The organism is Pseudomonas sp. GL-B-12, assembly GCF_019955895.1.
GTDB lineage: Bacteria > Pseudomonadota > Gammaproteobacteria > Pseudomonadales > Pseudomonadaceae > Aquipseudomonas.
The window spans coordinates 1-115,343 of record NZ_JAHBCX010000066.1; the positions used below are offsets into that span (position 1 = coordinate 1).

The 115,343-nt window shown below is 59.0% G+C and carries 97 protein-coding genes and 1 pseudogene (1 of these 98 running past the window's edge); 78 read left to right on the forward strand and 20 right to left on the reverse strand.

Annotation, left to right across the window (positions count from 1 at the left end; genetic code table 11):
- Nucleotides 1-132 precede the first annotated feature (132 nt).
- Complete coding sequence (rne, locus tag KGA85_RS27365) at nt 133-3,372, reverse strand: ribonuclease E (protein WP_223543533.1); 3,240 nt, start codon at nt 3,370-3,372, stop codon at nt 133-135.
- Between the two features lie 702 nt (nt 3,373-4,074).
- Between rne and rluC the strand changes: the two genes are divergently transcribed.
- The 3 genes from rluC to KGA85_RS27380 are packed head-to-tail and all read left to right on the forward strand — an operon-like array spanning nt 4,075 to nt 6,700.
- A complete protein-coding gene (gene rluC, locus KGA85_RS27370) occupies nt 4,075-5,037 on the forward strand; it encodes a 23S rRNA pseudouridine(955/2504/2580) synthase RluC (RefSeq protein ID WP_046037476.1) in 963 nt (320 codons plus the stop codon).
- The gene (locus tag KGA85_RS27375; RefSeq protein ID WP_223543534.1) at nt 5,024-5,686 is read left to right on the forward strand and encodes an HAD-IA family hydrolase; all 663 of its coding nucleotides are present in this window, start codon (nt 5,024-5,026) and stop codon (nt 5,684-5,686) included. Before rluC ends, KGA85_RS27375 begins: the two co-directional genes overlap by 14 nt.
- Nucleotides 5,687-5,710: 24 nt before the next feature.
- Nucleotides 5,711-6,700: a S49 family peptidase gene (locus KGA85_RS27380; RefSeq protein ID WP_223543535.1), complete on the forward strand. Its 990-nt coding sequence runs from the start codon at nt 5,711-5,713 to the stop codon at nt 6,698-6,700.
- A 54-nt stretch (nt 6,701-6,754) separates the two neighbouring features.
- Here KGA85_RS27380 and KGA85_RS27385 read toward each other — a convergent pair whose 3' ends face one another.
- Nucleotides 6,755-7,333, reverse strand: a complete 579-nt coding sequence (locus KGA85_RS27385) for a Maf family protein (RefSeq protein ID WP_223533847.1) — start codon at nt 7,331-7,333, stop codon at nt 6,755-6,757.
- A 105-nt stretch (nt 7,334-7,438) separates the two neighbouring features.
- On the opposite strand from KGA85_RS27385, the gene KGA85_RS27390 reads away from it, so the two are divergent.
- The 22 genes from KGA85_RS27390 to araH all read left to right on the forward strand — a co-directional run bounded on the left by KGA85_RS27390 (nt 7,439) and on the right by araH (nt 27,426).
- On the forward strand, nt 7,439-7,966 hold the full coding sequence (locus KGA85_RS27390; protein ID WP_008050439.1) for a YceD family protein: 528 nt from the start codon (nt 7,439-7,441) through the stop codon (nt 7,964-7,966).
- A gap of 13 nt (nt 7,967-7,979) precedes the next feature.
- Nucleotides 7,980-8,162, forward strand: coding sequence for a 50S ribosomal protein L32 (gene rpmF / locus KGA85_RS27395; RefSeq protein ID WP_003179396.1), 183 nt, complete (start codon nt 7,980-7,982; stop codon nt 8,160-8,162).
- A 4-nt stretch (nt 8,163-8,166) separates the two neighbouring features.
- Entirely contained in the window at nt 8,167-9,177 is a 1,011-nt protein-coding gene (gene plsX / locus KGA85_RS27400; RefSeq protein ID WP_263287219.1) for a phosphate acyltransferase PlsX, read from the forward strand.
- A gap of 125 nt (nt 9,178-9,302) precedes the next feature.
- On the forward strand, nt 9,303-10,241 hold the full coding sequence (gene fabD / locus KGA85_RS27405) for an ACP S-malonyltransferase (RefSeq protein WP_223456174.1): 939 nt from the start codon (nt 9,303-9,305) through the stop codon (nt 10,239-10,241).
- Between the two features lie 16 nt (nt 10,242-10,257).
- On the forward strand, nt 10,258-10,998 hold the full coding sequence (gene fabG / locus KGA85_RS27410) for a 3-oxoacyl-ACP reductase FabG (RefSeq protein WP_007987168.1): 741 nt from the start codon (nt 10,258-10,260) through the stop codon (nt 10,996-10,998).
- A gap of 196 nt (nt 10,999-11,194) precedes the next feature.
- Nucleotides 11,195-11,431: an acyl carrier protein gene (gene acpP, locus KGA85_RS27415; protein WP_003175607.1), complete on the forward strand. Its 237-nt coding sequence runs from the start codon at nt 11,195-11,197 to the stop codon at nt 11,429-11,431.
- Between the two features lie 108 nt (nt 11,432-11,539).
- Nucleotides 11,540-12,784 (forward strand): beta-ketoacyl-ACP synthase II, encoded by a 1,245-nt coding sequence (gene fabF / locus KGA85_RS27420; protein WP_223456175.1) that lies wholly within the window; start codon nt 11,540-11,542, stop codon nt 12,782-12,784.
- Nucleotides 12,784-13,599: an aminodeoxychorismate lyase gene (pabC, locus tag KGA85_RS27425; protein WP_223456176.1), complete on the forward strand. Its 816-nt coding sequence runs from the start codon at nt 12,784-12,786 to the stop codon at nt 13,597-13,599. Before fabF ends, pabC begins: the two co-directional genes overlap by 1 nt.
- Before the next feature lie 3 nt (nt 13,600-13,602).
- On the forward strand, nt 13,603-14,835 hold the full coding sequence (mltG, locus tag KGA85_RS27430) for an endolytic transglycosylase MltG (RefSeq protein ID WP_223456177.1): 1,233 nt from the start codon (nt 13,603-13,605) through the stop codon (nt 14,833-14,835).
- Nucleotides 14,836-14,854: 19 nt separating this feature from the next.
- Nucleotides 14,855-15,487, forward strand: a complete 633-nt coding sequence (gene tmk / locus KGA85_RS27435; protein ID WP_223533850.1) for a dTMP kinase — start codon at nt 14,855-14,857, stop codon at nt 15,485-15,487.
- Nucleotides 15,480-16,466, forward strand: a complete 987-nt coding sequence (locus KGA85_RS27440) for a DNA polymerase III subunit delta' (RefSeq protein WP_223533851.1) — start codon at nt 15,480-15,482, stop codon at nt 16,464-16,466. Before tmk ends, KGA85_RS27440 begins: the two co-directional genes overlap by 8 nt.
- Nucleotides 16,467-16,538: 72 nt before the next feature.
- Nucleotides 16,539-17,324, forward strand: coding sequence for a TatD family hydrolase (locus tag KGA85_RS27445; protein ID WP_223456179.1), 786 nt, complete (start codon nt 16,539-16,541; stop codon nt 17,322-17,324).
- Nucleotides 17,325-17,666: 342 nt separating this feature from the next.
- Nucleotides 17,667-18,305: a TetR/AcrR family transcriptional regulator gene (locus KGA85_RS27450; protein ID WP_034149949.1), complete on the forward strand. Its 639-nt coding sequence runs from the start codon at nt 17,667-17,669 to the stop codon at nt 18,303-18,305.
- Between the two features lie 138 nt (nt 18,306-18,443).
- Complete coding sequence (locus tag KGA85_RS27455; RefSeq protein ID WP_223456180.1) at nt 18,444-19,412, forward strand: GTP 3',8-cyclase MoaA; 969 nt, start codon at nt 18,444-18,446, stop codon at nt 19,410-19,412.
- Between the two features lie 171 nt (nt 19,413-19,583).
- Nucleotides 19,584-20,192, forward strand: coding sequence for a DUF4823 domain-containing protein (locus KGA85_RS27460; RefSeq protein WP_223456181.1), 609 nt, complete (start codon nt 19,584-19,586; stop codon nt 20,190-20,192).
- Between the two features lie 16 nt (nt 20,193-20,208).
- A complete protein-coding gene (locus KGA85_RS27465) occupies nt 20,209-20,769 on the forward strand; it encodes a DUF1285 domain-containing protein (RefSeq protein ID WP_223456182.1) in 561 nt (186 codons plus the stop codon).
- 190 nt (nt 20,770-20,959) lie between these two features.
- A complete protein-coding gene (locus KGA85_RS27470; protein ID WP_046037461.1) occupies nt 20,960-21,676 on the forward strand; it encodes a FadR/GntR family transcriptional regulator in 717 nt (238 codons plus the stop codon).
- A gap of 45 nt (nt 21,677-21,721) precedes the next feature.
- Nucleotides 21,722-22,597 carry an SMP-30/gluconolactonase/LRE family protein gene (locus tag KGA85_RS27475; protein ID WP_223456183.1) on the forward strand — a complete coding sequence of 292 codons (876 nt, stop codon included), beginning with the start codon at nt 21,722-21,724 and terminating at the stop codon, nt 22,595-22,597.
- Nucleotides 22,598-22,870: 273 nt separating this feature from the next.
- Entirely contained in the window at nt 22,871-23,689 is an 819-nt protein-coding gene (locus KGA85_RS27480; protein WP_223456184.1) for an SDR family oxidoreductase, read from the forward strand.
- Nucleotides 23,690-23,831: 142 nt separating this feature from the next.
- Nucleotides 23,832-24,836, forward strand: coding sequence for a substrate-binding domain-containing protein (locus KGA85_RS27485; protein ID WP_223533890.1), 1,005 nt, complete (start codon nt 23,832-23,834; stop codon nt 24,834-24,836).
- A gap of 64 nt (nt 24,837-24,900) precedes the next feature.
- Nucleotides 24,901-26,445 (forward strand): L-arabinose ABC transporter ATP-binding protein AraG, encoded by a 1,545-nt coding sequence (araG, locus tag KGA85_RS27490; protein WP_223534370.1) that lies wholly within the window; start codon nt 24,901-24,903, stop codon nt 26,443-26,445.
- A gap of 12 nt (nt 26,446-26,457) precedes the next feature.
- The gene (gene araH / locus KGA85_RS27495; RefSeq protein ID WP_223456187.1) at nt 26,458-27,426 is read left to right on the forward strand and encodes an L-arabinose ABC transporter permease AraH; all 969 of its coding nucleotides are present in this window, start codon (nt 26,458-26,460) and stop codon (nt 27,424-27,426) included.
- Between the two features lie 313 nt (nt 27,427-27,739).
- Here the strand turns inward: araH and KGA85_RS27500 are convergent, their stop codons facing one another.
- Together KGA85_RS27500 and KGA85_RS27505 are read right to left on the reverse strand one after the other, a co-directional pair.
- Complete coding sequence (locus tag KGA85_RS27500; protein WP_223533891.1) at nt 27,740-28,069, reverse strand: hypothetical protein; 330 nt, start codon at nt 28,067-28,069, stop codon at nt 27,740-27,742.
- A gap of 81 nt (nt 28,070-28,150) precedes the next feature.
- Nucleotides 28,151-29,356 (reverse strand): MFS transporter, encoded by a 1,206-nt coding sequence (locus tag KGA85_RS27505; protein WP_223543536.1) that lies wholly within the window; start codon nt 29,354-29,356, stop codon nt 28,151-28,153.
- A gap of 199 nt (nt 29,357-29,555) precedes the next feature.
- On the opposite strand from KGA85_RS27505, the gene KGA85_RS27510 reads away from it, so the two are divergent.
- The 6 genes from KGA85_RS27510 to KGA85_RS27535 all read left to right on the forward strand — a co-directional run bounded on the left by KGA85_RS27510 (nt 29,556) and on the right by KGA85_RS27535 (nt 35,380).
- Nucleotides 29,556-30,038, forward strand: a complete 483-nt coding sequence (locus tag KGA85_RS27510; protein ID WP_095943999.1) for a GNAT family N-acetyltransferase — start codon at nt 29,556-29,558, stop codon at nt 30,036-30,038.
- 144 nt (nt 30,039-30,182) lie between these two features.
- Complete coding sequence (locus KGA85_RS27515; protein ID WP_223456190.1) at nt 30,183-31,175, forward strand: 2-dehydro-3-deoxygalactonokinase; 993 nt, start codon at nt 30,183-30,185, stop codon at nt 31,173-31,175.
- A 19-nt stretch (nt 31,176-31,194) separates the two neighbouring features.
- On the forward strand, nt 31,195-31,815 hold the full coding sequence (locus tag KGA85_RS27520) for a 2-dehydro-3-deoxy-6-phosphogalactonate aldolase (RefSeq protein ID WP_223456191.1): 621 nt from the start codon (nt 31,195-31,197) through the stop codon (nt 31,813-31,815).
- A 48-nt stretch (nt 31,816-31,863) separates the two neighbouring features.
- A complete protein-coding gene (gene dgoD, locus KGA85_RS27525) occupies nt 31,864-33,012 on the forward strand; it encodes a galactonate dehydratase (protein ID WP_223456192.1) in 1,149 nt (382 codons plus the stop codon).
- A gap of 193 nt (nt 33,013-33,205) precedes the next feature.
- Entirely contained in the window at nt 33,206-34,516 is a 1,311-nt protein-coding gene (locus KGA85_RS27530; protein ID WP_223533892.1) for an MFS transporter, read from the forward strand.
- 60 nt (nt 34,517-34,576) lie between these two features.
- Nucleotides 34,577-35,380, forward strand: coding sequence for an IclR family transcriptional regulator (locus tag KGA85_RS27535; protein ID WP_223534374.1), 804 nt, complete (start codon nt 34,577-34,579; stop codon nt 35,378-35,380).
- Here KGA85_RS27535 and KGA85_RS27540 read toward each other — a convergent pair.
- Nucleotides 35,377-36,429: an NAD(P)-dependent alcohol dehydrogenase gene (locus KGA85_RS27540; RefSeq protein WP_223456194.1), complete on the reverse strand. Its 1,053-nt coding sequence runs from the start codon at nt 36,427-36,429 to the stop codon at nt 35,377-35,379. The genes KGA85_RS27535 and KGA85_RS27540 overlap by 4 nt on opposite strands.
- A gap of 191 nt (nt 36,430-36,620) precedes the next feature.
- Here KGA85_RS27540 and KGA85_RS27545 point away from each other — a divergent pair, with 191 nt between their 5' ends.
- Nucleotides 36,621-37,511: an AraC family transcriptional regulator gene (locus KGA85_RS27545; RefSeq protein WP_223456195.1), complete on the forward strand. Its 891-nt coding sequence runs from the start codon at nt 36,621-36,623 to the stop codon at nt 37,509-37,511.
- 184 nt (nt 37,512-37,695) lie between these two features.
- On the opposite strand, the gene KGA85_RS27550 is transcribed toward KGA85_RS27545, so the two are convergent.
- A complete protein-coding gene (locus KGA85_RS27550; protein WP_223543537.1) occupies nt 37,696-39,360 on the reverse strand; it encodes an electron transfer flavoprotein-ubiquinone oxidoreductase in 1,665 nt (554 codons plus the stop codon).
- Between the two features lie 548 nt (nt 39,361-39,908).
- Here KGA85_RS27550 and KGA85_RS27555 point away from each other — a divergent pair.
- The 13 genes from KGA85_RS27555 to KGA85_RS27615 all read left to right on the forward strand — a co-directional run bounded on the left by KGA85_RS27555 (nt 39,909) and on the right by KGA85_RS27615 (nt 57,406).
- The gene (locus KGA85_RS27555; protein ID WP_223543538.1) at nt 39,909-40,658 is read left to right on the forward strand and encodes an electron transfer flavoprotein subunit beta/FixA family protein; all 750 of its coding nucleotides are present in this window, start codon (nt 39,909-39,911) and stop codon (nt 40,656-40,658) included.
- A gap of 2 nt (nt 40,659-40,660) precedes the next feature.
- A complete protein-coding gene (locus tag KGA85_RS27560) occupies nt 40,661-41,590 on the forward strand; it encodes an electron transfer flavoprotein subunit alpha/FixB family protein (RefSeq protein ID WP_223543539.1) in 930 nt (309 codons plus the stop codon).
- Nucleotides 41,591-41,784: 194 nt separating this feature from the next.
- A complete protein-coding gene (locus tag KGA85_RS27565; RefSeq protein ID WP_223456197.1) occupies nt 41,785-42,624 on the forward strand; it encodes a substrate-binding periplasmic protein in 840 nt (279 codons plus the stop codon).
- Nucleotides 42,625-42,633: 9 nt separating this feature from the next.
- The gene (locus tag KGA85_RS27570) at nt 42,634-42,990 is read left to right on the forward strand and encodes a DUF4398 domain-containing protein (RefSeq protein WP_223456198.1); all 357 of its coding nucleotides are present in this window, start codon (nt 42,634-42,636) and stop codon (nt 42,988-42,990) included.
- Nucleotides 42,987-43,799, forward strand: coding sequence for an OmpA family protein (locus KGA85_RS27575; protein ID WP_223456199.1), 813 nt, complete (start codon nt 42,987-42,989; stop codon nt 43,797-43,799). Before KGA85_RS27570 ends, KGA85_RS27575 begins: the two co-directional genes overlap by 4 nt.
- 200 nt (nt 43,800-43,999) lie before the next feature.
- On the forward strand, nt 44,000-45,439 hold the full coding sequence (locus tag KGA85_RS27580; protein ID WP_008050371.1) for a PLP-dependent aminotransferase family protein: 1,440 nt from the start codon (nt 44,000-44,002) through the stop codon (nt 45,437-45,439).
- A gap of 80 nt (nt 45,440-45,519) precedes the next feature.
- Nucleotides 45,520-46,002 carry a translation initiation factor 2 gene (locus tag KGA85_RS27585; protein ID WP_223543540.1) on the forward strand — a complete coding sequence of 161 codons (483 nt, stop codon included), beginning with the start codon at nt 45,520-45,522 and terminating at the stop codon, nt 46,000-46,002.
- 166 nt (nt 46,003-46,168) lie between these two features.
- The gene (locus KGA85_RS27590; RefSeq protein ID WP_223543541.1) at nt 46,169-46,423 is read left to right on the forward strand and encodes a YkgJ family cysteine cluster protein; all 255 of its coding nucleotides are present in this window, start codon (nt 46,169-46,171) and stop codon (nt 46,421-46,423) included.
- Between the two features lie 96 nt (nt 46,424-46,519).
- A complete protein-coding gene (locus tag KGA85_RS27595) occupies nt 46,520-47,125 on the forward strand; it encodes an START domain-containing protein (protein WP_223456201.1) in 606 nt (201 codons plus the stop codon).
- Nucleotides 47,126-47,462: 337 nt separating this feature from the next.
- Entirely contained in the window at nt 47,463-49,556 is a 2,094-nt protein-coding gene (locus KGA85_RS27600) for an LTA synthase family protein (protein WP_223456202.1), read from the forward strand.
- A 509-nt stretch (nt 49,557-50,065) separates the two neighbouring features.
- Nucleotides 50,066-51,487, forward strand: coding sequence for a group II intron reverse transcriptase/maturase (gene ltrA, locus KGA85_RS27605; protein WP_223456203.1), 1,422 nt, complete (start codon nt 50,066-50,068; stop codon nt 51,485-51,487).
- Between the two features lie 448 nt (nt 51,488-51,935).
- Nucleotides 51,936-56,039, forward strand: coding sequence for a DUF1592 domain-containing protein (locus tag KGA85_RS27610; RefSeq protein ID WP_223543542.1), 4,104 nt, complete (start codon nt 51,936-51,938; stop codon nt 56,037-56,039).
- Nucleotides 56,040-56,041: 2 nt separating this feature from the next.
- A complete protein-coding gene (locus tag KGA85_RS27615) occupies nt 56,042-57,406 on the forward strand; it encodes a DUF1552 domain-containing protein (protein WP_223456205.1) in 1,365 nt (454 codons plus the stop codon).
- A 76-nt stretch (nt 57,407-57,482) separates the two neighbouring features.
- Here KGA85_RS27615 and KGA85_RS27620 read toward each other — a convergent pair whose 3' ends face one another.
- Nucleotides 57,483-57,641 (reverse strand): DUF3309 family protein, encoded by a 159-nt coding sequence (locus tag KGA85_RS27620; protein WP_223456302.1) that lies wholly within the window; start codon nt 57,639-57,641, stop codon nt 57,483-57,485.
- Between the two features lie 278 nt (nt 57,642-57,919).
- Here KGA85_RS27620 and KGA85_RS27625 point away from each other — a divergent pair, with 278 nt between their 5' ends.
- The 3 genes from KGA85_RS27625 to csrA all read left to right on the forward strand — a co-directional run bounded on the left by KGA85_RS27625 (nt 57,920) and on the right by csrA (nt 59,472).
- Nucleotides 57,920-58,735, forward strand: coding sequence for an SDR family oxidoreductase (locus tag KGA85_RS27625; protein ID WP_223543543.1), 816 nt, complete (start codon nt 57,920-57,922; stop codon nt 58,733-58,735).
- 64 nt (nt 58,736-58,799) lie between these two features.
- A complete protein-coding gene (locus KGA85_RS27630; RefSeq protein ID WP_008004345.1) occupies nt 58,800-59,132 on the forward strand; it encodes a YnfA family protein in 333 nt (110 codons plus the stop codon).
- A gap of 154 nt (nt 59,133-59,286) precedes the next feature.
- Nucleotides 59,287-59,472 (forward strand): carbon storage regulator CsrA, encoded by a 186-nt coding sequence (csrA, locus tag KGA85_RS27635; protein ID WP_223456207.1) that lies wholly within the window; start codon nt 59,287-59,289, stop codon nt 59,470-59,472.
- A gap of 5 nt (nt 59,473-59,477) precedes the next feature.
- On the opposite strand, the gene KGA85_RS27640 is transcribed toward csrA, so the two are convergent.
- The 5 genes from KGA85_RS27640 to mnmC all read right to left on the reverse strand — a co-directional run bounded on the left by KGA85_RS27640 (nt 59,478) and on the right by mnmC (nt 66,904).
- Nucleotides 59,478-59,705 carry a YheU family protein gene (locus KGA85_RS27640; protein WP_056727184.1) on the reverse strand — a complete coding sequence of 76 codons (228 nt, stop codon included), beginning with the start codon at nt 59,703-59,705 and terminating at the stop codon, nt 59,478-59,480.
- 208 nt (nt 59,706-59,913) lie between these two features.
- Complete coding sequence (locus tag KGA85_RS27645) at nt 59,914-61,104, reverse strand: osmoprotectant NAGGN system M42 family peptidase (RefSeq protein ID WP_223456208.1); 1,191 nt, start codon at nt 61,102-61,104, stop codon at nt 59,914-59,916.
- A 125-nt stretch (nt 61,105-61,229) separates the two neighbouring features.
- Nucleotides 61,230-62,978 (reverse strand): N-acetylglutaminylglutamine synthetase, encoded by a 1,749-nt coding sequence (gene ngg, locus KGA85_RS27650; protein WP_223533260.1) that lies wholly within the window; start codon nt 62,976-62,978, stop codon nt 61,230-61,232.
- Between the two features lie 3 nt (nt 62,979-62,981).
- On the reverse strand, nt 62,982-64,754 hold the full coding sequence (locus KGA85_RS27655; protein WP_223543544.1) for an N-acetylglutaminylglutamine amidotransferase: 1,773 nt from the start codon (nt 64,752-64,754) through the stop codon (nt 62,982-62,984).
- 170 nt (nt 64,755-64,924) lie between these two features.
- A complete protein-coding gene (gene mnmC, locus KGA85_RS27660) occupies nt 64,925-66,904 on the reverse strand; it encodes a bifunctional tRNA (5-methylaminomethyl-2-thiouridine)(34)-methyltransferase MnmD/FAD-dependent 5-carboxymethylaminomethyl-2-thiouridine(34) oxidoreductase MnmC (protein WP_223543545.1) in 1,980 nt (659 codons plus the stop codon).
- Nucleotides 66,905-67,057: 153 nt separating this feature from the next.
- Here mnmC and pap point away from each other — a divergent pair, with 153 nt between their 5' ends.
- From pap to KGA85_RS27675, 3 genes are all read left to right on the forward strand, one after another.
- A complete protein-coding gene (pap, locus tag KGA85_RS27665) occupies nt 67,058-68,581 on the forward strand; it encodes a polyphosphate:AMP phosphotransferase (RefSeq protein ID WP_223456212.1) in 1,524 nt (507 codons plus the stop codon).
- A 102-nt stretch (nt 68,582-68,683) separates the two neighbouring features.
- Nucleotides 68,684-69,868, forward strand: coding sequence for a thiolase family protein (locus KGA85_RS27670; RefSeq protein ID WP_223456213.1), 1,185 nt, complete (start codon nt 68,684-68,686; stop codon nt 69,866-69,868).
- 193 nt (nt 69,869-70,061) lie between these two features.
- Nucleotides 70,062-71,021 carry a DMT family transporter gene (locus KGA85_RS27675; protein WP_223456214.1) on the forward strand — a complete coding sequence of 320 codons (960 nt, stop codon included), beginning with the start codon at nt 70,062-70,064 and terminating at the stop codon, nt 71,019-71,021.
- A gap of 130 nt (nt 71,022-71,151) precedes the next feature.
- Here KGA85_RS27675 and KGA85_RS27680 read toward each other — a convergent pair whose 3' ends face one another.
- Nucleotides 71,152-72,546, reverse strand: coding sequence for a class II fumarate hydratase (locus KGA85_RS27680; protein ID WP_223456215.1), 1,395 nt, complete (start codon nt 72,544-72,546; stop codon nt 71,152-71,154).
- 191 nt (nt 72,547-72,737) lie between these two features.
- Between KGA85_RS27680 and KGA85_RS27685 the strand changes: the two genes are divergently transcribed.
- From KGA85_RS27685 to KGA85_RS27705, 5 genes are all read left to right on the forward strand, one after another.
- Nucleotides 72,738-73,262, forward strand: coding sequence for a DUF2059 domain-containing protein (locus tag KGA85_RS27685; RefSeq protein WP_007997268.1), 525 nt, complete (start codon nt 72,738-72,740; stop codon nt 73,260-73,262).
- A 12-nt stretch (nt 73,263-73,274) separates the two neighbouring features.
- On the forward strand, nt 73,275-73,574 hold the full coding sequence (locus tag KGA85_RS27690; RefSeq protein WP_223456216.1) for a BolA family protein: 300 nt from the start codon (nt 73,275-73,277) through the stop codon (nt 73,572-73,574).
- A 175-nt stretch (nt 73,575-73,749) separates the two neighbouring features.
- Nucleotides 73,750-74,691 carry a rhodanese-related sulfurtransferase gene (locus tag KGA85_RS27695; protein ID WP_223456217.1) on the forward strand — a complete coding sequence of 314 codons (942 nt, stop codon included), beginning with the start codon at nt 73,750-73,752 and terminating at the stop codon, nt 74,689-74,691.
- Between the two features lie 36 nt (nt 74,692-74,727).
- Nucleotides 74,728-75,330, forward strand: coding sequence for a DsbA family protein (locus KGA85_RS27700; protein WP_223456303.1), 603 nt, complete (start codon nt 74,728-74,730; stop codon nt 75,328-75,330).
- Entirely contained in the window at nt 75,323-77,140 is a 1,818-nt protein-coding gene (locus tag KGA85_RS27705; RefSeq protein WP_223456218.1) for an ABC transporter ATP-binding protein, read from the forward strand. The genes KGA85_RS27700 and KGA85_RS27705 overlap by 8 nt, the downstream gene beginning before the upstream one ends.
- Before the next feature lies 1 nt (nt 77,141).
- Here the strand turns inward: KGA85_RS27705 and KGA85_RS27710 are convergent, their stop codons facing one another.
- Nucleotides 77,142-81,776 (reverse strand): hypothetical protein, encoded by a 4,635-nt coding sequence (locus KGA85_RS27710; protein WP_223543546.1) that lies wholly within the window; start codon nt 81,774-81,776, stop codon nt 77,142-77,144.
- A 181-nt stretch (nt 81,777-81,957) separates the two neighbouring features.
- On the opposite strand from KGA85_RS27710, the gene KGA85_RS27715 reads away from it, so the two are divergent.
- Together KGA85_RS27715 and KGA85_RS27720 are read left to right on the forward strand one after the other, a co-directional pair.
- Nucleotides 81,958-84,417, forward strand: coding sequence for an EAL domain-containing protein (locus KGA85_RS27715; RefSeq protein ID WP_223533257.1), 2,460 nt, complete (start codon nt 81,958-81,960; stop codon nt 84,415-84,417).
- A gap of 76 nt (nt 84,418-84,493) precedes the next feature.
- Nucleotides 84,494-85,255 carry an iron-containing redox enzyme family protein gene (locus tag KGA85_RS27720; RefSeq protein WP_263287547.1) on the forward strand — a complete coding sequence of 254 codons (762 nt, stop codon included), beginning with the start codon at nt 84,494-84,496 and terminating at the stop codon, nt 85,253-85,255.
- A 136-nt stretch (nt 85,256-85,391) separates the two neighbouring features.
- On the opposite strand, the gene KGA85_RS27725 is transcribed toward KGA85_RS27720, so the two are convergent.
- The 5 genes from KGA85_RS27725 to KGA85_RS27745 form a co-directional block, all read right to left on the reverse strand.
- Nucleotides 85,392-86,318 carry a GGDEF domain-containing protein gene (locus KGA85_RS27725; protein WP_223456222.1) on the reverse strand — a complete coding sequence of 309 codons (927 nt, stop codon included), beginning with the start codon at nt 86,316-86,318 and terminating at the stop codon, nt 85,392-85,394.
- 376 nt (nt 86,319-86,694) lie between these two features.
- Nucleotides 86,695-87,435 carry a YciK family oxidoreductase gene (locus KGA85_RS27730; RefSeq protein WP_223456223.1) on the reverse strand — a complete coding sequence of 247 codons (741 nt, stop codon included), beginning with the start codon at nt 87,433-87,435 and terminating at the stop codon, nt 86,695-86,697.
- Nucleotides 87,436-87,655: 220 nt separating this feature from the next.
- Complete coding sequence (gene mupP, locus KGA85_RS27735; protein WP_056727168.1) at nt 87,656-88,327, reverse strand: N-acetylmuramic acid 6-phosphate phosphatase MupP; 672 nt, start codon at nt 88,325-88,327, stop codon at nt 87,656-87,658.
- A gap of 4 nt (nt 88,328-88,331) precedes the next feature.
- The gene (gene ubiG / locus KGA85_RS27740; protein WP_223456225.1) at nt 88,332-89,030 is read right to left on the reverse strand and encodes a bifunctional 2-polyprenyl-6-hydroxyphenol methylase/3-demethylubiquinol 3-O-methyltransferase UbiG; all 699 of its coding nucleotides are present in this window, start codon (nt 89,028-89,030) and stop codon (nt 88,332-88,334) included.
- A gap of 58 nt (nt 89,031-89,088) precedes the next feature.
- Nucleotides 89,089-90,423 (reverse strand): TRZ/ATZ family hydrolase, encoded by a 1,335-nt coding sequence (locus tag KGA85_RS27745; protein WP_223533256.1) that lies wholly within the window; start codon nt 90,421-90,423, stop codon nt 89,089-89,091.
- A gap of 108 nt (nt 90,424-90,531) precedes the next feature.
- Here KGA85_RS27745 and mtnA point away from each other — a divergent pair, with 108 nt between their 5' ends.
- The 20 genes and pseudogenes from mtnA (at nt 90,532) to KGA85_RS27845 (ending at nt 114,469) form a co-directional block, all read left to right on the forward strand.
- Nucleotides 90,532-91,608 (forward strand): S-methyl-5-thioribose-1-phosphate isomerase, encoded by a 1,077-nt coding sequence (gene mtnA / locus KGA85_RS27750; protein ID WP_223456227.1) that lies wholly within the window; start codon nt 90,532-90,534, stop codon nt 91,606-91,608.
- 364 nt (nt 91,609-91,972) lie between these two features.
- Nucleotides 91,973-94,627, forward strand: coding sequence for a DNA gyrase subunit A (gene gyrA, locus KGA85_RS27755; protein WP_223456228.1), 2,655 nt, complete (start codon nt 91,973-91,975; stop codon nt 94,625-94,627).
- Nucleotides 94,628-94,858: 231 nt separating this feature from the next.
- Nucleotides 94,859-95,944 carry a 3-phosphoserine/phosphohydroxythreonine transaminase gene (gene serC, locus KGA85_RS27760; RefSeq protein ID WP_223543547.1) on the forward strand — a complete coding sequence of 362 codons (1,086 nt, stop codon included), beginning with the start codon at nt 94,859-94,861 and terminating at the stop codon, nt 95,942-95,944.
- Nucleotides 95,944-97,038 carry a prephenate dehydratase gene (gene pheA / locus KGA85_RS27765; protein WP_007939916.1) on the forward strand — a complete coding sequence of 365 codons (1,095 nt, stop codon included), beginning with the start codon at nt 95,944-95,946 and terminating at the stop codon, nt 97,036-97,038. Before serC ends, pheA begins: the two co-directional genes overlap by 1 nt.
- 13 nt (nt 97,039-97,051) lie before the next feature.
- Nucleotides 97,052-98,164 (forward strand): histidinol-phosphate transaminase, encoded by a 1,113-nt coding sequence (gene hisC / locus KGA85_RS27770; RefSeq protein ID WP_223543548.1) that lies wholly within the window; start codon nt 97,052-97,054, stop codon nt 98,162-98,164.
- A 28-nt stretch (nt 98,165-98,192) separates the two neighbouring features.
- Complete coding sequence (locus KGA85_RS27775; protein WP_263287549.1) at nt 98,193-100,400, forward strand: bifunctional prephenate dehydrogenase/3-phosphoshikimate 1-carboxyvinyltransferase; 2,208 nt, start codon at nt 98,193-98,195, stop codon at nt 100,398-100,400.
- A complete protein-coding gene (cmk, locus tag KGA85_RS27780) occupies nt 100,397-101,086 on the forward strand; it encodes a (d)CMP kinase (RefSeq protein ID WP_007985391.1) in 690 nt (229 codons plus the stop codon). The genes KGA85_RS27775 and cmk overlap by 4 nt, the downstream gene beginning before the upstream one ends.
- Before the next feature lie 120 nt (nt 101,087-101,206).
- Nucleotides 101,207-102,898, forward strand: coding sequence for a 30S ribosomal protein S1 (gene rpsA, locus KGA85_RS27785; RefSeq protein ID WP_007973639.1), 1,692 nt, complete (start codon nt 101,207-101,209; stop codon nt 102,896-102,898).
- Nucleotides 102,899-103,192: 294 nt separating this feature from the next.
- Nucleotides 103,193-103,493: pseudogene (ihfB, locus tag KGA85_RS27790) on the forward strand (integration host factor subunit beta).
- On the forward strand, nt 103,483-103,815 hold the full coding sequence (locus KGA85_RS27795) for a hypothetical protein (RefSeq protein WP_223533254.1): 333 nt from the start codon (nt 103,483-103,485) through the stop codon (nt 103,813-103,815). Before ihfB ends, KGA85_RS27795 begins: the two are co-directional and overlap by 11 nt.
- A 140-nt stretch (nt 103,816-103,955) precedes the next feature.
- Complete coding sequence (locus tag KGA85_RS27800; RefSeq protein ID WP_411741642.1) at nt 103,956-104,426, forward strand: asparagine synthase-related protein; 471 nt, start codon at nt 103,956-103,958, stop codon at nt 104,424-104,426.
- Between the two features lie 24 nt (nt 104,427-104,450).
- Entirely contained in the window at nt 104,451-105,587 is a 1,137-nt protein-coding gene (locus KGA85_RS27805) for a glycosyltransferase family 4 protein (RefSeq protein ID WP_223456231.1), read from the forward strand.
- Between the two features lie 3 nt (nt 105,588-105,590).
- Nucleotides 105,591-106,835: a glycosyltransferase family 4 protein gene (locus tag KGA85_RS27810; RefSeq protein WP_223533253.1), complete on the forward strand. Its 1,245-nt coding sequence runs from the start codon at nt 105,591-105,593 to the stop codon at nt 106,833-106,835.
- A complete protein-coding gene (locus KGA85_RS27815; protein WP_223456233.1) occupies nt 106,832-107,689 on the forward strand; it encodes a dTDP-4-dehydrorhamnose reductase family protein in 858 nt (285 codons plus the stop codon). Before KGA85_RS27810 ends, KGA85_RS27815 begins: the two co-directional genes overlap by 4 nt.
- A gap of 33 nt (nt 107,690-107,722) precedes the next feature.
- Nucleotides 107,723-108,733, forward strand: coding sequence for a polysaccharide biosynthesis protein (locus KGA85_RS27820; protein WP_223456234.1), 1,011 nt, complete (start codon nt 107,723-107,725; stop codon nt 108,731-108,733).
- Nucleotides 108,726-109,853: a non-hydrolyzing UDP-N-acetylglucosamine 2-epimerase gene (gene wecB / locus KGA85_RS27825; protein WP_223543549.1), complete on the forward strand. Its 1,128-nt coding sequence runs from the start codon at nt 108,726-108,728 to the stop codon at nt 109,851-109,853. Before KGA85_RS27820 ends, wecB begins: the two co-directional genes overlap by 8 nt.
- Nucleotides 109,854-109,872: 19 nt before the next feature.
- The gene (locus tag KGA85_RS27830) at nt 109,873-110,835 is read left to right on the forward strand and encodes a UDP-glucose 4-epimerase family protein (protein WP_223456236.1); all 963 of its coding nucleotides are present in this window, start codon (nt 109,873-109,875) and stop codon (nt 110,833-110,835) included.
- 64 nt (nt 110,836-110,899) lie between these two features.
- The gene (locus tag KGA85_RS27835; protein WP_223456237.1) at nt 110,900-111,925 is read left to right on the forward strand and encodes an MraY family glycosyltransferase; all 1,026 of its coding nucleotides are present in this window, start codon (nt 110,900-110,902) and stop codon (nt 111,923-111,925) included.
- A 101-nt stretch (nt 111,926-112,026) separates the two neighbouring features.
- A complete protein-coding gene (locus KGA85_RS27840) occupies nt 112,027-114,021 on the forward strand; it encodes a polysaccharide biosynthesis protein (protein WP_223456238.1) in 1,995 nt (664 codons plus the stop codon).
- Nucleotides 114,022-114,133: 112 nt separating this feature from the next.
- Nucleotides 114,134-114,469, forward strand: a complete 336-nt coding sequence (locus tag KGA85_RS27845) for a ComEA family DNA-binding protein (protein WP_223456239.1) — start codon at nt 114,134-114,136, stop codon at nt 114,467-114,469.
- Between the two features lie 323 nt (nt 114,470-114,792).
- Here KGA85_RS27845 and KGA85_RS27850 read toward each other — a convergent pair whose 3' ends face one another.
- Nucleotides 114,793-115,343, reverse strand: the final stretch of a protein-coding gene (locus KGA85_RS27850; RefSeq protein ID WP_223543550.1) for a hypothetical protein. 814 nt of this gene lie beyond the right edge of the window; only the last 551 of its 1,365 coding nucleotides appear in the window; its start codon lies off the right edge, out of view — the gene reads right to left on this strand; the stop codon is at nt 114,793-114,795.

A 115,343-nucleotide genomic window follows, 5' to 3' on the forward strand; every position in this document is an offset into this window, starting at 1 on the left:
AGTCAACTGAGATGTTGGATGATCCACCGCCTTCGCGAGCAAGCCCGCTCCCACAAGGGGTTGCTGTGAATTCCGGATATAAAAAAGCCCCGCCTGGGATCACCAGGCGGGGCTTTTTAGTGGCCGATGGAATCAGACGAGAGGTTTAGGCTCGTGTTCTTTTTCCTGGGCTTGCTCGTGTTGCTCTACCGCTTCCTGAACGGAGCGCGGCGCTTCGTGGATCACCGACTCAACCGGCTCGGCAGGCACTTCAGCGGCCGGGGCAGGAGCTGCCTCAACCACTTCAGCAGCAACCGGTGCAGGCTCGGCAGCGACAACCGCTTCAGCCGGAGCAGCAGCGGCAGCCAGTTCAGCTTCCTTCTGCAGACGCTCGGCTTCACGCTTGCGACGACGCACTTCACGTGGGTCGTTAGGCGCACGGCCACTTGGCGTCAGGGCGCTGGCAGGAGCAGCTTCGACTACCGGAGCAGGTGCTTCGGCAACGACCGGTGCTTCAACGACTGGCGCTTCAACCACCTGTGCTGGAGCCGGTTCTGCAGCGGCAACCACCGGCTCGGAAACCATGGCTTCAGCCACTGGGGTTTCAGCGGCAGGTGCAGCGGCTTCAGCGACGGCTGGCTCGGCAACCCAATTGAATGCGGTTTGCTCTTCGCGAACTTCACGCACGGTTTCAGTCACGGTTTCAACAACCGCTTCTGCAGCCTGGGCAGGTGCTTCTACCGCTGGCGCTGGCTCGGCAGCCGCTTCAACAGTAGGCTGAGCTTCTGGCGCGGGCGCCACTTCGACTTCCGGCGAGGCGGTGACTTCAACCGGGGTGGTCGCTTCAACGACTGGCGCTTCAACCGGAGCTGCTTCCAGGGTCGCGGCAGTGGCGCGTTCGGCTTGCACATTGGCTTCAGCTTCGGCTGGAGCGCTGATCACGCTGCTGGCAACGGCTGCGGTGACAGCCAGGCCGGCGGCCAGATCGGCAACGCTTGGTGCTTCAGCGTTTTCGCCGGACTCGGACTCTTCCGAACCTTCGATCACATTGCCGTTGGCGTCACGCTGACGCTCGCGACGGTTGCTGCGACGACGCTGACCACGGGAGCGGCGGCGTGGACGATCGCCTTCGGCGCCTTCCTGACCTTCTTCCTGCAGTTGCTCTTCGTTGGTGACCAGTTCTTCTTCAGTTGCGGCTGCGGCAGCTTGTTCGGCACGTGGCTGACGTTCTTCACGCGGTGGGCGTGGAGCGCGTTCTTCACGTGGCTGGCGAGCTGGACGCTCTTCAGCGGTAGCAGCGGCGGCTGGAGCAGCCGGAGTAGCCGGAGCAACCGGAGCAGCATCCAGAGGCTCGCGCAGTTCACGAACGCGTTCTTCGCGCTCGCCACGTGGCTTGCGATCTTCACGCGGAGCGCGCGGTGCACGTTCTTCACGAGGCGCGCGTGGTGCGCGTTCTTCGCGGGCTACTGCTGGTGTTTCTTCGCGGGTCTCGCGAGGTTCGCGCACTTCCCGTGGCTGACGCTCTTCACGCGGTGCACGTTCTTCGCGGGGCTTGCGCTCTTCATCGCGGCGAACGTTACGGTTGCGGCTTTGCTGGCGACCGTTGCGACGCTCTTCGTTGCGGGCCGGACGCTCGGCGGCAGGCTTTTCAACCACAACCGGCGCGACAGGCTCTTCCTTGGTGGCGAACAGGCTGACCAGCGATTTCACCAGACCTTTGAACAGGCTTGGCTCCGGTACGGCGACCGGGGCAGGGGCTGGAGCGGCAACTTCGGTCGGCACCGGAGCGTTGGCGCGGGCCGGGGCCGTCTTGACCGCCGCTTCCTGGCGAACCAGGGTGCGGGTTGCAGCGGCTGGCTGGACTTCTTCGACTTCGGCAGCGGCAGCGGCGATTTCGTAGCTGGACTGGTTGGTCGCGGCTTCCGGGCTGTCGTCACGCAAGCGCTGCACTTCGAAGTGCGGCGTTTCGAGGTGATCGTTCGGCAGGATGACGATGCGGGCGCGGGTGCGCAGCTCGATCTTGGTGATCGAGTTGCGTTTTTCGTTGAGCAGGAACGCAGCCACCGGGATCGGCACTTGTGCACGAACTTCGGCGGTACGGTCTTTCAGGGCTTCTTCTTCGATCAGGCGCAGGATCGCCAGGGACAGCGATTCAACGTCACGGATGATGCCGGTGCCGTTGCAACGCGGGCAGACGATGCCGCTGCTTTCGCCCAGGGATGGACGCAGGCGCTGACGGGACATTTCCAGCAGGCCGAAGCGCGAAATGCGACCGACTTGCACGCGAGCGCGGTCGGCTTCCAGGCATTCGCGGACTTTCTCTTCCACGGCGCGCTGGTTCTTGGCAGGGGTCATGTCGATGAAGTCGATGACGATCAGGCCGCCGATGTCGCGCAGGCGCAACTGACGGGCGATTTCTTCGGCCGCTTCAAGGTTGGTTTGCAGCGCGGTTTCTTCGATGTCGCTGCCTTTGGTGGCGCGCGCCGAGTTGATGTCGATGGACACCAGGGCTTCGGTCGGATCGATAACGATGGAGCCGCCGGAAGGCAGTTCGACAACGCGCTGGAAAGCGGTTTCGATCTGGCTTTCGATCTGGAAACGGTTGAACAGCGGAACGCTGTCTTCGTACAGCTTGATCTTGCTGGCGTACTGCGGCATCACCTGGCGGATGAAGGTCAGGGCTTCGTCCTGGGCTTCAACGCTGTCGATCAGCACTTCGCCGATGTCCTGGCGCAGGTAGTCGCGGATCGCGCGGATGATCACGTTGCTTTCCTGATAGATCAGGAACGGCGCAGAGCGATCCAGCGAGGCTTCCTTGATGGCGGTCCAGAGTTGCAGCAGGTAGTCGAGGTCCCACTGCATTTCTTCGCTGCTGCGGCCCAGGCCGGCAGTGCGCACGATCAGGCCCATGTCGGCCGGGGCAACCAGGCCGTTCAGCGCTTCACGCAGTTCATTGCGCTCTTCGCCTTCGATGCGACGGGAGATACCGCCGGCACGCGGGTTGTTCGGCATCAGCACCAGGTAACGACCGGCCAGGCTGATGAAAGTGGTCAGGGCGGCGCCCTTGTTGCCACGTTCTTCTTTTTCGACCTGAACGATGACTTCCTGGCCTTCGCTCAGGACGTCCTTGATGTTGACGCGACCTTCCGGGGCTTTCTTGAAGTATTCGCGGGAGATTTCTTTGAGGGGCAGGAAGCCGTGGCGCTCAGAGCCGAAATCGACAAAGGCAGCCTCGAGGCTTGGTTCGATGCGAGTAATCCGGCCTTTATAGATGTTGGCCTTCTTCTGCTCGCGTGCACCGGATTCGATGTCCAGGTCGTAGAGGCGCTGGCCATCTACCAGTGCAACACGCAACTCTTCGGGTTGAGTTGCGTTAATCAGCATTCTTTTCATGTAGTACCGTCGGTTTCCGGGCTGCCGGAAACGGCGTTCGGCACACACGACTTCTCACGGTCGGTGTCAGGTGCGTCGGGAGTGGTTGGCCATTTCCCGTGTCCAGCGAAGTCCGGCCAATGTGGACCTTCATCGCGACGTACGCGTCCTGCTTGCTGTGGCTACTTAAGCACTCAGTCAGGAGGAGGAATCAACCAGCGGCTGTGGACGAGATGAAGCGTCTTGAGAAAACCTGTTGCTACACAGTCCGGCGGTTGTGCATCTCCACCCTACACGTATCCCTGATAATTCGGGTGCTGCCGCGCGCAGAATCCGCAGCGGGTTGGCATTTACCGTGAGCTCCGATAGGGGAGGTCACGCATCATGGCTAATTTAGGCGTTGTTTCCGATGCCTTCGCTCGGGGTCATTCGCAATTGACTGCACTTTGTGAACTGGCCGTGAATATGGCTCGCAAAACGAGTGAAAAACTCTGCTTTGTGGCGTGATTCAGGCCTCATGTCACCTGCGCTCGTTACACCTGCAAACTCCACCGTTACGTAGCGAAAGCCCCGTAGGACGGCCTCGCGTCCTGGTGAATTGCGTTGGTCAGGGCCGGTTTTTGACCGTTGGTCCGCTGTCCAGGCCGCTTTTGGCGACGTTCGCGACTATAGCAGCAATGATTAAGTGCTTCAATTCCATAAAAAATTGTTATCATCCGCGGCATGACGACGACTACCCCCCCGACTCCAAGCGTACAACTGCTTGAGGTCTCGCCGGAATATGCCGGCCAACGTATTGATAATTTCCTTCTCGCCCGACTCAAAGGCGTGCCCAAGACCTTGATTTACCGCATTTTGCGCAAGGGCGAAGTGCGTGTGAACAAAGGTCGGATCAAGCCCGAGTACAAGCTGCAGGCGGGCGATATCGTGCGCGTGCCGCCGGTTCGTGTGCCTGAGCGCGACGAGCCGGTGCCACTGGCACAAGGCCTGCTACAGCGGCTCGAAGCCTCGATTGTCTTCGAAGACAAGGCGCTGATCGTGATCAACAAGCCTTGCGGCATCGCCGTTCACGGCGGCAGCGGCTTGAATTACGGAGTAATCGAAGCCTTTCGTCAGTTGCGTCCCGATTGCAAGGAGCTCGAACTGGTTCATCGTCTCGACCGTGACACCTCCGGCCTGCTGATGATCGCCAAGAAGCGCAGCATGCTGCGTCACTTGCACACAGCCTTGCGCGGTGATGGCGTTGATAAGCGCTATATGGCGCTGGTTCGCGGCAACTGGGCATCCTCGATCAAGCAAGTTCGAGCGTCGCTCGGTAAGAGCAATCTGCGCTCCGGTGAGCGTATGGTCGAGGTCGACGAGGAGGAGGGCAAGGAGTCTGTGACCGTGTTCAAGGTCCTGCGTCGCTTTGGCGACTTTGCCACCCTGATTGAAGCCAAGCCGATCACCGGCCGCACTCACCAGATCCGTGTCCACACGTTGCACGCCGGGCACTGCATTGCCGGCGACACCAAGTACGGCGATGACGATTTCAGTAAGGAAATCCGCGATCTGGGCGGCAAGCGCCTGTTCCTGCACGCCTACATGCTGACCGTGCCGCTTCCCGATGGTGGTGAACTGAAACTGCAAGCGCCGGTCGACGAGATGTGGGCCAAAACCGTGGAGCGATTGAGTGCGCCCATCTGATTACAAGCTGCTGATCTTTGATTGGGACGGCACCCTGGCCGACTCTATTGGTCGGATTGTCGAGGCGATGCACGTTGCCTCCCAGCGTTCCGGTTTTGAGCTGCGCGATGATCTGGCCGTCAAGGGCATCATCGGCCTGGGCTTGCCGGAAGCGATCCGCACCCTGTACCCCGAAATCGGCGACGCCGAGCTGGTCGCGTTCCGCGAGCACTATGCTGAGCATTACATTGCGTCGGAGGCTGTGCCTTCGCCGCTGTTCGAAGGTGTGGTCGAGTCGCTCGAGGCGTTTCGTGCCGAGGGCTATCATCTGGCTGTGGCGACCGGCAAGGCCCGTCGCGGGCTGGATCGGGTGTTGAAGTCCCATGGCTGGGAGAGTTACTTCGATATCACTCGCGCCGCCGACGAGACCGCCAGCAAGCCCCATCCGCTGATGCTCGAGCAGATTCTCGCGCATTGCGAGGTTCGCCCGGAGCAGGCGTTGATGGTCGGTGATTCGTCCTTTGATCTGCAGATGGCACGCAACGCCGGCATGGGCTCGGTGGCCGTCAGTTATGGCGCCCAATCGATCGATGCGTTGAAGTCGTATGAGCCGCGACTGGCCATCGACCGTTTTTCAGAATTGCATGCCTGGCTCAGTCAGCGGGCTTAACCGGTTGTATTTGGGGTGGATGGCATGACCGACGAATGGAAGGCGCCCGCCAAGGCGAGCGCAGAGAGCGGTGACGACAAGAGCTGGAAGCTGCTGGAAAAGACGCTGCTGGCCGGCGTGCAGGAGCAGCGCCGGTCCCGTCGCTGGGGGATATTCTTCAAATCACTGACTTTTGTGTATCTGTTCGGCGCAATTGCCCTGTTTTCGCCGCTGATGGATATGGAGAAGGCAGCTACCCTCAGTGCCAATTACACGGCGTTGATCGATGTGACAGGCATGATTGCCGACAAGGAGCCGGCCAGCGCAGACAATATCGTTGGCAGCCTGCGCGCGGCTTTCGAGGATAAGAAGGTCAAGGGCGTCATCCTGCGCATCAACAGCCCGGGCGGCAGTCCGGTGCAGTCGGGTTATGTCTATGACGAGATCCGTCGTCTGCGCGGCCTGCACCCGGACATCAAGCTGTATGCGGTCATTTCCGACCTGGGGGCTTCCGGCGCTTACTACATCGCCAGCGCGGCAGATCAGATCTACGCCGACAAGGCGAGCCTGGTCGGCTCCATCGGTGTGACGGCAGCCGGTTATGGTTTTGTCGGCACCATGGAGAAACTGGGCGTCGAACGTCGTACCTACACCTCTGGCGAGCACAAGTCGTTCCTCGATCCGTTCCAGCCACAAAAGCCGGAAGAAACCGCCTTCTGGCAGGGTGTGCTCGATACGACCCACAAGCAGTTCATCAGTAGCGTCAAGCAGGGGCGCGGCGATCGCCTGAAGGACAAGGATCATCCGGAGCTGTTCTCCGGTCTGGTCTGGTCCGGCGAGCAGGCGCTGCCGCTTGGGTTGATCGATGGGCTGGGTAATGCCAGTTCGGTTGCGCGGGATGTGATCGGCGAGAAGGAGCTGGTGGACTTTACCGTTCAGGAGTCGCCATTCGATCGCTTCTCGAAAAAGCTCGGTGCCAGCGTGGCTGAGCACTTGGCGATGTGGATGGGTTTTAACGGTCCGTCGCTGCGCTGATTTTGCGGTGACATGAAAAACCGGCCTGCGAGGCCGGTTTTTTAGTATTGAGACTCAGGGTATCTGCACGCCTTCGGCCAGCAACATGTCGATCAGGCGAATCAGCGGCAGGCCGATCAGGCTGGTGGCGTCAGGTCCCTCGGTGCTGCGAAACAGGCTGACCCCCAGACCTTCGGCCTTGAAGCTGCCTGCGCAGTCGTAGGGTTGTTCAGCGTGCAGGTAGCGTTCGATACGGGTCGCGTCGAGTGTGCGCATGTGTACGGTGAAGGGCACACAATCGACCTGGCAGTGCCCGGTCTGGCTGTTGAGCAGGGCCAGGCCGGTCAGGAACGTCACGCTGGCACCGCTGGCGGCCAGCAGTTGCTCGCGGGCTTTTTCGAACGTGTGGGGCTTGCCGATAATCCGGTTTCCCAGCACGGCGACCTGGTCGGAGCCAATTATCAGATGAGCGGTATGGCTGTCGGCCAGGGCGCGCGCTTTCTCTTCGGCGAGGCGCTTGACCAGCTCGATGGCGGGCTCATCCGGGCGATGGCTTTCGTCGATATCCGGCGAGCTGCAAGTGAAAGGCAGCTGCAGGCGGGTCAGCAATTCCCGGCGATAGACCGAGCCAGAAGCGAGTAATAAAGGCAGCATGCGCATCTCCAGAAGGCAGGTGCGAATTCTAGCGAGGCTTGCAAGTGACGGACAGGGCTGAATTTCCTTTGACATGGGCGGGTGCATCCCTATAATGCTGCGCCTATGTTGAATGACCCGATTCCACCTCACGTTGACCCGCGCAAATTGGCTGATCGTGGCACCACCCTTCAAGGTGAAATGCTGCTGGCCGATTTGGAGAGACTCTGCGACCCGCTTTCCGACAATGTCGGTACGGTGCAGGCTAAATTCGTTTTTGAACGAGATGAACGTAAATCTGTGGTCATCCACAGCTTTATCGACACTGAAGTCAAAATGGTTTGCCAGCGTTGTCTTGAGCTGGTCACCCTGCCGATCCACAGCGAATGCAGTTACGCTGTGGTGAAGGAGGGTGCGAATACCCAGTCGTTGCCGAAAGGTTATGACGTGCTGGAACTGGGCGAAGATCCTTTGGATCTGCAGTCACTGATCGAGGAGGAGCTTCTGCTCGCCTTGCCCATTGTGCCTGCTCATCATCCGGAAGAATGCCAGCAGCCGGCGGGTCTCGATGAGCCCGAACCGAGCGAGGACGAGGTAACGCGGTCCAACCCGTTCAGTGTATTGGCGCAGTTAAAGCGTGACCCAAACGTTTAGGAGTTAATCAATTATGGCTGTTCAGCAGAACAAAAAATCCCGCTCTGCCCGTGACATGCGCCGTTCGCACGACGCTCTCGAGGCTAGCACCCTGTCTGTAGAAAAAACCACCGGTGAAGTTCACCTGCGTCACCACGTATCGCCAGAAGGCGTATACCGTGGCCGTAAAGTGATCGACAAGGGCGCTGACGAGTAATCACTTGTCCGCTCAAGTCATCGCGATTGACGCAATGGGCGGGGACTTCGGTCCCCGCAGCATTGTTCAGGCCAGCCTTGCTTGCCTGTCTGCTACACCCTCGCTGCACCTGACCCTCGTCGGTCAACCCTCCCTTCTTGAAGAATTGATCGCTGGCCACCCGGCTGTGGATCGCGCGCGCCTGTCGATTACGCCGGCGAGCGAAGTCATCACCATGGACGAAAAACCTGCCCAGGCCTTGCGTGGCAAGCCTGACTCGTCGATGCGTGTGGCGCTTGAGTTGTTGCGTGATGGCAAGGTCCAGGCCTGTGTCAGTGCCGGCAACACCGGGGCGCTGATGGCGTTGTCGCGGTTCGTGCTCAAGACCCTGCCGGGCATTGATCGTCCGGCCATGGTCGCGGCGATTCCGACGCAAAAGGGTTACTGCCAATTGCTCGACCTGGGCGCCAACGTCGATTGCAGTGCCGAGCATCTGTTGCAGTTTGCGGTCATGGGTTCGGTTGCGGCGGAAACCCTGGGCATAGTGCGCCCACGGGTAGCCTTACTGAACATCGGCACCGAAGACATCAAGGGCAATCAGCAGGTCAAGCTGGCAGCGACGTTGTTGCAAGGCGCCCGGGGCATCAATTACATCGGCTTTATCGAGGGCGACGGTTTGTACCGTGGCGAAGCGGATGTGGTGGTATGTGACGGTTTTGTCGGCAACATCCTGCTCAAATCCAGCGAAGGTCTGGCGACCATGATTGCCGGGCGCATCGAGGCGTTGTTCAAAAAGAACATGGCCTCTCGCGTGGTCGGTGCGCTGGCGCTGCCGTTGATGAAGCGTCTGCAGGCTGAACTGGCGCCTGCCCGGCACAACGGCGCGAGCTTTCTCGGCTTGCAGGGCATTGTGGTGAAAAGCCACGGTTCTGCGGGGGTCCAGGGGTTTCAGAGTGCCATTGCGCGCGCCTTGATCGAGATTCAGGAGAATCTTCCCGAGCGCCTGCACGGTCGTCTGGAGGATTTGTTGCTTTAGGCGTTTTCGTCGGACAATGCTTAAATGTGACCGCTTGGTTCGATGGGCCATCCAACTGTCAGTTTCTTGCGTCCCCAATGCGGGGCGCCAACTCTCCGACGACAAGATCATTAGGGGCTTGTTACATGTCTGCTTCCCTCGCATTCGTCTTTCCCGGACAGGGTTCGCAGTCCCTCGGCATGCTCGCCGAGTTGGGCGCACAACATCCGGTTGTCCTTGAAACATTCAAAGAAGCTTCCGATGCACTGGGTTACGACCTGTGGGCACTGACCCAGCAAGGGCCGGAAGAGCAACTCAATCAAACCGATAAAACCCAACCGGCCATTCTGACCGCCTCTATCGCCCTGTGGCGTCTGTGGCTGGCCGAAGGTGGTGCGCGTCCGGCTTACGTTGCCGGGCACAGCCTGGGTGAATACAGCGCGCTGGTCGCGGCAGGCAGTCTGAGCCTGGGCGACGCGGTGAAGCTCGTCGAGCGTCGTGGCCAACTGATGCAGGAAGCCGTTCCGGCGGGGCAGGGCGGCATGGCCGCCATCCTCGGACTGGATGATGCCGACGTACTGGCAGCCTGTGCCGAAGCGGCGCAAGGCGAAGTGGTCAGTGCGGTCAATTTCAACTCGCCGGGCCAGGTGGTCATCGCCGGTGCCAAGGCTGCCGTCGAGCGCGCCATCGAAGGCTGCAAGGCGCGTGGTGCCAAGCGTGCCATGCCGTTGCCGGTCAGCGTGCCGTCGCACTGCGAGCTGATGCGTCCGGCGGCCGAGCGTTTCGCCGAGTCGATCGCCGCGATCGACTGGCAGGTCCCGCAAATTCCTGTGGTGCAGAACGTCAGTGCTGACGTGCCTGCCGATCTGGAAACCCTCAAGCGCGATCTGCTTGAGCAGCTTTACAAGCCAGTGCGCTGGGTTGAATCGGTCCAGGTGCTGGCCGCCAGGGGCGCGACCCAACTGGTCGAATGCGGTCCAGGCAAAGTGCTGGCCGGTCTGAACAAGCGCTGCGCCGAAGGCGTGTCGACATCCAACCTCAATACCCCAGACGCTTTCGCTGCCGCCCGCGCAGCGTTGGCCTGAATCAGGAGAAGCTTGCATGAGTCTGCAAGGTAAAGTTGCACTGGTCACTGGTGCAAGTCGTGGCATCGGCCAGGCTATCGCCCTGGAACTGGGTCGTCAGGGCGCCATCGTTGTTGGTACCGCGACTTCCGCGTCGGGTGCTGAGCGCATCGCCGCGACCCTGAAGGAAAACGGTATCCAGGGCACTGGCCTGGAACTCAATGTCACCAGCGACGAGTCTGTGGCAAGTGTTCTGGCGAGCATTCAGGAGCAGTTCGGTGCGCCGGCGATTCTGGTCAATAATGCCGGTATCACCCGCGATAACCTGATGATGCGCATGAAAGACGACGAGTGGCACGACGTTGTCGATACCAATCTGAACAGTCTGTTCCGCCTGTCCAAGGGCGTTTTGCGCGGCATGACCAAAGCCCGTTGGGGCCGAATTATCAGTATTGGTTCGGTTGTGGGTGCCATGGGCAACGCAGGCCAAGTAAACTACGCTGCCGCCAAGGCCGGCCTGGAAGGTTTCAGCCGTGCACTGGCGCGTGAAGTCGGTTCGCGTTCGATTACGGTAAACTCGGTGGCCCCAGGGTTCATCGATACCGATATGACCCGTGAACTGCCCGAGGCACAGCGTGAAGCCTTGCAGACGCAGATTCCGCTGGGTCGTCTGGGACAAGCTCAAGAGATCGCGTCCGTGGTCGCTTTTCTTGCGTCGGACGGTGCGGCTTACGTTACCGGAGCTACAATCCCGGTGAACGGCGGGATGTACATGTAATTCAAATGTGACGGATTGCTTCAAAAAAATGTCATACGAGCTGTCTAAAATCCGTTATAAAGCTGCAATCTATTTATAGGCAGAGGGTCACCGGGTTCGAGGAGTGAAGCTTTCAGTTGAAAAGCTGAAAAGCCTTTCTATACACTTACCCACTGGCCAGCTGCCTGAATTTGTCCATTAGGAGTGAAAACAAGGTATGAGCACCATCGAAGAGCGCGTCAAGAAAATCGTTGCTGAGCAACTGGGCGTTAAAGAAGAAGAAGTGGTCAACACTGCTTCCTTCGTTGAAGACCTGGGTGCCGACTCCCTTGACACCGTTGAGCTGGTGATGGCTCTGGAAGAGGAATTCGAGACCGAAATCCCTGACGAAGAAGCCGAGAAGATCACTACTGTACAAGCTGCAATCGACTACGTTACTAGCCACCAGGCGTAATAGTTTGTAATCGTTGCTCGCTGTCATGGAAAAACCGCACTGCCATCACGGCGTGCGGTTTTTTCTTTAGGCCTGATGCAAAGTCGTCATTTGAAAAAGGAGAGTGCTGTGTCGCGTAGACGCGTCGTAGTCACCGGTATGGGTATGTTGTCGCCACTGGGCACGGATGTGCCGAGCAGCTGGCAGGGCATTCTGGCTGGCCGCAGTGGCATTGGTCTGATCGAACACGCCGACCTTTCTGCCTATTCCACCCGTTTTGGCGGCTCGGTAAAGGACTTCAATGTCGAGGAATACCTGTCGGTCAAGGAAGCCCGCAAGCTCGACCTGTTCATTCAATACGGTCTGGCCGCAGGTTTTCAGGCGGTACGTAATTCCGGTCTGGAAGTCACTGACGCCAACCGTGAGCGTATCGGCGTGGCCATGGGCTCGGGTATTGGCGGTCTGACCAATATCGAAGAAACCGCCCGCACCCTGCACGAGACCGGCCCACGACGGATCTCTCCGTTCTTCGTGCCAGGCTCGATCATCAATATGATTTCCGGTTTCCTGTCGATCCATCTGGGGGCACAGGGACCTAACTACGCCATCGCCACGGCCTGTACCACCGGTACCCACTGCATTGGCATGGCGGCCCGCAACATCATGTACGACGAAGCCGACGTGATGATTGCCGGCGGCGCCGAGATGGCGGCCTGCGGTCTGGGCATGGGCGGCTTTGGTGCTTCCCGCGCGCTGTCGACCCGCAACGACGAGCCGACCCGCGCCAGCCGTCCATGGGACAAGGGCCGCGATGGCTTTGTATTGTCCAATGGTGCCGGTGCGCTGGTGCTGGAAGAACTCGAGCACGCCAAGGCGCGTGGCGCGACCATCTACGCCGAGCTGATCGGCTTTGGCACCAGTGGCGATGCCTACCACATGACCTCGCCGCCAGCCGATGGCGCGGGTGCTGCGCGCTGCGTCACCAATGCGCTGCGCGATGCCAAAATCAATGGCGATCAAGTGCAGTACATCAACGCCCACGGCACTTCGACTCCCGCAGGCGACCTGGCCGAAGTCAATGCGATCAAGTCGGTGTTCGGCGATCACGCCTACAAGCTGGCCGTCAGTTCCACCAAGTCCATGACCGGTCACCTGCTGGGTGCGGCGGGCGCGGTCGAGGCGATCTTCAGCGTGCTGGCGATCAACAGCCAGGTAGCGCCGCCGACCATCAACCTCGATGAGCCGGACGAAGGTTGCGACCTCGATTTCGTGCCGCACACTGCGCGCAACATGGATATCGATGTGGTGGTGTCCAACTCCTTCGGTTTTGGCGGCACCAACGGCTCGCTGGTGTTCCGCCGGTTCGCAGGCTGATGGACAGCTGGGTCGATGGTCAGCCGGCTGACGCTTTGTCGCTGAAGGATCGCGGCCTGGCTTATGGCGATGGTCTGTTCGAGACCATCGCCGTGCGCAAAGGGCAGCCCGTGTTGCTGGACCGGCATCTGTCGCGTCTGGCTGACGGCTGTTCGCGTTTGGCAATTACTGCCGATCATGAGTTGGTCCGCAGCGAGTTGCTGGCCTACGCCGCGGCACTGGGTGACGGGGTGCTCAAGCTCATTCTCACCCGCGGCGACGGTCTGCGCGGTTACGCCCCCGATCCTTCGGCTCAGGCCCGACGCATTCTGCAAGGCAATCCACCGGCGGCTTACCCAGCCGCGCATGGCGAGCAGGGTGTACGTCTGTTTCCTTGCGCCACGCGATTGTCCAGGCAGCCATTACTCGCCGGCCTCAAGCACCTGAATCGTCTTGAACAAGTCCTCGCCCGTGCCGAATGGCAGGACACCGAGCATGCCGAAGGCTTGATGCTCGATCAGGCCGGGCGCGTGATTGAAGGCGTGTTCAGCAACTTGTTCCTGGTGCGTGATGGCGTGCTCATCACCGCTGACCTCAAGCGCTGCGGCGTGGCAGGCGTCATGCGTGAAGAAATATTGTTTCAGGCCAGGTCGCTGGGAATCCCCACGCAAATCACCGATATCCCCCTCGAACAGCTGCAATGGGCTGACGAAGTCTTTGTCTGCAACAGCGTGTATGGTATCTGGCCGGTGCGCGCCTATGCTGCTCTTCACTGGCCGGTTGGGCCGCTCACCCGTAAACTCCAAACCATTTCCCGTGTGCTACTGGATGCTTGATACGTGAGACGTAAACTCTTGCTGCTGCTGGAAACCGGAGTGGTTCTGGCGGGGCTGCTGTTGGGTGCTTCAGCCTGGAAAATTCATTCGGCGCTGGTACAGCCGCTGAACATTGCCCAGGAACAATTGCTGGATGTGCCCAAGGGCACGACGCCGACCCGCACCTTCTACCGACTCGAAGCCAATGGCGTCATCAAGGACGCGTTCTGGCTGCGGGTCTATTGGCGCTTTAATCTCGCCAAACAACCCCTGCACAGCGGCGAATATCGCCTGCAACCGGGCATGACCGTCGAAGGCCTGATCGACCTGTGGAAACGCGGGGAAATGGTTCAGTACAGCCTGACCCTGGTCGAAGGCTGGAATTTCCGTCAGGTCCGCGCAGCGCTGGCCAAGGAAGAAAAGCTCGATCATAGCCTCAATGGTTTGAACGATAGCCAGGTCATGGACAAGCTCGGCCACACTGGGATTTTTCCGGAAGGGCGCTTCTTCCCTGACACCTATCGTTACGTGCGAGGCATGTCCGATATCGAGCTGCTGAAAACCGCTTACGACCGCCTCGACGAAGTGCTCGCCAAGGAGTGGGAACAGCGCTCTTCCGATGTGCCGTACACCGAGCCCTACCAGGCGCTGATCATGGCTTCGCTGGTGGAAAAGGAAACCGGCGTACCGCAGGAGCGCGGGCAGATTGCTGGTGTGTTTGTACGGCGCATGGCGATGGGCATGCTGCTGCAGACCGACCCAACGGTGATCTACGGCCTCGGCGACCGCTATAGCGGCAAGCTGACCCGGGCTCATCTCAAGGAAGCGACGCCCTATAACACCTACATGAATGCGGGCCTGCCACCGACGCCGATTTCGATGGTCGGTCGCGAAGCCATCCATGCGGCACTCAATCCGGTGGAGGGCAACAGTCTTTACTTCGTGGCGCGCGGTGATGGCACTCACGTGTTCTCCGACGACCTGGATGCACACAACAATGCTGTGAAGGAGTTCCAGCTCAAGCGTCGCGCCGATTATCGCTCCAGTCCGGCGCCCGCTACTGCGCCCGAGATGCCGCCAACCCAGGCTGAGCAAAACGGTACGCAGGAGGCCAAGGCTTCGCAGGAGCTGGCGCCGATCCCGGCCGCTTCACCGAACACGGCTCCCGAGGCGCTGCCGCAGGTGCCGCCGCAAGATCCTGCGCCGGCCCCTGAAACGTCGGCCTCTGATGCCAACGCACCGAAAAGCCCGCAATGACTCTGACTAAGGACTGCCTGTGACTGGCTTGTTTATTACTCTGGAAGGCCCGGAAGGCGCTGGCAAGAGCACCAACCGCGAATACCTGGCCGAGCGCTTGCGCGCCGCCGGCATCGAGGTGGTGCTGACCCGCGAGCCGGGTGGCACGCCGTTGGCCGAGCGCATCCGTGAAGTGTTGTTGGCCCCGGTCGAAGAAGTCATGAACCCGGATACCGAGTTGCTGCTGGTGTTCGCGGCGCGTGCCCAGCACCTGGCCGAAGTGATTCGTCCGGCGCTGGCCCGCGGTGCCGTGGTCTTGTGTGATCGTTTTACCGATTCGACGTACGCTTATCAGGGCGGCGGTCGCGGCTTGTCGCTGGAGCGCATCGCGACCCTGGAAACCTTCGTCCAGGGCGATCTGCGTCCAGACCTGACGCTGATTTTCGATCTGCCTGTCGAGGTCGGCCTGGCCCGCGCCAGCGCTCGCGGTCGTCTGGATCGCTTCGAGCTCGAAGGCCGGACCTTTTTCGATGCCGTGCGCAGTGCCTTCCTCAAGCGGGCCGAGGCGGATCCGGCGCGTTATGTGCTGGTCGATGCTGCCCAACCGTTGGCAAAGGTCCAGCAATCGCTGGATGCCTTGCTGCCGCGCCTGCTGGAGTTGAGCCGTGGCTGAGGCCTACCCGTGGCAGGCAAGCCTCTGGCAGCAACTGGCCGGTCGCGCCCAACATGCGCACGCCTACCTGCTGCATGGCCCGGCCGGAATCGGCAAGCGGGCACTGGCCGAGCGCTTGATGGCCAGCTTGCTGTGCCAGCGCCCGAACGCGCTGGAGGCCTGCGGAGAATGCAAATCCTGCCTGCTGCTCAAGGCTGGCAGCCATCCGGATAACTACATCTTGGAGCCGGAGGAAGCCGACAAGGCGATCAAGGTCGATCAGGTTCGCGACCTGGTCGGTTTCGTGGTGCAGACCGCGCAGTTGGGCGGGCGCAAAGTGGTGCTGATCGAGCCGGCCGAGTCGATGAACATCAACGCCGCCAACGCCTTGCTCAAAAGCCTTGAAGAACCGTCCGGCGATACCGTTTTGTTGCTGGTCAGCCATCAGCCGAGCCGATTGTTGCCAACCATCAAGAGTCGCTGCGTGCAGCAGGCCTGTCCGCTGCCGGGTGAGGCCATGAGCTTGAAGTGGCTCGCCCAAGCATTGCCGGAGTGCTCCGAAGACGAGCGCGTCGAACTGCTGACGCTGGCTGCCGGTTCGCCGCTGGCGGCGGTCAATCTCCAGGCCCAGGGCGTGCGTGAACAGCGCGCGCAAGTGGTGGAGGGGGTGAAGAAACTCCTCAAGCAACAGCAGTCGCCGACGCAACTGGCCGAAGAATGGAAAAACATTCCGATGTTGCGCCTGTTCGATTGGTTCTGCGATTGGTCGAGCCTGATCCTGCGTTATCAGTTGACCCAGGATGAAGCCGGCCTCGGCCTGACCGACATGCGCAAGGTCGTGCAATACCTGGCGCAGAAAAGCGCCCAGGGCAAGGTCCTCGATATTCAGGACTGGATCCTCGCCCAGCGACAGAAAGTCTTGAGCAAGGCCAACCTCAATCCGGCCTTGCTGCTGGAGGCATTGCTGGTGCAATGGGTGTCGTTGCCTGCCCAACGATGACTGTCCGCGCCTAGACTCTGAGTATCAGAACATCCGACCGTCCCACTCATTTGATGCAAGTTGCGGCCCTTTATGCTCGTAGATTCCCATTGTCACCTTGATCGCCTCGACCTGACCGCCCACGACGGCTCCCTGGATGCTGCCCTTGATGCGGCCCGGCAGCGTGGGGTAGGGCACTTTCTGTGTATCGGAGTCAGCGCGGACAATGCGGCCGACGTCAAAGCCCTGGCCGAACGTTATGACGACGTCGACTGCTCGGTGGGTGTGCACCCTCTGGATGTGCAGCCGGGTGCCGCGCCGGCGCTGGACTGGCTGTTGCAGGAGCTCAATCATCCGCGGGTGGTGGCGATTGGCGAAACAGGCCTCGACTACCACTACGAACCGGAAGCGGCAGAGTTGCAGCAGGAGTCGTTCCGCCTGCACCTGCAAGCGGCGCAACAGACTGGCAAACCGGTGATCATCCACACCCGTGGTGCCCGCACCGATACTCTGGATTTGCTGCGTGAAGCGGCGCTGCCCCAGGCGGGCGTATTGCATTGCTTTACCGAAGACTGGGAGATGGCGAGGGCCGCGCTGGACATGGGCTATTACATTTCACTGTCCGGGATTGTCACTTTTCGCAATGCCGACGCGTTGCGCGATGTGGCCAGCAAGGTGCCGGCTGACCGATTGCTGGTGGAAACCGACTCGCCGTACCTGGCGCCGATTCCCTATCGAGGCAAGCCAAACCTGCCGCAGTACGTGCGCGAAGTTGCGGAATTTCTGGCAATGTTGCGTGGTGAGCCCTACGAGCGGTTTGCCGAGCAAACCACGGCGAATTTCAAGCGGCTGTTCCCGCTGGCACACGTAAAAGGTTAAATCGCAGGCAAAAAAAACCCGGGTTCTGGGGGGTGAATCCGGGTTAAGACCATTAGGAGTAAAACAATGGCACGCGGTCCGTTGGTACCAATATCGGCGTGACACTTGGGGGAGATGCCCCGCCGACAGTTCAAGTATTGATCAGGATTGCGCCTCGTCCAGTTTGGCGGCCCGGGTTTTTAAACAAATTTGGAATACGTGCGCTTCGGAAGAGTTCTCATCACCCTGTAAACGTGCGCGGAATGACCAGAAAGCGCAGATATGGTCGGATGATCCGTGCATTTTTGCGTAAGTTAGGCATAATACGCGGCTTCGAATTTTGACCCCGACAGACCTTTTCTTATGCATAAAGAACCTCGTAAGGTCCGTGAATTCCGTCGCCGCGAGCAGGAAATTCTCGATACCGCGCTCAAGCTGTTCCTCGAACAAGGTGAAGACAGTGTCACCGTCGAGATGATTGCTGATGCCGTCGGTATCGGCAAAGGCACGATCTACAAGCACTTCAAATCCAAGGCGGAAATCTATCTGCGCCTGATGCTCGACTACGAGCGCGATTTGAACGAGCTGTTGCACTCCGCCGACGTCGACAAGGACAAGGAAGCCCTGTCCCGCGCCTATTTCGAATTCCGCATGCGCGATCCTCAACGCTATCGCCTGTTCGACCGCCTTGAAGAGAAAGTGGTCAAGGGCAACCAGGTGCCGGAGATGATCGAGGAGCTGCACAAGATCCGTGCCTCGAACTTCGAACGCCTGACCCTGCTGATCAAGGGCCGGATCAGCGAAGGCAAGCTGGAGGACGTGCCACCTTACTTCCATTACTGCGCATCCTGGGCGCTGGTGCACGGTGCCGTCGCGCTGTATCACTCGCCGTTCTGGAGCAATGTGCTGGAAGATCAGGAGGGTTTCTTCCAGTTCCTCATGGACATCGGCGTGCGCATGGGCAACAAGCGCAAGCGCGACACCGACACTCCCAGCAGCTGAGCCATTCAGTTGCCTTATTGCGCCATGATTTCGCTACTTGGCGCAGTACCGCAGGAATATACTCAGGTAGAGGACTTGCTAAAACTTGATTTCTGAGTCAAGTTTTAGCGGCCCGAATATTCTTCCGCCGGAGTGACCATGATCGTTGACCGTCAAGGCAGGCGTTTTCGCAACTTGCGAATCAGTCTGACCTCAGCCTGCAATTACGCCTGTACCTACTGCGTGCCCAATGGCAAGCGGCTGGTGGCTGCGCAGGATGAGTTGTCGGCCGAAGCCATGGCGCGCGGCGTGGCTTATCTGATTGAAGCGGCGGGCATCGAGCGTCTGCGCATTACCGGCGGCGAGCCGCTGGTCAGCCCGAAACTCGAGGCGTTCATGACGGCGGTCGGGCAGATGGGCCTGGAAGACATCAGCCTGACCACCAATGGCCAGTTGCTGGCGAAGAAACTGCCGCTGCTGGTGAACGCCGGCATTCGGCGCCTCAACGTTTCCCTCGATACCCTCGACGCCAGTGCGTTCCGCGGCATTGCCCGGGGCGGCGACCTGGCCACCGTGCTCAACGGCATGAGCGAGGCCAGTGCGGCCGGCATGAAGATCAAGGTCAACATGGTGCCGCTGCGCGGGCAGAACCTTGATCAAGTGATGCCGCTGCTCGATTACTGCCTGGAACGCGGTTATGAACTGCGCTTCATCGAGCTGATGCGCATGGGCCACTTGGCCAACGATTCCAATGCCTTTCTGCAACAGTTCGTCAGCCTCCAGCAATTGCTGAGCCTGATCGGCGAGCGCTACGAGTATCTGCAGGCCGATGCGCCCGTCGATGCGACAGCGGTGCGCTATGAAATTCCGGGGCATGGCCATTTCGGCGTGATCGCCAACGAGAGCGTGCCTTTCTGCCGTACCTGCTCGCGACTTCGTTTGTCTTCTACCGGGTGGCTGCATGGCTGCCTGTCGTCGAGCAATCGCCATTACATCGGCGACCTGCTGGACAAGCCGCGCCATCAAGCACTGCCGGCATTGCAGCGGCTGCTGGTGAAAGCCTTAGGTGACAAGCAGGAAGTGGCGTTCTCTGGTGGCGCGACTGTCATGAAGATTATCGGCGGTTGAACCGGCCTCATCGCGGGCAAGCCACGCTCCCACAGGGTTTTGCGTAAACCCTGTGGGAGCGTGGCTTGCCCGCGATTGCGTTTGATCAGGCAACGATCAACTTGAGCTGGCGCGGAAGCTGCATCCTACGGCCATTCGCCGGTTTTCCGACACCGGCCTCTGGAGGATAGGATGCGTAGCCTGGTTTTGCTGCTGGCCGTTTTGGCACTTGGTGGCTGCATGAGCGTCAGCGATATGGCCGAAGGGACTCGTTACCATATGAGCGATGCGGGGTTGCTCGACCACAGTGACAGCCGTCGCGTAAACAATCTGCGCATTCAACCGGACTCGTTCGTCTACATCGCCCAGGGCGCTTTCATGCCGCCAGGCAGCGACGTCTACCCGCGGCCCAACGTGATCGCCGAAGTCGCGTTCGATGGTTTCGTCGAATACTTCCCGATGGTCCGTCGTGCCCGCACGCCCGAAGGCCTCGACCAGGCCATGGGCGAAGCCCGTGCCGCCGGTGCGCACTATCTGCTCTACACCCGCTTCGCCAAGTCTGACGATCGTATCGGCAACTCGGACGAGTGGCTGGATCAGGAGGCTCTGGATCGTCTCGGCATCGACAGCGGTATGATTCAGATCATGTTGATCGAGACCAGCACCCAGTATTTGATTGATACTGCAACCATCAAGAGTCGTGGCGGTTTACTGACGTTCCACGATAAAAAACCCGAAGACCTGATGGGCCCGCCGCTGGAGCAATATGCGCGCAGCCTGTTAGGGCTCAGCGACCAGTAATCCCGAGGAGAACGCCATGAGTGGCCCGCAAAAAGCCAACGACCTGCTGGGGCAAATCCCCAAGACCAAAGGCTTGCCGCCGGTGCACCTGTGGAATCCCGATTTCTGCGGCGACATCGACATGCGCATCGCCCGGGACGGCACTTGGTATTACCTGGGTACGCCGATCGGGCGCAAGCCGATGGTCAAGCTGTTCTCCACCATCATCCGCCGTGATGGCGATGATTATTTCCTGATCACTCCGGTCGAAAAGGTTGGCATCAAGGTCGACGATGCGCCGTTCGTGGCGATTGCCGTCGATGTGGAAGGCGAGGGCGAGGCGCAGGTGTTGCGCTTTACCACCAACGTTGATGAATTCACCGAGGCCGGTGTCGGGCATCCGATGCGCGTGGTCATCGACCCGGTAACGCAAGAGCCAGCCCCTTACGTGCATGTGCGCAGCAATCTTGAAGCGTTGATCCATCGCAACGTGTTCTATCAATTGGTAGAGCTGGCAGTGAGCCGCGAGATCGACGGCCAGCGCTGGCTGGGTGTCTGGAGCGGCGGTGAGTTCTTCCCCATCGGTCTCGAACCCTGACGCATAACAACACTGTGTGCGAGCCTGCTCGCGAAAGCGCTGGGTCAGTCGACATCTGCATCGGACATGACCCCGTCTTCGCGAGCAGGCTCGCTCCCACAGTGCTTTCCGAACGTTTAAAAAATCAAATTGACATCCAATCATATGATGATTAGCGTGGGCCTCCATTGCGAACGGCTTTGAGGTGTCCATGTCCAGCAGCTTTCATGCTTCGACGGTTGACTGGCTGGGTTGCTGGCTCGCCACGGGGCAGGTCAAGCCGGGTGAGTCACTCAAGGTCGAAGCCGACCTCGGCGAACAGCTCGGCGTGAGCCGCACGGTCATCCGTGAAGCCATCAAGACCCTGGTTGCCAAAGGCATGCTCGAGGTCGGGCCGAAAGTCGGCACGCGGGTCTTGCCGGTGCGGCGCTGGAACCTCTTCGATCCACAAGTCGTCGGCTGGTTGTCGCGCAGCGGCTTGCCGGAAAACTTCGTCGACGATCTGCTCGACCTGCGCCGTACCATCGAACCGATGGCCGTGCGCTGGGCTTGCGAGCGCGCAACCGGCGAACAGGTGAACGCGATCCTGTTGGCCTGCAACGCGCTGGAACGGGCGGTGGACAGCGGCATCGATTACAACCGCGCCGACCAGCTCTTCCACGAATGCATCCTCGCCGCCAGCCACAATCAATTCATCGAACAAATGGTTCCCGCCCTCGGCGCGTTGCTGGCGGTGGCTTTTGAAGTGTCCGCCGCCGACCCGGATGAACTGCGTCGCACCCTGCCGATTCACCGGGACCTGGCTGAGGCTATCGCGGCCCGTGATACCGCCCGGGGTGTCTGGGCCTGCATGACCCTGATCGATAACGCGGACCTGGCGATCAAGCGCTACTACCCGCAAGTCATGGCCGATAAAAAGGCCAGCTGACAACGAAAATCCCCACATAAAAACAAGAACAATGCAGGAGGTTTCATGGCGTGGACTGCGGTGACCGGACATCGGGCACAACTGGGCGAAGGCCCGTTCTGGGATGCGCCCACCCAAGCCCTGTACTGGGTGGATATCGCCGGTAAACAGGCGCTGCGATTGATCGGCGCCAACGTGCAGATCTGGCAGATGCCGGAGCATGTGTCAGCCTTCATCCCCTGTGAAAGCGGCGACGCGCTGGTGGCATTGAGTAGCGGTGTGTATCGCCTCGATCTCGACTCACCCGGCCTGGAACCGCGCCTGACGCTGCTCTGCGTGGCCGATCCGCAACCGGGCAATCGCCCCAACGAAGCCCGTTGCGACGCTCAAGGCCGACTCTGGCTCGGCACCATGCAAAACAATATCGGAGAACACGGCGAAGACCTGCCCATCGTCCGTCGTTCCGGTGGACTGTTCCGCATCGATCGCGCCGGGCGGGTTGCGCCTTTGCTGCGCAATCTGGGCATTCCCAACACGCTGCTGTGGAGCGATGACGCCACCACCGTGTATTTCGGCGACAGCCTCGACGGCACCTTGTATCGACATTTCATCCGTACCGACGGAGCCCTCGATACGCCGCAGGTCTGGTTTGGTCCGCACGGGCGTGGCGGCCCGGACGGTTCGGCGATGGATGCCGAAGGTTTTATCTGGAATGCCCGTTGGGACGGCAGCTGCCTGCTCAGGTTGAGCCCGGACGGCAACGTCGATCGGATCATCGAGCTACCGGTCAGTCGTCCCACCAGTTGCGTGTTCGGCGGTACAGACCTGAAAACCCTGTACATCACCAGCGCGGCAAGTCCGCTGGGCCATCCGTTGGATGGGGCTGTATTGTCGATTGCAGTGGATGTGCCTGGAAAACGTTGCACGCGTTTCGTTGGATAAATCCCAAAATATGGGATGCAAATATATATATTGAGATTTGCCGCGGGCCGGGTTTATAGTCGGCCTCACCAGTTACATGCACTCACACTCAAAAAAACAAAACAGGTGAAGTGATGCAGCGAAGTTCCCCCGTGCTCCCTTGCGGAGCCTGTGCCTCAGAACGTTTCCGAGCTGAAACGTTTTCGCATTCACCTGTTTCCTACCCGGCGCCTTTTAACCGGACATCGACAGATGCCCGGTTTTCATCGTGTCTTCGAACAGGAGTCTTGATCCATGGCTGAACCACTGTCATTGCCACCGGTGCCCGAACCGCCGAAGGGCGAACGCCTGAAAAACAAGGTCGTATTGCTGACCGGTGCCGCTCAGGGTATTGGCGAAGCGATTGTGGCGACCTTCGCGTCCCAGCAGGCCAGGCTGATCATCAGCGACATTCAGGCCGAGAAAGTCGAGAAGGTCGCGGCGCACTGGCGGGACCAGGGCGCCGATGTGGTGGCAATCAAGGCCGACGTGTCGCGTCAGCAGGATCTGCACGCCATGGCCCGGCTGGCGATCGACCTGCACGGTCGGATCGATGTGCTGGTCAACTGCGCTGGGGTCAACGTGTTCCGTGATCCGCTGGAAATGACCGAGGAAGACTGGCGTCGCTGCTTTGCCATCGACCTCGACGGCGCCTGGTACGGTTGCAAGGCGGTGCTGCCGCAGATGATCGAGCAGGGCATCGGCAGCATCATCAATATCGCGTCCACCCATTCCACCCACATCATTCCTGGCTGCTTCCCGTACCCGGTGGCCAAGCATGGCTTGCTCGGCCTGACCCGTGCGCTGGGCATCGAATATGCGCCCAAGGGTGTGCGCGTCAACGCGATTGCGCCGGGCTACATCGAAACCCAGTTGAACGTCGATTACTGGAACGGATTTGCCGACCCCCACGCCGAACGCCAGCGTGCGTTTGACCTGCACCCGCCGCGCCGTATCGGACAGCCGATCGAAGTGGCAATGACCGCCGTGTTCCTGGCCAGCGATGAGGCACCGTTCATCAATGCCTCGTGCATCACCATCGATGGTGGTCGCTCGGTGATGTACCACGACTGAGTGATCGGGCTTTCAGGCGCGTTGCTACGCCTGAAATCCAATCATCATACGATATGACTATTGGCAGTATGTTTTTACCGCCCGCTGGTTAACAAAGAACGCTTTCAAAGAACGCTCAAGAAAAATAACAAGGAGTCAGCTTATGAATCGTCGTCATGCTATCCGTTCCCTGTGCTGTGCCGCGTTGGCGGTCTCGGCGTTCAGCCTGAGTAACACGCTGCTGGCAGCCGAGGAAGTGAAGATCGGTTTTCTGGTCAAGCAGGCGGAAGAACCCTGGTTCCAGACCGAGTGGGCCTTTGCCGAAAAGGCCGGGAAAGAGAAGGGCTTCACCCTGATCAAGATTGCCGTGCCGGACGGCGAGAAAACCCTTTCGGCTATCGATAGCCTCGCCGCCAACGGCGCCAAGGGGTTCGTGATCTGCCCGCCGGACGTGTCCCTCGGCCCGGCGATCATGGCCAAGGCCAGGCTCAACGGCTTGAAAGTGATTGCCGTCGATGACCGTTTCGTCGATGCCGGCGGCAAGTTCATGGAAGACGTGCCGTACCTTGGCATGGCTGCTTTCGAAGTCGGCCAGAAACAAGGTAATGCCATGGCGACCGAAGCGAAGAAGCGCGGCTGGGACTGGAAAGACACCTATGCGGTGATCAACACCTACAACGAACTCGACACCGGCAAGAAGCGCACCGACGGTTCGGTGAAAGCGCTGGAAGATGCCGGCATGCCGAAAGACCACATCCTGTTCGCGGCCCTCAAGACCCTCGACGTGCCGGGCAGCATGGACGCCACCAACTCGGCCCTGGTGAAACTGCCGGGGGCGGCGAAGAACCTGATCATCGGCGGCATGAACGACAACACCGTCCTGGGCGGTGTGCGCGCCACCGAGAGCGCCGGTTTCGCGGCGGCCAACGTGATCGGCATCGGCATCAACGGTACCGACGCCATCGGCGAGCTGAAAAAACCCGACAGCGGCTTCTACGGCTCGATGCTGCCGAGCCCGCACATCGAGGGCTACAACACCGCGAGCATGATGTACGACTGGGTCACCACCGGCAAAGAACCTGCGAAATTCACCGCCATGGACGACGTGACGCTGATCACCCGCGACAACTTCAAGCAGGAACTGGAAAAGATCGGCCTGTGGAACTGACAGCCGTTTGATTTCAGCGGCGGCCTCGGCGGCGGGGCTGCCTGATCGGTGTGAAGAGGTGGTTATGCACGCGCAAACAATCCAACACGAACACAGCCTTACCGGCAGCTTGCGCTTCAAAGGGATCGGCAAGACCTTTCCCGGGGTGAAGGCGCTGGACAACATCAGCTTCGTCGCCCATCCGGGGCAGGTTCATGCCTTGATGGGCGAGAACGGCGCCGGCAAGTCGACGCTGCTGAAAATCCTCGGCGGGGCCTACACGCCTTGCAGCGGTGCCTTGCAGATCGGCGAGCGGACGATGGACTTCAAGTCCACCGCCGACAGCATCGGCAGTGGCGTCGCGGTGATCCACCAGGAGCTGCATCTGGTGCCGGAAATGACCGTGGCCGAAAACCTGTTTCTCGGGCATCTGCCAGCCCGTTTCGGCCTGATCAATCGCAGTACCCTGCGCCAGCAGGCACTGGCCTGTCTCAAAGGCCTGGCCGATGAAATCGACCCGCAAGAGAAAGTCGGGCGCCTGTCCCTCGGCCAGCGGCAACTGGTGGAAATCGCCAAGGCGTTGTCCCGTGGCGCCCATGTGATTGCCTTCGACGAACCCACCAGCAGCCTTTCGGCACGGGAAATCGACCGCTTGATGGCGATCATCGGCCGGCTGCGGGACGAGGGCAAAGTGGTGCTCTATGTCTCCCACCGCATGGAAGAAGTGTTCCGCATCTGCAACGCGGTGACGGTGTTCAAGGACGGGCGTTACGTGCGCACCTTCGACGACATGAGCCAGCTGACCCACGATCAACTGGTCACCTGCATGGTCGGGCGCGACATCCAGGATATCTACGATTACCGCCCGCGCCAGCGCGGCGCGGTGGCACTCAAGGTCGACGGTCTGCTCGGGCTGGGGTTGCACGAGCCGGTGAGTTTCGAGGTGCACAAAGGCGAAATCCTCGGGCTGTTCGGGCTGGTCGGTGCCGGTCGCACCGAACTGTTGCGCCTGCTCAGCGGTCTGGCGCGCCACAGTGCCGGACAGCTGAAGCTTCGAGGCCATGAACTGAAGCTGCGTTCACCCCGGGACGCGATTGCCGCCGGAATCCTGTTGTGCCCCGAGGACCGCAAGAAGGAAGGCATCCTGCCGCTGGCCAGCGTCGCTGAGAACATCAACATCAGTGCGCGCGGCGCTCACTCCACCTTCGGTTGCCTGTTGCGCGGTCTGTGGGAGAAGGACAACGCCGAGCAGCAGATCAAGGCGCTGAAAGTGAAGACGCCCAACCCGGCGCAGAAAATCATGTACCTGTCCGGTGGCAATCAGCAGAAGGCCATTCTCGGCCGCTGGCTGTCGATGCCGATGAAGGTGCTGTTGCTCGACGAACCCACCCGCGGCATCGACATCGGTGCCAAGGCCGAGATCTACCAGATCATCCATAACCTGGCCGCCGAGGGGATCGCGGTGATTGTGGTGTCCAGCGACTTGATGGAAGTCATGGGCATTTCCGACCGCATCCTGGTGCTGTGCGAAGGCGCCCTGCGTGGCGAGCTGAGCCGCGAACAGGCCAACGAATCCAACCTGCTGCAACTGGCTTTGCCGCGCCAACGCGCCGACGGCGTGGCGAACTGAGAGGTGACTATGATGACAACCCAAAACAACACCCTGCCGACCACGCGCAAACCGCTGGACCTGCGACGCTTCCTCGATGACTGGGTGATGCTGCTGGCGGCGGTCGGCATCTTTGTCGCCTGCACCTTGCTGATCGACAACTTCCTTTCACCGCTGAACATGCGTGGCCTGGGCCTGGCGATTTCCACCACCGGGATCGCTGCATGCACCATGTTGTATTGCCTGGCGTCCGGGCATTTCGACTTGTCGGTGGGCTCGGTGATTGCCTGCGCCGGGGTAGTCGCGGCGGTGGTGATGCGCGACACCAACAGCGTGTTTCTCGGTGTCTGTGCGGCGCTGGTGATGGGCCTGATCGTCGGGCTGATCAACGGGATAGTGATCGCCAAGCTGCGGGTCAACGCGCTGATCACCACGCTGGCGACCATGCAGATCGTGCGTGGCCTGGCCTACATCTTCGCCAACGGCAAAGCGGTGGGGGTGTCCCAGGAATCGTTCTTTGTGTTCGGTAACGGCCAGCTGTTTGGCGTACCGGTGCCGATCCTGATCACCATCGTCTGCTTCCTGTTCTTCGGCTGGCTGCTGAACTACACCACCTACGGGCGCAACACCATGGCCATCGGCGGCAACCAGGAAGCGGCGCTGCTGGCCGGTGTGAATGTCGACCGGACCAAGATCATCATCTTCGCCGTGCATGGCGTGATCGGCGCGTTGGCCGGGGTGATCCTGGCTTCGCGCATGACCTCCGGCCAACCGATGATCGGTCAGGGTTTCGAGCTGACGGTGATCTCGGCCTGCGTGCTGGGCGGGGTGTCGTTGAGTGGCGGGATCGGCATGATCCGGCATGTGATTGCCGGGGTGCTGATTCTGGCGATCATCGAGAATGCGATGAACCTGAAGAACATCGATACGTTTTATCAGTATGTGATCCGGGGTTCGATTTTGTTGTTGGCGGTGGTCATAGACCGACTGAAACAACGCTGACCACCGAAGTCTGACGGTGCAGGTGATCTCCTGTGGGAGCGGGCTTGCTCGCGAATGCGATCTGTCGGTCACATCGATGTTGGATGTGCTGATGTCTTCGCGAGCAAGTCCGCTCCCACAGGGTTCTGCATTCACACATCGAATTGTGGTCTGGCACCGATCCTGTGGGAGCGGGCTTGCCCGCGAAGAGGCCCTTAAACTCAACACATGATCCGGCACTCACTTGCCTTGCGCAGCGCCTCAATCAATTCCTGCCTGCACATTCCTGATAGCGCAAAATTCTTCGTTCCAGCTTCTGTCCTCAAATTGGCAACTATTGACTGTCATCGTCGTCATCACCCGAGCTGCCGCTAGTGGTCGAGCCGAGTCCGCCGCTGCTGGGTGTTTTGCTGCCTGGCAAATTTATACCGCCCTGACGTCCCGCGTCATTGCCTTGAACCCGCGGGTCGGTGCTGGTGGAGGGCGGCAGGTTGTGGTCGATCGTGGTGCCATCGGTATTCATGCCGGGGGCACTCTTGATGGCGGGGGCCCTGGGTTTTTCCACCGGATTGGTCGGGCCGGTGCTCGAGCCGATGGTCCCGGCGAAGGCGGCACAGGACAAAAGGGCAGTGAGAACAAGGGCGGTCAACCTGGACAGGATCATGGTGTTGTCTCCAACGAGTAGAGTCCTTACCTGATTAGTACGCCCTCGATCCGGATGGGTGCATTGTTAGCGACGAACGGCTCAGGCCTGCTCCAATGCGCTAACCGCTGTGGCGCTACGCCAGATCAATCGGCCCACGGTGATCAGCCAGTTGAGCGAGGCAACCGCCAACACTGTGAGTAACAGCGTGGCCATGCCTTGCTCGACGATGATTTTCCCGGCCAGCAGCGGAAAGCCGAACACTCCGATGAAGTACGACAGGCTGAACAGCAGCAAGGATTGTGCGGTGGTGCCGTTCGGCGCTTCATTGGCGGCCAGGCCGTTGATCACCGAGTAGGTCAGGCCGTAACCGATCCCGAGCATCACCGCCGCGAGCACGTAGCTGAAGCTGCTGTCGACGACAAAACCGAACATCACGATCGATGCCAGCATCAACCCCGAAAGCACGCACGATGCACGGAATGGATCGCGCTTGACCACGAAACCGGCAACCAGCATGCGGCCGCTGATCGCCGCGCTCATGAAGCCGAGGAAGAACAGCGAATAGTCGAGTGAGTGCGCCGCCGCGTAACTGGTTTGAAAGCTCGACAGACCACCGAACACACAACCGCCGAGGCCAACCATGATGATCGGGAACACAGCCCTGGACGACAGCACCTGACCCGCTGCGCGCCAGGAAATCCGCGACACGCTGCCAGATTGCGCGGGCGCCTGTTTCAATTGTCGATCCAGGCGCCAGAACAGCAATACGCCGATCAGGCTGGCCAGCGCCGCCAGATAAAACGCCGCGGTCACCGGGTAGTCGAGCGCACTCGCCGCGCGGCCGAGCAACGGGCCGCTGCCGATCCCGGTCATCATGCTGCCCGACAGCAGGGCGAAGTATTTGGCGCGCTGCGCGGGTGTCACCAGACTCGCCACGATGATCGGCCCGAGGGTGTAGAACACACCCCAGCCCAGGCCCAGCAGCAGCCCGAAGAACAACAGCAGATGACCGAAGCCAGGGGTCAGGGCGAAGCCCAGGCTGGCCGCTACCAGCAATACTCCGAACAGCGCCACCGAACGGGCGGCGCCAAGCAAGTCGGACAAATGACCGGAAACAATCACCGTCGCAAAGGTGCTGAGCATCGCCGCCGAAATCACGCTCCCTGCATCGTGTTCGTTACCGCCGCGAGAACCAATCAGCAACGACAGCAAAAACGTCGAGCCGTAGGACAGCGACAACAGGTAACTGGCGAGGCAAAACAGGCCGAACAGCTTGCTTGAAACTGGGGGTGTTGCGGTAGACATGACGCGGTTCCTTGACCGGCTAAATGAGCAGCGCAGCTATCTAACCACGCAGTGCCCAAATGTTAGGTCCGAGGTTATCGATTCCAGGGTTAGTGTTGGCCGGAGTAATGAGCGCATTTGTGGCCAGTGAGCAAGCTCTCTCGCCACACGTCACGCGCCGACTTAGTATGGCGTTTTCCACTTTTGACAAGGCACGTCCATGACGATCGAAATCCGCCCGGCGACCCCCAGTGACGCACCGCAAATCCTCGCGTTCATCACTGAACTGGCCGACTACGAACGTGCCCGCCATGAAGTCATCGCCAGCGTTGCCGATATCGAGCGCAGCCTGTTCAGCGAAGGCGCCACCGCCCATGGCCTGATCTGCCTGCGCGACGGTGCACCCATCGGTTTCGCGGTGTTCTTCTTCAGCTATTCCACCTGGCTTGGCAGCAATTGCCTGTACCTCGAAGACCTCTACATCACCCCGCAACAGCGCGGCGGTGGTGCGGGCAAGACCCTGCTGCGGCATCTGGCAAAAATCGCCTGCGCCAACGACTGCGGCCGTTTCGAGTGGAGCGTGCTGGAGTGGAATACGCCGGCCATCGATTTCTACAAATCCCTGGGGGCGCAGCCGCAGGAGGAGTGGGTGCGCTATCGGATGGATGGGGCGGTGTTGCGGGATTTCGCAGCGGGTAACTGATCGCTTCTAAAAGATCGCAGCCTTCGGGCTGCGATTTTTTGTCTTGTCTCATAATATGGGATTGATATTTATATATTGAGATTTGTCTCGTCTCAGGTTTATAGTCCCGCTCACTCACTGCCAATAACCAAAACAGGTGAAGCGATGCAGGCGCAATTGATCGCGCTCGACTGGGGGACAACCTCATTACGTGCTTACAAACTTGCCGAAGGCGGCCAAGTGCTCGAACAGCGTTCGCTGTCGTCGGGGATCATGCAGCTGCCGAAAGCGCCGCGAATCATTGGCGGCCGGGAATGCGCCGATGGTTTCGAACTGGCCTTCGATGAGGCTTGCGGCGACTGGCTCGACGCCCAGCCGGATTTGCCGGTGATTGCCTGCGGCATGGTCGGCAGCGCTCAGGGCTGGAGCGAAGCGGCCTACCGCGACACGCCGGCGAACGTCGCCACGCTCGGTACTTCCTTGCAAACCGTGCGCAGTCTGCGCGGCGTTGATGTACACATCGTGCCCGGCGTTATCGAGCGTTCGCGTCTGCCGAACGTGATGCGCGGCGAAGAAACCCAGGTGCTCGGCGTGCTGCAAAGCCTGGCGAGTGAGGCGGGCGCTGATCTGCTGATCGGCCTGCCGGGCAGCCATTCGAAATGGGTGGAAGTGGCTGACGGCTGCATCATGCATTTCGACACTTTCATGACCGGCGAAGTCTTCGCTGTGCTCAGTCAACACAGCATTCTCGGACGCACCCAGCAATGTGGCGGGTCTTTCGATGGCGATGCGTTTGATCGCGGCGTGCGGGTCGCCTTGTCGGCGGACGGTGAAATCGGTCCGCTGTCGACGATGTTCAGCGCCCGCAGTCTCGGGCTGACTGGCGAGTTGAGCTCCACCGCCCAGGCGGACTATCTGTCCGGCCTGCTGATCGGCCATGAACTGTCGGCCCTGGCCAGCGTTCAGCGGCGCCGACGCAACAGCGTGCACCTGCCGTCGATCATTCTCATCGGCAACACCCAACTCTGTGCCCGCTACAGCCGCGCGCTCGACGCCTGCGGTTTTGCCCGGGTGACCCTGGCCGAACAGGCCACCGAACGCGGATTGTGGCAACTGGCACTGGCTGCCGGCCTGGTCACGTGCACCGTATCCCGTTAAACCTGACTGGAGTCCTGACATGCTCAAACAAGCCTTGGCGCAAAACGGCCTGATCGCGATCCTGCGTGGCCTGCGCCCGCAGGAAGCGGCCGCCATCGGCGAAGTCCTGTACGCCGCCGGATTTCGCGTCATCGAAGTGCCGCTCAATTCCCCTGAACCGTACGAAAGTATCCGCATCCTGCGCAGTACCTTGCCCGCCGATTGCCTGATCGGTGCCGGCACGGTGTTGACGCCGGAGCAGGTCGAGCAAGTGAAAGCCGCGGGCGGCCAGGTGATCGTCATGCCCCATAGCGATCCGAAGGTCTTGCGCGCCGCGAAAGCGGCGGGGCTGTACCTGTCGCCGGGTGTCGCCACGCCGACCGAAGCCTTCGCGGCACTGGCTGAAGGCGCGGATGTGCTGAAGCTGTTCCCGGCCGAGCAGATGGGCCCGGCAGTCGTCAAAGCCTGGCTCGCCGTATTGCCTGCCGGAACCGTTCTGGCGCCGGTCGGCGGGATCACGCCGGACAACATGCAGTCGTTCATCGACGCCGGCGTCAAAGGTTTCGGCCTCGGCTCCGGTCTGTTCAAACCGGGCATGACGCCTGCGCAAGTGGCGGCCAATGCCAAGGCCTACGTCGCTGCCTGGAAAGCCCTTCGCTAAGACTTCTTTGAGCGCCGAGCGCGCTGCATCTAATAAGAGAGCCAAAAGATGAAAATCACCAAACTGACCACCTTCATCGTTCCGCCGCGCTGGTGCTTCCTCAAGGTCGAAACCGACGAGGGCGTCACCGGTTGGGGCGAGCCCGTGGTCGAAGGCCGCGCCCACACCGTTGCCGCTGCCGTTGAAGAATTGTCCGACTACCTGATCGGCAAAGACCCGCGCAACATCGAAGACATCTGGACCGTGCTCTATCGCGGCGGCTTCTACCGTGGCGGCGCGATCCACATGAGCGCCCTGGCCGGTATCGACCAGGCCTTGTGGGACATCAAGGGCAAGGCACTGGGCGTGTCGGTCAGCGATCTGCTGGGTGGTCAGGTGCGGGACAAGATTCGTGTGTATTCGTGGATTGGCGGCGACCGTCCGGCGGACACGGCGCGGGCGGCGAAAGAAGCGGTCAGCCGGGGTTTCACTGCGGTGAAAATGAACGGCACCGAAGAGCTGCAGTTCCTCGACACCTTTGAAAAAGTCGACCTGGCCCTGGCCAACGTCGCCGCCGTGCGGGACGCTGTCGGCCCGAACGTCGGTATCGGCGTGGACTTCCATGGCCGCGTGCACAAGCCCATGGCCAAGGTGCTGATGAAGGAACTCGACCCGTACAAACTGATGTTCATCGAAGAACCGGTGCTCAGCGAAAACTACGAAGCGCTGAAAGAACTGGCACCGCTGACCAGCACGCCGATTGCCCTGGGCGAACGGTTGTTCTCGCGCTGGGATTTCAAGCGCGTGCTCAGCGAAGGCTACGTCGACATCATCCAGCCGGATGCCTCCCACGCCGGCGGTATCACCGAAACCCGCAAGATCGCCAACATGGCCGAAGCCTACGACGTCGCGCTGGCGCTGCATTGCCCGCTGGGCCCGATTGCCCTGGCGGCGTGCCTGCAACTGGACGCGGCTTGCTACAACGCGTTCATCCAGGAACAGAGCCTGGGCATCCATTACAACGAGAGCAACGACCTGCTCGACTATGTGAAAGACCCACGGGTGTTCGACTACGACAAAGGCTTCGTGAAGATCCCGAACGGCCCAGGCCTGGGTATCGAGATCAACGAGGAATACGTGATCGAACGCGCCGCCATCGGCCACCGCTGGCGCAACCCGATCTGGCGCCATGCCGATGGCAGTTTTGCCGAGTGGTGAGTGCCTGACACACCACTGAGCCCCTGTGTGCGAGCCTGCTCGCGATAGCGATCAATCAACCAGCATCGAGGTCGACTGAAACACCGCCATCGCGAGCAGGCTCGCTCCCACAGTTTGATCTCCATGGACAGGGGATCCGTGTACACACAAGTCTTTGGACCGACCTCAATAACCATAAGAAGAGGCACCCCTCATGCAACCGCAAACCCTCACCGGGCAGGCGTCGTTGGTGACGCCCAGTCGCAAGCGTTTTTTCATCATGGTGCTGTTGTTCATCACCGTGGTGATCAACTATCTGGACCGTAGCAACCTGTCGATTGCCGCCCCGGCATTGACCAGTGACCTGGGTATCGACCCGATCCACGTCGGCCTGATCTTCTCTGCGTTCGGCTGGACCTACGCCGCCATGCAGATCCCCGGCGGCTGGCTGGTGGATCGTGTGCCTCCACGGATTCTGTACAGCGTCGCCTTGCTGCTGTGGTCGGTGGCCACGGTGATGCTCGGCTTCGCCGCCAGCTTCATCGCGCTGTTCGTGTTGCGCATGGCCGTCGGTGCCCTGGAAGCGCCGGCCTATCCGATCAACAGCCGTGTGGTCACCACCTGGTTCCCCGAGCGCGAGCGCGCCACGGCCATCGGTTTCTACACCTCCGGGCAATTCGTCGGCCTGGCCTTCCTGACGCCGGTGCTGGCCTGGCTGCAGCACGAATTCGGCTGGCACATGGTGTTTGTTGCCACCGGCGCAGTGGGCATTGTGTGGGCGGTGATCTGGTACGCGGTGTATCGCGAGCCTCGGGATTTCAAAGGTGCCAATGACGCGGAAATCGACTTGATCCGCGAGGGCGGCGGGTTGGTGGATATCCAGGCCGAACAGGCCAAGGTCAAAGCCAAATTCAGCTGGACTGACCTGGGCATCGTCCTGACCAAGCGCAAGCTCTGGGGCATCTACCTCGGGCAGTTCTGCCTCAATTCGACCCTGTGGTTTTTCCTCACCTGGTTCCCGACCTACCTGGTGAAATACCGCGGCATGGACTTCATCAAGTCCGGCCTGTTGGCGTCGCTGCCATTTCTCGCCGCGTTTATCGGCGTGCTGTGTTCCGGTTTCTTCTCGGACTTTTTGATCCGTCGCGGTTACACGGTAGGTTTTGCCCGCAAGTTGCCGATCATCAGCGGCCTGCTGATTTCCACCTCGATCATCGGCGCCAATTTTGTCGAGTCGACGCCGCTGGTGATTGCCTTCCTCGCGCTGGCATTCTTCGGCAATGGCCTGGCTTCGATCACCTGGTCTCTGGTGTCGACCTTGGCTCCAGCGCGCTTGCTCGGGCTGACCGGCGGGGTGTTCAACTTCATCGGCAACCTGTCGGCGATTGCCACGCCTATCGTGATCGGCTTCCTCGCGACGGGTGATTCTTTTGCTCCGGCGATCACCTACATCTCGGTGCTGGCATTGATTGGCGCACTGTCCTACATCTTGCTGGTGGGCAAGGTCGAGCGTATCAAGTTGTAGTCGTGGCATTCGGGCGACCATAATGCCGCCCGTTCACTCGCTCAACGGTAAAGGCTGGATATGCAGGAAGACGCGCCAAAAATCGCCAAGGACGCCGCACCGACCGGCACCCAGACCCTGCTTCGCGGGTTGGGTGTGGTTCATGCCGTGGCCAGCGGCGCCCGCGATCTCAAGGAAATCGCCCGGCTGATCGGCACCACGCGCAGTACCACCCATCGCCTGGCCAGCTGCCTGGTGGACGAGCGTTATCTGCGGGTGGTGCCGCAAGTCGGTTACCTGTTGGGACCGAAGCTGATCGAATTGGGCTTTCAGGCCCGTGAAGAGTTGCCATTGGTGACCCTGGCCGGGCCGTATCTGGATGAGTTGTCGGCGTTGACCGGCGACACCATTCACCTGGCGATTCGTGAAGGCGACGAAGTGCTGTACCTGCACAAGAATCCGGGGCGCAATGGCCCGGAAATGCGTTCGCGGGTCGGCCATCGCATGCCGTTGGCGCGCACCGGGATCGGCAAGGCGCTGATGCTCGATGATTCGCCGCAAGAGTGGCAGCGCCTGTTCGAAGTCAGCCTGCCGGTGGGTGGGAAAAACCAGTTCTGGCCGCAGCACCCGGAGCAATCCTGGGAGCAGTTCGAGCGGCGCATGGTCGAGTATGTGGCCGGCGGTTATGCCTTCGACCTGGAAGACAACGAACCGTCGATCCGTTGTGTGGCGGCGCCGATCCGTGATGCCAGCAAACGCATCGTCGCCGGTATCAGCATCGCCAGTACCGTGCCGTATATGCCGCTGGAAAAAATGGCCGAGCTGATTCCCCTGATCAAAGGGGTCACAACCCGGCTGTCGGCAGAGCTTGGTCTTAAGGTTTAAACCTTGAGGGTCGCCATGTCGATGACGAAGCGGTACTTCACGTCACCGGCGATCATGCGGGCGTAAGCCTCGTTGATCTGGCGGATGTCGAGCATCTCGATGTCGCAGGTGATGTTGTGTTCGGCGCAGAAATCCAGCACTTCCTGGGTTTCGGCGATGCCGCCAATCAGCGAGCCGGCGAGCACGCGACGCCCCAACACCAGTTTGGCGGCATGTACCGGCGGCTCCACCGGTTCGATCAACCCCACCAGGATATGCACGCCGTCGAAACGCAGCGTATCGAGGTAAGGATTGAGGTCGTGCTGCACCGGAATGGTGTCGAGCAGGAAGTCGAAGTGACCAGCGGCAGCCTGCATCTGCGCGTCATCGGTGGACACGATCACATGGTCGGCGCCTTGGCGGCGAGCCTCTTCGGCCTTGTTTGCCGAACGGGTGAACAGCGTCACTTCGGCGCCCATGGCCTTGGCGAACTTGATGCCCATGTGGCCCAGGCCACCCATGCCGAGAATCCCGACCTTGTCACCGGCCTTCACGCCGTAGTGCTTGAGCGGCGAGTAGGTGGTGATGCCGGCGCACAGGATTGGCGCGGCGCTGGCCAGGGCCAGTTTTTCCGGGATACGCACCACAAAGTGCTCGCTGACCACGATGCTGTCGGAGTAGCCGCCCATGGTGTTGCTGCCGTCGACCCGGTCCGGGGTGGCGTAAGTCAAGGTCGGGCCTTCGAGGCAGTATTGCTCCAGGTTGGCCTGGCAAGCTTCGCAACTGCGGCACGAGTCGACCATGCAACCGACACCGACCAGATCGCCGACTTTGTGTTGGGTGACGTTCGCACCGACGGCGGTAACTTTGCCTACGATTTCGTGGCCGGGCATCAGCGGGTAAACGGCAATGCCCCACTCGTTGCGGGCCTGATGGATGTCGGAATGGCAAACGCCGCAGTAGAGAATCTCGATGGCAACGTCGTCGGCCCGTGGGCTGCGGCGTTCGAATTTCACGGGGGCGAGGGGAGTGGTGGCCGACTGGGCGGCGTATCCGATGGCGGTGTACATGGTGAACCTCGCAAAAGCGCTGACGGGTGAGGTGGCGCATTCTGGGCGCCGAACCCTGTACCGGCCATGGCGATTCCTCCGGGTGTCATGCCTATTCCTCCGGCATGCGGGTGTGAACCGTCGCATTGACCAGCGGATCTGCGATGATGCTTTCGTCCCTTTTTCCGTGATTTTTTTTGTGAAGTGCCCCGATGCTGTTAACCCGTCACCTTGATGCCAATGTCACCCTGGTTTCGCTGATCGAGCCGCTGTCCACTCGCGACGGTTTCGTCCCGACCGCGTTGCCGGGCGTGCAGGTTCTGCGGGCCAGTTGCGATGTGGCCCGTGGGCCGCAGATCTACGAACCGAGCCTGGTGATCATCGCCCAGGGCAGCAAACTGGCGTACCTGGGGCCGCGCACCCTGGAATATGGCGCAGGGCACTACCTGATTCAGGCGCTGCCGGTGCCGTTCGAGTGTGAAACCTTTGCCGCGCCGGACGGACCGATGCTCGGGGTGTCGGTCGCGATCGACCGGGTGACGCTGGGCGAGCTGGTATTGGCGATGGGCCTGGCGCCGGGGCGGCATATTCCGGCGCAAACGCCTGAGTCCATGACTTCGGCTGTGCTCGATGACGCGATGCGCGGTTGTGTCGAGCGACTGTTGCGTTGCCTGCACGATCCGCTGGAATGCCAGATCATGGGGCAAGCGCGTTTGCGCGAGTTGCTGTTCGTCGCATTGCGCGGTCCGCAAGCCGATGTGTTGCGGGCGCTGGTGGAGCAGCAGGGGCAATTCGCCCGGATCGCGGCATCCCTCAGTCATCTGCATGCGCATTTTGCCGAACCGCTGAACGTGGAGACCCTGGCCAGTTGCGCGAACATGAGTGCGTCGACCTTTCACGAGCATTTCAAGCGCAGCACCTTGTTATCGCCGGTGCAGTATCTGAAACGATTGCGTTTGCTCAGGGCGCAGCAGTTGTTGCTGGGCGAGGGGCTAGGCGTGGCGCAGGTGGCGCATCGGGTGGGGTATCAGAGCACGTCGCAGTTCAGTCGCGAGTACAAGCGGTACTTCGAGCGTAATCCCGGAGATGAACGCGCAGCCTGATCCACCAACTGCCCCTGTGGGAGCGGGCTTGCTCGCGAAAGCGGTAGATCAGTCAATACAAGTGGTGAAGGATCAACCGCATTCGCGAGCAAGCCCGCTCCCACAATGGGTTTTGTGGTGTAGCTTGAATCGCAGGCAACAAAAAGGCCCCCGTTTCGGGAGCCCTGATGTTCAGCGGTTCGGCTTACATGTTCGGGTAAGTCGGGCCGCCGGCGCCTTCCGGCGCCACCCAGGTAATGTTCTGTGCAGGGTCCTTGATGTCACAGGTCTTGCAGTGAACGCAGTTCTGGGCGTTGATCTGGAAGCGCTTCTCGCCGTCTTCCTTGGTGATCACTTCATACACGCCCGCCGGGCAGTAACGTTGTGCCGGCTCATCATACAGCGGCAGGTTCTTGCTGATCGGGATGCTCGGATCGGCCAGCTTGAGGTGGCACGGTTGCTCTTCTTCGTGGTTGGTACCGGAGATGAACACCGAGCTGAGTTTGTCGAAGCTGATCTTGCCGTCCGGTTTCGGGTAGTCGATCTTCTTGCAGTCGGCCGCCAGTTTCAGGCAAGCGAAATCCGGCTTGGTGTCGTGCAGGGTGAACGGCAGTTTGCCGCCGAAGATGTTCTGGTCGAGCCAGTTGAAACCGCCACCAACGATGGCGCCGAACTTGTGGATCGCCGGGCCGAAGTTGCGGCTGGCGAACAGTTCTTCGTAGAGCCAGCTCTTTTTGAACGCGTCGACGTAAGTGGTCAGCTCTTCGCTGCTGTCCTTCTCGGCGAACAGCGCGTCAGCCACGGATTCAGCGGCGAGCATGCCGGACTTCATCGCGGTGTGGCTACCTTTGATCTTGGCGAAGTTCAGGGTGCCGAGGTCGCAACCGATCAGCGCGCCGCCCTTGAAGACCATTTTAGGCAGCGAGTTCAGGCCGCCCTTGCAGATGGCGCGGGCGCCGTAGCTGATGCGCTTGCCGCCTTCCAGGTACTGAGCAAGCACCGGGTGATGCTTGAGGCGCTGGAACTCGTCGAACGGCGACAGGTAGGTGTTGCTGTAGGACAGGTCGACGATCAGGCCAACCACTACCTGGTTGTTTTCCAGGTGATAGAGGAACGAGCCACCGGTGTTCTCGGTGCCCATGATGTCCATCGGCCAACCGGCGGTGTGCACCACCAGGCCAGGCTGGTGCTTGGCCGGGTCGACTTCCCAGATTTCTTTCAGGCCGATGCCGTAGTGCTGGGCATCAGCGTCAGTGTCCAGGTTGAAGCGCTTGATCAGCTGCTTGCCGATGTGGCCACGGCAACCTTCGGCGAACAGCGTGTACTTGCCACGCAGTTCCATGCCCGGGGTGTACAGGCCTTCTTTCGGATTGCCTTCGCGGTCGACGCCGAGGTCGCCGGTGATGATCCCGCGAACCACGCCGTTCTCGTCGATCAGCGCTTCCTGAGCGGCGAAACCCGGGTAGATTTCCACGCCCAGGTTCTCGGCCTGCTGGGCCAGCCAGCGGCACAGGTTGCCCAGGGAGATGATGTAGTTACCTTCGTTGTGCATGGTCTTGGGCACAAAGAAGTCTGGAATTTTCTGCGCGCTTTCAGCGTTCTTCAGCACGAAGATGTCGTCGCGGGTGACGGGCGTGTTCAACGGCGCGCCGAGTTCTTTCCAGTCCGGGAACAGTTCGTTCAGGGCCCGTGGTTCGAACACGGCACCGGACAGGATGTGAGCACCGACTTCGGAGCCTTTTTCGACCACGCAGACGCTGATTTCCTTACCAGCTTCAGCGGCCTTCTGCTTCAAGCGGCAGGCGGCGGAAAGACCAGCGGGGCCGGCACCGACGATGACCACGTCGAATTCCATGTATTCGCGTTCCACAGGTTATCTCCTACTCAAGGCTCAACAGTTTTTTTTCTAATTTGGAAGTCGGGTGTCGCATCCATGAATCCCGGCGCAACGCCGGAAGAGGACAATCGATTGACCACCTTTCTCTTTGGGTGGCGCATTATATCTACACCACTCTCAGCGTCCAATACAAACGTTTGTTTGAATTGGCTCAAAGCCAGAGAAATCAAAGTCACGCGCCTTATGAACGGCCATTTTGGCGTATTGACCGGAATAGGCGTTCCGGTCAAGATACGGGCGGTTTTGCGCTCGCCGTAGGCTGACTGTTGGTTTCAAGAGCACCTCTAAAGACAGGGCGATGGCAGTAGAGAGTGATGCGCTGCGCGGGTTTGATGTGCAGTTTACACGCCGCGATGTTGAATGACTCGTCAGTCACTACTGACGAACGGTCATCAGGATCATGAGCGATGGTCACTTGACACCTTTGCCGGCGTTTTTGGAGGTGCCCTTGCGCCCGATGAGCATCAACCGCCAGGTTCGCCTAGGCGACTTTCTTTTCACCGGAGAGTAACGAGGAATCCATGAAGGTTCTTGTAGCTGTCAAACGCGTTGTGGATTACAACGTCAAGGTTCGCGTCAAGGCGGACAATTCCGGCGTCGATCTTGCCAACGTCAAGATGTCGATGAACCCGTTCTGCGAAATCGCCGTGGAAGAAGCCGTACGCCTGAAAGAAAAGGGTGTTGCGACTGAAATCGTCGTCGTCTCCGTAGGCCCGTCCACCGCTCAAGAGCAACTGCGCACCGCGCTGGCTCTGGGTGCCGACCGCGCCATCCTCGTCGAGTCCGCCGAAGATCTGACTTCCCTGGCTGTTGCCAAACTGTTGAAAGCTGTTGTCGACAAGGAACAGCCTCAGCTGGTGATCCTTGGCAAACAGGCCATCGACAGCGACAACAACCAGACTGGCCAGATGCTTGCTGCATTGAGCGGTTACGGTCAGGGCACGTTCGCTTCGAAAGTCGAAGTCAGCGGCGACAGCGTAGCTGTCACCCGTGAAGTCGACGGCGGCGCGCAGACAGTTTCCCTGAAGCTGCCGGCCATCGTCACCACCGACCTGCGTTTGAACGAGCCGCGCTACGCGTCTCTGCCAAACATCATGAAAGCCAAGAAGAAGCCTCTCGAAGTGCTGACTCCGGATGCTTTGGGCGTTTCCACCGCCTCCACCAACAAAACCTTGAAAGTCGAAGCGCCGGCTGCACGCAGCGCGGGTATCAAGGTCAAGTCGGTGGCTGAACTGGTCGAGAAACTGAAAAACGAAGCGAAGGTAATCTAATCATGACTATCTTGGTAATCGCTGAACACGACGGCAAAGCAGTGGCCCCGGCCACGCTGAACACCGTGGCCGCTGCTGTCAAAATCGGCGGCGACGTGCACGTACTGGTTGCAGGTCAGGGCGTTGGCGCCGTGGCTGAAGCCGCTGCGAAAGTCGCTGGCGTGGCTAAAGTGCTGGTAGCCGATAACGCTGCCTACGCTCACCAGCTGCCGGAAAACGTTGCTCCGCTGGTCGCAGAGTTGGGCAAGGGCTATAGCCACATCCTGGCTGCCGCTACTTCCAACGGCAAAAACATCCTGCCGCGCGTTGCCGCAGCCCTGGACGTTGACCAGATCTCCGAGATCATCTCGGTCGAAAGCGCCGACACCTTCAAGCGTCCGATCTATGCCGGTAACGCCATCGCTACCGTTCAATCGAACGCTGCGGTCAAGGTGATCACCGTGCGTGCCACCGGTTTCGACCCGGTTGCCGCTGAAGGTGGTTCCGCTGCCGTTGAAGCCGTTGCTGCTGCCCACGACGCTGGCATCTCCAGCTTCGTTGGCGAAGAACTGGCCAAGTCCGATCGTCCGGAACTGACCGCTGCCAAGATCGTCGTTTCCGGCGGCCGTGGCATGCAGAACGGCGACAACTTCAAACACCTGTACGCCCTGGCTGACAAGCTGGGCGCTGCCGTGGGTGCTTCGCGCGCCGCGGTCGACGCAGGTTTTGTTCCGAACGACATGCAGGTCGGTCAGACCGGCAAGATCGTTGCTCCTCAGCTGTACATCGCCGTCGGTATCTCCGGCGCGATCCAGCACCTGGCCGGCATGAAAGACTCCAAAGTGATCGTGGCGATCAACAAGGACGAAGAAGCGCCGATCTTCCAGGTGGCCGATTACGGCCTGGTGGCGGACCTGTTCGAAGCCATCCCTGAGCTGGAGAAGCTGGTCTAATCCGGCTGCTTCACTTATAAAGAGCCCGACCTTTTGGTCGGGCTTTTTTTTGCTCTTCTGTAGGAGCGAGCCTGCTCGCGAAGGACTCAAATGCGCCGCGTTTTTCCAGAATGAACGCGTCATCGTTAACGCTCATCGCGAGCAAGCTCGCTCCTACAAGGGGGCATAACCGGGTATGAGTGGAGTGTGTGGCCATGGATCTGCGCTGTGTGTGGAGCTTGCTGGGATTGACGCTATTGCCGGCGCTGTCAGTCGCCGCAGGTAAATGCGAACGCCTGGTGGTCACCGGCAGCCCGGACGCGCCGCCGTACCTGTGGCAAGACCCGCAGAACCCCAAGCACCTGATCGGTGCCAGTGCTGATTTGCTGCAGCAAGTGGCGGGGGAGTTGGGGCTCAAGGTCGAACTGCTTTATGCCGGCAAACGCGCCCAGGCCCTGGACGAAGTGCGCAGCGGGCGCATGGACATGCTGGCGGACGCGACGTTGACCGTCAGCGAGCTGGAGACCCTGGATTACATCCATCCACCCGTGCTGGAAAACGACTATCTGGTCTGGACTCGCAAGGATTCGATGCTGATCTACAACGAAGCACAAGACCTGCACGGCCATCCCGGTGCCGTGTCGGAAAAGGCCCGATTGACCCCGCAATTCAGCACGTTTACCGGACAGCAGCTAACCCTCACGCGCACGTCCAATCTGACCCAGGCCTTTCAGAAACTTTTGTTGGGCGAGGTCGAATTTGTACTGGCAGGGCGTTACTCGGGCATGGCGACTGCGCAGACACTGGGCATGGCCGGTGATCTGGTTGCGCGCTCGCAACCGGTCGACAAGCCTGGTCTGTACTTGGCGATTTCCCATGACTCGGCGTGCAACGATCCGTGGTTACGCGGACAGTTGGCCAAAAAGATGACAGAATTGCCCGCGTCCGGACTGACGGAGGCCGTGCTGATGCGCAATATCGAGCGCTGGAAAGCACAACGCTCACAACCACAGCCAAACCCCCCGCAACAACCCGTCAGTACCCCAAAACAGTAAGGATTTTTAGTGAGTATTCGACTTCTTTTCGCTGCCGTGGCCTTTGCCGCCCTGGCGGGTTGTGCAACCGATCCTGCGCCGAATGAACAGATTCGCCTGACCGAACAGGCACTCGAACAGGCCACGGCCGTGGGCGCCACGGCAGACGATGTGCCGGAAATGAAACTGGCCGAAGACAAGTTCAACCGCGCCAAGGGCAACATGACTGATCAATCCTTCAAAAACGCACGCATGCGGGCCGAACAGGCCGAGCTCGATGCGCGCCTGGCTGAAGCCAAGGTGTTGACGGCCAAGAGCGAGGAACAGTTGAACGTGCTCAACACCCGCATCGCTCGCCTGCGTAAGCAACTGGGAGATGCCGAATGAGCCTCAAGACTAAAGCCCTCGGCGGTTTGATCCTGGCAGGCTGCGCGAGCCTCTTTGGCTGCGCCAGCCAGCACAGCGAGACCGCATTGCAGCAGGCCGGCACCGACTTTCAGAAGGTCAAGGAAGACTCCAATGTGCTGCGAATCGCCCCCAAGGACGTGATTCGCGCCGGTGAGTCCCTGGCCCGTGCCGATCGCCTGTCCAGCTATTGGGGCAGTGGTTCGGACGTGGTGCATTACGCCTACCTGAGTCAGCGCTATAGCGCCATTGCCCGGGAACACACCAATCAGGTGCTCAATGAAGAGCAAGCGGCGAAGCTCGAGCTGGAGCGGCAGCGCCTGCAATTGGCACTGCGTGAGTCCAAACTGTTCAGCGTGCAGCAGCAAGGCAAATGGCTCGAAGAGCAGATACTGGCATTGACCACCACCCAGACCGACCGTGGTCTGGTGATGACATTGGGCGACATGCTGTTCGACACCGGTGAGGCGGAGTTGAAATCTTCGGCCAACCGTGTGGTGTTGAAGATCGTGCAGTTCCTGCAACTCAACCCCAAGCGGGTGGTGCGGATAGAGGGTTATACGGACAGTACCGGGGGCAAGCAGGAAAACCTCAAGCTGTCCCGCGACCGCGCACAATCGGTGGCTGACGTGCTGATGGACCTGGGCATCGACGACAAGCGCATCCAGGTCGAGGGTTATGGCGACGAGTTTCCGGTGGACGCTAATGCGTCGGAACGGGGCCGGGCGCAGAATCGTCGGGTGGAAATTGTGTTTTCCGACGAAAAGGGCCAGCTCGGCGCTGCCCGCTAAGGGTTGCGTCGCTGGAAAGCCCGGCCTGCCATGCAGTGCCGGGTTTTTTTTGCCTGCCGATTACCGCACAAAACAGTACAGATTTTGCTGACACTGCACTGTACGGTCGACTATTGTGGCAACTGTCCCCGTACACTTCTAAACTGTTCCGGTATTGTTTTACACAAGAATAAAATGCCCGTGAAATCGAGTGCTGCGTCATGACCAATCTTTTGCTCTATCAACGTATTGCTCAACAACTGGCCGAAGACATCCGCCGTGGGGTCTATCAGCCGGGGGAGCGCGTGCCTTCGGTGCGCAAGATGAGCTCGCAGCTCAATGTCAGCCATGCGACGGTGTTGCAGGCGTATGCCAATCTCGAAGATCAGGGGCTGATCCGCGCCCGACCGCAGTCGGGTTACTACGTGCACCAGACGCCGGCACTCACAGCACCGACGCCGGACATCGCCCGGGTCGAGCGCCCCGGCCTGGTCACCCGCAGCAGCATCATTCAACAAGTCCTGGTCGAATCCCGTCGAGAAGGTGTCTTCCCGCTGGGCGCTGCGGTGCCGAGTGTCGACTATTTGCCGGTGCGGGCACTGCATCAGCAATTGGCCAAGGTCACCCGTTTCCATAGCCCGCGGGCCTTCAGCTACATGTTCAGCCCCGGTTTCGAACCGTTGCGCCGACAGGTGGCGATCCGCATGCGCGATGCCGGCGTGGTGGTCGATCCGTCGGAAGTGGTGATCACCCACGGTTGTGTCGATGCGCTGCAGATGTCCTTGCGTGTACTGACCCGTCCGGGCGATCTGATCGCTGCCGAATCGCCGACCTATTACGGGTTGCTGCAACTGGCCGACCTGCTGGGCCTCAAGGTCATCGAGATCCCTAGCGATCCCGCCACGGGCATGAGCCTGGAAGCCCTGCAACTGGCGGCCAACCAATGGTCGATCAAGGCGTTGGTGCTGACCACCCGACTGAGCAATCCATTGGGCGGTACCATGCCAGAGGAGCGGCAGAAACAATTGCTGCGCCTGGCGTCGGACTTCGATATCCAGATTGTCGAAGACGATATCTACGGGGAGCTGATGTTCGAGCAGGGGCGTACCAAGTCCCTCAAGGCCTACGATCGGCTGGACCGGGTGATCTATTGCTCGAGCTTCTCCAAGACCCTGTCGCCTGGCGTGCGGATCGGCTGGATGATAGCCGGCAAGTATCAGCAGGAAATCCAGCGTTTGCAGACCTTCAGCACGCATTCCGCGTGCAGCGTGACCCAGATGGGCATTGCCGCGTACCTGGAAAATGGCGGGTACGACCGGCATTTGCGCTTCATCCGTCAGGAATACCGGAAAAACCTCAGTGCCTTCCAGCTGGCGGTGCAGCAGTATTTCCCGGAAGGCACGCAGATGACCCGGCCTACCGGTGGCTTCATTCTGTGGGTCAGTCTGCCGGGGCGGGTCAACACGCAAGAGTTGCACGTGCGGGCATTGCAGCAGGGCATCAGTATCGCGCCGGGACTGATCTTCAGTAATACCGAGCAATTCAATCACTGCATCCGGCTCAACTGCGGCATCCCGTGGAACCGTGAAGCCGAGCGCGCATTGATGACCCTGGGCATGCTGGCCACCCAACTCTGCCAGGAGATGGCTGGCGGTTTGTAACAGGCTGCTACTGCGCTTGTCATGTGGGCTGCAACAGGCGAGCATATGCATCTCTGCCGTTTGCACCCACCGTGGGATACATGAAACCGACTTTTTCTGCCGCCTGGCTTTTGCTCTGCCTGATTGCGAGTATTCAGCCGGCATCCGTCGTGGCCGCTACCGAGCAGGATCAGCAGACCACCGGCAGTTTCCACGTCGCACCGACAGAAACCGCACCTGCGAAAAAAGCCTCGGCGGCCAGTAAGCAGGCGACGCCCGTGAAAAAGCGTCCGCCCATTGCCTCCAAATCGAAACCGGCCAGCGAGGTGGTAAAGACTGAGCTTCCATCTGCCAATCTGGACTTGAGTTTGCCCCGGGACATGGTTCAGGAGCTGAAGCCTGTCGGTACGGTGCCGTTGACCAGGCGTGAACCGTTGTTACCCCAGATGTTCGGTGACAAAAGCGGCAGCAGTCCGTTCCAGCTCAACGGCCGCCTGCTCAGCAATGAAATGCAGCTGCAACTGCGAAATGAAGAGCGCCGTGAGGTCGAAGGCGCGGCACTGGATTTCGAGTTCAAGCAGTAACCCCGTCAGGATCCGCGAGCCGCAGGCCAGACGCTTTGTCGGAGACTGGTCGGTCATGCCCGTTTGCATTGAAAAACCCGCTCGCAGGTAATTTAAAACAAGTGTTTTAGCGGGTACTCTGTGCCCCGTCCATTAACACATTGCTCGTCGCGAGGAGCTTGTCGTCATGAAATGCCGTGAGGGCTGTGGCGCTTGTTGCATTGCCCCTTCCATCAGTTCACCGATTCCCGGTATGCCCAACGGCAAGGCCGCGGGGCAGCGTTGCCTGCAACTTTCCTCCGATAACCTGTGCAGTATTTTCGGCCAGCCAGAACGGCCGGCGGTGTGTTCTGCCTTCGATGCCGACCCCGAGGTGTGCGGAAGTAGCAGCGAAGAAGCCATCCGGTTGATTGGCTGGTGGGAGCAAATGACGGCGGCGTGATGTGTGGGCTTGCACCTCCGATCACCTCCGAAAAACCTGAAGGTGATCGGAGGTGCAAGCCCAACGAACGGAACTTCAACAATAAGGAATAAGACTATGGGTTCGCTGCATCGTATGGCTGTGCTGTGTGGTTTGACGGTTGCGCTGGTTACCTCGACGGCCCAGGCCGAAGACTGGAAAGTCAAAAAAGACGAAGACGGTATCAAGATCTCCCTGAGTGAAGTGGCCGGCTCCGACTACAAGGCCTACCAGGGCGTCACGCTGATGAAAACCACCATGGCCAAGCTGCGTGCGTTGCAGGAAGACGTGCCCGGAGCCTGCGCCTGGATTCACGAATGCAAAACCCAGAAGCTGCTCAAGCACGAAGGTGACCAGAGCTGGACCTACACTCAGTTCAATACCCCGTGGCCGGTTACTCCGCGTGATTCGGTGTTGCACGTCACCACCGTCGAAGGCGCCGATGGCAGCCTGACCCGCAAGCTCGAAGGCGTACCGAAATACATTCCTGAAGAAAAAGGCTTCGTCCGGGTCGCCAAGGTCGACGGTTTCTGGAAGTTCGTACCCAAGGGCGACCAGATCGAAGTGACCTATCAGGTGCACACCGAACCGGGCGGCAGCGTGCCATCGATGGTGGCCAACAAGTTCGTGGTCGATGCCCCGTTCAATACCTTGAAAGCCCTCAAGGAACGCGCCGAGAAGTAACGGTGTCGTTCTTTCAAGGTGACTTCGTAACGCCCCGACTCGATCGGGGCGTTTGCGTTTTTGACCGGTGTGCAGGCTTTAATTTGTTTCCAGATATGCGTTGCACGAAATTTTCACCAGGTCTCCAAGACAATTCGCCGGCTCTCCCGTAACGCGTTGCGTATTGCTGAATGCAGGATGAAACAGTCGGGATGAGGGTAGTTATCAATGGCATTGCTGCCGTTGATCGTGCAACATTTGCGCACCGCGCAAACCCCGGGGCCTTGTATGGGCCGAAAAGAGGGCAAGGCGCAGCTGTATTTTTGAAACTTCAACTTCCAATGGGTCCTAAAACGACATGGCAATCCCGGACGCCCTGAATCAGCAGCGAGCTTCTAGTCGCCTGCTGCAACCGACCGTCAAATCGCATCTGGCCTACACGCTATTGTGTGCCCTGGTCATGATGGTCATGTTCAGCCTGCTGCGCGTCGCGCTGCTGGTTTACAACCGCTCGATGATCCTCGACACACCGGCCTCGACTTTCCTCGAAGCATTCGCCAACGGTCTGCGTTTCGACCTGCGTCTGGTGGTCTATCTCAGTATTCCGTTGCTGCTGGCCTTGTTCAGCGCACGGGCCATGGCTGCGCGCGGGCTGTTCCGTCTCTGGCTGACGATCGTCTCCAGCATTGCACTGTTCCTGGGCCTGATGGAGATGGACTTCTATCGTGAGTTCCACCAGCGCCTCAACGGCCTGGTCTTCCAGTACGTCAAGGAAGATCCGAAAACCGTGACGAGCATGCTCTGGTACGGTTTCCCGGTGGTCCGTTACCTGCTGGCCTGGGCCGTGGGCACTTGGATCCTGAGCCAGGCATTCAAGGGCGCCGACCGTGCAACCCGCCCTCGTGGCCCGTTCAGTGGCGGCAGCATCGGCACACGCCAGGTTGCGCCGTGGTATGCGCGTATCGCGGTATTCGTGGTGTGCCTGCTGGTTTGCGTGATCGCCGCTCGTGGCACCTTGCGTCAAGGCCCGCCATTGCGTTGGGGTGACGTCTACACCACCAACTCGATTTTCGCCAACCAGTTGGGCCTCAACGGCACCCTGCAGTTGGTTGCCGCAGCGAAAAGCCGGATGTCCGAAGAGCGTGACAACATCTGGAAGGCCACCCTGCCTCAAGAGCAAGCCCAGCAAATCGTGCGTGACATGCTGGTGCTGCCCGACGAAAAACTGGTAGAAGCCGACATGGCCGCTGTACGTCGTGACTACACGCCGCCGGCCGACAAGACCCTGCCGATCAAGAACGTCGTCGTGATCCTGATGGAAAGCATGGCCGGTCACTCGGTGGGAGCTTTGGGTGGCCCGGACAACATCACGCCGTACCTCGACAAACTGTCGAAGGAAGGCCTGTTGTTCGATCGTTTCTTCTCCAACGGCACCCATACCCACCAGGGCATGTTCGCCACCATGGGTTGCTTCCCGAACCTGCCGGGTTTCGAATACCTGATGCAGACCCCGGAAGGCAGCCACAAGCTGTCGGGCCTGCCGCAGTTGCTCAGTGCCCGTCACTATGACGACGTGTATGTCTACAACGGCGATTTCGCCTGGGACAACCAGTCGGGTTTCTTCAGCAACCAGGGCATGACCAACTTCATCGGCCGTAACGACTTCGTCAACCCGGTGTTCTCCGACCCGACGTGGGGTGTGTCCGATCAGGATATGTTCGATCGCAGTCTGCAAGAGCTCAAGGCACGGGAAAACGGCAAACCGTTCTATGCCTTGCTGCAAACCCTGTCCAACCACACGCCATACGCCTTGCCGACGCCATTGCCGGTCGAGCCTGTGACCAATCGCGGCAGCCTGAACGAGCACTTGACCGCCATGCGTTACGCGGACTGGGCGCTGGGCCAGTTCTTTGAAAAGGCCCGCAAGGAGCCGTACTTCAAGGAAACCCTGTTCGTCATCGTCGGTGACCACGGTTTCGGCAACGAACAGCAGATCACTGAAATGGACCTGGGCCGCTTCAACGTGCCGATGTTGATGATCGCGCCGGGCATCCAGGAGAAGTTCGGTCAGCGTGACCACACCGTGGGCACCCAGATCGACATCGTGCCAACCATCATGGGCCGCCTGGGCGGCGAAACTCGCCAGCAATGCTGGGGCCGCGACCTGCTCAACCTGCCTGAAGGCGATAAGGGTTTTGGTGTGATCAAACCTTCCGGTAACGAGCAGACCACGGCCATCCTCAGCGACGACCGGATCCTTGTGTTGCCAAAGGAAAAGGACATGGCGCCAAAGTTGTATCAGTACGAAATGGGCGCTACGCCGCACGCCGAGATCATTGCGGATGCACCGGGTACCGCCGAGTTGAAACTCAAGCTCGAAGCGTTCCTGCAAACAGCGACCAAGAGCCTGCTGGACAATACCGCTGGTGTTGTTGATGGCAAGCCGGACTAAGTATTCAGTCAGATCTTGCTGCCTGACCTCAGGCAACAAAAAATCAGAATCCGATACCTGCACAGGTATCGGATTTTTTTATGGTGCGCCAGGCATGGCGCGTTGCGCGCAAGCGCAACCAGCTTGGCTGTGGTGGCCTCGCTGGTGACTTGGAGGTGAAAGTCCTCTACACACCCGGCAAGGGGAAGTGTTAGCCAGAGGCAAGGGTGTCGTGGGTGACCGCGAATCTGAAGGAAGCCCGAGGCAAAATGCTGGCCTGACGAACAGGAAGCGGATGAGGCGGCGCAGCGGGGTAAGACGGCCATAATCGTCAAAGCCCAATACTTGCACGGAACGCTGTGACGTAGATCCGACAGGCATAAGCAGGAAGGTCGCGCGAATTACCCTGGGAGATCTGCACGTTTGCCACTGTGCTACCGAGCGTCGTGAGGCGACGGGATGAGCGTGCAGAAGTCAGCCGAGGCCGTAGTAAGTGGCAAGTAACTCTGCCACCAAGGGCCGAACAGGTTATGCCGCCAGTAGGCGTCAGAGTCTCGTCGAATACCGAAATGCAGAAATTTCTCCCAGAGAAGACTGTTACTCCGAGTCCCGGACAGAATCCGAGGATGACGGCTGACAGCGCACAGGTATCGACGGCGTCTGTGACGTGGACGAACGCGGAGCCGGAAACACTGATGGAGCGGGTGCTTGCACCCGCCAACCTTAGGCGTGCGTATCAACGCGTGGTCAGCAACAAGGGCGCGCCGGGTGCCGATGGCATGACGGTCGAGCAATTGGCGGACTACGTGAAACAGTATTGGCCGATCCGCAAGGGCCGGCTGCTGGCCGGCGAGTATCACCCGCAAGGTGTACGCGCCGTCGACATCCCCAAACCCAAAGGGGGAACAAGGCAGCTGGGCATCCCCAGTGTCGTGGATCGCCTGATCCAACAGGCCTTGCTGCAACAGCTCACGCCGCTCTTCGATCCGTTGTTCTCGGACTACAGCTACGGTTTTCGTCCGGGCAGAAGCGCTCACCAAGCCATCGAAACCGCCCGAGCTCATGTGGCGGCGGGACACCGCTGGTGCGTGGAGCTCGATCTTGAGAAGTTCTTTGATCGGGTCAACCACGATGTCCTGATGGCCTATGTCGAGCGCCAAGTCGAAGACAAGCGCGTGCTCAGGCTGATTCGCCGTTACCTCGAAGCGGGCGTGATATCGGGCGGATTCGTCGGCCAACGGCAGGAGGGGACGCCGCAAGGCGGCCCGCTGTCGCCATTGCTGTCGAATATCCTGCTTAACGAACTGGATCGCGAATTGGAACGGCGAGGTCATCGTTTCGTGCGTTATGCCGATGACGCGAACATTTATGTGCGCAGTCGGCGTGCTGGCGAGCGAGTGATGACCAGCGTCGAACGGTTCTTGAGTCAGCGTCTGAAACTGACGTTGAACCGGGAAAAGAGTCGTGTGGCACGCCCTTGGGTTTGTGATTACCTGGGTTACGGGATGAGCTGGCATAAGCAGCCGAAGCTGAAAGTGGCGAAGATGAGCCTGGGTCGCTTACGCGACCGGCTTAGAGAACTGCTGCGCGGGGCAGAGGGCCGCAAGATGGCGACAACTATCGAGCGGATCAATCCTGTACTGCGCGGTTGGGCGGGTTACTTCAAGCTCATCCAGAGCAAGCGAGCGTTTGAGGAACTGGACGGCTGGGTACGGCATAAACTTCGTTGTGTGATCTGGCGCCAATGGAAGCGGCCCTCAACAAGGGCTCGTAACCTGATACGCCTAGGGCTCAGCAGGGCCCGCGCCTGCATATCGGCGTTCAATGGCCGTGGCCCATGGTGGAGTTCCGGAGCTGCGCATCTGAATCAAGCGCTACCGAAGAAACTGTGGGATAGGCTGGGACTGGTCTCAATACTGGATACGATCAATCGGCTTAGCCGCATAACCTGAACCGCCGTATACGGAACCGTACGTACGGTGAGAGGACGGCGGATGTAAATCCGCCTCCTACTCGATCTTGCCGGGTGGCGATGTACCGCACCCAAGGGTAATACCTGTCAACTCTGACAGTAGACACCCTTGGGGTTTGGGGATTTCATACATGTGCTTCGGGTACCTGATCCAACGCTTGCAACAGCGACGTTGAGAGCGGGCAGTGTTGCAAGGATGAGTGTCTGTCTGTTCCTGTCTCTATGGCTTTCGTGCCATGTCTTGGTCATGCAGTGGAACCGCATTGGAAGACATTCCAATAGAAACGCCGGGGTTGGCTTTGGCTCTTTTTTTGCCTGCCACTTCGGTTCAGGTGGTTCGCCGCAGGACACTGAATCTGCAGATTTGTCCGACGGGTTGAAACACTTGGCTGACGAGTGAGGCTCGCTTCATGAATAAGTCTGTCGGTGTGCTTCGTTTGCTGTGGCTCGCGTGTCTGGTGGCGCTCGCCGCTGTCATCGCTTTAGCGGTGTTCACCGGAACATCAGAGTCAGCTCCCTCACCTCGGTCCTGTACCGCACCCGCTTACGAGAAGGACACGGCCTATGAACAAGGGCAACAGGTACAGCACGCCGGCCAACAGTTTGAATGCTGGAAAGATGACGAGGCACCGCTTGGTGTCGGCAGTTGGCAATGGTGTCGGCAACCGGCCTATGAGCCACTCCTTCCAACCAACCACTGGAAAGGCGCGTGGAAGGAACTCGGTGAATGCGGTGGTTTTGAGGGCAATCGCCTGACGCTGAGCTTTTCCACTCTTAGCGGCAAAGCACCCCTGAAACCGGCGGTGCCCGGTGTCGCTCGCGCTGATCAGATGGTCACCGGGACTTTGCGCTGCAAGGCCGAAGAGATTTCGATCAGCGCGAAGGCCAACGAAACGATCCACCTCGATAATCTGAAAGCCTGCGACTACCAATTGGTGATGAACAGCACTGATGGATACATCCCGCTGAACACGCCGCGCATTGTCACGTTCAAGGCAGCGCAAGGGGCAGAGCAAGCCGTGACGGTGAAGTATCGTCCACCGGTGGATGTGAGCAAGCTCAGTGGTTTGCCGGGGATAAAAATCGAGCTGTTTGCCCAGGGGCTTATTCAACCCAGGCAGATGGCCATGGGCAAGAACGTATTGTATGTCGGCTCCAGCGCAATCCCTTCGTACGTCTATGACGGAAAAATCGGCGACATGATCTATGCGTTGCCACTGGATGGAGCGGGTAAACCGACGGGCATTCATGTCATTGCCAGCGGTCTGGAAGAGCCTCACGGCGTGGCGTATCGCGACGGTGACCTGTATTACTCGACCACGGGTGGTCTGTATCGCTTGCGTAACGCGGACGATCATTACAAAGACCCGAAACCCGAACTGGTTTTCAACTTTCCGGCAGATGACAACCTGTTTCCCTTGCCCCCTCTGTCGTCCGGTTCGAACACTCGCATCTGGCACATGAAACACCCCTTGCGCTTCAATCCACTCGATCCATCAGACAAGTGGCTTTATACGGCGGTCGGCATTCCGTGCAACTTGTGCATGATTCCTGCCGACAAGCGTTATGGGGCTGTCTTGCGCTACTCCCTGGAAACGGGGGCGTCCGAGATTCTGGCCACGGGGGTGCGTAATTCTGTCGGCTTCGACTGGAACCCTAAGGACGGCAAAATATGGTTCAGCGACAATAATCGCCAAGGCTTCCCCAACCCTGATGAGGTCAACTTTATCCGGGGCCCCGGGTTGCATTTCGGCGTGCCTTATCGGTTTGGCAAGGACACGCCCGGATTCACCCAGGAGGAGTACCTGAACTCGGGTGTGATCCAGCCACCGCTGGTGCCCGGTGCCATTGTGTCCGACAAGTCGCTCGAGCAGATCAACCCCGCTGATTATGTGCCGGCAGCTTTTGAGTCGGGCACCAACACGGCACCGCTCGGGGTCAAGTTCTGGTCAGGTTACCCGGCCACTGCGGATACCCAACATTTGCTGGTTGCGGTGCATGGTGCGGGCTCCACCGCCCGTCCAGGCATGGACATACAAATGCTGACCATCCAGGGCGGTACGCGCGTGGTCAACCAGATCCCGTTGATCAATGGATTTGTGCAGGATCCGGATCGGTTTGATGTCTATTGCCTGGACAACTCGTGCATTGGGCGCCCCGTCGAGTTTCTTGAACTGACGGATGGCAGCCTGTTGATCAGCGACGATGTCGCCGGGGTCATCTATCGCGTGCGCTATGACACAACCGGGTTGCCGCAGACCGAATTGGCGTTGCGTCCGATGCTGTCACCCCCCGGCCTGGAAGACGAGATGATCAGCGGTTATCTGATTGCCCCCGATGGCAATAGCCGGCTGGTGCAAATGTCATGGCATCCGTTAAACAATGAGTTCGCGCTGGTTCTCAAAGGGCTGGCGTACGGTGAGTATCAGTTGCGGCTCAATGATGTGAAAAACTGGATTCCTGAGGTGCGCAACACATCCTTCACGCTATCGGAAACCAACAAGACTCGTACCATCACCACGCGTTACCGCGAGCGGCCGATCAAGCTTGAGGTCAAGATTGCGATCCAGGCACCGGCTAAACCTGCTTCAGTCACCGATGGCCAATGGCACATCAGCCTGGTCAATGAGGCCCGGAGCAATGCTGAGCAACAGGTCATAAACATTCCATGGGGCGGGACTACAACGCAGCTCCTCGACTATGGCAAGTACAAGGTTTTCTACCCGTTTTACTCGAAGGAAAAACCGGAGCCGGAACTGGAGCTGGTGGTGATTGATGAGTCCAGTCAGGACCGGCAGTTACCACTCATGACTTACCAACATGTCGAGAGCCTGGGCGAAAGGGTCTTGGCGGGGGCCTGTACCAAGTGCCATTCGGTCGAGTACTTCAACAGCGTGAGTAAGGCCTTGCTCTGGAGCGTGGCGGGTCGGGAAGCGTTGGTCAAACAAATCAAGACCATGCCGGTTTCAGGGCATTGCGACACCACCTGTGCGACTGAAATCAGTAATCACTTGTTCGACGTCGTCTGGAAACCTTACCTGGATCAGGGCGAATCCTATGGCGCGCGGCAGTTGCGATTGCTGACGCCAAGTGAGTATGCCGTCACCGTCTGGGACATTCTGGGTGTCGAAGTTAATCCCGATAAACTGCCGGCCGACAAGTCCGAAAAAGACTTCAAGTACCCAGGGGAAGCGAACATGGGCGTTCTGCAGGCAGAGGACGTCAAACTGTTTTACGACATGGCATTGTCGGTGGCAGAAAAGGTTTCGCCATCGCGGTTGAGCGCGCTGGCAACCTCCCGGACAGGCAACGATCTGGTTACCTCCCTGGGTTATCAGTTGTTCCGACGGCCTGTGACTGACGCCGAGCGGTTGCGTTACCAGAAAATCCTCAACGAGCAAGGGGCGCCGGCTTTAATCACCGCTCTAATGATGTCGCCGAACTTTCTCTATCGCTCTGAACTGGGGACGGCGACAGCATTGGCAAACAACGTGTACGAGTTAACGCCGTTCGAGGTAGCGACTGCGCTCTCTTACGCGTTCGAGGGCACGACTCCGGATGTTGAACTGCTGGCCAAGGCGCAGCGTAACGAACTGCGGACCTCACAACAGATCTCTGCAGAGATTGAGCGAATGATGCAAACGGATCGCGGTATCGAGCAGTTCAACCGATTCGTCAGCTACTACGTCAAAACCGCTCGGGGCGTGCAGGAAAAACCGGGACTGAGCAAACACATGATCGAACTCATGGCCCAGGAGCAGTATTTGCTGAGCAAAACCATGTTACTGAGTTCGGGAACCCTGAGTGAGTTGTTCAACCCTGGTTACACCTATTTGAATCAGGACCTGGCCGCGCATTATGGAATCAGCGGCGTCACGGGCAGCACGATGCAAAAGGTCGTAGTGGACGAAAAACGGGGAGGGTTGTTGCATCTGGGGCTGACTCAAGCTGCCACGTCAGACTTGGTGAGCACCTCATTGGTCAAGCGTGGAATCATGGTACGTGAGCAGATGTTCTGCCGTGAATTCGGTGCCCCGGTGGAGCCCGAGCCTGAAGGCCCTACGCTTCCAAACCGGGCAATTACCACCCGTGAATACTGGGGGCTGGTAAACGGCGAACATGCTTCAAACGGGCGTTGCTGGCAATGCCATCAATTCATGAATGACACCGGGGCGGCATCGCAGAACTACGATGCGGCCGGTCGTTATCGCACCGTGGAAAACGCCTACAACTACAATCAATATCCACAAATTATGCCGATCGACGCCTCCGGTCCGTTTATCACTTCGGCCGGAACCGAGCATATCAACGACGTTCGGGATATTGCCCGAATAATTCCACGCCATCCGGCATCCCAGTTCTGCATGGCCGACAGTTACTTCCGGTTTGTATTCGGCACCAAATCTGATGCCTCGACCTCGGGGACCGTGAAAGCGATTGCCGATGGTTTGAAAACCTCAGGGGCCCTGGCAGAAATGTTGCGAACTCTGGGTACCTCCAAGGCGTTCACCTACAAGACCGAGAGGAACTGATCATGGGCATTTTGAAAAGTCGTCGACGCTTTCTTGCGGGTCTGGCTGCGGCGAGTGTCTTTGGTCCGTTGACCCAATTCGGATTAGCGCGGATGGCATTGGCGGGGCAATCCGAGCAAGCCAGGTTGAAGGTCGTGTTTGCGGTGGTCCCCGACGGTCTGGCGGTGGACTCCTACAATGGCGGTGGTTTTGGTGATGGGCGCGGATTGTGGCATCCCACTGCACAGGGGACGGATACCACGGCCTTTACGCTGAATGAAGTCAGTTCAGAGCTGGCCGCCTATCGCAACCAGTCGTTGTACCTGCGCGGGATTATTCTGGGGCCGGGGAACGTGGGTCATAATGGCTGGAACTGGGTATTGCGTGATAGCGCACAGAGTCAATCGTCTATTGACGTGTTGCTGGGGCAAGCGCTGCCGGGCACTGAGCCGTCCCACCGAAGTCTGTTTGCCGGTCCCCACGCCGGAATCGATGGAACGCCCTGGTTTGTGTCGTTTCAGGGAAGTGCGATTCGTACCCCCTACCGTGACCCAATGCTGATGGTTGAATCGTTGTTCAAGTCACCCGCTCAGACTCGGGGCGCACTACAGCCTGGGGCCGGTGCGCTGCTGGAGGCATCCCTGGTGGATATCCAGGAACTCAGAGTCAAACTTTCTGCCGGAGAACGGCAAAAGCTTGATACCCATCTCGACTCGGTGGAGCAGGTCATCAAGGACCTGGAGGAAACACGGCCACCCGTGGGGGCATGTGAGCCTGTGACACTCGAGCCCCTGGATTACAGATCGGCGGTGCACCGCACCCGCATTCAGGCTGATCACCACAAAGTGGTGGCCACCGCATTGGGTTGCGGGATAACCCGGGTCGCCACCCTTCAGATCGGGCGCTCGGCGGAGTCGCTCAATATCGTTGATGTCAGTTCCACCAGTAATCCCCATGAATGTGCACATCGTTACGCCGGGGAAGAGCCCTGGAGAGGAACACGGAAATGGTACGTCAAGCAGATCAAACTGTTTATGGATGAACTGGCCAGGTACCAGGACCCGCACGTGCCCAGCGACAATCTGCTCCAACATACACTCGTCGTACTCACCAGCGAGATGGCCGATGGAGCCCCTGAGCACATGGTCGATATGCCGATGTTATTAATGGGAGGCGCGAGCGGATTATTAAAAAGCGGGGACGGTTCAGGGCGGTACTTCAACGTTACGTCGCAAGCCGATCGTCAGCACCACGCGGGGAACCCGGTGATCGGCAAGAATTTCGTCGACATGCAGCGTATCTGGGCAACCGTAGCCAAGGCCGCAGGAACCAGCGTGCCTTATGACGGCAATATCGATCCCCTCAGCGGGATATTCACTAACGTATGAATCAAAACAACGATGCCAGTCAGATTGACTGACTGGCATCGTCTTTTTCGCTGGTTTCTATCTGCTTGTCAGACTTTCATATCTTGCCGAGCAACAACAGGATCAGTATCACCACCAACACCACGCCGAGGATTCCGGATGGGCCATAACCCCAACTTCTGGAGTGCGGGAAGACCGGCAAACCACCGATCAGTAACAGGATCAGAATGACGATCAGTATTGTGCCCATGTCTATTTCCTTGTCGAAAATGCAGTGGATTGACCCTGCCAATCAAGGTCAGCGGGAATGAAGTAAGTTCGAGCTGCTTAAAAAAGCCGACTCTTGCGCTTGCAGGAAAACTCCAGGTTTTTTCAAGTATTTCGAGCAGGTTCTTATTTCTATTGTTGTTGCCTTAGTTGTTTCAGGCGCTCCCGCGGTTTGCTTGGGCCATTCAGCAATCTGATGGAGCGTGGGTCGGGCAATTTCCTTCGCTACACTCGGTGCATCTTCCGAGAACAACAAGGCTGTTTGCTATGCAAAATCGCATGATGATCACTGGTGCAGGCTCGGGCCTGGGTCGCGAAATCGCGCTGCGCTGGGCGCGTGAAGGCTGGCAACTGGCTTTGTCGGACGTCAGCGAGCCCGGGTTGCAGGAAACCCTCAAGCTGGTCCGCGAAGCGGGCGGCGACGGTTTTATCCAGCGCTGCGACGTACGCGATTACAGCCAGTTGACGGCGTTCGCCCAGGCCTGCGAAGTCAAGCTCGGCGGCATCGATGTCATCGTCAATAACGCGGGCGTGGCGTCTGGCGGGTTCTTCAGTGAGTTGTCCCTGGAGGACTGGGACTGGCAGATCGCGATCAACCTGATGGGCGTGGTCAAGGGTTGCAAGGTTTTCCTGCCGTTGCTGGAAAAAAGCAAAGGCAAGATCATCAATATCGCGTCCATGGCCGCGCTGATGCAAGGCCCGGCGATGAGCAACTACAACGTGGCCAAGGCGGGCGTGGTGGCGTTGTCCGAAAGCCTGCTGATCGAGCTGGCGCATCAGGAAGTTGGGGTGCATGTGGTGTGCCCGTCGTTCTTCCAGACCAACCTGCTGGACTCCTTCCGCGGCCCGACTCCGGCCATGAAAGCCCAGGTCGGCAAGTTGCTGGAAAGCTCGCCCATCAGCGCCGCCGACATCGCCGACTACATCTACCGGCAGGTCGCCGCTGGCGAGTTCATGATCCTGCCCCACGAACAGGGCCGCATGGCCTGGGCGATCAAGCAGAAGACCCCGCAATTGCTCTACAACGAAATGACCATCATGGCCGACAAAATGCGCGCCAAGGCCAGGCAATCGGCAAGCTGATCTTGCCCGCAGGCGACGCTGTGGTTAGGGTGGCCGCCATCGGCCATCCTCGCGAGACGCTTGCATGCTCAATTACCTGTGGTTTTTCCTCGCCGCGCTGTTCGAAATTGCCGGTTGCTTTGCCTTCTGGATGTGGCTGCGCCAAGGCAAAAGCATGTGGTGGGTGGTGCCGGCGCTCCTCAGCCTGACCCTGTTCGCCCTGCTGCTGACCCGTATCGAAGCCACCTACGCCGGCCGTGCCTACGCCGCTTACGGTGGCATCTACATCATTGCCTCAATCGGCTGGTTGGCCGTGGTCGAGCGGATTCGTCCGCTGGGTTCGGACTGGCTCGGCGTGGCGCTGTGTGTGATCGGCGCGAGCATCATCCTGTTCGGGCCGCGATTCTCCGCGTCCTGACAGATCGGCCCTACAATCAACCGGCTTGTCAGACCTTTCCGTAAGCGTGGCGCGTCAGGGGCTGTCAGTCCGGTCTGGTTTGCTGTCGGAGCATTGTAGGCGTGCGGCGGGCCGGGCATCTTCAAGGGCCAGTAACCCCTGAAGGACACTCCTCATGCTCGTACTCACTCGCATTGTGGGCGAAACCATTTCCATCGGTGACAACATTACCGTGCGTGTTCTCGCGATCAACGGAAGCAACGTGCGCTTTGGCGTTGAAGCGCCTCAGGACGTCAATGTGCACCGCTGCGAAATCTACGAACGCATCCAGAACAAACTGGCGAAAACCAAGGAGCGCTGAAGGCCTCAGTCAAACAGGTGCTTGGGCACGTCGTGCTTGAGCATTAACTGGCATTGCTCGCTTTCCGGATCGAAGACAATCAGTGCCTGGCCCTTGGTCAAGGCCTGGCGCACGCGCAGGACGCGGGTTTCCAGTGGTGTGTCGTCACCATTGTCCGTGCCGTCGCGGGTCACGAAGTCCTCGATCAGGCGAGTGAGGGTGTCGACTTGAAGTTGGTCGTGGGGGATCAGCATAGGCACCTCGGTTGGATCAATGGCGCGATGCTACGGCGATTGGGCGAGGACAGCCAGCCCGGGGTCTTATGTTGTCTAGTCTGACGCCTTCGCGAGCAAGCCCGCTCCCACAGTTGACCGAGTTACTCCATGAAAATGCGGTCGAATGTGGGAGCGGGCTTGCTCGCGAAGGCAATGTGTCAGACACCGAATATCTCAGCGTTTCAACTCAACTCTCCGACCGCTGCCCCACCAGGCTGTCCACCGACGGCACCCGCGTATCGCTTTCCATCTGTGTGTCGTGTTCAAGCTGATGGCTGAAGCGGTCCAGTGAGCCCTTGGCCGGCTGTGCATCGCTTGCAAACACGGGTGGGCTGAGGATGTATGCACCGAGCAGGCGGCTCAGGGCGGCGAGGCTGTCGATGTGGGTGCGCTCGTAACCGTGGGTGGCGTCGCAGCCGAAGGCAAGCAGGGCGGTGCGAATGTCGTGGCCGGCGGTGACCGCCGAATGGGCGTCGCTGAAGTAGTAGCGGAACAGGTCGCGGCGTGCCGGCAACTCGTTGTCGCTGGCCAGGCGCAGAAGGTGGCGCGACAGGTGATAGTCATACGGCCCGCCTGAATCCTGCATCGCGATGCTCACCGCGTGCTCGCTGGAGTGTTGGCCGGGCGCCACCGGTGCGATGTCGATGCCGACGAATTCACTGACGTCCCAGGGCAACGCCGCCGCGGCGCCGCTGCCGGTTTCCTCGGTGATGGTGAACAGTGGATGGCAGTCGATCATCAGCTCTTCGCCACTGTCGACGATGGCTTTGAGCGCCGCCAGCAGCGCGGCCACCCCGGCCTTGTCGTCGAGGTGGCGGGCGCTGATGTGGCCGCTTTCGGTGAACTCCGGCAGCGGGTCGAAGGCGACGAAATCGCCGACGCTGATGCCCAGCGACTCGCAGTCGGCACGGGTGGCGCAGTAGGCGTCCAGGCGCAACTCGATGTGATCCCAACTGATCGGCATTTCATCCACGGCGGTATTGAATGCGTGCCCGGAAGCCATCAGCGGCAAGACGCTGCCACGGATCACGCCGTTGTCGGTAAACAGGCTGACCCGGCTGCCTTCGGCAAAGCGGCTGGACCAGCAGCCGACGGGCGCGAGGCTCAGGCGGCCGTTGTCCTTCACTGCACGCACCGCCGCACCGATGGTGTCCAGGTGGGCGGAAACGGCGCGGTCGGGGCTGTTTTTCTTGCCCTTGAGCGTGGCGCGGATGGTGCCGCGACGGGTCAGCTCGAAGGGAATACCGAGTTCTTCAAGGCGTTCGGCGACGTAGCGCACGATGGTGTCGGTGAACCCGGTGGGGCTGGGAATGGCGAGCATTTCCAGCAGGACTTTTTGCAGGTAACCGAGGTCCGGCTCGGGGATTTTGCTGGTCATGGAAACTCCTGATTGGTTATCGCCTGTACGGCCGCCTTCGCGAGCAGGCTCGCTCCTACAGGGGGAACGCGATCAAAGGTGGGAGCGAGCCTGCTCGCGATGGCATCAGTCCAGACAACGCATCACTAAGAGACCACCGGCTGACTGTACGGAAACAACAAATCCACAAACCGCTCCGCCGTGGGCTGCGGTTCGTGGTTGGCCAGCCCGGCCCGTTCGTTGGCTTCGATAAACACATAGTTCGGCTGGTCAGCGGCGGACACCATCAGGTCGAGGCCGACCATGGGAATGTCCAGGGCTCGGGCCGCGCGGATGGCGGCGTCCACCAGCGTCGGATGCAGGATCGCCGTGACGTCTTCAAGCACGCCGCCGGTATGAAGGTTCGCCGTGCGCCGTACGAACAGGTGTTCGCCGGCCGGCAGAATGCTGCTGTATTCGTAACCGGCGGCACGCAAGGTGCGCTGGGTTTCCTGGTCCTGCGGGATCTTGCTTTCGCCATCCGTGGCCGCTTGTCGCCGCCGGCTCTGGGCTTCGATCAATGCACCGATGGAGTGCTGGCCGTCGCCGACCACTTCGGCCGGCCGGCGAATGGCGGCGGCGACCACTTCAAAACCGATCACCACAATGCGCAGGTCCAGGCCCTCGTGGAAACTTTCCAGCAGCACGCGGCTGTCGAAGTGGCGAGCGGCTTCTATGGCTTGCTGCACCTCCTCGATGGTGCGCAAATCCACCGCCACCCCTTGGCCCTGTTCACCATCCAGTGGCTTGACCACCACGCGTTGGTGTTCATCGAGGAACGCCAGATTGTCATCGGCGTTACCCGCCAGTTGCTGCGCCGGCAGTTTCAACCCGGCAGCCTTGAGGACTTTGTGGGTCAGGCTTTTGTCCTGGCACAGGGTCATGCTGACGGCGCTGGTCAGGTCGCTCAGGGATTCACGGCAGCGTACCCGGCGCCCGCCATGGCTGAGGGTGAACATCCCGGCGTCGGCGTCATCGACGTGCACATCGATGCCACGACGGTGTGCTTCCTCGACAATGATCCGTGCGTAGGGGTTGAACGCGGCTTCCGGGCCGGGCCCGAGAAACAGCGGCTGATTGATGCCGTTCTTGCGCTTGATGGCGAAGGTCGTCAGGTTGCGAAAACCGAGCTTGGCGTAGAGGCTTTTCGCCTGGCGGTTGTCGTGCAGTACCGACAGGTCGAGGCAGGCGAGCCCGCGACTCATGAAGTGTTCGATCAAATGCCGCACCAGCACTTCACCGACACCCGGCCGCGCACAATGCGGGTCGACCGCCAGGCACCACAGGCTGCTGCCGTTTTCCGGGTCGTTGAAGGCCTTGTGGTGGTTGAGGCCCATGACGCTGCCGATGACCGCGCCGCTGTCCTCGTCTTCGGCCAGCCAGTACACCGGGCCGCCCAGATGACGCGGAGTGAGCAGGGTGGCATCGATCGGCAGCATGCCGCGGGCCTGGTACAGCTGATTGATCGCCTGCCAGTCGGTATCGCTTTGCGCGCGTCGAATGCGAAAACCACGAAATACCCGGGTCGCCTGACGGTAGTCGCTGAACCACAGGCGCAAGGTATCGGACGGGTCGAGGAACAGCTGCGTCGGCTCAAGCCCCAGTACTTGCTGGGGTGCGGCGACGTACAGGGCAATGTCCCGCTCGCCGGGCTGCTCGTTGAGCAACTCGCTTGCGAGGCTCGCGGCATCGGCAAAGGTATGGCCGATCAGCAAGCGGCCCCAGCCGCAATGCACGGCAATCGGCGCCCCGCCGAGTTCACTGCCATCCTCGGCCAGACGTGCCTGCAAGCGTTCGTAGGAAGGCGACTGGCCGCGCAACAGGCGTTGGCTGAAAGCCGTGGCGTGAGGTTTCATCGGTCAGATTCCTTGTTCGTTGAGCCACAGGTTGAGGGCCGCCAGTTGCCACAGCTTGGAGCCGCGCAACGGCGTCAATTGCCCCTGTGGATCAGTCAGCAGACGGTCGAGCATCGCGGGGTTGAACAGGCCGCGATCCTGGCTGGGATCGAGCAGCAGCTCGCGCACCCATTCCAGCGTATCGCCCTGCAAATGCTTGAGGCCCGGCACCGGGAAGTAACCTTTCTTGCGGTCGATCACTTCACTGGGAATCACTTGTCGCGCAGCTTCTTTCAAGACTTGCTTGCCGCCGTCCGGCAGTTTGAAACGCCCCGGAATCCGTGCCGACAGCTCCACCAGGCGGTAGTCGAGAAACGGCGTGCGCGCTTCCAGGCCCCAGGCCATGGTCATGTTGTCGACGCGTTTGACCGGGTCGTCCACCAGCATCACCGTGCTGTCCAGACGCAGGGCCTTGTCCACCGTCGCATCGGCACCGGGCTGGGCGAAATGGGCTTTGACGAAGTCACCGGCGGCGTCATTCGCAGTCAGCCATTTCGGTTGCACGGTGGCGGCGTAGTCGTCGTAACTGCGGTCGAAAAACGCTTCGCGGTACGCGGTATACGGATCGCTCGCGCCGTCCACTTGCGGATACCAGTGGTAACCGGCGAACAGTTCGTCGGCGCCCTGGCCGCTTTGGACGACTTTGCAGTGTTTGGCCACTTCCCGGGACAATAGGTAGAAGGCGATGCAGTCATGGCTGACCATCGGTTCGCTCATGGCGCGGAACGCGGCGGGCAGTTGTTCGATGATCTCTTTTTCATCGATACGCAGTTGATGGTGCTGCGTGCCGTAGTGTCGGGCGATCAGGTCGGAGTATTGAAACTCGTCCCCACGCTCGCCGCCGGCATCCTGGAAGCCGATGGAGAAGGTCGACAGGTTGTCCACGCCGACTTCCCGCAACAGGCCCACCAGCAGGCTTGAATCGACGCCACCGGACAACAGCACGCCGACATCCACTGCCGCGCGTTGGCGGATGGCGACCGCTTCGCGGGTGCTGTCGAGCACACGGTCGCGCCAGTCTTCGAGGGTCAGATCCGTTTCATCGGGGTGAGGGCCATAGGGCAGGGTCCACCAGGTTTTCTGCTCGGTGCGGCCATCGGCTTCGATGCGCATCCAGGTGGCCGGCGGCAGTTTTTCAATGCCCGCCAGCAAGGTGCGCGGTGCCGGGACCACGGAGTGGAAATTCAGATATTGATTGAGCGCCACCGGATCGAGGAGCGGATTGATGTCGCCGCCCTTGAGCAATGCCGGCAGCGCCGAGGCAAAGCGCAGGCGCTGGCCGGTGCGCGACAGGTACAGCGGTTTCACGCCGAGTCGGTCGCGGGCGATGAACAGGCGTTGGGCATCGCGCTCCCAAACGGCGAAGGCAAACATGCCGTTGAGTTTTGGCAGCAGCGCTTCGCCCCAGGCGTGATAGCCCTTGAGCAACACTTCGGTATCACCACCGGAATAGAAGGCGTAACCCAGGTTTTCAAGTTCCGCGCGCAGTTCCGGAAAGTTGTAGATCGCCCCGTTGAAGGCCAGGGACAAGCCCAGTTGCGGGTCGATCATCGGCTGCGCCGAGCCGTCCGACAGGTCCATGATTTTCAGGCGCCGATGGCCCAGGGCAACCGGCCCCTGGCTATGAAAGCCCCAGGCGTCGGGGCCGCGGGGGGCCAGGTGATGGGTGATTCGTTCAATGGCTGCAAGGTCTGCAGGTTGATGATCAAAACGTAACTCGCCAGCTAATCCGCACATAAATTCCTTACCGGTTTTTCCGTTGGGGAGGGTCGATCGATACCGCGCCCAAACGGCGGGTACTCAGAAAGTGACCCTCCTCGGTAAGGGGAGTTTTAGATCGATGAGTTATATGCGCGACTGACCGCGGCCGAATGCCCTTGTGAGAGCAACTTCGACTGCTGTATCGACTACTTGCCCCGGATCAGGCGCCGCAGGGCAAACCGGTTGGGGTGACAGGCTTCGGCCACGCTTCTGGGCAACGGCAGGGGTTCGTTGTCCAGCCACGCCGCCAGCAGTTCACCGGACAGCGGCGCGGTGATCAGACCGCGAGAGCCGTGGCCGCTGTTGACGTACAAACCGTCAAGCCATGGGCATTCGACGTCCGGCACCTGCCGGGCATCCTTACCCAGCGCCGCATACGCCTGAGTGAATGCCTGGGTGTCGGCCAATGGGCCGACGATTGGCAAGTAGTCGGGGCTGGTGCAGCGAAATGCAGCGCGACCCTGGAGATGCTCGGGGTCGAGGTGTTCGATCTCCAGCCGCTCGACCAGATCGTGGGAAATCTCTTCGAGCATGGCCAGGTTGCCCAGGTGTTCTGCCGTGGTCGGCGTCAGGTCATCGCTCTTGAAATCGAAACTGGCCCCCAGGGTGTGTTCGCCCAAACGGGCGGGGGCGACATAGCCTTCGGCACACACCACGGTGCTCAGGGCCTGGCTTTGCGGGGTTTGCGCCAGGCGGGTGATTTGCCCGCGAATGCGTTTGAGCGGCAACTCGGCGCTCTCGGGGAAACGCTGGATTTCGGCTGCGCCGGCGAGCACCACCACGGGGGCGTCGGCAAGCAATCGCTCGCCGTCCCAGGCTTGCCAACGGCCTTCAACCTTGCGCAGTTCCAGCGCATCGTGATGGGTGAGCAATTGAATCTGTGGATGCGCAGCCTGCCACTGGCACAGCGCCGGTGGGTGGACCCAGCCGCCTTCGGGATAGAACAGGCCCCCCTGTGCCAGCCCGATACCGGCCACGGCCTGTGCCTCGGGTTGATCCAGCAGGTGCAGCAAGTCCGGCGCAAACGCCGCGGCCAATTGCACCTGGCGTTCGGCTTCCTTGGCATTGAAGGCCAGTTGCAACACGCCGCAATCGTCCCAGTCGCGGCCCCGTTGCAAGTGTTCGAGCAGGCGTCGGGTGTAGCCGAATCCGCTGACGATCATTTGCGACAGCGCCGTGCCATGGGCAGATAACTTCAGGTAGAGCACGCCCTGCGGGTTGCCCGAGGCTTCCTGGGCGATGTCGTCGTGGCGCTCCAGCACTGTCACTTGCCAGCCCCGCGCGGCGAGGCTGGCGGCGCTGGCACAACCGGCCAGGCCGGCACCGATCACCAGTGCCTGGCGCTCGCCGGTCAACGGGGTCGGGCGGGCAAACCAGGGTTTATCCAGGGCCGGGGCCGGCGTTTCCTGGGGCCAGCCGAGGAACTCGCCGCGCAGGATCTCCCATTTGTGGCCGATGCCGGGGGTGCGTTTCATCTTGAAGCCGGCGGCGTTGAGCAGGCGCCGCACCCAGCCGGTGCTGGTGAAGGTGCTGATGGATGCACCGGGAGCGGCCAGGCGAGCCAGCTCGGCAAACAGTTCGGCGGTCCACATGTCGGGGTTCTTCGCCGGGGCGAAACCGTCGAGGAACCAGGCGTCGATTCGGGCATCGAGTTGCGGCAGTTGCTCCAGTGCATCGCCGATCAGCAGCGTCAGGGTCACGCGGCCGTGGTCCAGCGTCAGGCGCTGAAAGCCCTGATGGATGGCCACGTACTGCTCAAGCAGTTGATCGGCAAACACCTTGAGTTCCGGCCACAGCGCCAGGGCTCGTTGCAGGTCGGCCGGGCTCAACGGGTACTTCTCGACGCTGACAAAATGCAGCCGCGCACCGGCCGCGGCGTGTTGCTCGAACACCTGCCAGGCACACAGAAAATTCAGCCCGGTGCCGAACCCCGTTTCCCCGATGACCAGCCGTCCGCCCTCGGGCAAGGCCGCAAAGCGTTCCGCCAAGCGGTTCTGCTCAATAAAGACATAGCGGGTTTCGTCCAGGCCCGACTGGTCGGAGAAATACACATCGTCGAACACTCGCGAATACGGGCGACCTTGGTCGTCCCAGTCGAGCTGGGCGTGGGGCAATACAGGTTTCATGGCAGGCTCGGCAACGGCAAGGCCGCCATTCTAGCCGATCACGGGGGCGGTGCTTGATCCGTGGCAAGGTATGCATTGGCCGAGACCGGGAGAATCTCTGCTGGCCTTCAGTTCAATCCGCTAGTCTTGCTCACATCTGGAAGGGAGCCGCTCATGTTTGAATCCGCCGAAATCGATCACGCCATCGACAAAGAAACCTACGACGCCGAAGTCCCGGCCCTGCGCGAAGCGTTGCTCGAAGCGCAATTCGAATTGCAGCAGCAACGCCGCTTTCCGGTGATCATTTTGATCAATGGCATCGAAGGTGCTGGCAAGGGCGAGACGATCAAGGTGCTCAACGAGTGGATGGACCCGCGCTTGATCGAGGTCCGCACGTTCGACCAGCAAACCGACGAAGAGCTGGCGCGGCCGCCGGCCTGGCGGTACTGGCGGATGCTCCCGGCCAAGGGGCGCATGGGGATTTTCTTCGGCAACTGGTACAGCCAGATGCTGCAGGGACGGGTCCATGGCGAGTTCAAGGATCCGCGTCTGGACCAGGCGATCAATGCCGCCGAGCGCCTGGAAAAGATGCTGTGCGATGAAGGTGCGCTGATCTTCAAGTTCTGGTTTCACCTCTCCAAGAAGCAAATGAAGGCACGCCTCAAGGCGCTGGCCGACGACCCGCTGCACAGCTGGCGCATCAGCCCGCTGGACTGGCAGCAGTCGGAAACGTACGACAGGTTCGTGAAGTATGGCGAGCGGGTGCTGCGCCGCACCAGCCGCGACTATGCACCCTGGCATGTGATCGCCGGGGCGGATGCCCATTATCGGAGCCTGGCCGTGGGGCGGATTCTACTGGCGGGCCTGCAGGGCGCATTGCAGCGACCGACGATCCATCCGGAAAAGGTCAGCGCCGCGCCAGTGTTCCCCAGTGTCGATCAAGTGAACCTGCTCGACAGCCTGGACCTGACCCTGCACTTGGACAAGGAAGATTACGAAGAACAGCTGATCACCGAGCAGGCGCGGTTTTCCGGGTTGATGCGTGACAAACGCATGCGCCGCCACGCGCTGGTGGCGGTGTTCGAGGGCAACGACGCAGCCGGCAAGGGCGGGGCGATCCGCCGGGTCGCGGCAGCACTTGATCCGCGCCAGTACAGCATCGTGCCGATTGCCGCGCCCACCGAAGAAGAACGGGCGCAACCGTATCTGTGGCGCTTCTGGCGGCACCTGCCGGCCCGGGGCAAGTTCACCGTGTTCGACCGTTCCTGGTATGGCCGGGTGTTGGTGGAGCGCATCGAAGGTTTTTGCAGCCCGGCAGACTGGCTGCGCGCCTACAGCGAGATCAACGATTTCGAGGAACAGCTCACCGACGCCGGTGTGATCGTGGTCAAGTTCTGGCTGTCCATCGACAAACAGACGCAACTGGAGCGCTTCGAGGAGCGCGAAAAGATTCCCTTCAAGCGCTTCAAGATCACTGAAGATGACTGGCGCAACCGTGAAAAATGGGATGACTATCGCGCGGCGGTCGGTGACATGGTCGACCGTACCAGCACCGAGATTGCGCCATGGACTCTGGTGGAAGCCAACGACAAGCGCTGGGCACGGGTCAAGGTGCTGCGCACCATCAACCGGGCACTGGAAGAGGCTTTCGAAACATCCGACCGACAAGAGCACAAGAAGCGTAAGGACAAGGATTGAAGCGATGGTTACGCATACGCGAGGTGAATAATTGTCGCGGTCGGTGAAGAGCTGGACTTATGCTCGGTCCACTCTCAACCGATAACAACAATGAGGTATGCCATGCGTGAAGTGGTGATCGTCGACAGCGTGCGGACCGGCCTGGCCAAATCCTTTCGCGGTAAATTCAACATGACCCGCCCGGACGACATGGCGGCACACTGTGTCGATGCACTGTTGGCGCGCTCCGGTATCGATCCGGCGAGCGTCGAGGACTGCATCGTTGGCGCCGGCTCCAACGAAGGCGCCCAGGGTTTCAATATCGGTCGCAATGTCGCGGTGCTGTCGCGCCTGGGCATCGGCACGGCCGGCATGACCCTCAACCGGTTCTGTTCCTCGGGCTTGCAGGCGATCGCCATTGCCGCCAACCAGATCGCTTCGGGTTGCAGCGACATCATCGTCGCCGGCGGCGTCGAGTCCATCAGCCTGACCATGAAGAGCGTCAATACCGACAACCTGATCAACCCGCTGCTCAAGGAACAGGTGCCGGGCATCTACTTCCCGATGGGCCAGACTGCTGAAATCGTCGCGCGTCGGTACGGCGTCAGCCGCCAAGAGCAGGACCTGTACGCGCTGCAGAGCCAGCAGCGTACCGCAGAGGCTCAGGCCGCCGGGCTGTTCACCGATGAAATCGTGCCGATGGCGGTGAAGTACCGCGTCGAAGACAAGGCCACAGGTCAAGCACAGATCCTCGACGGCATCGTCGACCGCGATGACTGCAACCGCCCGGACACCACCCTGGAAAGCCTGGCCGGGTTGAAACCGGTGTTCGCCGAAGATGGCTCGGTCACGGCGGGCAACTCGTCGCAGCTGTCTGACGGCGCGTCCATGACCCTGGTGATGAGCCTGGAGAAAGCACTGGGACTGGGGCTCAAGCCGAAAGCGTTCTTCCGCGGCTTTACCGTGGCCGGTTGCGCACCGGACGAAATGGGTATCGGTCCGGTGTTTTCGGTACCGAAACTGCTCAAGGCCAAAGGCTTGCGGATTGACGACATCGACCTGTGGGAACTCAACGAAGCATTTGCCTCACAGTGCCTGTACAGCCGCAACCGCCTGGAAATCGACAACGCCCGCTACAACGTCAACGGTGGTTCGATTTCCATTGGTCACCCGTTCGGCATGACCGGCTCGCGCCAGGTCGGGCATCTGGTTCGTGAATTGCAGCGACGCAATCTGCGGTACGGCATCGTCACCATGTGCGTGGGTGGCGGGATGGGGGCAACCGGGTTGTTTGAAACGGTGCGTTAAGCCTCCATATTTCTCGTTGTCAGTTAGACAGCCATCGCGAGCCTGCTCGCGATGGGGGCACCACGGTCAAAAAACATCACCTGAAGATTACGACCTGCACAGTTTCATTCGCGGCCAGACCGAAACTGTGCCTGTGTACGCCACCGCTGCGAGCCTAGAATGACGACTCCTGTCAGTTGGCGTTGGGGTTCACATGCACATTTCATCGGGTCGCTGGGGTTACGGTCTGTTCCTGGCCTTGTTGACCGCGCTGTTGTGGGGAATCCTGCCGATCAAACTCAAGCAAGTGTTGCTGGTGATGGACCCGGTGACGGTGACCTGGTTTCGCCTGCTGGTATCCGGCGGCTGCCTGTTCATTTACCTGGCAGCCACCAGGCGCCTGCCCAGCCGCAAAGTGCTCGGACCTCGTGGCGGCTGGCTGGTGCTGATGGCGGTGCTCGGCCTGGTCGGTAACTATGTGTTGTATCTGATGGGCCTGAACCTGCTCAGCCCCGGCACCGCGCAACTGGTGGTGCAGATGGGCCCGATCATGCTGCTGATCGCCAGTCTTTTTGTGTTCAAGGAACGTTTCAGCCTGGGGCAGGGGATTGGCCTGCTGGTGCTGCTGATCGGCTTTGCGCTGTTTTTCAACCAGCGCTTGAGTGAGTTGCTCACGTCGCTGACCGACTACACCGCCGGCGTGCTGCTGGTGCTGTTGGCGTCCACGGTCTGGACCTTCTATGCCCTGGGGCAGAAGCAATTGCTGACGGTGTGGAATTCGCTGCAGGTGATGATGGTGATCTACCTGTTTTGCGCGGCGCTGTTGACGCCGTGGGTGCATCCGCTCGAAGCGTTGCAATTGAACCCGTTGCAGGGTTGGTTGCTGCTGGCGTGCTGTCTGAATACCCTGATTGCCTATGGCGCGTTTGCCGAGGCCCTGGCCCATTGGGAAGCTTCCCGGGTCAGTGCGACGCTGGCCATTACGCCGTTGGTGACTTTTGCCGCGGTTGCCATGGCTGCGTGGCTGTGGCCCGACTATGTGCATGCCGAGACGATCAATGGTCTGGGATATGGCGGCGCGGTGCTGGTGGTGCTGGGGTCGGCGCTGGTGGCGTTGGGGCCATCGTTGATTGCCGGATTGAAGGCGCGGAAGGTGCGAATGGCAGCCAGTTAGACCGCGTCATCGTTCATCGCGGGCAAGCCACGCTCCCACAGGTTTCGAGTCGTTCATCAACTTTGTGGACGACGCAAAACCTGTGGGAGCGTGGCTTGCCCGCGAAGACGGACTATCAGGCGCTAAAGATTCAGCCCTTGGCCCCAGCCTCCAGCATATTTTCCGGCCTCACCCACGCATCGAACTCTTCGTCAGTCAGATACCCGAGCTGCAACGCCGCCTCGCGCAAGGTCAGTCCTTCGCTGTAGGCCTTCTTGGCGATCTCCGCCGATTTGTCATAGCCAATGTGCGGGTTGAGCGCCGTCACCAGCATCAAGCCACGCTCCAGGTGTTCAGCCATTTTTTCCGCATCCGGCTCCAGACCGGCCACGCAGTGCTGCTGGAAGTTGCTGCAGCCATCAGCCAGCAAACGGATCGATTGCAGCAGGTTATGGATGATCACCGGTTTGAACACGTTCAACTGCAAGTGGCCCTGACTGGCGGCAAAGCCGATGGCGACGTCATTGCCCAACACCTGGCAGGCCAGCATCGACAGCGCTTCGCACTGGGTCGGGTTGACCTTGCCCGGCATGATGGAACTGCCCGGCTCATTGGCCGGCAGCCTGACTTCGGCGAAGCCGGCGCGCGGGCCGGAACCCAGCAGGCGCAGATCGTTGGCGACTTTCATCAGCGTCACCGCGAGGGTTTTCAGCGCGCCGGACAGCGTGGTCAGCGGTTCATGTCCGGCCAGCGCGGCGAACTTGTTCGGCGCGGTGATAAACGGCAATCCGGAGAGGGCGGCCAATTCCGCGGCGATGGCCTCACCGAAGCCGTGGGGTGAGTTCAGCCCGGTGCCGACGGCCGTTCCGCCCTGGGCCAGCTCGCAGACCGCGGGCAGTGCGCTGCGGATCGCCCGCTCGGCGTAATCGAGTTGCGCAATGAAGGCCGAGATTTCCTGACCGAAGCTGATCGGTGTCGCATCCATCATGTGGGTTCGGCCGGTCTTGACCAGTTTCATATTGCGGGCGGCCAGCTCGGCCAGCCCGCCGGACAGTTCGCTGATCGCCGGCAGCAAGTGCTGTTGCACCGCCTGGACGGCCGCGATGTGCATGGCGGTGGGGAAGCAATCGTTGGAGCTCTGGGAGCGATTGACGTGATCGTTGGGGTGCACCGGGGACTTGCCGCCACGGGGGTTGCCGGCCAGCTCATTGGCGCGCCCGGCGATCACTTCGTTGACGTTCATGTTGCTCTGGGTGCCGCTGCCGGTTTGCCAGACCACCAACGGAAACTGATCGTCGTGGTCGCCGGCGAGCACTTCGTCGGCCGCCTGTTCGATCAGACGGGCGATATCGGCGGGCACGTCGCCGTTGCGATCATTGACCCGTGCCGCGGCTTTCTTGATCAGCGCCAGGGCATGCAATACGGCCAGCGGCATGCGTTCGTTGCCGATGGCGAAGTTGATCAGCGAGCGTTGCGTCTGAGCGCCCCAATAGGCTTCATCCGGGACTTCAACCTGGCCGAGGCTGTCGGTTTCGATACGGCTCATCTTGCTCACTCCTGTAGGTCCGATTGCGCAGTTTAGGCCGTGATCGACGGCCGTGGTTCCATCAGTCTGAATTTGACCATTCAACCCCTCTAAATCAGGTGCGACAAGGCTTGGGGTTGAGCGACACACTTTTTTAGGCGCAGAATGGACGCCCTTGGGGTCTTACCTCGCCAGCTAGAAAAGGAAACTCGATGACTCGTCTTCGTGCCATCTGTACCGCCGTTGCTTTGGTCTGCGCCAGCGGCCAGGTTCTTGCCGACACCGCCAGCCATAACGCCAGTGCCGAGGCTTTCCTGACCATGGCGCACGCTGACAAACTGGGCACCCCGGTGTACATGCAAGTACAGCAGATGTTTGCCCAGCGTTTCGAACAGACCAAAGCCCCTGAGTCGAAAAAGGCCGTGCTGGAAACCTACCAGGCCAAGGCCAACGCCGCTCTGGACCAGGCCATTGGCTGGAACAAGCTGAAGCCGGACATGGTCAAGCTCTACACCACCAACTTCACCGAATCCGAGCTCAAGGACCTGGTTGCGTTCTACCAGTCGCCACTGGGCAAGAAAGTCCTGGAAAAAATGCCTCAGCTGACCCAGCAATCGGCCCAGATGACCCAGGCCAAGCTGGAAAGCGCAGTGCCGGTGGTCAACAAGCTGTTGGCTGACATGACCGCCGAGCTGACGCCGAAAGACGCGGCCGCTCCAGCCAAGAAAAAGCCTTAAGCGGAGTTCGGTATGACCATGCAACAACGCATCGAATCGACGTTGGGCCTGCTTCAGCCCGAGCATCTGCAAGTGCTGGATGAGAGCCATATGCATAGCCGTGGGCTGCAAACCCATTTCAAGGCTGTGGTGGTCAGTACGCAGTTCGAAGGCCTGAACCGGGTCAAGCGCCACCAAAAAGTCTACGGCACGCTCGGCGAGCTGATGGGCGAGTTCCATGCGTTGGCGCTGCATACGTACACGCCAGAGGAATGGGCACAGATCGACGCGGCCCCGGCCTCGCCGACCTGTGCGGGCGGAGAAAAGCAGTAAAAACAGCTGCAAGCCGCAAGCCGCAAGATTGACACGACCTGGTTTTATCTTGCGGCTTGAAGCTTGCCGCTTGAAGCTGTCTTTTTGTTAGAATGCCCAACGCGCCGCTAACCCGGCGCGTTTTTTTTCGCATCCGGTTCACCCCTTACGAGGGTAGCCACCTGGAGATTTACCCATGACACAACAGATTGTCGTGGCGGCACTGTATAAGTTCGTCACCCTGGAAGATTACGTCGCCCTGCGCGAGCCCCTGCTGCAAGCGATGGTCGACAACGGCATCAAAGGCACCCTGCTGATTGCCGAGGAAGGCATCAACGGTACCGTGTCCGGCAGCCGTGAAGGCATCGACGGGCTGATGGCCTGGCTCAAGAACGACCCGCGCATGGACGACATCGACCATAAAGAGTCGTACTGCTTTGATCAGCCGTTCTACCGCACCAAAGTCAAACTCAAGAAAGAAATCGTCACCCTCGGCGTGGAAGGCGTGGACCCGAACAAAAAGGTCGGCACCTACGTCGATCCGCAGGACTGGAACGCGCTGATCAGCGACCCCGAAGTGCTGTTGATCGACACCCGTAACGATTACGAAGTCTCGATCGGTACCTTCGAAGGCGCCATCGACCCGAAAACCACCAGTTTTCGCGAATTTCCCGATTACATCAAAGCCAACTTCGACCCGGCCGTGCACAAGAAGGTCGCGATGTTCTGCACCGGAGGCATCCGCTGCGAGAAGGCCTCGAGCTACATGCTCAGCGAGGGCTACGGTGAGGTTTTTCACCTCAAGGGCGGCATCCTGAAGTACCTCGAAGAGGTGCCGCAGGAAGAAACCAAGTGGCAGGGCGACTGCTTCGTGTTCGACAACCGCGTGACCGTTCGTCACGACCTGAGCGAAGGCGACTACGATCAATGTCATGCCTGCCGCACGCCGGTGAGCGTGGAAGACCGCGCGTCCGAGCATTACGTGGCCGGCATCAGTTGCCCGCATTGCTGGGATAAGCTGAGTGAGAAGACCCGTCGCAGTGCGATCGACCGGCAGAAGCAGATCGAACTGGCCAAGGCTCGTAACCAGCCTCACCCGATCGGCTTCAACTACAAGCAAGCATCCTCCGAGGCCTGAACCATGTCTGCGCGCCTGCTCTATGTGATGGACCCGATGTGTTCCTGGTGCTGGGGCTTTGCTCCGGTTGCAAACGCATTGGTAGAGCAGGCGGCGGCCGCCGGTGTGGACGTGCATCTGGTGGTGGGTGGTTTGCGCACCGGCAGTGGCGCCGCGCTGGAGCCGGCCACCCGGCGCTACATTCTTGAACACTGGCAGGCGGTCACCGAGGCTACCGGCCAGCCGTTCAAGCGCGAAGGCGCGTTGCCTGACGGTTTTGTCTACGACACCGAACCTGCCTGCCGGGCGCTGGTGACTGCACGCAACCTGGCGCCGGATTGTGCGTGGAAACTGCTCGGGCTGATTCAGCACGCCTTTTACGCTGAAGGTCGCGATGTCACGCGCGCCAGTGTCCTGGTGGAGCTGGCAGAGCAGGCCGGTCTACCGCGAATTGAATTCGCCGCCGCGTTCGACCGTGCCGATACGCACGCCGCGACATCTGCCGATTTCACTTGGGTCCAGGACCTGGGCATCGCCGGTTTTCCTACGTTGCTGGCTGAGCGAAATGGGCAGTTGGCGTTGCTGACCAATGGTTATCAGCCGTTGAGCGAGTTGTCCCCGCTGCTCGGCCGCTGGCTGGAGCGCGCTGCCTGTGCATGACCTGCCCGATGATGTTGCTACCGCTAAACGTGTCGACCGTCTGAGCTGGGCGGAAATCCGCCGCCTGGCCCTGCATCACAAGAAATCCCTGTGGATCGCCAACGGCGTGGCCGTGCTGGCGACCTTGTGCAGCGTGCCGATTCCCTTGCTCCTGCCGTTGCTGGTGGACGAGGTGTTGCTGGGGCATGGTGATGCCGCGCTGAAGATCATGAACCACGCGCTGCCCGAAGGCTGGCAGAAAGCCGCGGGCTACATCGGCCTGATGCTGGTGGTGACCTTGACCCTGCGATGCATGGCGTTGCTGTTCAACGTGGTGCAGGCGAAATTGTTCGCCGGGTTGGCCAAGGACATCGTCTACCGCATTCGCATTCGCCTGATCGAGCGTCTCAAGCGCATTTCCCTTGGCGAATATGAAAGCCTGGGCAGTGGCACGGTGACCACGCATTTGGTCACCGACCTGGACACGCTGGACAAATTCGTCGGTGAAACCCTCAGCCGTTTCCTCGTGGCCATGCTGACCCTGGTCGGCACGGCGGGCATTCTGGTGTGGATGCACTGGAAACTGGCATTGCTGATTCTGCTGTTCAACCCGCTGGTGATCTACGCCACGGTGCAGTTGGGCAAGCGGGTCAAGCACCTGAAGAAACTCGAGAACGACAGCACTTCGCGTTTTACCCAGGCGCTGACCGAAACCCTGGATGCCATCCAGGAAGTTCGCGCCGGCAACCGCCAGGGTTTTTTCCTCGGTCGCTTGGGGCAACGCGCCCGGGACGTGCGTGACTATGCGGTGAATTCGCAATGGAAAACCGATGCGTCGAACCGGGCCAGCGGTTTGCTGTTCCAGTTCGGCATCGATATTTTCCGGGCCGCGGCCATGCTCACCGTGCTGTTTTCCGACCTTTCCATCGGCCAGATGCTCGCGGTGTTCAGCTACCTGTGGTTCATGATCGGTCCGGTGGAACAACTGCTGAACCTGCAATATGCCTACTACGCTGCCGGTGGTGCGCTGTCGCGGATCAATGAACTGCTGTCCCGAGCCGATGAGCCCGAATACCCGGGCGGCGTCGACCCTTTCGTCGGTCGCGAGACGGTCGGGCTGGAAGTACAAGGGCTGAGCTTCGGTTACGGCGATGAACTGGTCCTGAACAAAATGAACCTGTCCATCGCCCCTGGCGAAAAGGTCGCGATCGTCGGCGCCAGTGGCGGCGGCAAGAGCACGCTGGTGCAACTGCTGCTGGGCTTGTACACGCCGTTGGCCGGAACCATTCGCTTCGGCGGTTCGACCCAGCAAGAGATCGGCCTGGAAACCGTGCGGGAAAATGTTGCCGTGGTCCTGCAACATCCGGCGCTGTTCAACGATACCATCCGGGCCAACCTGACCATGGGCCGCGAGCGCAGTGACGAGGCCTGCTGGCAGGCACTGGAAATCGCCCAATTACACGGCACGGTCCGGGATTTGCCCAATGGCCTGGACAGCATCGTCGGGCGCTCAGGCGTGCGTTTGTCCGGTGGGCAGCGTCAACGCCTGGCCATCGCCCGGATGGTGCTGGCCGAACCCAAGGTGGTGATTCTGGACGAGGCCACCTCGGCACTGGACGCCGCCACCGAATACAACCTGCACCAGGCCCTGGCGCGCTTCCTGAGCAACCGCACCACGTTGATCATCGCCCACCGTCTTTCGGCGGTAAAACAGGCTGACCGTGTGCTGGTGTTCGACGGCGGGCAAATTGCCGAGGACGGCGACCACCAGCAACTGATCGCCGAGGGTGGGCTGTACGCCAAGCTGTATGGGCATTTGCAGCAGTTGTAATTCAGGACCACAACACTTTCAACGCGTCTGCCCCGCCGTCATGGCCGAACTCTTTCATCACCATGGAACATGACTCGCAAGGGCGCATGGTCGTGGCGATGTCCACGGAGCGCAGCTCTTCGGAGTCGGGGTACTTCTCGCGAAGCACGCGGATCAGCTTGCTTTCGCTGTCCAGTGACGTCGGGCGGGCGGCCATTGACGGATGGTATTTGCCGATGTTCTTGATCGTCAAAGGCACGGCCAGCAGGTTGCCTTCGGTTGTCACGTCCAGCGACGTCTTGGGAAACGTCAGACTGTAATCAATGTTGATGTAGGTCGTATCACCGATCCGTACATGGTTGGCACCCAGATGACGGAACAATGGTAGTCGGGTGGTGGAGCCCCGGGCGCCCGACACGCTGACATAGACCTCGCGTTTACCGTTCGCGGTAGTAACGTCGGCATAGGCAATGTTCCTGGCATTAAACGGGCGTTCGTATCTGGGCAATAGGTTTTGCAGTTTCTGCATCGCGCTGTCGATTCGCAATGCAGCATCCGCATTCCTGGGGTTGATGGTCGGCGACAGGAACAGGGTATCGAATACTTCTGCCGTTTTTTGCCGCAACGCCTGGGAAGCCTCTTTGCTGCGAGTCCACGATGCAGCGCCTTCCGGCCGCTGCGCGACAATCATTCGGGTCCGGTGATCGTACATCAAGGCCTCTCCGGGGCTGGTGTCCACTTTCAGCCACTTCATGTTCGCGGGTGGATTCGAGGTGGTGCCGAGGGGGATGGCGATGGTTTCCATGGTGGTCATGGCGCGTTCGATGTCTTCGAGCTTGTGGATGCGCGCGTTGTTGTTGGCCATCAACCCGCCTTCGTACACGGTCAACAACTCTGCCCCGAGCGTTCCTTCGGCCATCTCGGCGGGTTGCAGGCGCTTGAAAGTCAGCGTAACAGGCGGTTTCTGGCCTTTGGGAATCGTCGTCATGTAGAAATCCCGGGTATTGACCCGGAAAAACGCATAATCGGCAGACTCATCGACAGCAGGCACGAGAACCGCGCCGACCCGTTGCGAATCGTTGAGCCCGTCATACGTCCCGTCAACTTTGATGCGTGCAAAAATGCCTTTGCGAAACTGCAGCGTGGCCTGGGTCTGCTGCCTTGGCGCCAGCCTGCCGCCCGGGATGCCCAAACGGGCCAGGTTTCCGGTAAACAATGTCGGTCTGTCGTCCACGATTCGATAGAGCTTGGCATCGACCGCCAAAAACGAACCTTCATGACCTGGCAATGCCGCGGCGTCGGATATCCGGTCGCCAAACCAGGGTGCATAACCCTTGGTTTTGTCGATCGTGCCAATCGGCGGTGTGGGTGCCGGTTCGCCGCTCACATAGCTCGCACGACAATCGCCGGGACTGTCCGGTGCGCGGCTTGGTCGGCACGGTATCCGTGACCAGAGGCTGTTGTCATCGATCATCTCGACGCGGCGCAACTCTTCGCCATCCAGGCGGTAGGGGACGTCGTCGATGAAGACTGTCGTGCGCCCATCGATGTCGAACTGGTAGCGGGCATGCGCCTGTTCCGGGAGTTCGACGAAGACCAGGTCGTCGGTTTTTTTCACGGTGCCGTAGCTTGAGCGACCGAGTGACAGTTCATGGTTCTGCGGAGAGAGCCGAGGGCCATAGGGGCGGGTGGACAGGGGGTCAAGCAAGTAATGGTGGCCGTCGATCTTTTGCACGGGGACATCTTCGATGCCTTTGACGATGGCTAACTGGTCGGCGTCCGTCAGCGGTTTCCAGCGTCCCGGTTCGGTTACCTGGGGCAGGCTGCTGACAAAGTCATAGCTATCGGCCTTGCCGGCGAGTTTTTTCAATTGGAACATCGCCCTTTTTTCCAGATAGACGACTGCACGTCCTGCTCCTTTTATGCCCCTGCCAGTGAGCCGCAGCAGATCCACCGAGCCGTCCAGGGGGTTGAGGTTCTTCAAGCTCGAAGTCAACAGTTTGCCGGACAACCGCACCATTCGCGGCAGCGTCGAGCGAATCCCCAATCCGCCGGCTCGCGCGGCCAGCCTGATGCTTCCTGCGGCGAACTTACCCAAGGGAACCGCAAATGACACGATATCGAACACCAGGCCGATCGCGCCGAGGACCCGATCACCAAACTGGTCCGATTGAAGGTCTTCGATGCTACCCCAGAATGGTACGAATCCCTTGAGGTTGTGAAGCCAGTGTTTTTCGTCGCGGTCGCGTTCGAACTGCGTGACGCCCAAGGCTTCGCGACGGAGATTCTGTTCATCAACATAAAACAGGTGGGTTGCGATGAAGGAGGCAATTTGCCGCGTACGGGCAGAAGTCAGTGTGAGATTGGGAGAAATGTCGTGATGTGCCGACGGCGTTGGAGTAGGGGGGAGGACGTCGCCGAGTGGGTCAAGGATCGCGTTACAGCTGGCTCCTGATTTCGCAGGTGTGCCGGTTGTATGGGCATCCCGGTCGAATGGCAGGGGGCGTGCGAGTATGGCGATGTAGTAGTCATAGTCCTCCTCGACAAGGCGGTTGCGGAACAAAAACTTGCCACGGACACCCCCGACATGCGCGGTTGTCACATCGGGGCGCGGTCGTATGACGCCGGCACGGGGCAGGCACTCATAGAAGCGCACGGCGTTCCCGTAAGTGGCTTGCAGCACAAACCCCATGCGCGCCCTGAGCGGCAGCGTGTGTGCTGCGGTTTCTTCCTCAGCCTTGCGCCCGGTTTCGTCCCGGAGGCTGAGCACCCTGACTTCACCCTGCTCCAGCGCCTTGCGATCGTCCCACGGCAGTGAGACCAACAGACTCTTGATCAGGCCTTCGTAGGCTGCTTTTGATTTGGCGAGGTAGCTATTGAATTGCTCGTCGAACAGAGCGTCAATATCCGGCAGGGTGCGGTTGTCTGGAAACGAAAGGCTATGGCGAACAGCGGGATCTGCCACACCTGATTCAAACTTGCGGTCAGAGGACAGTCTGATCCAATGCCCCGCGGTTTTGCCGTCACTACTGATGTACCACTTGCGATCGGGGCTCAAGCCGCCCGAGGCGTATACCTCCGGCAACGGCCAGGTTTTCTGCGGTACGTCCGGGGTATCCAGAAGGCTGCGCTCAACGCGCCTGCCCGACCGGTACAGGTCGCGCATCACGCGGATGCTCAGTGGGTCCATGTGAAACTCGCTGGCCAATGCCAACTCCAATTGTTGTTCCGCCAGCTTCAACCGTTTTGGGGGTGCGATATCGAGTTGGACAATAGCTTCGTTCAACTGTGCCTTGTGGTCCTCCAGCGCTTGCAAGGCTTTCAGTCTGCTTTCCTGAACATCGCCAGTTTGCGCGCTCGCTTCCACTGCACTGGTCGCCTGCGCCCAGGTAAACGCCGCTGGAATACGCGTCAGGGCGATCAACTGGAGCAGGGCGTCGCTGGCGTTCTGGCTTTTCTTCAACGGCAGATCGGTGATTTGCTGGAAGGTCAGTCGTTGCAGCAGGGTGGGGTCCAGTGCATGAGCGAGATGGGCGCCGTGAACGAAATTGACCCATACGATAGAAGTGGCATAGGGCAAGTCGTGAGGAATGTCGCGCACCTGAAATTCAACTGGAAACCCAGTTTGACAGAGCCTTCCCAGCAGCGCTGTTTCGGTCGGCGTTGTCGTGCGAAGTGAGTCCTCCAGGTGTTGCCGGAAGTGCTTGAGAATATCCGCGTAGCTTTTGCCTTGGTTGGCGCGTTGTTGCAATTGATAGCCGGCAATTTTCCGGGACGGATCGGGGTGCGGCAGTTCGTACCACAGTCGCAACGCTTCCAGCAGCAGCTTTGCGCCGATGTCCGGCACCGTTTTTTCATCGGATCTGCCGCCGTACCAATTGAGTGTTTCCAGCAGGCGTTTGGCCAGGTCTTGTGCCTTTGGAGTGTCGAGCAAGCGCTCAATGCAGGCGGTGGGCTGGGTGGCCAGTTGCTGTGGTGTCATGGGGGGCGCGATCTCACTGGCCAGGGCGTCGATGACGGAGCCGGCCTCATCTGTGAGAACTTCGCTGATGACGTCGTGAATCGCAGTGTGATCGTGCGGTTCTATCAGAACACTGATTTGCAGCCCCTGTTCAAGGTTCAATCGGTGGATGGCGCGTTTTTCATCCACCTCTTCAATCAGTCGGGTCAGGGAGTCCGTATTCTGTACAGCTGGCAATGCGAGACCGTAATACTTCAGGACCTGCGACAGGGGCAACACCCTGTCGGTGCGTATGTGTCCACCTATGTCCACAAGCGTTCGTTGAAAGGCTCGAATCTCTCTGGTGGAACCTGTTACATCCTGGATTATGTGTGTATCGACGGTGCCATCCTTGCGGGTCGTCGAGAACACACACTGATCGGCGATACCGTTGACTTCCGTCAGTAGTCCTTTAAGTGGTCGAAGATGCTGAGACAGAGCGTTGTCACCGCTATCTTCGAACAATGCGAGCAGAAGCGTTTTCGCGTGTTCGTACTCAAGGGCCAGGGGCGAATCTGCCAGGGTTGACAGGTAGTAACCACGCAGGTCCGAGGCTTTCGCCTTTACGGCTCGTAACGCGGTCAGTATTGCCCCGTACTCGGCCTGTTGGCCGGCATGCCGTTGAGCCAGGGTGGGCGCAGCAGTTGCAGTTTGCATGAGAAAGCGACTCTTCAATGGATGAGAGCCGCCAGTCTCAAAGTTTTGTTCGCTGCGGATGCGGTACATATGTAGTGCATGTTGTACCGTGTCTGGCTTGCCGGAAGCGATATCGCCCCCTAGTCTAGCTAAAGCGATTTCGTCCGGAAGACGAGAAGGCAGTGCTAATGCAAGGGACCACATGAATCAAACGCGGACTCTCGGAACGCCACGGTTGTTGGGCATCGTCTGGCCATTTATCGCCGTTGTGGTGTTTCAAGCCTTGTTGGGCGGCGTTAGCCTTTACGTGCTGTCGGCGGTTCGCGGCTATGTTGCCGGCGAAAGCCTGTGGTCCAAGGGCCAGAAAGACGCCATCTATTATCTCAACCTCTATGCCGACAGCGGCGACGAAGCGATTTTTCGTAAATACCAGAACGCCATTTCCGTGCCCCAGGGCGGGCATGAGTTGCGTGTGGCGCTGGATCATCGGCCGCCGAACATCGAGGCGGCACGTGTGGCGATCCTCAAGGGCGGCAACCATCCGGATGACAGCACCAGTGTGATCTGGCTGTACCTGAATTTCCGGCACTTCAGTTACCACGAGAAAGCCATCGACCTTTGGAGGGTGGGCGACGCCTATCTGGTGCAACTCGATGCCATTGCGCGGGAGATGCATCAGCGCATCACCACCAGGCAGGCCACCGATGCCGATATCAAGCACTGGAAGGATCAGATATTCGACATCAACGAAAGTGTGACACCGGCGGCGAAGGCCTTCAGCGATGCCTTGGGCGAAGGCTCGCGGATGATCCTGCGACTGTTGCTGGTGACCAACCTCGCCACCGCCCTGGGCTTGATTGCATTGGCCTTGATGCGCACCCATAAACTGCTCAAGCAGCGCCATGCCTTCGCTGATGCGCTGCAGCTGGAGAAAGAACGGGCGCAGATCACCCTGCAATCGATTGGCGACGGCGTGATCACCACGGATGTATCAGGTGCGATTGCCTACATGAATCCGGCGGCCGAGGCGTTGACCCACTGGAAGGCCGAGCAGGCGACAGGGTTGCCGCTGGCGGCGCTGTTCAACCTGCTGGACGAAAATGCCCAGACCGATGGGTTCACCCTGATCGAGCATATTCTGAGCGGCCAGCTCAGTGGCGGCAGTGAACACTCCAAGCTGATTCAACGCCTGGACGGCAGCACGGTGTCGGTCACGCTGGTGGGCGCGCCGATCCGCAATGCTGGCAAAGTCAGCGGTACGGTGCTGGTGCTGCATGACATGACCCAGGAGCGGCAATACATCGCCAATCTGTCGTGGCAGGCGACCCACGACGCCTTGACCGGGCTTGCCAACCGCCGAGAATTCGAATATCGCCTGGAACAGGCGCTGCACAACCTGACCCGCTACGCGGGTCGCCATGCCCTGATGTTCCTCGATCTGGATCAGTTCAAACTGGTCAACGATACCTGCGGCCATGCGGCGGGCGACGAACTGTTGCGGCATATCTGTGCCTTGTTGCAATCCGGGCTGCGCGAAGGCGATACCCTGGCGCGCCTGGGCGGCGACGAGTTCGGCATCCTGCTGGAAAACTGCGCACCGGAAGCGGCGGAGAAAATTGCCGAGAGCCTGCGCCAGACTGTGCAGAATCTGCATTTTGTCTGGAAGGGCCGGCCTTTCGTGACCACTGTCAGTATCGGGCTGGTCCATGTCGCACAGAATCCGACGACGCTCGAAACCTCGCTACGTGCTGCCGACATGGCGTGCTACATGGCCAAGGAAAAGGGCCGGAACCGGGTCCAGGTCTATCATCCGGATGACTCGGAATTGTCCCTGCGCTTCGGCGAAATGGCCTGGGTGCAGCGTTTGCACATGGCGCTGGAGGAGGACCGCTTCTGCCTGTACGCCCAGGAAATTGCCCCCTTGGGTCATGTCGATAAGGGCTGCGGGCACATTGAAATTCTGCTGCGATTGCATGATGAAGCCGGGCGGATGATCTTGCCTGACAGCTTCATTCCGGCTGCCGAGCGTTATGGCCTGATGAGCTCGCTTGATCGTTGGGTGGTGCAGAACGTGTTCAAGATTATTGCTCAATGCCGGGCCGAGCAAGGCCCCGGGCCGCTGGCCATGTGTGCGATCAATCTGTCAGGCACGACGATCGGGGATGATGCGTTCCTGGGCTTCTTGCGCCAACAGTTTGTGACGTATTCAATTCCGCCTGAAATGATTTGTTTTGAAATTACTGAAACCAGCGCTATTTCAAATCTTGGCAGCGCCATCCGATTCATTAATGAACTCAAAGGCTTAGGGTGCCATTTTTCACTGGATGATTTTTGTGCCGGAATGTCCTCATTCGCATACCTGAAACATTTGCCTGTAGACTTCCTGAAGATCGACGGGAGTTTCGTAAAGGATATGCTGGACGACCCGATTAACCGCGCCATGGTCGAAGTGATCAATCACATTGGCCATGTGATGGGTAAACGCACGATTGCCGAGTTTGTCGAAACACCCCAGATCGAGCAGGCATTGCTGGAGATCGGGGTGGATTACGCTCAAGGGTATGTGATTGAACGCCCGCAGCTGTTTACCTGCGATAGCTTGCTGAGTCGTCCTGCCAGGCCTCAGCCGCTGTTGTTCAAGGCGCCTGGCACGTTCCGTTGAAACTCCTGCCGGTCTCACAATCACAATCAAAAGGAGCTCGACAGTGATCGACACATTCAACCGAACCGGACCGCTCATGGAAGCTGCAAGTTATCCTGCCTGGGCCCAGCGCCTGATCCAGGATTGCAGCGAGAGCAAGCGCCGGGTTGTCGAACACGAACTGTACCAACGCATGCGAGACAACAAGCTCAGTGCAAAGACCATGCGCCAGTACCTGATCGGTGGCTGGCCAGTGGTCGAACAGTTCGCGTTGTATATGGCACAAAACCTGACCAAGACACGCTTTGCCCGTCATCCGGGCGAAGACATGGCCCGTCGCTGGCTGATGCGCAACATCCGCGTCGAATTGAACCACGCCGACTACTGGGTGCACTGGAGCCGCGCGCACGGTGTCAGCCTGGAAGACTTGCAGGCTCAGCAGGTTCCCCCCGAGCTTCACGCCCTGAGCCATTGGTGCTGGCACACCAGTTCAGCCGACTCGCTGATCGTTGCGATTGCCGCTACCAACTACGCCATTGAAGGGGCGACCGGGGAATGGTCGGCGGTGGTTTGTTCCAACGGTACCTACGCCGCCTCGTTCCCCGAGGAAGATCGCAAGCGGGCGATGAAGTGGCTGAAGATGCATGCCCAGTACGACGATGCCCATCCATGGGAAGCCCTGGAAATCATCTGCACATTGGCGGGCACCAACCCGAGCAAATCCCTGCAGGTGGAGCTGCGTCAGGCCGTTTGCAAGAGTTACGACTACATGCACCTGTTTCTCGAGCGTTGCATGCAATTGGAGCACGCAGAGAGAGTGCCGGTCGTGCGTGAGCGGATGGCATTGGCCGAAGGCTGATCCAATCGCTGCTTGAAAAAAACTGTGGGAGCGAGCCTGCTCGCGAATACGGACTGTCAGTCAACATCATCGTTGAAGGTCAGATCCCATTCGCGAGCAAGCCCGCTCCCACATTGGTTTGTGTGTGACTGAAAAATTAGCCTGCCATCTCCAGCCGGTTACGACCTTCGCGCTTGGCCACATACAACGCGCTGTCTGCCCGTCGCAACAGGCTTTCGGCAGACTCGCCGGGCAACAGGGTCGAACAGCCGAGGCTGACCGTCAGCAGGATCGTATGACCATCGGCCAGGTACTCTTCAGACTGCGCTGCAAACCGCAGCCGCTCACCGACCATGGCCGCGGCCTCGCGGCTGGTATTGGACAGCAGGATCAGGAACTCTTCACCGCCATAGCGGAACACCATGTCCACGTTGCGCAGCTGGTTTTTGATCGTGGCGGCGACCGCCTTGAGCACGTCATCGCCAGTGCTGTGGCCATGGGTGTCATTGACTTGCTTGAAATGATCGATGTCCAGCATCAGCACCGACAACGGTTGCAGATGGCGCCGGGACAGCTCGATTTCCCTTTGCAGCGTCTGGTCCATGGCGATGCGGTTGCCGGTGCCCGTCAGCGGGTCGCGCAGTGCGCTTTGGGTGGCGGTACGGTAAAGCAGCGCGTTGCGCATCGGGAAAAGCAGCGCGGCCAGCAGTGATTCGAGATTGCCCTGTTCCTGTTCGCTGAAACGCTGATTGCGACGGAAAATCAGCTCACCCAGGTGTTCGCCTTCGTGGCTGAGGCTGTAACTGATGGAATGGTGGCCGCGTTGGCCGAACTCCAGGCGCAGGTCACTGCTCTTGTGCAGATAGCACAAGGCGTCCAACGGCACCAATCGCTGAATCTCGCGATAGAAAGTCCCAAGAATGCGTTGCGGCTCCAGACTGGTTTGCAACTGCAGGCTCAGCTGCTGGCGCAATTGCGCAAGACTGACAGGCCTTTCCAGAAGAGGCGGCTGCTGACCAAAGCCCAGGCGCTGCAATTTGGCGCTATCGAAGTCAATTGCGTTGGTCTGGGAAGGTGGTTTCATAAGGCGTGCGCCCCTAAGCAGTAAGGCTGTCTTACAAGCAGGGTGAGAGCGGCTTAGGGCTGCGCGTCGTACTGGTCCGTCAGTCCCGTAGGACATTTCGTACAAGTTTAATCCGCTTTGTAGAAGATGAGTAATCTCTGCACTCAAGCTTCACCCCGTCTGCTTCCACGTTGCGTGTCTGAGCAAACTTAGAGCGAAAGTCGTGCCATTCGGTTCATCAGAATAAAAGCTGTGTTAAATCAACGGGTTGTTGTTTATTTGCTACCTGTGTAGCGCAGCGTGTGACGTTTGTTTGACAGGTGCCTGGCTCGAACCCGAGAGCCTTCGAGTGCCGCGACAGGAAGCTGGCGCGGCACTAAAAAGCGACGTGCGGTCGTTACTGGGCGTTGAACGCTTGGCCATTGATACCGGTGCTGTCCGGGCCCATCAAGTAAAGGTAGACCGGCATGATCTCCTCGGGCGTCGGGTTGTTCAGCGGATTTTCACCCGGGTAAGCCTGGGCGCGCATGCTGGTGCGGGTAGCACCCGGGTTGATGCTGTTGGAGCGTACCGGGGCCACGGTATCGACTTCGTCAGCCAGGGTTTGCATCAGGCCTTCAGTGGCGAACTTGGAGACACCGTAAGCGCCCCAGTACGCACGTCCCTTGCGGCCGACGCTGCTGGAAGTGAACACCACCGAGGCATCCTGCGACAGCTTGAGCAGCGGCAGCAGTGTGCTGGTGAGCATGAACATGGCATTGACGTTGACTTGCATGACCCGCATGAAGTTTTCGCCGGAAAGCTGCTCGATCGGCGTGCGTGGGCCGATGATCGAAGCATTGTGCAGCAGGCCGTCGAGATGCCCGAATTCGCTTTCGATCATGGCCGCCAGCTCATCGTATTGATGGGGCAGGGCGGTTTCGAGGTTGAACGGGATCACCGCCGGTTGTGGATGGCCGGCGGCTTCGATTTCGTCGTAGACCTGGGTCAGGTTGGCTTCGGTCTTGCCCAGCAACAGCACGGTTGCGCCGTGGGCCGCGTAGGTTTTTGCCGCTACGGCGCCGATGCCGCGTCCTGCGCCTGTGACCAGAATGACCCGATCCTTGAGCAGTTCGGGGCGAGCGGAGTAATCAAACATATAAACCTCACAACAATCCAATACTAGGCAGGCATCGCATACCTGTGGCGAGGGAGCTTGCTCCCGCTCGGCTGCGAAGCAGTCGTAAATCCTTTAATAACGGTGCCTGAGTCAGCGCATGCAGAGGCAGAGGGGCCGCTTCGCGCTGGAGCGCCAGTCCGGCCCAGCGGGAGCAAGCCCCCTCGCCACAAAAGCAGGTGCCCACGTCAAGCTATCTGGCTCAGCAGCTGCAAAGCGCGCTATCGAGCACCTTGCGCAACTCTAGCGGATGATCGACCACCACGTCCGCACCCCAATGCCGCGGGTTGTCATCCGGGTGGATATAGCCAAAGGTCACCGCAGCAGTCTTGGTGCCGGCATCGCGGCCCGACTCGATGTCGCGCAGGTCATCGCCGACGAACAGCACGCTGGCCGGGTCCAGGTCGAGCATCTTGCAGGCGAGGATCAGCGGTTCCGGGTCCGGTTTGCTGTTCTTCACATGATCCGGGCAGATCAGCAGCGCCGAGCGTTCAGCCAGCCCCAGCTGTTGCATGATCGGCTCGGCGAAGCGCAGCGGCTTGTTGGTGACCACGCCCCAGATCAGGTTGGCCTTCTCGATGTCCGCCAGCAGTTCGCCCATGCCGTCGAACAGCTTGCTGTGGACTGCACAACCGACGAGGTAGCGCTCCAGAAACTCCAGGCGCAGTTCCTCGAACCCCGGGGATTCCGGGTCCATGGCGAAGGTCACCGCGACCATCGCCTTGGCGCCGCCGGAAATCTCGTCGCGAATGTGCTTGTCGTTCATCGGTGGCAAGCCACGGTCGGCACGCATCGCCTGACAGATCGCAATGAAGTCCGGCGCGGTGTCGAGCAGGGTGCCGTCCATGTCGAAAAGAACTGCTCTGATTGGCATCGGCTTACTCCTCGCGCAGGGTCTGGATCATGTAGTTGACGTCCACGTCGGCCGCCAGTTTGTAGTGCTTGGTCAGCGGGTTGTAGGTCAGGCCGATGATGTCCTTGACGGTCAGGCCGGCCAAGCGGCTCCAGGCTCCGAGTTCGGAAGGGCGGATGAATTTCTTGAAGTCGTGGGTGCCGCGCGGCAGCAGCTTCATGATGTATTCGGCGCCGACGATGGCGAACAGGTACGCCTTCGGATTGCGGTTGATGGTGGAGAAGAACACCTGGCCGCCGGGTTTGACCATGCGGAAGCAGGCACGGATGACCGACGACGGGTCCGGCACGTGCTCAAGCATTTCCAGGCAGGTGACCACGTCGAACTGCTCCGGCATTTCCTCGGCCAGGGCTTCGGCGGTGATCTGCCGGTATTCGACGCTCACGCCCGACTCCAGCTGATGCAACTGGGCAACCGCCAGCGGCGCTTCGCCCATGTCGATACCCATCACGGTCGCACCGCGCTGAGCCATGGCTTCGCTGAGGATGCCGCCGCCGCAACCGACGTCGAGGACTTTTTTACCGGCCAGGTTGACCCGCTCGTCAATCCAGTTGACCCGCAGCGGGTTGATGTCGTGCAGCGGTTTGAATTCGCTTTCGCGGTCCCACCAGCGATGGGCCAGGGCCTCGAATTTGGCGATTTCGGCGTAGTCGACGTTGCTCATGGTTTAAGTCCTCTAAAACTTGAAAAATCCTGTTGCCCCGGATTGCGTTCCAGGGTGCTTACGATTCGGTGCGGCCACTGATGCGCTGGCCCCAGGCCCTCGCGACAGTGCCAAGCTGTTGTTCATCCAGGCGTGTCAGGCGACGGTCGTCGAGCAACTGCTTGCCGGCAACCCAAAGGTGTTTCACGCAGTCCCGGCCGGTGGCGTATATAAGCTGCGAAACCGGGTCGTAGACTGGCTGCTGGGCCAGGCCGGAGAGATCGAAAGCCACCATGTCCGCCGCTTTGCCGATTTCCAGCGAGCCGACTTCGGCCTCGATACCCAGTGCCCGGGCACCGTTGAGGGTGGCCATGCGCAAGGCGCGATGGGCATCCAGCGCGGTGGCCGAGCCGGCGACAGCCTTGGCCAGCAGGGCCGCGGTGCGGGTTTCGCCGAGCAGGTCCAGGTCATTGTTGCTTGCCGCGCCATCGGTGCCGACCGCGACATTGACCCCGGCCTCCCACAAACGCTCGACCGGGCAGAACCCGCTGGCCAGCTTCAGGTTTGACTCGGGGCAATGAATCACATTGCTGTTGCTTTCTACCAGCAGCGTCAGGTCTTCTTCGCTGATCTGGGTCATGTGAACCGCCTGGAAGCGTGGCCCCAGCAAGCCCAGGCGCGCCAGTCGGGCGAGCGGTCGTTCACCGCGCTGCTCGACCGATTGCTGCACTTCAAGCGCCGTTTCATGCACGTGCATGTGAATCGATGCGTCCAGCTCTTCGGCAATCACCCTGATTTTTTCCAGGTTTTCGTCGCCCACGGTGTAGGGTGCATGGGGGCCGAAGGTGATTTTGATGCGCTCGTGGTGTTTGAGATCGCCAAACAATTCGACGCCCTGACGAATGGCTTCGTCCGCCGTAGCGGCGCCCGGAATCGGGAAATCGAGGATCGGAATCGCGATCTGCGCGCGAATACCGCTGTTGTGCACGCGCTCGCTGGCAACCTTCGGGAAGAAGTACATGTCAGAGAAACAGGTGATGCCGCCTTTGATTTGCTCGGCGATGGCCAAATCCGTGCCGTCGCGCACGAAGTCCTCGTCGACCCACTTGGCTTCGGCGGGCCAGATGTGGTTTTCCAGCCAGGTCATCAATGGCAGGTCATCGGCCAGGCCACGGAACAGCGTCATCGCCGCGTGCCCGTGTGCATTGATCAGGCCTGGGCTGAGCAGCATGTCGGGCAATTCGCGGGTTTCGGTTGCGTTAAGCTTCAGCGCGGCGGAACGTGGGCCGATAAACACGATGCGTCCATCACGGATGCCCACGCCATGTTCCTTGAGGACAACACCAGCGGGTTCGACGGGTACCAGCCAGGTCGGCAGCAATAACAGGTCGAGCGCAGCGGCAGTGTTCGGCATCGAGGGTCGGTTCCAGTGCTTTTGTAAGGGATGGCGAAGTATACCCGAGCGTCTTCGCGGGGGGATCGCTATAATCGGCGGCTTTTGTTCATGAGTGCGGGGTGAGGGATGCGCGATCGACTGTTGGCTGCGGAAAAGGTAAAGGCCATCGATTGGCGTGATGGCGCTCTCCATCTGCTGGATCAGCGTATTTTGCCGTTCGAGGAAACCTGGATTGCTTACACCAGCGCTGCTGGCGTGGCCGAGGCCATTCGCTCGATGGTGGTGCGTGGCGCGCCGGCCATCGGCATTAGCGCAGCCTATGGCATCGTACTGGCGGCCCGCGCCCGGATTGCCGAAGGTGGCGACTGGTACGCTGCGCTGGAAGAGGATTTCATGCTGTTGGCCGATTCCCGTCCTACCGCGGTCAACCTGTTCTGGGCGCTGGGTCGCATGCACGACCGGCTTGATCGCCTGAAGGACAATGCTGATCCGCTGGCGGTGCTGGAGGCAGAGGCCATCGCCATTCACGAAAGTGATCGCGAAGCCAACCTGACCATGGCCCAACTGGGTGTGGACCTGATCCGCAAGCATCAGGGCAACGCCCAGGCGATCCTGACCCACTGCAACACCGGCGCGCTGGCCACGGGCGGCTTTGGCACGGCGCTGGGAGTGATTCGTGGTGCATTCATCGAGGGTATGATCGAGCAGGTATATGTCGACGAAACCCGCCCATGGCTGCAGGGCTCGCGGCTGACCGCGTGGGAGCTGGCCAATGAAGGCATTCCCGTGACCCTCAATGTCGATTCCGCCGCGGCGCATATCATGAAGACCAAAGGCCCCACCTGGGTCATCGTCGGCGCTGACCGGATCACCGCCAATGGTGACGTGGCCAACAAGATCGGCACCTATCAGCTGGCCGTCAACGCCATGCACCACGGCGTGCGCTTCATGGTGGTGGCGCCGAGTTCGACCATCGACATGAACCTGGCCAGTGGCGATGACATTCCGATTGAAGAGCGTGATGGTCGCGAGTTGCTGGAGGTCGGTGGCAAGCGCGTCGGGGCCGACGTCGATGCCTTTAACCCGGTGTTCGACGTGACGCCGGCGGACCTGATCGATGCGATCGTCACCGAAAAAGGCATCGTCGAACGCCCGGATACGGCGAAAATGGCGCAGTTGATGTGCCGTAAGCGTCTGCATTGATTGCCCTGGTGTCTATTTAATCGCTATCGCGGGCATGCCCGCGAAGAGGCCCTTAAAGCCAACAAATCAGCCCGAATCAGCCACAAATTCTCCATTCAACACAGCTCTAAGCTTCTCTCGTCCCCTTCAAGCCTGTCACCGGTCAACTAACTACTCTCCCATGCGCATCTGGGGGATAGGTGCGTGGCGGCTCTTGTGATAACATCCGGCGGTTTCCAGGGTTGCCCGAAGTGGCGACCCGTACTGCGCAGATCCATGGCATAACTCGTTGATTTGTTGTAAGCCAATGCATGGCACTGAGCCTGCAGCGGCGAGCTTCGTTGGTCCTGACGAAGTTTCACCAGAAAAAGGAATCAGGCTTCTCATGGGCGAACTGGCCAAAGAAATCCTCCCGGTCAATATCGAAGACGAGCTGAAGCAGTCCTACCTCGACTACGCGATGAGCGTAATTGTCGGGCGGGCACTGCCGGATGCGCGCGATGGCTTGAAGCCCGTGCACCGGCGCGTGCTGTTCGCGATGAGCGAGCTGGGCAACGACTTCAACAAGCCGTACAAGAAATCTGCCCGTGTTGTCGGTGACGTGATCGGTAAGTATCACCCGCACGGTGATACCGCGGTGTACGACACCATCGTTCGGATGGCGCAGCCATTCTCCCTGCGCTACCTGCTGGTAGACGGCCAGGGCAACTTCGGTTCGGTGGACGGCGACAACGCCGCGGCCATGCGATACACCGAAGTGCGCATGACCAAGCTGGCGCACGAGCTGCTGGCTGACCTGCATAAAGAAACCGTGGACTGGGTGCCGAACTACGACGGCACCGAAATGATCCCGGCGGTCATGCCGACCCGTATTCCCAACCTGCTGGTCAACGGCTCCAGCGGTATCGCCGTGGGCATGGCGACCAACATTCCGCCGCACAACCTCGGTGAAGTCATCGACGGTTGCCTGGCGCTCATCGACAATCCCGAACTGACCGTCGATGAACTGATGCAATACATCCCCGGTCCGGACTTCCCGACCGCCGCGATCATCAACGGTCGCGCCGGCATCATCGAAGCCTACCGCACCGGTCGCGGGCGCATTTACATGCGCGCCCGCTCGATGATCGAAGACATCGACAAGGTCGGTGGTCGTCAGCAGATCGTCATCACCGAACTCCCATACCAGCTGAACAAGGCGCGTCTGATCGAGAAGATCGCCGAGCTGGTCAAGGAGAAGAAGCTCGAAGGCATCACCGAACTGCGCGACGAGTCCGACAAGGACGGTATGCGCGTCGTGATCGAACTGCGTCGCGGCGAAGTGCCTGAGGTCATCCTCAACAACCTCTACGCCCAGACCCAGCTGCAAGCGGTGTTCGGTATCAACATCGTCGCGCTGATCGACGGCCGTCCGCGGATCCTGAACCTCAAGGACCTGCTGGAAGCCTTCGTCCGTCACCGCCGCGAAGTGGTGACCCGTCGTACCGTGTTCGAACTGCGCAAGGCGCGCGAGCGTGGTCACATCCTTGAAGGTCAAGCGGTTGCCCTGTCGAACATCGACCCGGTCATCGCCCTGATCAAGGCGTCGCCAACGCCGTCGGAAGCCAAGGAAGCGCTGATCAGCACGCCTTGGGAATCCTCGGCCGTGGTGGCGATGGTTGAACGTGCCGGCGCCGATTCGTGCCGTCCGGAAAACCTCGATCCGCAATACGGTCTGCGCGACGGCAAGTACTTCCTGTCGCCAGAACAGGCGCAAGCCATTCTGGAACTGCGTCTGCACCGCCTGACCGGTCTGGAACACGAAAAACTGCTGGCCGAGTATCAAGAGATCCTCAACCAGATCGGCGAGCTGATCCGCATCCTCAACAGCGCCACGCGCCTGATGGAAGTGATCCGCGAAGAGCTGGAAGTGATTCGCGCCGAATACGGCGACGTGCGTCGTACTGAAATCCTCGATGCCCGTCTCGACCTGACCCTGGGTGACATGATCCCGGAAGAAGAGCGCGTCGTGACCATTTCCCACGGTGGCTACGCCAAGACCCAGCCGCTGGCTGCGTACCAGGCCCAGCGTCGTGGCGGCAAAGGCAAGTCGGCCACCGGCGTCAAGGATGAGGACTACATCGCTCACCTGCTGGTTGCCAACAGCCACACCACGCTGCTGCTGTTCTCCAGCAAGGGCAAGGTTTACTGGCTGAAAACCTACGAAATCCCTGAAGCGTCCCGCGCTGCCCGTGGTCGTCCGCTGGTCAACCTGTTGCCGCTGGACGACGGTGAGTACATCACCACCATGCTACCGGTCGAGGAATACACCGAAGGTCACTACATCTTCATGGCCACCGCCAACGGCACCGTGAAGAAGACCCCGCTGGAATCCTTCAGTCGTCAACGCAGCGTCGGCCTGATCGCGCTGGAACTGGACGAAGGCGACGTGCTGATTTCCGCGGCCATCACCGATGGCGAGCGCGAAGTGATGCTGTTCTCCGATGGCGGCAAGGTCACCCGCTTCAAGGAATCCGACGTTCGCGCCATGGGCCGTACCGCCCGCGGTGTGCGCGGCATGCGTCTGCCGGAAGGCCAGAAACTGATTTCCATGCTGATCCCGGAAGAAGGCAGCCAGATCCTCACCGCTTCGGCGCGTGGCTACGGCAAGCGCACGGCGATCACCGAGTTCCCTGAGTACAAGCGTGGCGGTCAGGGCGTTATCGCCATGGTCAGCAACGAGCGTAACGGCCGTCTGGTCGGTGCGGTCCAGGTGCTCGACGGCGAGGAAATCATGCTGATTTCCGACCAGGGCACCCTGGTGCGTACCCGTGTCGACGAAGTGTCCAGCCTGGGTCGTAACACCCAGGGCGTGACCCTGATCAAACTGGCCAACGACGAAACACTGGTCGGGCTGGAGCGGGTTCAGGAGCCGTCGGAAGTCGAGGGTGAAGAGCTGGAAGGTGCAGAGGGTGAGGGGTTTGTCGGTGAAGTCGTGATCGACGACGTTGCCGAAGACCAGCAACTCGACGCCGCCGCTGACGAAGAACCACAGGAATAATCGGGTAAACAGGGGGCGGATGAAAATTCGCCCCCTTGTTGTTTGTCCGTAATGAAATATCGACACCCACGAAGATCCAGTGTGGGAGCGGGCTTGCTCGCGAAGACGGACTGACATCCAATGAAGATGTCGCCAGTCCAACCGCTTTCGCGAGCAAGCCCGCTCCCACATTGTATTGGTGTCGGCTGATGATTTACTGCGTGATACCACCAAATCAGAGCGAGATTGGATGTGAGCAAGAGAGCCTATAACTTCTGTGCCGGTCCTGCGGCGCTTCCCGAAGCTGTCCTGCAGCGCGCCCAGGGTGAACTCCTCGACTGGCACGGCAAGGGTCTGTCGGTCATGGAAATGAGCCATCGCAGCGATGAGTTCGTGTCCATCGCCACCAAGGCCGAGCAGGATCTGCGTGATCTGCTGAATATCCCCTCGAACTATAAAGTGCTGTTTCTGCAAGGTGGCGCCAGCCAGCAATTTGCTCAGATTCCTCTGAACCTGTTGCCGGAAAACGGCTCTGCCGACTATATCGACACCGGTATCTGGTCGCAGAAGGCCATCGAAGAAGCTTCGCGCTACGGCCACGTCAACGTTGCCGGCACCGCCAAGCCTTACGACTACTTCGCCATTCCCGGCCAGAACGAATGGAAGTTGTCTAAAGACGCGGCCTACGTTCACTACGCGCCGAACGAAACCATCGGCGGCCTGGAATTCCAATGGATTCCCGAGACCGGTGATATCCCGCTGGTCGCCGACATGTCCTCGGACATCCTGTCGCGCCCGGTGGATGTTTCGCGTTTCGGCATGATCTACGCCGGCGCTCAGAAAAACATCGGCCCGAGCGGTATCGTCGTCAACATCGTTCGCGAAGACCTGCTGGGTCATGCGCGCTCCATTTGCCCGACCATGCTCAACTACAAGGTCGCGGCCGATAACGGTTCGATGTACAACACCCCGCCGACCCTGGCCTGGTACTTGTCCGGCCTGGTGTTCGAGTGGCTCAAGGAGCAGGGCGGCGTCGAGGCCATCGGCAAACTCAACGAAGTCAAGCAGCGCACGCTGTACGGCTTCATCGATGCCAGCGGCCTGTACAGCAACCCGATCAACAAGTCGGACCGCTCGTGGATGAACGTGCCGTTCCGCCTGGCTGATGATCGTCTGGACAAGCCGTTCCTGGCCGGTGCCGACGAGCGTGGCCTGTTGAACCTCAAGGGGCACCGTTCCGTGGGCGGCATGCGCGCCTCCATCTATAACGCCGTCGACATCAACGCCGTCAACGCGCTGATTTCGTACATGGCAGAGTTCGAGAAGGAACACGGCTAATGTCTGAGCAAGAACTCAAGGCACTGCGCCTGCGCATTGATGCCCTGGACGAAAAGGTCCTGGAGCTGATCAGTGAGCGTGCGCGCTGCGCCCAGGAAGTCGCGCGGGTAAAGATGGCCTCGCTGGCCGAAGGCGAAGTGCCGGTGTTCTATCGTCCTGAGCGCGAAGCTCAGGTGCTCAAGCGTGTCATGGAGCGCAACCAGGGGCCGCTGGGCAACGAAGAGATGGCGCGGTTGTTCCGCGAAATCATGTCTTCGTGTCTGGCGCTCGAGCAGCCGCTGAAAGTGGCTTACCTCGGCCCTGAAGGCACCTTCACTCAAGCGGCGGCCATGAAGCACTTCGGCCACGCAGTGATCAGCAAGCCGATGGCGGCGATCGACGAAGTGTTCCGTGAAGTGGCAGCCGGTGCGGTGAATTTTGGCGTGGTGCCGGTGGAGAACTCCACCGAAGGCGCGGTCAACCACACCCTCGACAGCTTTCTCGAACATGACATGGTGATCTGCGGCGAAGTCGAGCTGCGTATCCACCATCACCTGCTGGTCGGTGAAAACACCAAGACCGACAGCATCAGCCGTATCTACTCCCACGCCCAGTCACTGGCCCAGTGCCGCAAGTGGCTGGACGCCCACTACCCGAATGTCGAGCGCGTGGCGGTGTCGAGCAACGCCGAAGCGGCCAAGCGGGTCAAGGGTGAGTGGAACTCGGCGGCGATTGCCGGCGACATGGCGGCCGGCCTGTACGGGCTGACCCGATTGGCCGAGAAAATCGAGGATCGCCCGGACAACTCCACGCGCTTCCTGATGATCGGCAATCAGGAAGTGCCGCCGACCGGCGACGACAAGACGTCGATCATCGTCTCTATGAGCAACAAGCCGGGCGCGCTGCATGAGTTGCTGGTGCCGTTCCACGACAACGGCATCGACCTGACGCGTATCGAGACCCGTCCGTCGCGCAGCGGTAAATGGACCTACGTGTTCTTCATCGATTTCGTCGGCCATCATCGCGACCCGCTGGTCAAAGGTGTGCTGGAAAAGATCAGTCAGGAAGCAGTGGCACTCAAGGTGCTGGGTTCCTACCCGAAAGCAGTTCTCTAAGGGGCGGTAGCAAATGAGTGGCAATTTCCTCGCTCTGGCACAGCCGGGCGTGCAACAACTTTCGCCTTACGTTCCGGGCAAACCCGTGGACGAACTGGCTCGTGAGCTGAATCTCGATCCAGCCAGCATCGTCAAGTTGGCGAGCAACGAAAACCCGTTGGGCGCCGGCCCCAAGGCGCTGGCGGCCATCCGCGACGCGCTGGCCGAGTTGACCCGCTATCCGGACGGCAACGGTTTTGCGCTCAAGACCCTGCTGGCCGAACAATGCCGTGTCGAACTGAATCAAGTGACGCTGGGCAATGGCTCCAACGACATTCTTGAGCTGGTGGCGCGCGCCTATCTGGCGCCGGGCCTGAATGCCGTGTTCAGCGAGCATGCGTTCGCAGTCTACCCGATTGCCACTCAGGCAGTCGGCGCAGAGGCCAAGGTGGTTCCGGCCAAGGATTGGGGGCATGACCTGCCTGCCATGCTGGCGGCGATCGACGCCAACACCCGCGTGGTGTTCATCGCCAATCCGAACAATCCGACCGGGACCTGGTTCGACGCTGAGGCGCTGGACGAATTCCTGCAGGATGTTCCGGAGCATGTGCTGGTCGTACTGGACGAGGCTTACATCGAATACGCCGAAGGCAGCGATCTGCCGGACGGCCTGGACTTCCTGGCGGCTTATCCGAACCTGCTGGTTTCCCGTACCTTCTCCAAGGCCTATGGCCTGGCGGCACTGCGCGTGGGTTATGGCTTGTCCACGGCGGTAGTCGCAGACGTGCTGAACCGTGTACGTCAGCCGTTCAACGTCAACAGCCTGGCCCTGGCGGCAGCCTGTGCGGCGTTGAAGGACGAAGAGTATCTGGCGCAAAGCCGTCAGTTGAACGAGTCCGGCATGCAGCAACTGGAAGCCGGTTTCCGTGAGCTGGGGCTGAGCTGGATTGCGTCCAAAGGCAATTTCATCTGCGTCGATCTCGGTCAGGTCGCGGCCCCAGTGTTCCAGGGCTTGCTTCGTGAAGGCGTGATCGTGCGTCCGGTGGCCAACTATGGCATGCCGAACCACCTGCGCATCACCATTGGCCTGCCGGCAGAGAACAGCCGCTTCCTTGAGGCGCTGACCAAGGTTCTGGCTCGTGGTTGATGTTACTGCGCTGCAATCTGCTGAACCTATGATCGGTCGCCTGGTGGTGGTCGGTCTCGGGTTGATCGGCGGTTCGTTTGCCAAGGGTTTGCGTGAACGCGGTCTGTGCCGCGAAGTGGTCGGGGTCGATCTCGATCCACAATCGCGCAAGCTCGCGGTCGAGTTGGGTGTGGTGGATCGCTGCGAGGAAGATCTGGGCGTTGCTTGTCAGGGCGCCGACGTCATCCAGTTGGCAGTGCCGATCCTGGCCATGGAGAAAGTGCTCGCGCGTCTGGCGGGCATGGATTTGGGGCAGGCGATCCTGACCGATGTCGGCAGTGCTAAGGGCAATGTGGTGCGTGCAGCCACCGAAGCATTTGGCAAGATGCCGTCATGCTTCGTGCCCGGGCACCCAATTGCCGGTTCGGAGCAGAGTGGGGTGGAAGCTTCAAACGCCGAGCTGTTCCGTCGCCATAAAGTGATCCTGACGCCGCTGGAGCAGACCGATCCGGCAGCCCTGGCAGTCGTCGATCGTTTGTGGCGCGAATTGGGCGCCGATGTCGAGCACATGCAGGTCGAGCGTCACGACGAAGTACTGGCTGCGACCAGCCATCTGCCGCACTTGCTGGCGTTCGGTCTGGTCGATTCGTTGGCCAAGCGCAATGAAAATCTTGAGATCTTCCGTTACGCTGCGGGCGGTTTCCGCGATTTCACGAGAATCGCCGGAAGCGACCCGGTCATGTGGCACGACATCTTCCTCGCCAACCGCGAAGCTGTCCTGCGCACACTCGATACATTTCGCAGCGATCTCGACGCCTTGCGCGACGCGGTCGATGCAGGGGATGGGCACCAATTGTTGGGCGTTTTCACTCGCGCCCGGGTTGCCCGCGAGCATTTCAGTAAAATCCTGGCCCGCAGGGCCTATGTGGACGCTATGAATTCCAACGATCTGATTTTCCTGGCTCAACCTGGTGGCCGCCTGTCCGGTCGGATTCGCGTACCGGGTGACAAATCGATTTCCCACCGTTCGATCATGCTTGGCTCCCTGGCCGAAGGCGTCACCGAAGTCGAAGGCTTCCTCGAGGGCGAAGATGCCCTGGCGACCTTGCAGGCTTTCCGTGACATGGGCGTGGTCATCGAAGGTCCACACCATGGTCGCGTGACCATTCACGGCGTCGGCCTGCATGGCCTGAAGCCGGCACCGGGTCCGATCTACCTGGGCAACTCCGGTACTTCGATGCGTCTGCTGTCCGGCCTGTTGGCTGCGCAGAACTTCGACAGCACCCTGACCGGCGACGCTTCGCTGTCCAAGCGCCCGATGAATCGCGTGGCCAATCCGCTACGTGAAATGGGCGCGGTGATCGAAACCGCCGCTGAAGGTCGTCCGCCGATGATCATTCGTGGTGGCAACAAGCTCAAGGGCCTGACCTACACCATGCCGATGGCCAGTGCCCAGGTTAAGTCCTGCCTGCTGCTTGCCGGCCTCTATGCCGAAGGCAGGACCACGGTTACCGAGCCTGCTCCGACCCGCGACCATACCGAGCGCATGCTCCGTGGCTTCGGCTACCCGGTAACGGTCAACGGTGCGACCGCATCGGTCGAGTCCGGCAATAAACTGACCGCGACCCACATCGAAGTACCGGGCGATATTTCGTCTTCGGCGTTCTTTCTGGTGGCGGCATCGATCGCCGAAGGTTCGGAGCTGGTGCTGGAGCACGTCGGCATCAACCCGACCCGTACCGGCGTGATCGACATCCTGCGCCTGATGGGCGCCGACATCACCCTGGAAAACCAGCGTGAAGTGGGTGGCGAACCGGTGGCTGACTTGCGCGTACGTGCAGCTAAACTCAAAGGTATCGAGATTCCCGAGGCGCTGGTCCCGCTGGCGATCGACGAGTTCCCGGTGTTGTTCGTCGCCGCGGCCTGTGCCGAAGGGCGCACCGTGTTGCGTGGCGCCGAAGAGCTGCGGGTCAAGGAGTCGGATCGCATCCAGGTCATGGCGGATGGTTTGCTGGCGCTGGGCGTCAAGTGCGAGCCAACCCCGGATGGCATCATCATCGACGGCGGCCAGATCGGCGGCGGTGAAGTGCACGGTCATGGTGATCACCGTATTGCCATGGCGTTCAGCGTTGCTTCGCTGCGCGCCAGTGCGCCGATCCGCATTCATGATTGCGCCAACGTCGCGACGTCGTTCCCGAATTTCCTGGCGCTGTGCGCACAGGTCGGTATTCGCGTGGCACAAGAGGCACAGTCGTGATCAACATTGCACCGGTCATCACTATTGATGGGCCAAGTGGTTCGGGCAAGGGTACGGTAGCCGGGATTCTGGCCAAGCGCCTGGGCTGGAACCTGCTGGATTCCGGTGCGTTGTACCGATTGCTGGCCTTCGCCGCGCATAACCACGGTGTCGACCTGACCAATGAAGAGCTGCTGAAGAAACTCGCCGCTCATCTGGATGTGCAGTTCATCGCGGCGACGGACGGTCAGTTGCAACGCATCATTCTGGAAGGTGATGAAGTCAGCGATGTCATTCGCACCGAAAGCGTCGGTTCCGGCGCTTCCCAGGTGGCTGCGTTGCCCGCTGTACGCGAGGCGCTGCTGCAGCGCCAGCGAGCCTTTCAGGAGGCGCCGGGCCTTGTGGCGGATGGTCGCGACATGGGCACAGTGGTTTTTCCTGACGCGCCGCTGAAGATTTTTCTGACCGCCAGTGCCGAGGAACGGGCGCGCCGTCGATATTTGCAGTTGAAGGGCAAGGTCGAGGGTGTTAGTCTGTCGAGTCTGCTAGATGAGATACGTGCGCGCGATGAGCGTGACACCCAGCGAGCGGTAGCCCCGCTCAAACCGGCGGCTGACGCCATACAGCTGGATTCCACGGAATTATCCATCGACCAGGTGCTGGAACGCATCATGAGCGAGATCGCCATTCGCGATATCGCCGGGTGACCAAGAAGGCCGCAGGGGACCAGTCATAGTCCTGCGGTGGCTTCTTTTAAATGAAACTAACCCACACCGTCTGGGGTGTGGAGATGGGCGTATTCTTCGCCCTCATCAACAGGAATTAAAATGAGCGAAAGCTTTGCGGAACTCTTTGAAGAAAGCCTAAAAACCCTGAACCTTCAGGCAGGCTCCATCATCACCGGTGTTATCGTTGATATCGATTACCAGGCTCGCTGGGTAACCGTTCACGCTGGCCTGAAGTCTGAAGCACTCATCCCGCTTGAGCAGTTCTACAACGACGCTGGCGAACTGAACATCAACGTCGGTGACGAAGTTCACGTTGCTCTGGACTCGGTTGAAGACGGCTTTGGTGAAACCAAGCTGTCCCGTGAAAAAGCCAAGCGCGCTGAATGCTGGATTGTTCTGGAAGCAGCCTTCGCAGCCGAAGAAGTGGTCAAGGGCGTTATCAACGGTAAGGTTAAAGGCGGCTTCACTGTCGACGTTAACGGCATCCGTGCGTTCCTGCCAGGTTCTCTGGTTGACGTCCGTCCAGTGCGCGACACCACGCACCTGGAAGGCAAAGAGCTGGAATTCAAGGTCATCAAGCTGGACCAGAAGCGCAACAACGTTGTCGTTTCCCGTCGCAGCGTCCTGGAAGCCGAGAACTCCGCCGAGCGCGAAGCTCTGCTGGAATCCCTGCAGGAAGGCCAACAAGTCAAAGGTATCGTCAAGAACCTCACCGATTACGGCGCATTCGTCGATCTGGGTGGCGTCGATGGCCTGCTGCACATTACCGACATGGCTTGGAAGCGTATCAAGCATCCTTCCGAAATCGTCAACGTTGGCGACGAGATCGATGTCAAGGTTCTGAAGTACGATCGCGAGCGCAATCGTGTTTCCCTGGGCCTGAAGCAGCTGGGCGAAGATCCATGGGTTGCTATCAAAGCCCGTTACCCAGAAAGCACTCGCGTTACCGCGCGTGTAACCAACCTGACCGACTACGGCTGCTTCGCTGAGCTGGAAGAAGGCGTTGAAGGTCTGGTACACGTTTCCGAAATGGACTGGACCAACAAGAACATCCACCCTTCGAAAGTCGTACAAGTCGGCGACGAAGTGGAAGTTATGGTTCTGGACATCGACGAAGAGCGTCGTCGTATCTCCCTGGGCATCAAGCAGTGCAAATCTAACCCATGGGAAGATTTCTCTGGCCAGTTCAACAAGGGCGATAAAATCTCCGGCACCATCAAGTCGATCACCGATTTCGGTATCTTCATTGGTCTGGACGGCGGTATCGATGGTCTGGTTCACCTGTCCGACATCTCCTGGAACGAAGTGGGCGAAGAAGCCGTTCGCCGCTTCAAGAAGGGCGACGAGCTGGACACCGTTATCCTGTCGGTTGACCCAGAGCGCGAGCGCATCTCCCTGGGTATCAAGCAACTGGAAAGCGATCCGTTCTCCGAGTACGTTCAAGAGAACGACAAAGGCGCCATCGTTAAAGGCATCGTGAAGGAAGTTGACGCTAAAGGCGCCATCATCACTCTGGCCGACGATATCGAAGCGACTCTGAAAGCCTCCGAAATCAGCCGTGACCGCGTTGAAGACGCGCGCAACGTTCTGAAAGAAGGCGAAGAAGTAGAAGCCAAGATCATCAGCGTTGACCGCAAGAGCCGTGTAATTCAGCTCTCGATCAAGTCGAAAGACGTTGAAGACGAGAAAGAAGCAATCCAGAGCCTGCGCGACAAGCCAGTAGCTACTGATGCTCCTGTGGCCACCACTCTGGGTGACCTGCTGCGTGCACAAATGGAAAAGCAGAACTAAGTTCTGACTTTCTGTAAAAAAGGGCGACTTCGGTCGCCCTTTTTTGTGCCTGGATTTTACCTGGGCTGAACAGAATATTGGCCTGCCGGGGTTTGTTGATGAAACCCTGGGCTCCTCAGGTTGTCTCTTTCTTAGTCGGATCAGTCGTTTATTTGCAGCTAGCCTTATGCCTGAAAGTAAGTGATGGTCAGGCGAGATACCTGGCAGGAGGACGATGCGATAACTGCAGCACTGTTCAAAATCTCCGGGTGTGCTGAAGCGCTGATCTGGTTGCTTGAAAAAGAAGGGGGGGCTATGACTAAGTCGGAGTTGATCGAGCGAATTGTCACCCGTCAGGGGCTGCTCTCATCCAGGGATGTGGAGCAGGCCATCAAGACCTTGCTTGAACAAATGTCCCAATGCCTGGCCACCGGCGATCGTATCGAGATCCGTGGGTTTGGCAGTTTCTCTCTGCGCTATCGCTCCCCGCGGGTGGGGCGCAATTCGAAAACCGGTCGGTCTCAGTCTCGACGGCAAGTTCGTTCCGCATTTCAAGCCGGGTAAGGAATTGCGTGATCGGGTGAATGAGGATGAGGAGGGTTGCAGTGACGATTAGTTGGCGAGACAGCAGTCGCTTCAAGCGATTCGTGATCACAGGGTTTGTGTTGTTTGTATCAATTCCATGCCTGCTCTTCGTACTGGAAAACCAGCAGTTTGTTGTCATCTCCTTTTTAGGTTTTTCTTCACCACAGCTTCAGTTGTCGATTTTTGGCGTTGTTTCATTCTTGGTCGGAATGATTGTGGGGGGGGGCGGTGTTGTGTCTGCTTATGCCTTGAGGGTCAGAAGCAGGGGCGGTAAGTTGAACATTGATTTTATTGGAATTTGTTTCTGGTGTTCGGCAGAGGCAATGATGCGGTATCCTGCGCGCGTTCGTTGAGACGGGAATTCATTGCTGTTTGCGCTTTAGTTGTTAAGGTTTTCTGGCGTAAATGTAGTCGCAATGACAGCCTACAGACTACAGACAATGTGGTACTGGGTATTGACGGTCAAGATCAGGGCGACGTCTCTTGGGAGTCGATGGACGATTACACCGAAGAAATTCGCAGATGGGATGTTTCTCAGTACTTGCCGGATGATCTGCTGGTAAAAGTCGAGCGTGGTGCCATGAGCGCGAGCCTCGAAACCCGGGCACCCTTGCTCGATCATCGAGTCGCGGAACTGGCGTTTTTTTTGTCTTCAGAGCAGTTGATCAAAAATGGCGTCGGGAAATGGCCGCTTCGCGAACTGCTTAAGAGATATGTACCTACCTCGTTCCTCGATAGACCAAAGGTGGGCTTCTCTATTCCGCTGGCGCAATGGTTGCGTGGACTACTGAGAGAGTGGACAGAGAACTTGCTGGCTGAGGAGCGAATCAGGAGAGAGGGTTATTTCGATTGTCAGAAAATTCGCTCGGCGTGGCTCCAGCATCAAAACGGAACGTACGATCGTAGTCTTCATTTGTGGAATATTCTGATGTTCCAATCCTGGCTTGATAAAAATAGTCGCTAATTCAGATTGAGCAAAAGGTTTTCCATGAAGATAGTTTTCAACGCGCTCTCTGCCCGTCTAGGTGGAGGTCAGACATATTTGATTAATCTTTTTCAGTTCGTACCCTTCGACAAGGATCTTGAGATCCGCGTGTTCGCCCCTTCGTCACTCAAGCTGCCGGATCACCCAAGGATCCGTCGCGTCGAACCTGCCTGGCCGACAGAAAATCCGCTTGTCAGAGCCTTGTGGGAAAAGTGGGTGTTACCCGGTATCTTGAAGGCTGAAAAGGCTGACCTGCTGTTTTGTCCCGGGGGGGTAGTGGGCACTCGTGCACCAGCCGGTTGCAAGGTTGCGACGATGTTTCGGAACATGATTCCATTTGATTTGCGCGTACGAAAAAGTTTACCATTCGGGTTGCAACGGATCAGAGATTGGTTATTGAACCGCATTATGCTCAAGAGCATGACTGAAGCTGATTTGACGATATTTATTTCAAATTATGCACGAGGGGTCATCGAATCGCTGACCAAGGTTAAAAACGCCGTTACTATGCCTCATGGAATTGGTTCTGTGTTTCGGACGCACGGCAAAAGTACTGTTCGCCCGGATTTTTTACCAGGGAGCGAGTACATTTTATATGTGTCGAGATTTGACGTTTACAAGCATCATTTTCAAGTGGTCAGTGCTTACGGGAAACTACCTCAAGAGCTTCGCGAAAGGTTCCCGCTGATTCTTGTCGGGGAAACAAATCTGCCGGAAGCTGAGCGCGTAAAGACTCTGGTTTCAACGCTGGGCCTTGAAGGCCAGGTCCTGCTACTGGGCGCTATTCCTTATCAGGAACTTCCTCCTCTGTATCACCACGCTTATCTGAATCTCTTTGCCTCGTCGTGCGAGAACTGCCCGAACATACTTCTTGAAGCGCTCGCTTCAGGTCGGCCAATGATCTGCTCCAATGTTATGCCCATGCCGGAGTTTGGCGCGGACGCAGCATTGTATTTTTCGCCGTTTGATTCCCAAGACATAGCAGACGTATTGACAGAAGCTTTAACAAGTCCGGAACTCTTGAAAAAGCTGGCCGTTGCAGCGGTTGCGCAAAGTGATAAGTTTGATTGGGAGAAAACCTCAAGAAGAACGTGGTCCGAGTTGCTGGCGCTGGCCAAGTTGCGAAAAGCAGGTGTTTGATAAATGAGAGTTCTCGTGGTGTCGCAGTATTTTTGGCCGGAATCATTTATTATCAACGACCTGGTCAAGAGCTTGTCTGCTCAGGGGCATATCGTAAAAGTTCTTACCGGCAAGCCGAATTACCCCGATGGCATTGTGTTCGACGGCTACAATGCCGCCGGATATCAGGAAGAAAGTTACGAAACGACAGTTAGCGTATGCCGTGCGCCGCTTAGACCTCGCGGCTCTTCGGGCGCAAAAAACCTGATACTGAATTATTTGTCTTATATCGTAAATGGGTTGAAATTTTACCCGGATGCTGTAAGGGGCGAGCGTTACGACGCAATTTTTGTGTTTGCACCTTCCCCGATTACGTCGGTCATTCCCGCCATCTATTTGAAATGGAAGCTCAAGAGTCATCTGGCTGTATGGGTTCAAGATCTCTGGCCAGAGAGTTTGAGTGCGACGGGATTCATCAGGAATAAATTGCTCTTGCGCGTGGTAGGGTGGATGGTCAGAGGCATTTACGCCTGCGTTGACACTTTACTCGTTCAGTCGAAGGCATTCCGGGAGCCGGTTGCTCGCTATGCTGATCCCGGCAAGGTCGTGTATTACCCAAATTGTTATCAGGATACTCCGCCAGGCTCCGAAGAGACCCGGATTCCAGTATCGCTGCTCGCGGAGCTCGAAAACCATTTCTGTCTCGTTTTTGCTGGCAACCTGGGGACCGCGCAATCGGTCGAAACCCTGGTTGAGGTAGCAGACAGGCTTCGCCATCTATCCAATCTCCGAATTGTGCTGGTCGGCAGCGGTAGCATGCTGAGCTGGATCGAAAGCCAGAAAAAATCCCGATCATTGGACAACCTAGTCCTCGCCGGCCGGTTTCCGGTAAGTGAAATGCCACATTTTTTCAGTCGTGCCACGGGATTGTTGGTGACGTTGAAGCAAGATGAGGCGTTCTCCTATACCATTCCCAGTAAAGTCCAGGCTTACCTTGCAGCGGGGAGGCCGATTGTGGCCGCGCTGGATGGCGAAGGGGCTCGGGTCATTCAAGAGGCCAATGCAGGCCTGACGAGCCCGGCGCAAGATGCCGAAGGTATGGCCAGGTGCATTGAGCAACTTTTCCACATGAGTTCGGATGAACGGGAATCATTGGGGCAGTCGGGCAGGGCGTACTACCTCGAGCATTTCGAAATGGAGCGTCAAAGCCAGCGTCTCGTCGAAATCCTCTGTACCAGGATCAATGAATTGAAAGGTAGCTCAAAATGAAAGTTCTAGTGTTAGGGGTCACCGGGATGCTGGGTAGCACGGTGTTCAGGCAATTCCATGGAAACCCACGCTATGAGGTGTGGGGCACTTTACGTAATCCAGGTGGCGCAAAATACTTTTCAGACGAAACTCGCAGTTCGTTAATCAGTAATGTTGACGTGCTGGACCAGGACTCGCTGGTTTCGGTGCTGGCACGGGTCAAGCCGGATGTCGTCATTAACTGCGTCGGCTTGATCAAGCAGCTGGCCGATGCCAAGGATCCCCTTTCAGCGCTTCCCATCAATGCCATGTTGCCGCATCGCATTGCCAAGTTGTGCGAACTGTCTGGCGCTCGCTTGATTCACATCAGTACCGACTGCGTGTTTTCCGGACGTAAAGGGCTTTACACTGAAGAGGATGTCTCCGATGCGGAGGATCTCTACGGCAAGTCCAAGTACATTGGCGAGCTTCATGCCCGACCGAATGCAGTCACTCTCCGGACTTCAATCATCGGTCATGAACTGGGAAGCCAGTACTCACTGGTGGATTGGTTTCTATCCCAGAACGGGTCCGTCAAGGGCTACGAAAAGGCCATTTTTTCGGGGCTTCCTACCGTGGAGCTGGCGCGTGTCATTCGAGATTATGTGATCCCGAACCCGGAGCTTAAGGGTCTTTATCATGTCTCGGTGGCACCTATTGATAAATTGTCTCTGCTGAAATTGGTGGCAGAAGTTTATGAAAAGGAAATCGATATCGTCGCCGACAGTGATCTTTCTATTAATCGTTCGCTGGACTCATCAAAATTCCAATCCGCGACCGGTTATGTTCCACCTTCATGGTTGGAATTGGTCAAATCAATGCGCGCAACGCGTTGATCATTAAATACAATCAAGTCTTGGATGGTAGTTATGTTTGATAATAAAATTTTGATGATCACGGGCGGCACAGGGTCATTTGGTCATACAGTGTTGAAGCGTTTTCTTGATACAGACGTAAAAGAAATTCGTGTATTCAGCCGCGATGAAAAAAAACAGGAAGATATGCGCATTGCCCTGTCGAACGACAAGGTGAAGTTCTATATCGGTGATGTTCGCGATCGCGATAGCCTTGATCAGGCCATGGTCGGTGTGGATTACATTTTTCACGCTGCAGCATTGAAGCAGGTGCCTTCCTGCGAGTTCTACCCTATGGAAGCCGTGCGTACTAACGTCATCGGTACCGAAAACGTTTTGAATGCGGCGATTGCTTCGGGTGTTAAGCGCGTTGTCGTGCTAAGTACCGACAAGGCTGTTTATCCAATCAATGCCATGGGTATTTCCAAGGCCATGGCTGAAAAACTGATGGTGGCCAGGTCGCGGATGATTCCGGCAGCGGGACCTGTGATCTGCGCAACTCGTTACGGCAATGTCATGGCCTCGCGCGGGTCAGTGATCCCGTTGTTTATCAACCAATTGCAAAATGACGAACCGCTGACCGTCACTGATCCGAACATGACCCGCTTTCTGATGTCGCTGGAGGACTCTGTCGACCTGGTGTTGCACGCTTTCGAGCATGCCGAGCAAGGCGATATTTTCGTTCAGAAAGCACCTGCCTCGACAGTCGCGGACCTGGCGCAAGCGCTCAAGGAACTGTTCTCTCGCGACAATACTGTCAAGGTCATTGGCACCCGTCATGGCGAAAAACTCTACGAGTCGCTGATTTCCCGTGAAGAAATGGCCAAAGCCGAAGACATGGGGCGTTACTATCGAATCCCGGCGGACAATCGCGACCTGAACTACAAGAAATTCTTTGTTGAAGGTGAGCAGGAGATTTCCGATCTTGAAGATTACACCTCGCATAACACTGAGCGTCTCGATGTTGAAGGCGTGAAGAAAGTTCTTTTGAATCTGGAATACATTCAGGAGAAACTTGATGCTTAAGGTCATGACGCTGGTCGGCACGCGACCAGAGCTTATCAAGATGAGTCGTGTCATTGCTGAGCTGGATAAGCAGGTCAACCATGTGTTGGTCCACTCCGGCCAAAACTACGACTTCGAATTGAATCAGGTGTTTTTCGACGATCTTGAAATTCGAAAGCCCGATTACTTTCTGGGCGCCGCTGGCGATACGGCTGCCAAGACCATCGCCGAGGTGATTTCCAAGGCGGATGAAGTATTTGAAGTTGAAAAGCCGGACGCGCTTTTACTCTATGGCGATACCAATACCTGTCTTGCAGTCATTGCCGCCAAGCGCCGCAAGATTCCCGTATTCCATATGGAAGCCGGCAATCGCTGTTTTGATCAGCGAGTTCCCGAGGAACTGAATCGCAAGGTGCTCGATCACCTGAGCGATATCAATATGGTGCTGACCGAGCATGCCCGGCGTTATCTGATCGCTGAAGGGATTCGTCCTGAAACCATCATCAAGACAGGTTCGCATATGGAGGAAGTGCTCGACTATTACATGCCGAAAATTCTCATTTCCGACGTGCTGGTTCGAGAGGGGCTGGAGCAGGATAAATTCTTCATCATCAGCGCTCACCGAGAGGAAAACGTCGATACGCCGGAGAACCTCCGGGATTTGCTCAAGACGCTGCGAGCCTTGGCCGACGAATATAAGTTTCCGATCATCGTGTCCACTCACCCCCGCACCCGCAAACGTCTGGAGGCGATAGGCGAATCGCTGGATCACCCGTTGATCCGTTTTTCCAAACCATTCGGTCTGCTTGACTACATCAAGTTGCAGATGTCGGCGTTTTGCGTCCTGTCCGATAGTGGCACCATCACTGAGGAAGCCTCTCTGCTGAACTTGCCTGCCATTACCATCCGTAATGCACATGAGCGTCCGGAAGGGATGGACGAAGGGACTCTCATTATGAGTGGCCTGAAAGTGGATGGCGTTCTCAATGCCGTACGTGTGGTGACCAGTCAGCATAATCGTGATCAGCGTGTCATCCCCGTGGTCAGGGATTACCAGGCGGGTCCGGTGTCCAAGCAGGTGGTTCGGGTCGTATTGAGTTACACCGACTACATCAACCGTACTGTCTGGTCGAAACCCTGAGCGGCGTCGAGGTTTGAAAATGCGTGTTTTGTTGACAGGTGCCACTGGTTTCGTAGGCCGTGCAGTCCTGGGCCGGTTAGCGGCTTCTGAAGATCTGGAACCGGTGGCCGCCATTCGCGGGCATGCCCTGCCTGACTGTCCGGCGCGCGTTACAACTGTTCAAACCTCCGGGCTCGCTAGTGATACCGACTGGTCGCAAGCGCTGGATCGGGTGGAGGTCGTCATTCACAGCGCGGCGCGTGTCCATGTGATGAATGACACCGAGTCCGATCCGCTGGTTGCGTTTCGCAAAGTGAATGTCGAAGGCACGCTGAATCTTGCCCGGCAGGCGGCTGGCCAAGGGGTTCGACGTTTTGTGTTCATCAGCTCGATCAAGGTGAATGGTGAAGGTACGCCCCTCAATGAACCCTATCTTGCAGATGCTCCACCCGCGCCAGCGGACCCCTATGGCGTTTCAAAAATGGAGGCCGAGCGAGGGTTACGCGAAATTGCCATCGATTCAGGGATGGAGGTCGTGATTATTCGTCCTGTGCTCGTTTATGGCCCGGGTGTCAGGGCCAATTTCCTGAGCATGATGCGCTGGCTGGACAAGGGGGTGCCGCTGCCATTCGGGGCTATCCATAATCGACGCAGTCTGGTCGCGCTCGACAATCTTGTTGATTTAATAGCGACCTGTATTCGTCACCCTGCTGCAGCGAATCAGATTTTCCTTGTTAGTGATGGGGAAGATCTGTCCACTACGCAGCTGTTGAGGCGCATGGGGCAAGCCCTGGGCAAGCCTGCACGGTTGTTGCCTGTTCCGAGTGTACTGCTTGAGCGAGGAGCGCAGCTTTTAGGCAAGCGGGCTTTATCGCAACGGCTTTGCGGGTCGTTGCAAGTCGATATAAGCAAAACTCGAAAACTGCTGGGTTGGACTCCTCCCGTCAGCGTCGATGAAGCTCTGGTGTCGGTTGCGAACTACTACAAGGACAGGCAGCGATAAGCTGGCTAACGGCAGTGCTGGTTCAATTGCAAAATTGATTTTGGCTGTTTCAGGAAGTTGATCTTTGAACACAATTTGGTTGTTGGCTGCTGTGGTTGGTGTTTCATTTTTGGCCACGGGTGCATTGCGCAAATATGCCTTGGCACGCAGTTTGATAGATATTCCGAATTCACGAAGTTCACATTCGGTCCCGACACCGCGCGGTGGCGGTGTGGCCATCGTCCTGAGTTTTCTGATTGCGTTACCGGCGCTTGTCTGGGTAGATGACATGGCCTGGCCCATGGCGTTGGCTCTACTTGGAGCCGGTGGGTGGATTGCAGTCATAGGTTTTCTTGACGACCATGGACACATTGCTGCCCGGTGGCGCCTGCTGGCGCATTTCGCTGGTGCGATCTGGGCATTGTTCTGGATTGGCGGCATGGCCCCGATCAATGTGTTCGGTTACGAAATAAGTCTGGGATGGTTTGGTTATGTCATCGGGGCTTTTTTTCTAGTCTGGATGCTCAACCTCTATAACTTTATGGATGGTATTGATGGTCTGGCGAGCGTCGAAGCGATTTGCGCCTGTGTCGGTGCTTGTCTGGTGTATTGGATTGGCGGTCATGTGAGTCTCTCCATTGCCCCGTTTGTGCTGACAATGGCCGTACTCGGTTTCCTTGTCTGGAATTTCCCGCCAGCGCGTATTTTCATGGGCGATGCCGGGAGTGGTTTTCTAGGCATAGTGCTGGCGGTGTTGGCCCTGCAGGCCGCATGGACTGCACCGGTGTTTTTGTGGGCATGGCTTATCCTGTTAGGAGTATTCATTGTTGATGCCACTTTTACCTTGCTGCGACGCCTGTTGCGTGGTGACAAGGTCTATGAGGCTCATCGCAGCCATGGATACCAGTACGCTTCACGGAAATTCGGCAGCCATCGTGTGGTCACAGTCGCAATAGCCGCTGTCAATTTGTTGTGGTTATTGCCGGTCGCTATATTGGTCGTCATGCAGTACCTGGATGGTGCGACAGGATTGATTCTTGCCTATGTGCCTTTGGTGGCGCTGGCTTTCAAATTCCACGCTGGCGAGTTGGAAATCGCGAACAATGCGTGATGGTTGCTCTGGCTATCACGCAATGCCTTATCCACAAGAGATACCAAAAGCTGTAGTTGCTGTATCAATGCTAGGAGCTTCGAGAGGTGTTTAGAGGGGTTATGGATAAGATTCGGGCACATTTATTAAGTCTGCCAAGACGACATAAGCGAATTTTGCAGGTTCTGACTGATATTTTTCTGGTCTGGTTTGCCTTGTGGATGGCGTTTGTTGTACGTCTGGGGCTGGACGAGATGGTCAATCCCCTCACTCAGCATGTTTGGCTTTTTGTCAGCGCACCTGTCGTGGCAATCCCCCTGTTCATCCGCTTTGGTATGTATCGCGCGGTGATGCGGTACTTCGGAAATGATGCGCTCATTGCCATTATCAAGGCCGTCACATTATCGTCCCTGATCCTGGGCGTCTTGTTGTACTGGTACAGCAACCATCAGAACGTCGTTCCCCGCTCGATCATATTCAACTACTGGTGGTTGAGTCTTATCATGATCGGGGGATTGCGCTTCGCCATGCGCCAGTATTTTATGGGTGATTGGTTCAGCGCGGTTCAGCATGTTCCGTTTACGAGCAGGGATGATGGCTTGCCAAAAGTCGCGATTTACGGTGCGGGGGCCGCCGGCAATCAACTCGTTACCGCCTTGCGAATGGGGAGGGTCATGCGACCTGTTGCCTTTATCGATGACGATAGTGGTATTGCCAATAGGGTTATTTCTGGGCTGCAAGTATATAAGCCTAAACATATCCAACAAATGATAGACAACACGGGCGCTCAGGAAATTCTCCTAGCCATCCCGTCATCCAACCGTGGTCGCCGCCGCGAGATTCTTGGTTTTCTCGAAGGTTTTCCTCTGCACGTTCGAAGTGTCCCGGGATTCATGGACCTGGCCAGTGGCAGGGTCAAGGTCGACGACATCCAGGAAGTAGACATTGCCGACCTGCTCGGCCGCGATGCTGTTCCGGCTCAGGGGGATTTGCTCGAGCACTGCATCAAGGGGCAGTCCGTTCTGGTTACAGGTGCTGGAGGCTCCATTGGCTCCGAACTCTGCCGTCAGATCCTGGCGCTCGGGCCCACGACACTTTTGCTGTTTGAGCATAGCGAGTTCAATCTCTACAGCATCTTGTCCGAACTGGAACAGCGAATTGCACGAGAGTCATTGCCGATTCGTCTTTTGCCAATTCTTGGGTCTGTGCGCAATCAGGAAAAACTTCTGGATGTGATGAAATCCTGGCGTGTGGATACGGTGTATCACGCCGCGGCCTACAAGCACGTGCCTATGGTCGAGCATAATATTGCTGAAGGTCTGCTCAACAATGTGATCGGCACACTGAATACAGCACAGGCGGCACTTCAGGCCGGCGTCTCCAACTTTGTATTGATTTCGACTGACAAGGCCGTGAGGCCTACCAATGTAATGGGCAGTACCAAGCGTCTTGCCGAGTTGACGCTGCAGGCGCTCAGTCGAGAGATGGCACCGGTATTGTTCGGTGACACGACCAACGTTTCTCGGGTTAACAAGACGCGCTTCACAATGGTGCGATTTGGGAACGTTCTGGGATCGTCCGGTTCGGTTATTCCGCTATTTCACAAACAGATCAAGTCGGGGGGGCCACTGACGGTTACCCACCCCAAGATTACTCGATACTTCATGACCATTCCCGAGGCCGCGCAGCTAGTTATTCAAGCGGGTTCCATGGGGCAGGGCGGTGATGTTTTCGTTTTGGACATGGGGGAGCCTGTGAGAATTGTCGAGCTCGCCGAGAAGATGATCCATTTATCTGGTTTGAGTGTCCGTTCGGAAAAAAACCCGCATGGCGACATCTCTATCGAGTTCACGGGCCTGCGTCCGGGTGAAAAACTATATGAGGAATTGTTGATCGGTGACAACGTGGCTGCCACTCAGCACCCGATGATCATGACTGCCAACGAGGATTACCTGTCCTGGGATGTGCTGAAGGTCAAGCTGAGCGAATTGCTCCGCGCCGTTGATCAAGACGATTATGCGCGTGTTCGCCAGTTGTTGCGCGACACGGTTAGTGGCTACTCCCCGGATGGTGAAATCGTCGACTGGATCTACCAGCAGCGACGCCTGGAACCCTGATTGTTTCATATTTTGCAATGTACATATTTTTGACAGCGCCATGACATAGCCTAAGTTTGAGGAGCAGCCTCGGAAAAGCTGCTTTCTAAAACGCCGTCATGGAGCTTCAATTATGCGTACAGGCTATTTCTACTCTCTGGTTTTTGCCCTTCTCACCAGTGCTCCCGTCGTTACTTTCGCTGCTCCAGCGACCAGTCCTGAGGTGCTCAAAGCACCTCAGGTACTGGATGTGGCCGCCAAGGGGCAAGTGGGCAAAATCGATCTTAATCGTGCCGATTCAGCAACGCTGCAGCGTGAATTGTCGGGTGTAGGCGAGGCCAAGGCCAAAGCGATTGTTGCATATCGTGAAAGCAATGGGCCATTTGCGTCAGTAGATGAACTGCTGGAAGTGAAGGGGATTGGTAAAGCGCTTCTGGACAGAAATCGCGAGAAGATCGAATTGAACTAGACGTGTAGTTGAACGGAAAAGGCCGACCATTGCAGGCTGTGTGAAAACCTAGCAATCTGCTGGCCGGTTAAAGAAAATGCCCGTATGGCAAGATACGGGCATTTTTCTTATGCGCTATGTCCAAGGTGAAAAAACGCTCCTAGTGGCCTGAGCGGTTAATTCATTTTTCTACAAGCGACGATATGTTCATGAGAGATCCTCCGCCAAAAACGAGAAAAGCCCTGCAGCGTAAACCTGCAGGGCTTCTCGGTCAGGCTGACAATCTCATTAAACCCGCCGTAGCGGGTCATGTTGAGATTGAAGCTGTTATGAAGTCATAACGTTTAAGTAACGCTGATTCGTTTCCTCACGTTAACTCCAGCTAATACCGGACAACAAATGAACAGCGTGAACGCGTAAGGCATCCAGACAATTGGCCGCTGATATATACTAAACAGGAACAGCGCGAAAAACAGTAATGCCCATTTCGGCAAATCAGCTCTACGCAGAAGCGCGATAGCAAGCAAAATCATAGAGCCTGCAAAAAGGATCATCCCGATGATCCCAAAGTCCGTGAATATTCTCGTTACCACTTGAGAGACTCCACCAAACGTTACGCTAGCGTCAGAGCTTACCCCGAACATAAGAGTCTTCAAATCTGAAGACCAATAGTCATTGATCAGTTTTTGCATTTCAGGAAGCGATCTATTGTTTATGTACTGAGTCTGACGCAAGGTTGAGGCCGGTAATACAGTGGTGTTTTTCACTACCGAAGCTTCCGATGCCTGCGTCTCTGGAAGGCTAGCAACTAGCTCCGGAGGAGAAGACAATGGTCTTATCAAGCTAGGCGCCGATGCAGTGACGTCGACTCCAGGGCCTTTCGAATTCGTTTCTG

What these genes read in the sequence shown, in the direction of transcription:
- KGA85_RS27540 (WP_223456194.1), bottom strand. Translation starts at nt 36,429, where the DNA reads ATGTACACCGCCATCGGATACGCCGCCCAGTCGGCCACCACTCCCCTC.
- KGA85_RS27465 (WP_223456182.1), top strand. Translation starts at nt 20,209, where the DNA reads ATGAGTGGCCCGCAAAAAGCCAACGACCTGCTGGGGCAAATCCCCAAG.
- KGA85_RS27615 (WP_223456205.1), top strand. Translation starts at nt 56,042, where the DNA reads ATGGGCATTTTGAAAAGTCGTCGACGCTTTCTTGCGGGTCTGGCTGCG.
- dgoD (WP_223456192.1), top strand. Translation starts at nt 31,864, where the DNA reads ATGAAAATCACCAAACTGACCACCTTCATCGTTCCGCCGCGCTGGTGC.
- KGA85_RS27645 (WP_223456208.1), bottom strand. Translation starts at nt 61,104, where the DNA reads ATGACCAGCAAAATCCCCGAGCCGGACCTCGGTTACCTGCAAAAAGTC.
- KGA85_RS27630 (WP_008004345.1), top strand. Translation starts at nt 58,800, where the DNA reads ATGCTCAATTACCTGTGGTTTTTCCTCGCCGCGCTGTTCGAAATTGCC.
- KGA85_RS27380 (WP_223543535.1), top strand. Translation starts at nt 5,711, where the DNA reads ATGACCGACGAATGGAAGGCGCCCGCCAAGGCGAGCGCAGAGAGCGGT.
- KGA85_RS27745 (WP_223533256.1), bottom strand. Translation starts at nt 90,423, where the DNA reads ATGCCGAACACTGCCGCTGCGCTCGACCTGTTATTGCTGCCGACCTGG.
- fabD (WP_223456174.1), top strand. Translation starts at nt 9,303, where the DNA reads ATGTCTGCTTCCCTCGCATTCGTCTTTCCCGGACAGGGTTCGCAGTCC.
- KGA85_RS27775 (WP_263287549.1), top strand. Translation starts at nt 98,193, where the DNA reads ATGATCGGTCGCCTGGTGGTGGTCGGTCTCGGGTTGATCGGCGGTTCG.
- gyrA (WP_223456228.1), top strand. Translation starts at nt 91,973, where the DNA reads ATGGGCGAACTGGCCAAAGAAATCCTCCCGGTCAATATCGAAGACGAG.
- rpsA (WP_007973639.1), top strand. Translation starts at nt 101,207, where the DNA reads ATGAGCGAAAGCTTTGCGGAACTCTTTGAAGAAAGCCTAAAAACCCTG.
- KGA85_RS27565 (WP_223456197.1), top strand. Translation starts at nt 41,785, where the DNA reads ATGGATCTGCGCTGTGTGTGGAGCTTGCTGGGATTGACGCTATTGCCG.
- KGA85_RS27560 (WP_223543539.1), top strand. Translation starts at nt 40,661, where the DNA reads ATGACTATCTTGGTAATCGCTGAACACGACGGCAAAGCAGTGGCCCCG.
- KGA85_RS27475 (WP_223456183.1), top strand. Translation starts at nt 21,722, where the DNA reads ATGGCGTGGACTGCGGTGACCGGACATCGGGCACAACTGGGCGAAGGC.
- KGA85_RS27700 (WP_223456303.1), top strand. Translation starts at nt 74,728, where the DNA reads ATGTGTTCCTGGTGCTGGGGCTTTGCTCCGGTTGCAAACGCATTGGTA.
- KGA85_RS27390 (WP_008050439.1), top strand. Translation starts at nt 7,439, where the DNA reads ATGTTGAATGACCCGATTCCACCTCACGTTGACCCGCGCAAATTGGCT.
- csrA (WP_223456207.1), top strand. Translation starts at nt 59,287, where the DNA reads ATGCTCGTACTCACTCGCATTGTGGGCGAAACCATTTCCATCGGTGAC.
- KGA85_RS27715 (WP_223533257.1), top strand. Translation starts at nt 81,958, where the DNA reads ATGAATCAAACGCGGACTCTCGGAACGCCACGGTTGTTGGGCATCGTC.
- acpP (WP_003175607.1), top strand. Translation starts at nt 11,195, where the DNA reads ATGAGCACCATCGAAGAGCGCGTCAAGAAAATCGTTGCTGAGCAACTG.
- pheA (WP_007939916.1), top strand. Translation starts at nt 95,944, where the DNA reads ATGTCTGAGCAAGAACTCAAGGCACTGCGCCTGCGCATTGATGCCCTG.
- KGA85_RS27690 (WP_223456216.1), top strand. Translation starts at nt 73,275, where the DNA reads ATGACCATGCAACAACGCATCGAATCGACGTTGGGCCTGCTTCAGCCC.
- KGA85_RS27590 (WP_223543541.1), top strand. Translation starts at nt 46,169, where the DNA reads ATGAAATGCCGTGAGGGCTGTGGCGCTTGTTGCATTGCCCCTTCCATC.
- pap (WP_223456212.1), top strand. Translation starts at nt 67,058, where the DNA reads ATGTTTGAATCCGCCGAAATCGATCACGCCATCGACAAAGAAACCTAC.
- KGA85_RS27655 (WP_223543544.1), bottom strand. Translation starts at nt 64,754, where the DNA reads ATGTGCGGATTAGCTGGCGAGTTACGTTTTGATCATCAACCTGCAGAC.
- ubiG (WP_223456225.1), bottom strand. Translation starts at nt 89,030, where the DNA reads ATGAGCAACGTCGACTACGCCGAAATCGCCAAATTCGAGGCCCTGGCC.
- KGA85_RS27675 (WP_223456214.1), top strand. Translation starts at nt 70,062, where the DNA reads ATGCACATTTCATCGGGTCGCTGGGGTTACGGTCTGTTCCTGGCCTTG.
- rluC (WP_046037476.1), top strand. Translation starts at nt 4,075, where the DNA reads ATGACGACGACTACCCCCCCGACTCCAAGCGTACAACTGCTTGAGGTC.
- fabG (WP_007987168.1), top strand. Translation starts at nt 10,258, where the DNA reads ATGAGTCTGCAAGGTAAAGTTGCACTGGTCACTGGTGCAAGTCGTGGC.
- rne (WP_223543533.1), bottom strand. Translation starts at nt 3,372, where the DNA reads ATGAAAAGAATGCTGATTAACGCAACTCAACCCGAAGAGTTGCGTGTT.
- KGA85_RS27485 (WP_223533890.1), top strand. Translation starts at nt 23,832, where the DNA reads ATGAATCGTCGTCATGCTATCCGTTCCCTGTGCTGTGCCGCGTTGGCG.
- KGA85_RS27640 (WP_056727184.1), bottom strand. Translation starts at nt 59,705, where the DNA reads ATGCTGATCCCCCACGACCAACTTCAAGTCGACACCCTCACTCGCCTG.
- KGA85_RS27820 (WP_223456234.1), top strand. Translation starts at nt 107,723, where the DNA reads ATGTTTGATAATAAAATTTTGATGATCACGGGCGGCACAGGGTCATTT.
- KGA85_RS27830 (WP_223456236.1), top strand. Translation starts at nt 109,873, where the DNA reads ATGCGTGTTTTGTTGACAGGTGCCACTGGTTTCGTAGGCCGTGCAGTC.
- KGA85_RS27450 (WP_034149949.1), top strand. Translation starts at nt 17,667, where the DNA reads ATGCATAAAGAACCTCGTAAGGTCCGTGAATTCCGTCGCCGCGAGCAG.
- KGA85_RS27510 (WP_095943999.1), top strand. Translation starts at nt 29,556, where the DNA reads ATGACGATCGAAATCCGCCCGGCGACCCCCAGTGACGCACCGCAAATC.
- KGA85_RS27625 (WP_223543543.1), top strand. Translation starts at nt 57,920, where the DNA reads ATGCAAAATCGCATGATGATCACTGGTGCAGGCTCGGGCCTGGGTCGC.
- KGA85_RS27515 (WP_223456190.1), top strand. Translation starts at nt 30,183, where the DNA reads ATGCAGGCGCAATTGATCGCGCTCGACTGGGGGACAACCTCATTACGT.
- mtnA (WP_223456227.1), top strand. Translation starts at nt 90,532, where the DNA reads ATGCGCGATCGACTGTTGGCTGCGGAAAAGGTAAAGGCCATCGATTGG.
- hisC (WP_223543548.1), top strand. Translation starts at nt 97,052, where the DNA reads ATGAGTGGCAATTTCCTCGCTCTGGCACAGCCGGGCGTGCAACAACTT.
- mupP (WP_056727168.1), bottom strand. Translation starts at nt 88,327, where the DNA reads ATGCCAATCAGAGCAGTTCTTTTCGACATGGACGGCACCCTGCTCGAC.
- KGA85_RS27730 (WP_223456223.1), bottom strand. Translation starts at nt 87,435, where the DNA reads ATGTTTGATTACTCCGCTCGCCCCGAACTGCTCAAGGATCGGGTCATT.
- rpmF (WP_003179396.1), top strand. Translation starts at nt 7,980, where the DNA reads ATGGCTGTTCAGCAGAACAAAAAATCCCGCTCTGCCCGTGACATGCGC.
- KGA85_RS27455 (WP_223456180.1), top strand. Translation starts at nt 18,444, where the DNA reads ATGATCGTTGACCGTCAAGGCAGGCGTTTTCGCAACTTGCGAATCAGT.
- KGA85_RS27720 (WP_263287547.1), top strand. Translation starts at nt 84,494, where the DNA reads ATGGAAGCTGCAAGTTATCCTGCCTGGGCCCAGCGCCTGATCCAGGAT.
- KGA85_RS27500 (WP_223533891.1), bottom strand. Translation starts at nt 28,069, where the DNA reads ATGATCCTGTCCAGGTTGACCGCCCTTGTTCTCACTGCCCTTTTGTCC.
- KGA85_RS27670 (WP_223456213.1), top strand. Translation starts at nt 68,684, where the DNA reads ATGCGTGAAGTGGTGATCGTCGACAGCGTGCGGACCGGCCTGGCCAAA.
- KGA85_RS27385 (WP_223533847.1), bottom strand. Translation starts at nt 7,333, where the DNA reads ATGCTGCCTTTATTACTCGCTTCTGGCTCGGTCTATCGCCGGGAATTG.
- ltrA (WP_223456203.1), top strand. Translation starts at nt 50,066, where the DNA reads ATGCCGCCAGTAGGCGTCAGAGTCTCGTCGAATACCGAAATGCAGAAA.
- KGA85_RS27520 (WP_223456191.1), top strand. Translation starts at nt 31,195, where the DNA reads ATGCTCAAACAAGCCTTGGCGCAAAACGGCCTGATCGCGATCCTGCGT.
- KGA85_RS27470 (WP_046037461.1), top strand. Translation starts at nt 20,960, where the DNA reads ATGTCCAGCAGCTTTCATGCTTCGACGGTTGACTGGCTGGGTTGCTGG.
- KGA85_RS27695 (WP_223456217.1), top strand. Translation starts at nt 73,750, where the DNA reads ATGACACAACAGATTGTCGTGGCGGCACTGTATAAGTTCGTCACCCTG.
- KGA85_RS27710 (WP_223543546.1), bottom strand. Translation starts at nt 81,776, where the DNA reads ATGCAAACTGCAACTGCTGCGCCCACCCTGGCTCAACGGCATGCCGGC.
- KGA85_RS27840 (WP_223456238.1), top strand. Translation starts at nt 112,027, where the DNA reads ATGGATAAGATTCGGGCACATTTATTAAGTCTGCCAAGACGACATAAG.
- KGA85_RS27600 (WP_223456202.1), top strand. Translation starts at nt 47,463, where the DNA reads ATGGCAATCCCGGACGCCCTGAATCAGCAGCGAGCTTCTAGTCGCCTG.
- KGA85_RS27535 (WP_223534374.1), top strand. Translation starts at nt 34,577, where the DNA reads ATGCAGGAAGACGCGCCAAAAATCGCCAAGGACGCCGCACCGACCGGC.
- KGA85_RS27555 (WP_223543538.1), top strand. Translation starts at nt 39,909, where the DNA reads ATGAAGGTTCTTGTAGCTGTCAAACGCGTTGTGGATTACAACGTCAAG.
- KGA85_RS27845 (WP_223456239.1), top strand. Translation starts at nt 114,134, where the DNA reads ATGCGTACAGGCTATTTCTACTCTCTGGTTTTTGCCCTTCTCACCAGT.
- KGA85_RS27805 (WP_223456231.1), top strand. Translation starts at nt 104,451, where the DNA reads ATGAAGATAGTTTTCAACGCGCTCTCTGCCCGTCTAGGTGGAGGTCAG.
- KGA85_RS27815 (WP_223456233.1), top strand. Translation starts at nt 106,832, where the DNA reads ATGAAAGTTCTAGTGTTAGGGGTCACCGGGATGCTGGGTAGCACGGTG.
- KGA85_RS27445 (WP_223456179.1), top strand. Translation starts at nt 16,539, where the DNA reads ATGCTCGTAGATTCCCATTGTCACCTTGATCGCCTCGACCTGACCGCC.
- pabC (WP_223456176.1), top strand. Translation starts at nt 12,784, where the DNA reads ATGGACAGCTGGGTCGATGGTCAGCCGGCTGACGCTTTGTCGCTGAAG.
- KGA85_RS27800 (WP_411741642.1), top strand. Translation starts at nt 103,956, where the DNA reads ATGGACGATTACACCGAAGAAATTCGCAGATGGGATGTTTCTCAGTAC.
- mnmC (WP_223543545.1), bottom strand. Translation starts at nt 66,904, where the DNA reads ATGAAACCTGTATTGCCCCACGCCCAGCTCGACTGGGACGACCAAGGT.
- KGA85_RS27585 (WP_223543540.1), top strand. Translation starts at nt 45,520, where the DNA reads ATGAAACCGACTTTTTCTGCCGCCTGGCTTTTGCTCTGCCTGATTGCG.
- KGA85_RS27680 (WP_223456215.1), bottom strand. Translation starts at nt 72,546, where the DNA reads ATGAGCCGTATCGAAACCGACAGCCTCGGCCAGGTTGAAGTCCCGGAT.
- KGA85_RS27505 (WP_223543536.1), bottom strand. Translation starts at nt 29,356, where the DNA reads ATGTCTACCGCAACACCCCCAGTTTCAAGCAAGCTGTTCGGCCTGTTT.
- KGA85_RS27530 (WP_223533892.1), top strand. Translation starts at nt 33,206, where the DNA reads ATGCAACCGCAAACCCTCACCGGGCAGGCGTCGTTGGTGACGCCCAGT.
- araG (WP_223534370.1), top strand. Translation starts at nt 24,901, where the DNA reads ATGCACGCGCAAACAATCCAACACGAACACAGCCTTACCGGCAGCTTG.
- KGA85_RS27580 (WP_008050371.1), top strand. Translation starts at nt 44,000, where the DNA reads ATGACCAATCTTTTGCTCTATCAACGTATTGCTCAACAACTGGCCGAA.
- KGA85_RS27685 (WP_007997268.1), top strand. Translation starts at nt 72,738, where the DNA reads ATGACTCGTCTTCGTGCCATCTGTACCGCCGTTGCTTTGGTCTGCGCC.
- KGA85_RS27545 (WP_223456195.1), top strand. Translation starts at nt 36,621, where the DNA reads ATGCTGTTAACCCGTCACCTTGATGCCAATGTCACCCTGGTTTCGCTG.
- KGA85_RS27725 (WP_223456222.1), bottom strand. Translation starts at nt 86,318, where the DNA reads ATGAAACCACCTTCCCAGACCAACGCAATTGACTTCGATAGCGCCAAA.
- araH (WP_223456187.1), top strand. Translation starts at nt 26,458, where the DNA reads ATGACAACCCAAAACAACACCCTGCCGACCACGCGCAAACCGCTGGAC.
- wecB (WP_223543549.1), top strand. Translation starts at nt 108,726, where the DNA reads ATGCTTAAGGTCATGACGCTGGTCGGCACGCGACCAGAGCTTATCAAG.
- ngg (WP_223533260.1), bottom strand. Translation starts at nt 62,978, where the DNA reads ATGAAACCTCACGCCACGGCTTTCAGCCAACGCCTGTTGCGCGGCCAG.
- KGA85_RS27810 (WP_223533253.1), top strand. Translation starts at nt 105,591, where the DNA reads ATGAGAGTTCTCGTGGTGTCGCAGTATTTTTGGCCGGAATCATTTATT.
- KGA85_RS27595 (WP_223456201.1), top strand. Translation starts at nt 46,520, where the DNA reads ATGGGTTCGCTGCATCGTATGGCTGTGCTGTGTGGTTTGACGGTTGCG.
- KGA85_RS27575 (WP_223456199.1), top strand. Translation starts at nt 42,987, where the DNA reads ATGAGCCTCAAGACTAAAGCCCTCGGCGGTTTGATCCTGGCAGGCTGC.
- KGA85_RS27480 (WP_223456184.1), top strand. Translation starts at nt 22,871, where the DNA reads ATGGCTGAACCACTGTCATTGCCACCGGTGCCCGAACCGCCGAAGGGC.
- KGA85_RS27460 (WP_223456181.1), top strand. Translation starts at nt 19,584, where the DNA reads ATGCGTAGCCTGGTTTTGCTGCTGGCCGTTTTGGCACTTGGTGGCTGC.